Annotated in this window: 92 protein-coding genes, 3 tRNA genes and 1 pseudogene (1 of these 96 cut by a window edge); 54 read left to right on the top strand and 42 right to left on the bottom strand. The window is 72.4% G+C overall.

All coding sequences use genetic code 11. From position 1 onward, the window contains the following. From NFU81_RS12415 to NFU81_RS12395, 5 genes are all read right to left on the bottom strand, one after another. Positions 1-370 carry the 5' portion of a hypothetical protein gene (locus tag NFU81_RS12415; protein WP_251488809.1) on the bottom strand. Its footprint begins 305 nt before the window's first position, so the window shows 370 of its 675 coding nt (coding positions 1-370); its start codon is at positions 368-370; the stop codon falls past the left edge of the window. A 28-nt stretch (positions 371-398) separates the two neighbouring features. Next, the gene (locus NFU81_RS12410) at positions 399-1301 is read right to left on the bottom strand and encodes a LysR family transcriptional regulator (RefSeq protein ID WP_251488806.1); all 903 of its coding nucleotides are present in this window, start codon (positions 1299-1301) and stop codon (positions 399-401) included. Between the two features lie 57 nt (positions 1302-1358). Next, a complete protein-coding gene (locus NFU81_RS12405; RefSeq protein ID WP_251488805.1) occupies positions 1359-2156 on the bottom strand; it encodes a sugar phosphate isomerase/epimerase family protein in 798 nt (265 codons plus the stop codon). A gap of 90 nt (positions 2157-2246) precedes the next feature. Next, the gene (locus NFU81_RS12400) at positions 2247-3167 is read right to left on the bottom strand and encodes a bifunctional helix-turn-helix transcriptional regulator/GNAT family N-acetyltransferase (RefSeq protein ID WP_251488802.1); all 921 of its coding nucleotides are present in this window, start codon (positions 3165-3167) and stop codon (positions 2247-2249) included. 100 nt (positions 3168-3267) lie between these two features. Next, positions 3268-4353, bottom strand: a complete 1086-nt coding sequence (locus tag NFU81_RS12395; protein WP_251488799.1) for a LacI family DNA-binding transcriptional regulator — start codon at positions 4351-4353, stop codon at positions 3268-3270. A 275-nt stretch (positions 4354-4628) separates the two neighbouring features. Between NFU81_RS12395 and NFU81_RS12390 the strand changes: the two genes are divergently transcribed. The 7 genes from NFU81_RS12390 to NFU81_RS12360 all read left to right on the top strand — a co-directional run bounded on the left by NFU81_RS12390 (position 4629) and on the right by NFU81_RS12360 (position 13943). After that, complete coding sequence (locus tag NFU81_RS12390) at positions 4629-5780, top strand: Gfo/Idh/MocA family protein (protein ID WP_251488796.1); 1152 nt, start codon at positions 4629-4631, stop codon at positions 5778-5780. Then, positions 5777-6931 (top strand): dihydrodipicolinate synthase family protein, encoded by a 1155-nt coding sequence (locus tag NFU81_RS12385; protein ID WP_251488793.1) that lies wholly within the window; start codon positions 5777-5779, stop codon positions 6929-6931. Before NFU81_RS12390 ends, NFU81_RS12385 begins: the two co-directional genes overlap by 4 nt. After that, a complete protein-coding gene (locus tag NFU81_RS12380; RefSeq protein ID WP_251488789.1) occupies positions 6928-7773 on the top strand; it encodes a sugar phosphate isomerase/epimerase family protein in 846 nt (281 codons plus the stop codon). Before NFU81_RS12385 ends, NFU81_RS12380 begins: the two co-directional genes overlap by 4 nt. Before the next feature lie 322 nt (positions 7774-8095). Further along, entirely contained in the window at positions 8096-10318 is a 2223-nt protein-coding gene (recD2, locus tag NFU81_RS12375; protein ID WP_251488786.1) for an SF1B family DNA helicase RecD2, read from the top strand. 124 nt (positions 10319-10442) lie between these two features. Next, positions 10443-11732: a citrate synthase gene (locus tag NFU81_RS12370; protein WP_251488783.1), complete on the top strand. Its 1290-nt coding sequence runs from the start codon at positions 10443-10445 to the stop codon at positions 11730-11732. Between the two features lie 454 nt (positions 11733-12186). Then, entirely contained in the window at positions 12187-12933 is a 747-nt protein-coding gene (locus NFU81_RS12365) for an SDR family NAD(P)-dependent oxidoreductase (protein ID WP_251488779.1), read from the top strand. A 203-nt stretch (positions 12934-13136) separates the two neighbouring features. Further along, on the top strand, positions 13137-13943 hold the full coding sequence (locus tag NFU81_RS12360) for a DedA family protein (protein ID WP_251488775.1): 807 nt from the start codon (positions 13137-13139) through the stop codon (positions 13941-13943). Here the strand turns inward: NFU81_RS12360 and NFU81_RS12355 are convergent. Further along, positions 13912-14691, bottom strand: a complete 780-nt coding sequence (locus NFU81_RS12355) for a TetR/AcrR family transcriptional regulator (RefSeq protein ID WP_308208279.1) — start codon at positions 14689-14691, stop codon at positions 13912-13914. The two genes, NFU81_RS12360 and NFU81_RS12355, sit on opposite strands and share 32 nt — an antisense overlap. Before the next feature lie 114 nt (positions 14692-14805). Here NFU81_RS12355 and NFU81_RS12350 point away from each other — a divergent pair, with 114 nt between their 5' ends. Then, positions 14806-17052 carry an MMPL family transporter gene (locus tag NFU81_RS12350; RefSeq protein WP_251488773.1) on the top strand — a complete coding sequence of 749 codons (2247 nt, stop codon included), beginning with the start codon at positions 14806-14808 and terminating at the stop codon, positions 17050-17052. Positions 17053-17055: 3 nt separating this feature from the next. Here NFU81_RS12350 and NFU81_RS12345 read toward each other — a convergent pair whose 3' ends face one another. The 5 genes from NFU81_RS12345 to NFU81_RS12325 form a co-directional block, all read right to left on the bottom strand. Continuing rightward, positions 17056-17259: a MarR family transcriptional regulator gene (locus NFU81_RS12345; RefSeq protein ID WP_251488770.1), complete on the bottom strand. Its 204-nt coding sequence runs from the start codon at positions 17257-17259 to the stop codon at positions 17056-17058. A 224-nt stretch (positions 17260-17483) separates the two neighbouring features. Further along, entirely contained in the window at positions 17484-18461 is a 978-nt protein-coding gene (locus NFU81_RS12340; RefSeq protein WP_251488767.1) for a sigma factor-like helix-turn-helix DNA-binding protein, read from the bottom strand. A 93-nt stretch (positions 18462-18554) separates the two neighbouring features. Further along, positions 18555-19055 (bottom strand): MarR family transcriptional regulator, encoded by a 501-nt coding sequence (locus NFU81_RS12335; protein WP_251488764.1) that lies wholly within the window; start codon positions 19053-19055, stop codon positions 18555-18557. A gap of 242 nt (positions 19056-19297) precedes the next feature. Next, the gene (locus NFU81_RS12330; RefSeq protein ID WP_251488761.1) at positions 19298-20470 is read right to left on the bottom strand and encodes a lactonase family protein; all 1173 of its coding nucleotides are present in this window, start codon (positions 20468-20470) and stop codon (positions 19298-19300) included. A 365-nt stretch (positions 20471-20835) separates the two neighbouring features. After that, a tRNA-Arg gene (locus NFU81_RS12325) sits at positions 20836-20908 on the bottom strand. A 452-nt stretch (positions 20909-21360) separates the two neighbouring features. Between NFU81_RS12325 and NFU81_RS12320 the strand changes: the two genes are divergently transcribed. The 7 genes from NFU81_RS12320 to NFU81_RS12290 all read left to right on the top strand — a co-directional run bounded on the left by NFU81_RS12320 (position 21361) and on the right by NFU81_RS12290 (position 30136). Then, positions 21361-22977, top strand: coding sequence for a dynamin family protein (locus NFU81_RS12320; protein WP_251489070.1), 1617 nt, complete (start codon positions 21361-21363; stop codon positions 22975-22977). After that, a complete protein-coding gene (locus tag NFU81_RS12315) occupies positions 22974-25025 on the top strand; it encodes a P-loop NTPase family protein (RefSeq protein ID WP_251488758.1) in 2052 nt (683 codons plus the stop codon). The genes NFU81_RS12320 and NFU81_RS12315 overlap by 4 nt, the downstream gene beginning before the upstream one ends. Before the next feature lie 127 nt (positions 25026-25152). After that, a complete protein-coding gene (locus NFU81_RS12310; RefSeq protein WP_251488756.1) occupies positions 25153-25575 on the top strand; it encodes a single-stranded DNA-binding protein in 423 nt (140 codons plus the stop codon). 244 nt (positions 25576-25819) lie between these two features. Continuing rightward, entirely contained in the window at positions 25820-27217 is a 1398-nt protein-coding gene (locus tag NFU81_RS12305; protein ID WP_251488755.1) for an LAETG motif-containing sortase-dependent surface protein, read from the top strand. A 140-nt stretch (positions 27218-27357) separates the two neighbouring features. Beyond that, complete coding sequence (ettA, locus tag NFU81_RS12300) at positions 27358-29022, top strand: energy-dependent translational throttle protein EttA (protein ID WP_251488753.1); 1665 nt, start codon at positions 27358-27360, stop codon at positions 29020-29022. Then, positions 29022-29447, top strand: coding sequence for an acyl-CoA thioesterase (locus tag NFU81_RS12295; protein ID WP_251488750.1), 426 nt, complete (start codon positions 29022-29024; stop codon positions 29445-29447). Before ettA ends, NFU81_RS12295 begins: the two co-directional genes overlap by 1 nt. Then, on the top strand, positions 29444-30136 hold the full coding sequence (locus NFU81_RS12290; RefSeq protein ID WP_251488748.1) for a DUF8185 domain-containing protein: 693 nt from the start codon (positions 29444-29446) through the stop codon (positions 30134-30136). The genes NFU81_RS12295 and NFU81_RS12290 overlap by 4 nt, the downstream gene beginning before the upstream one ends. Positions 30137-30156: 20 nt before the next feature. Here NFU81_RS12290 and NFU81_RS12285 read toward each other — a convergent pair whose 3' ends face one another. The 4 genes from NFU81_RS12285 to NFU81_RS12270 all read right to left on the bottom strand — a co-directional run bounded on the left by NFU81_RS12285 (position 30157) and on the right by NFU81_RS12270 (position 37815). After that, complete coding sequence (locus NFU81_RS12285) at positions 30157-31218, bottom strand: ABC transporter ATP-binding protein (RefSeq protein WP_251488745.1); 1062 nt, start codon at positions 31216-31218, stop codon at positions 30157-30159. Further along, complete coding sequence (locus tag NFU81_RS12280; RefSeq protein WP_251488742.1) at positions 31215-33998, bottom strand: FtsX-like permease family protein; 2784 nt, start codon at positions 33996-33998, stop codon at positions 31215-31217. The genes NFU81_RS12285 and NFU81_RS12280 overlap by 4 nt, the downstream gene beginning before the upstream one ends. Position 33999: 1 nt before the next feature. Beyond that, on the bottom strand, positions 34000-37296 hold the full coding sequence (locus tag NFU81_RS12275; RefSeq protein WP_251488739.1) for an ABC transporter permease: 3297 nt from the start codon (positions 37294-37296) through the stop codon (positions 34000-34002). A gap of 114 nt (positions 37297-37410) precedes the next feature. Beyond that, complete coding sequence (locus tag NFU81_RS12270) at positions 37411-37815, bottom strand: globin (protein WP_251488737.1); 405 nt, start codon at positions 37813-37815, stop codon at positions 37411-37413. A gap of 73 nt (positions 37816-37888) precedes the next feature. On the opposite strand from NFU81_RS12270, the gene NFU81_RS12265 reads away from it, so the two are divergent. Further along, positions 37889-38812 (top strand): methyltransferase domain-containing protein, encoded by a 924-nt coding sequence (locus tag NFU81_RS12265; RefSeq protein WP_251488735.1) that lies wholly within the window; start codon positions 37889-37891, stop codon positions 38810-38812. A gap of 22 nt (positions 38813-38834) precedes the next feature. Here the strand turns inward: NFU81_RS12265 and NFU81_RS12260 are convergent, their stop codons facing one another. The 14 genes from NFU81_RS12260 to NFU81_RS12195 form a co-directional block, all read right to left on the bottom strand. Then, positions 38835-39740, bottom strand: coding sequence for an FHA domain-containing protein (locus NFU81_RS12260; RefSeq protein ID WP_251488733.1), 906 nt, complete (start codon positions 39738-39740; stop codon positions 38835-38837). 147 nt (positions 39741-39887) lie between these two features. Beyond that, positions 39888-41231 (bottom strand): vWA domain-containing protein, encoded by a 1344-nt coding sequence (locus tag NFU81_RS12255; RefSeq protein ID WP_251488731.1) that lies wholly within the window; start codon positions 41229-41231, stop codon positions 39888-39890. 53 nt (positions 41232-41284) lie between these two features. Then, positions 41285-42526: a protein phosphatase 2C domain-containing protein gene (locus tag NFU81_RS12250; protein WP_251488729.1), complete on the bottom strand. Its 1242-nt coding sequence runs from the start codon at positions 42524-42526 to the stop codon at positions 41285-41287. A 3-nt stretch (positions 42527-42529) separates the two neighbouring features. Then, complete coding sequence (locus tag NFU81_RS12245) at positions 42530-45202, bottom strand: serine/threonine-protein kinase (protein ID WP_251488727.1); 2673 nt, start codon at positions 45200-45202, stop codon at positions 42530-42532. Between the two features lie 233 nt (positions 45203-45435). After that, positions 45436-46716: a coiled-coil domain-containing protein gene (locus NFU81_RS12240; protein WP_251489068.1), complete on the bottom strand. Its 1281-nt coding sequence runs from the start codon at positions 46714-46716 to the stop codon at positions 45436-45438. A gap of 30 nt (positions 46717-46746) precedes the next feature. After that, positions 46747-47673 carry a glutamate ABC transporter substrate-binding protein gene (locus tag NFU81_RS12235; RefSeq protein ID WP_422665188.1) on the bottom strand — a complete coding sequence of 309 codons (927 nt, stop codon included), beginning with the start codon at positions 47671-47673 and terminating at the stop codon, positions 46747-46749. Between the two features lie 95 nt (positions 47674-47768). Beyond that, the gene (locus NFU81_RS12230; protein WP_422665181.1) at positions 47769-49223 is read right to left on the bottom strand and encodes a hypothetical protein; all 1455 of its coding nucleotides are present in this window, start codon (positions 49221-49223) and stop codon (positions 47769-47771) included. 193 nt (positions 49224-49416) lie between these two features. Then, positions 49417-50400: an N-acetylglucosamine kinase gene (locus NFU81_RS12225; protein WP_251489066.1), complete on the bottom strand. Its 984-nt coding sequence runs from the start codon at positions 50398-50400 to the stop codon at positions 49417-49419. A 59-nt stretch (positions 50401-50459) separates the two neighbouring features. Then, positions 50460-51737: a 6-phospho-beta-glucosidase gene (locus NFU81_RS12220; protein ID WP_251488720.1), complete on the bottom strand. Its 1278-nt coding sequence runs from the start codon at positions 51735-51737 to the stop codon at positions 50460-50462. Continuing rightward, entirely contained in the window at positions 51734-52639 is a 906-nt protein-coding gene (locus NFU81_RS12215) for a carbohydrate ABC transporter permease (protein WP_251488717.1), read from the bottom strand. The genes NFU81_RS12220 and NFU81_RS12215 overlap by 4 nt, the downstream gene beginning before the upstream one ends. Before the next feature lie 122 nt (positions 52640-52761). Continuing rightward, the gene (locus NFU81_RS12210; RefSeq protein WP_251488716.1) at positions 52762-53712 is read right to left on the bottom strand and encodes a carbohydrate ABC transporter permease; all 951 of its coding nucleotides are present in this window, start codon (positions 53710-53712) and stop codon (positions 52762-52764) included. Further along, positions 53712-55043: an extracellular solute-binding protein gene (locus NFU81_RS12205; protein ID WP_251488712.1), complete on the bottom strand. Its 1332-nt coding sequence runs from the start codon at positions 55041-55043 to the stop codon at positions 53712-53714. The genes NFU81_RS12210 and NFU81_RS12205 overlap by 1 nt, the downstream gene beginning before the upstream one ends. Positions 55044-55142: 99 nt before the next feature. Continuing rightward, a complete protein-coding gene (locus tag NFU81_RS12200; protein ID WP_251488709.1) occupies positions 55143-56369 on the bottom strand; it encodes an ROK family transcriptional regulator in 1227 nt (408 codons plus the stop codon). A 167-nt stretch (positions 56370-56536) separates the two neighbouring features. Continuing rightward, positions 56537-57583 carry a mechanosensitive ion channel family protein gene (locus NFU81_RS12195; RefSeq protein ID WP_251488708.1) on the bottom strand — a complete coding sequence of 349 codons (1047 nt, stop codon included), beginning with the start codon at positions 57581-57583 and terminating at the stop codon, positions 56537-56539. A gap of 257 nt (positions 57584-57840) precedes the next feature. Between NFU81_RS12195 and NFU81_RS12190 the strand changes: the two genes are divergently transcribed. The 3 genes from NFU81_RS12190 to NFU81_RS12180 all read left to right on the top strand — a co-directional run bounded on the left by NFU81_RS12190 (position 57841) and on the right by NFU81_RS12180 (position 61719). Next, positions 57841-58377: an HNH endonuclease gene (locus NFU81_RS12190; protein ID WP_033172826.1), complete on the top strand. Its 537-nt coding sequence runs from the start codon at positions 57841-57843 to the stop codon at positions 58375-58377. A gap of 152 nt (positions 58378-58529) precedes the next feature. After that, positions 58530-61100: an aminopeptidase N gene (gene pepN, locus NFU81_RS12185; protein WP_251489064.1), complete on the top strand. Its 2571-nt coding sequence runs from the start codon at positions 58530-58532 to the stop codon at positions 61098-61100. 31 nt (positions 61101-61131) lie between these two features. Continuing rightward, complete coding sequence (locus tag NFU81_RS12180) at positions 61132-61719, top strand: GNAT family N-acetyltransferase (RefSeq protein WP_422665187.1); 588 nt, start codon at positions 61132-61134, stop codon at positions 61717-61719. A gap of 16 nt (positions 61720-61735) precedes the next feature. On the opposite strand, the gene NFU81_RS12175 is transcribed toward NFU81_RS12180, so the two are convergent. Continuing rightward, on the bottom strand, positions 61736-63067 hold the full coding sequence (locus tag NFU81_RS12175) for an MFS transporter (protein WP_251488703.1): 1332 nt from the start codon (positions 63065-63067) through the stop codon (positions 61736-61738). Positions 63068-63172: 105 nt separating this feature from the next. Here NFU81_RS12175 and NFU81_RS12170 point away from each other — a divergent pair, with 105 nt between their 5' ends. Then, positions 63173-63661 carry a MarR family winged helix-turn-helix transcriptional regulator gene (locus NFU81_RS12170; RefSeq protein ID WP_251488701.1) on the top strand — a complete coding sequence of 163 codons (489 nt, stop codon included), beginning with the start codon at positions 63173-63175 and terminating at the stop codon, positions 63659-63661. Positions 63662-63940: 279 nt separating this feature from the next. On the opposite strand, the gene NFU81_RS12165 is transcribed toward NFU81_RS12170, so the two are convergent. Further along, a complete protein-coding gene (locus tag NFU81_RS12165) occupies positions 63941-64156 on the bottom strand; it encodes a hypothetical protein (RefSeq protein ID WP_422665186.1) in 216 nt (71 codons plus the stop codon). Between the two features lie 75 nt (positions 64157-64231). Continuing rightward, a complete protein-coding gene (gene malQ, locus NFU81_RS12160; protein WP_251488697.1) occupies positions 64232-66286 on the bottom strand; it encodes a 4-alpha-glucanotransferase in 2055 nt (684 codons plus the stop codon). A gap of 163 nt (positions 66287-66449) precedes the next feature. On the opposite strand from malQ, the gene NFU81_RS12155 reads away from it, so the two are divergent. Then, positions 66450-67223 (top strand): ABC transporter ATP-binding protein, encoded by a 774-nt coding sequence (locus tag NFU81_RS12155; protein ID WP_251488694.1) that lies wholly within the window; start codon positions 66450-66452, stop codon positions 67221-67223. An 85-nt stretch (positions 67224-67308) separates the two neighbouring features. Beyond that, positions 67309-69801, top strand: coding sequence for an FtsX-like permease family protein (locus tag NFU81_RS12150; protein WP_251488692.1), 2493 nt, complete (start codon positions 67309-67311; stop codon positions 69799-69801). A gap of 352 nt (positions 69802-70153) precedes the next feature. On the opposite strand, the gene NFU81_RS12145 is transcribed toward NFU81_RS12150, so the two are convergent. From NFU81_RS12145 to pepN (NFU81_RS12135), 3 genes are all read right to left on the bottom strand, one after another. After that, a complete protein-coding gene (locus NFU81_RS12145) occupies positions 70154-73480 on the bottom strand; it encodes a S8 family serine peptidase (protein WP_422665180.1) in 3327 nt (1108 codons plus the stop codon). A 168-nt stretch (positions 73481-73648) separates the two neighbouring features. Further along, positions 73649-74800: a hypothetical protein gene (locus NFU81_RS12140; protein ID WP_251488685.1), complete on the bottom strand. Its 1152-nt coding sequence runs from the start codon at positions 74798-74800 to the stop codon at positions 73649-73651. 168 nt (positions 74801-74968) lie between these two features. Beyond that, positions 74969-77596, bottom strand: a complete 2628-nt coding sequence (pepN, locus tag NFU81_RS12135; protein ID WP_251488682.1) for an aminopeptidase N — start codon at positions 77594-77596, stop codon at positions 74969-74971. 228 nt (positions 77597-77824) lie between these two features. Between pepN (NFU81_RS12135) and NFU81_RS12130 the strand changes: the two genes are divergently transcribed. From NFU81_RS12130 to NFU81_RS12110, 5 genes are all read left to right on the top strand, one after another. After that, positions 77825-78466, top strand: coding sequence for a mycothiol-dependent nitroreductase Rv2466c family protein (locus NFU81_RS12130; protein WP_251488679.1), 642 nt, complete (start codon positions 77825-77827; stop codon positions 78464-78466). Positions 78467-78517: 51 nt separating this feature from the next. Continuing rightward, on the top strand, positions 78518-78904 hold the full coding sequence (locus NFU81_RS12125) for a VOC family protein (RefSeq protein WP_251488676.1): 387 nt from the start codon (positions 78518-78520) through the stop codon (positions 78902-78904). Between the two features lie 232 nt (positions 78905-79136). After that, positions 79137-79730 (top strand): biotin transporter BioY, encoded by a 594-nt coding sequence (locus NFU81_RS12120; protein WP_251488673.1) that lies wholly within the window; start codon positions 79137-79139, stop codon positions 79728-79730. A gap of 141 nt (positions 79731-79871) precedes the next feature. Next, on the top strand, positions 79872-80360 hold the full coding sequence (locus NFU81_RS12115) for a ribose-5-phosphate isomerase (protein WP_251488670.1): 489 nt from the start codon (positions 79872-79874) through the stop codon (positions 80358-80360). A 7-nt stretch (positions 80361-80367) separates the two neighbouring features. After that, a complete protein-coding gene (locus NFU81_RS12110) occupies positions 80368-81186 on the top strand; it encodes an Fpg/Nei family DNA glycosylase (RefSeq protein ID WP_251488667.1) in 819 nt (272 codons plus the stop codon). Between the two features lie 22 nt (positions 81187-81208). Here the strand turns inward: NFU81_RS12110 and NFU81_RS12105 are convergent, their stop codons facing one another. Then, a complete protein-coding gene (locus tag NFU81_RS12105; RefSeq protein WP_251488664.1) occupies positions 81209-82441 on the bottom strand; it encodes a GNAT family N-acetyltransferase in 1233 nt (410 codons plus the stop codon). A 153-nt stretch (positions 82442-82594) separates the two neighbouring features. Here NFU81_RS12105 and NFU81_RS12100 point away from each other — a divergent pair, with 153 nt between their 5' ends. Further along, positions 82595-83737 carry a PP2C family protein-serine/threonine phosphatase gene (locus NFU81_RS12100; RefSeq protein ID WP_251488661.1) on the top strand — a complete coding sequence of 381 codons (1143 nt, stop codon included), beginning with the start codon at positions 82595-82597 and terminating at the stop codon, positions 83735-83737. A 140-nt stretch (positions 83738-83877) separates the two neighbouring features. Beyond that, a complete protein-coding gene (locus tag NFU81_RS12095) occupies positions 83878-84072 on the top strand; it encodes a hypothetical protein (RefSeq protein ID WP_251488658.1) in 195 nt (64 codons plus the stop codon). Here NFU81_RS12095 and NFU81_RS12090 read toward each other — a convergent pair. After that, entirely contained in the window at positions 84037-85068 is a 1032-nt protein-coding gene (locus tag NFU81_RS12090) for an asparaginase (protein WP_251488655.1), read from the bottom strand. The two genes, NFU81_RS12095 and NFU81_RS12090, sit on opposite strands and share 36 nt — an antisense overlap. A 121-nt stretch (positions 85069-85189) precedes the next feature. Here NFU81_RS12090 and NFU81_RS12085 point away from each other — a divergent pair, with 121 nt between their 5' ends. Beyond that, on the top strand, positions 85190-85642 hold the full coding sequence (locus NFU81_RS12085; protein ID WP_251488652.1) for an Lrp/AsnC family transcriptional regulator: 453 nt from the start codon (positions 85190-85192) through the stop codon (positions 85640-85642). A 273-nt stretch (positions 85643-85915) separates the two neighbouring features. Here NFU81_RS12085 and NFU81_RS12080 read toward each other — a convergent pair whose 3' ends face one another. After that, complete coding sequence (locus NFU81_RS12080; protein WP_251488649.1) at positions 85916-86122, bottom strand: Imm32 family immunity protein; 207 nt, start codon at positions 86120-86122, stop codon at positions 85916-85918. A gap of 307 nt (positions 86123-86429) precedes the next feature. Here NFU81_RS12080 and NFU81_RS12075 point away from each other — a divergent pair, with 307 nt between their 5' ends. Then, the gene (locus NFU81_RS12075) at positions 86430-86735 is read left to right on the top strand and encodes a site-specific integrase (protein WP_251488646.1); all 306 of its coding nucleotides are present in this window, start codon (positions 86430-86432) and stop codon (positions 86733-86735) included. 69 nt (positions 86736-86804) lie between these two features. Here the strand turns inward: NFU81_RS12075 and NFU81_RS12070 are convergent. Further along, positions 86805-86875: transfer RNA gene (locus NFU81_RS12070), tRNA-Gly, on the bottom strand. A gap of 110 nt (positions 86876-86985) precedes the next feature. Between NFU81_RS12070 and NFU81_RS12065 the strand changes: the two genes are divergently transcribed. The 6 genes from NFU81_RS12065 (at position 86986) to NFU81_RS12040 (ending at position 92747) form a co-directional block, all read left to right on the top strand. After that, a tRNA-Pro gene (locus tag NFU81_RS12065) sits at positions 86986-87062 on the top strand. Between the two features lie 201 nt (positions 87063-87263). Further along, complete coding sequence (tig, locus tag NFU81_RS12060) at positions 87264-88658, top strand: trigger factor (protein ID WP_251488643.1); 1395 nt, start codon at positions 87264-87266, stop codon at positions 88656-88658. 220 nt (positions 88659-88878) lie between these two features. Next, the gene (locus NFU81_RS12055) at positions 88879-89487 is read left to right on the top strand and encodes an ATP-dependent Clp protease proteolytic subunit (protein WP_251489062.1); all 609 of its coding nucleotides are present in this window, start codon (positions 88879-88881) and stop codon (positions 89485-89487) included. A 67-nt stretch (positions 89488-89554) separates the two neighbouring features. Next, entirely contained in the window at positions 89555-90229 is a 675-nt protein-coding gene (locus tag NFU81_RS12050; RefSeq protein ID WP_251489060.1) for an ATP-dependent Clp protease proteolytic subunit, read from the top strand. A gap of 163 nt (positions 90230-90392) precedes the next feature. Further along, on the top strand, positions 90393-91676 hold the full coding sequence (clpX, locus tag NFU81_RS12045; RefSeq protein ID WP_251488640.1) for an ATP-dependent Clp protease ATP-binding subunit ClpX: 1284 nt from the start codon (positions 90393-90395) through the stop codon (positions 91674-91676). A 117-nt stretch (positions 91677-91793) separates the two neighbouring features. Beyond that, positions 91794-92747, top strand: a complete 954-nt coding sequence (locus NFU81_RS12040; protein ID WP_251488637.1) for an IS481 family transposase — start codon at positions 91794-91796, stop codon at positions 92745-92747. Positions 92748-92829: 82 nt separating this feature from the next. Here the strand turns inward: NFU81_RS12040 and NFU81_RS12035 are convergent, their stop codons facing one another. Further along, on the bottom strand, positions 92830-93837 hold the full coding sequence (locus NFU81_RS12035) for a hypothetical protein (RefSeq protein ID WP_251488634.1): 1008 nt from the start codon (positions 93835-93837) through the stop codon (positions 92830-92832). Between the two features lie 112 nt (positions 93838-93949). Beyond that, the gene (locus NFU81_RS12030; RefSeq protein WP_251488631.1) at positions 93950-94921 is read right to left on the bottom strand and encodes a hypothetical protein; all 972 of its coding nucleotides are present in this window, start codon (positions 94919-94921) and stop codon (positions 93950-93952) included. 119 nt (positions 94922-95040) lie between these two features. On the opposite strand from NFU81_RS12030, the gene NFU81_RS12025 reads away from it, so the two are divergent. The 13 genes from NFU81_RS12025 to NFU81_RS11965 all read left to right on the top strand — a co-directional run bounded on the left by NFU81_RS12025 (position 95041) and on the right by NFU81_RS11965 (position 111515). Further along, complete coding sequence (locus tag NFU81_RS12025; RefSeq protein ID WP_251488628.1) at positions 95041-97695, top strand: valine--tRNA ligase; 2655 nt, start codon at positions 95041-95043, stop codon at positions 97693-97695. A 75-nt stretch (positions 97696-97770) separates the two neighbouring features. After that, positions 97771-99297 carry a bifunctional tetrahydrofolate synthase/dihydrofolate synthase gene (gene folC, locus NFU81_RS12020; protein WP_251488625.1) on the top strand — a complete coding sequence of 509 codons (1527 nt, stop codon included), beginning with the start codon at positions 97771-97773 and terminating at the stop codon, positions 99295-99297. Positions 99298-99309: 12 nt separating this feature from the next. After that, positions 99310-99645: a DUF4233 domain-containing protein gene (locus NFU81_RS12015; RefSeq protein WP_251488622.1), complete on the top strand. Its 336-nt coding sequence runs from the start codon at positions 99310-99312 to the stop codon at positions 99643-99645. 66 nt (positions 99646-99711) lie between these two features. Beyond that, positions 99712-100125, top strand: a complete 414-nt coding sequence (gene ndk / locus NFU81_RS12010) for a nucleoside-diphosphate kinase (protein WP_251488620.1) — start codon at positions 99712-99714, stop codon at positions 100123-100125. Positions 100126-100322: 197 nt separating this feature from the next. Continuing rightward, the gene (locus NFU81_RS12005) at positions 100323-101345 is read left to right on the top strand and encodes a rod shape-determining protein (RefSeq protein WP_251489057.1); all 1023 of its coding nucleotides are present in this window, start codon (positions 100323-100325) and stop codon (positions 101343-101345) included. A 126-nt stretch (positions 101346-101471) separates the two neighbouring features. After that, entirely contained in the window at positions 101472-102464 is a 993-nt protein-coding gene (gene mreC / locus NFU81_RS12000; protein ID WP_251488618.1) for a rod shape-determining protein MreC, read from the top strand. A 3-nt stretch (positions 102465-102467) separates the two neighbouring features. Continuing rightward, a complete protein-coding gene (mreD, locus tag NFU81_RS11995) occupies positions 102468-103118 on the top strand; it encodes a rod shape-determining protein MreD (RefSeq protein WP_251488616.1) in 651 nt (216 codons plus the stop codon). After that, positions 103115-105361 carry a penicillin-binding protein 2 gene (mrdA, locus tag NFU81_RS11990; protein WP_251488614.1) on the top strand — a complete coding sequence of 749 codons (2247 nt, stop codon included), beginning with the start codon at positions 103115-103117 and terminating at the stop codon, positions 105359-105361. Before mreD ends, mrdA begins: the two co-directional genes overlap by 4 nt. Beyond that, complete coding sequence (rodA, locus tag NFU81_RS11985) at positions 105358-106557, top strand: rod shape-determining protein RodA (protein ID WP_251488612.1); 1200 nt, start codon at positions 105358-105360, stop codon at positions 106555-106557. The genes mrdA and rodA overlap by 4 nt, the downstream gene beginning before the upstream one ends. 334 nt (positions 106558-106891) lie before the next feature. Next, positions 106892-108412, top strand: a complete 1521-nt coding sequence (locus NFU81_RS11980; protein ID WP_251488610.1) for a CYTH and CHAD domain-containing protein — start codon at positions 106892-106894, stop codon at positions 108410-108412. Positions 108413-108483: 71 nt separating this feature from the next. Further along, positions 108484-110406: a TIGR03960 family B12-binding radical SAM protein gene (locus NFU81_RS11975; protein WP_251488608.1), complete on the top strand. Its 1923-nt coding sequence runs from the start codon at positions 108484-108486 to the stop codon at positions 110404-110406. 36 nt (positions 110407-110442) lie between these two features. Beyond that, positions 110443-110997, top strand: a complete 555-nt coding sequence (locus tag NFU81_RS11970; protein ID WP_251488604.1) for a GNAT family N-acetyltransferase — start codon at positions 110443-110445, stop codon at positions 110995-110997. Positions 110998-111095: 98 nt separating this feature from the next. Next, entirely contained in the window at positions 111096-111515 is a 420-nt protein-coding gene (locus NFU81_RS11965) for a hypothetical protein (RefSeq protein WP_251488602.1), read from the top strand. Positions 111516-111549: 34 nt separating this feature from the next. Here the strand turns inward: NFU81_RS11965 and NFU81_RS11960 are convergent, their stop codons facing one another. Beyond that, positions 111550-112062 (bottom strand): carboxymuconolactone decarboxylase family protein, encoded by a 513-nt coding sequence (locus NFU81_RS11960; RefSeq protein WP_251488598.1) that lies wholly within the window; start codon positions 112060-112062, stop codon positions 111550-111552. Between the two features lie 84 nt (positions 112063-112146). Between NFU81_RS11960 and NFU81_RS11955 the strand changes: the two genes are divergently transcribed. The 4 genes and pseudogenes from NFU81_RS11955 to NFU81_RS11940 form a co-directional block, all read left to right on the top strand. Next, positions 112147-112773 carry a TetR/AcrR family transcriptional regulator gene (locus tag NFU81_RS11955; protein WP_251488595.1) on the top strand — a complete coding sequence of 209 codons (627 nt, stop codon included), beginning with the start codon at positions 112147-112149 and terminating at the stop codon, positions 112771-112773. Positions 112774-112883: 110 nt separating this feature from the next. Continuing rightward, a complete protein-coding gene (locus NFU81_RS11950; RefSeq protein ID WP_251488593.1) occupies positions 112884-113840 on the top strand; it encodes a hypothetical protein in 957 nt (318 codons plus the stop codon). 124 nt (positions 113841-113964) lie between these two features. Then, positions 113965-114741 (top strand): TIGR03936 family radical SAM-associated protein, encoded by a 777-nt coding sequence (locus NFU81_RS11945; protein WP_251488591.1) that lies wholly within the window; start codon positions 113965-113967, stop codon positions 114739-114741. Positions 114742-114956: 215 nt separating this feature from the next. Continuing rightward, positions 114957-115343: pseudogene (locus NFU81_RS11940) on the top strand (hypothetical protein); the annotation flags it as partial.

Raw genomic sequence — 115343 nt, 5'->3', positions numbered from 1 at the left:
CCTGGTGACCGTCCAGGGGACCCTTCGGCGCCGCGGAGAAGTAGACCACCCGGTCCGCCGTGCCCCCGCCGCCCGGTCCGGGAGTGCGGGACACCGTCGCCGAACCCGGCGTGGAAGCGGGCGCTCCGTCCTGCCCGCCCGTGCCGTCCTGCCCACCGCACCCGGTGCCCAGCACCGCGAGCGCCGCGGCCAGAGTCGTGCCCGTAACCGCCCTGCGCACTGCCGTCGTCAGCCCCATGCCAATGGGACGGCCACCGGCCCGCAGCGGTTCCGTACGCCCGCAGGACGCCGTCAGGCCCGGGCAACTCCTGCCGCGGCCCGGCGGCCCGTAGTCGCGATTGCCGCACCCGGTGCGGCGAGCTGAACGCATGCTCCGATCATCGGCCGCCCTGGCCCGTTCAGCGCGCAGCCGGCCAGTGCGCCCGCAACGTGTCCACCGCCACCCCGATCGACGGCCTGCGCGACGCGCCCGCCCGCCACAGCGCGTACAGCCGCCGCACGGGGGCCGGTTCCAGCCTCAGCACCCGCACCCCCGCGGGTATCTCCCCGCGGCCGAGCCTGGGCACCAGCGCGATGCCGACACCGGCCTCGACCAGCGCCACCTGGGTGCCGTACTCGCCGACCTGGTAGGCCATGTCGGGCTCGGTCCCCGCCTCCCGCAGCGTCCTGACCAGCCAGTCGTGGCACACCGAGCCCGGCGGCTGGCAGATCCACCGCTCCCGTGCCACGTCCGACCGCAGCAGCCCGTCCCGGTCCGCCAGCCGGTGCCCGGCGGGCACCAGCACGTCGCACCGGTCGTCACCGAGGACCGCCCGCTCCACTCCCTCGGGCGCCGGCAGCGGGGCGATGTCCCAGTCGTGCGCCACCGCCAGATCCACCACCCCGCGGGCGACCAGGTCCACCGACAGATGAGCGTCCACCTCGATGAGCCGCAGGTCGAGCGACGGGTGTTTCGCCGCCAGCTCCGCCAGGACCGGCGGCAGCAGCCCGCAGGCCGCGGTCGGGAACGCCGCCACCGTCAGCCGCCCCGACGGTCTGCCGCGCTGCTCCTCGAGCGCCACCTCCGCCCGCTCCACGATCGACAGCAGCTGCTCCGCCGTCGAGACCAGCAGATGCGCGGCGTCGGTGAGCGCCACCCCGCGGCCCTGGCGCTCCAGCAGCACCGTGTGCGTCTCCCGCTCCAGCTTCGAGATCTGCTGCGACACCGCCGAGGGCGTGTAGCCGAGCGCGGTCGCCGCGGCGCCGATGGAGCCGTGGACGTGCACTGCGTGCAGCGCCTTCAGGCGCGCCAGATCCAGCATGCGTTCCCCCTCCGTCCTCCTCGGCCCCGGCCGGCCTGCCGCGCCGCCCGCGGCGGGTCAGGCCGACTCGGTCAGCAGCCGCGCCAGATGCTCCCGGGCCGGCCCCAGCAGCGCCGGCATCTCCGCGGCCTGCGGGTACCACCGCTTCTCGTACTCCCAGCACAGCCAGCCGTCCCAGTCGGCCCGGCTGAGCACCTCGATCGTCTCCGCCAGCGGCAGCACCCCGGCCCCCAGCGGCAGCGGGGCCGTGTCACCGGCCGAGGCGATGTCCTTGACCTGGACGTAGCCGAGATAGGGCGCCAGCACCGGGAAGGTCGTCGACGGCTGCTCGCCCGCCAGCCAGGTGTGCATGACGTCCCACAGCCCGCCCGCGCCGACATGCCCCACCCGGCCGAGCACCCGCGCCACGTCCGCTCCGCCGCGGTGCGAGTCATGGGTCTCCAGCAGCACCCGCACCCCCAGGTCCTCCGCCACCGGTGCGGCCGCGGCGAGCCGCCGCGCGGCCAGCGCGTCCGCCTCGTCACTGTCGAGGCCCTCGCCGCCGGGGAAGACCCGGACGAACGAGGCGCCCAGGTCGTGGGCCAGCCGCATCGCCTCGCCGATCTCGTCGAGTACCGGCTCGTCGTCCCCGGCGGCGGCGACCTTGGCGTATCCGGCCACCGTGAGGATCTCGACCCCTGCCTTGCCGAACTCCGCCGCCACATCGGCGCGTTCGTCCGCGGACAGCCCGGTGTGCACCGGGCCTTCGGGGCTCGCGCGCAGCTCGACACCGTGGAAGCCGTTGTCGGCCGCGAGTCGGGCCACCTGCTCGACGGGCAGTTCCGGAACACCGAGGGTGGAGAAGGCAAGTCTCATTCGCCGGACACTAGGCACCCGATCCGACCAGGTCAACCGTGATCCACCTGGCGCCGCGCCGCGTGCCGGGCCCGGTGACCGGCCTGCCGGCTACAGCGTCAGCCGCCAGTCCTGCCCCACCAGATCCTTCCCGAAGCTGTGGTGAGGGCGGCTGTCGACGAGTTCGAACCCGGCCCGCTGGTAGATCGACCGCGCGTCGGCGAGGACGTCGTTCGTCCACAGCATGAGTTCGGTGTAGTCCGCCGATCGGGCGAAGGATATGCAGGTGTCGACCAGTTGCCTGCCTATGCCGTGCCCCCGCGCGGCCGGGTCGACGAGCAGCAGCCGCAGCCGCGCGGTGCCGGGTGCCTCGTCGCGCACGCAGAACACGCAGCCGGCCCGGTGCCCGTCCAGTTCCGCTATCCACACCGCCTCACGCTCCGCGTCGTGCGTGGCTGCGAAATCCGCGACGATCCGTGCGACGAGCGCCTCGTACTCCTCGTTCCACCCGAACTCCTCCGCGTAGACCGCGGCATTGCGCTCCACGACCCAGCCCAGATCGCCCGGGCGCGACCCGCGCAGGGTGACGCGGTCTGCGGAGTCGCCCCGGCGGCCGTCGCGCAGTATGTCCTGCACGGTCCGCATGGCCGCGGTCAGCCGGGGCCGGTCGTCCGGCGCTATCCGGCCGACGAGCGAGCCCACGGCCTCCTGCGACCGCTCCTCCAGCAGGCTCGCGGCCTCCCGCCCGCGCGCGGTCAGCTCTATCCGCTGCCGCCGCGCGTCCTTCTCCGACGGCCCCCGCGTCACCAGCTGCTTCTGCTCGAACCCGGCCAGCATCCGGCTGAGGTGGCCGGCGTCGAGCGACAGCGCGGCCCGCAGGTCGGCGGCGTCCGTGCGGCGGCTGTGCGCCAGCTCGTACAGCACCCGCGCCTCGGTGAGCGTGAACGGGGTGTGCAGGTGGCGGCTGTAGTCGAGTGCCCCGATGAGGTTGGTGTAGAAGCGGTTGAACTCGCGGATCTCCCTGACGGCCATGTCCGTCCCCCGTTCTGCGGTGTGCCGATCCTTGCCTGAGTCAAAGGTATGTCGGCGCCGGAGCCGGCGGGAAGGGGGATTTCCAGCCTGTGGATAACTTTCAGGAGCGGCCGGTCGCGGGCGGCGCCGTGGAGCCCCGGACCATCAACTCCGTCGTGATCGTGGCCACTCCGCCGGGCGGCGGGGTGATGCGCCCCATCACCAGCCGGCCGGCCCGGGCACCGGCCTCCTGAAGGGGGATGCGGACCGTGGTCAGTGCGGGGGAGGCGTCGGCGCTGAACGGCAGGTCGTCGAAGCCGGCCACCGACACGTCGCCGGGGATGCTCAGGCCGCGGTCGCGCAGCGCGGCGCACACGCCGAGCGCGACGGTGTCGTTGGCGGCCACGATCGCCGTCACTCCCAGGTCCCTGCGCAGCAGTTCGAGTGTCGCGTCGAAGCCGGCGTCCCGGTCGTAGCCGCCGTGCACGATCAGCTGGTCGGCGTCCGCGCCCGCTTCGGTGCCAGGCCCCATCCCGTGGCCTTCCAGTGCGGCCCGGTGGCCGGCCAGCCGGTGCCCGGTGGTGCTGCGCTCGGCGGGACCCGTCACGTAGCCGATCCTGCGGTGGCCCAGGGAGAGCAGGTGCTCCGTCAGCCGCCGTGCCCCGCCGTGGTTGTCGAAGGCCAGGGTGGTCAGCGGGCCGCTGTCGCCCGGCAGGGTCAGCGGCGGCCGGCCGCACAGCACGATCCGGGTGCCGGAGGCGGCAAGCCGGGCGAGTCGCGCGGTGACGGCCTCGCTGTGCGCGGGGCTGTCCACCGCGCCGCCGGTCAGCACCACTCCTGCGGCCCGCTGGCGCTCCAGCAGGGTGAGGTAGGTCAGTTCGGCCTCCGGCGAGCCACCGGTGTTGCACACCACGGTCAGCTTGCCGCCGGGCTCGGCCGCGCCCACGCCGACCTCCGCCTGCAGCGCGCTGGCGATGAGGCCGAAGAAGGGGTCGGCCACGTCGTTGACGAGCACGCCGACCAGGTCCGAGGTGGCCGCGGCGAGCGCCCGCGCCTGACCGTTGACGACGTAGTCCAGCTCCGCCACGGCGCGCTGGACCCGCTCGCGGGTGCTGCCCGCCACCGGGTAGTTGCCGTTGAGCACCCGGGAGACCGTGGCGGACGACACCCCGGCGCGTGCGGCGACGTCGGCCAGTGTCACTGCCATCTCGCTGCGGTCCTCCTCCGTCTTCCGCGGATCCTGTGGATTCCGCGGGTCATGCTCTCATCCCGGCCGTCCGGCGTCATGCGAGCGTACGCCCGAGCGACAGCAAGCGCTTACCCCACCACCTGGACGACCCTTGCCCGAAGTGAGACCGCCGGGTTAGCGTGAAGCAGAAAGAAAGCGCTTGCTGTACGCCTTGTCGCGGCGCTCGCCATCCGTTTGCCGCCATGGGCTCCGCACACCGGGGCCTCGCCGAACCACGAGAAGAGGACCCCCACGTGACACGCAGGACTGTGCGGATCGCCATGAACGGCGTCACCGGACGCATGGGATACCGGCAGCACTTGGTCCGCTCGATCCTCAGCCTGCAGCAGCAGGGCGGGCTCGACCTGGGCGACGGCACCACGCTGTGGCCCGAGCCGGTCCTGGTGGGCAGGCGGGAGCACGCGCTGCGGGCCATGGCCGAGCAGCACGGCATCGAGCACTGGTCGACCGACCTGGACGCGGTGCTCGCCGACCCCTCGGTCGAGATCTACTTCGACGCCCAGGTCACCTCGGCCCGCGAGGACGCGGTGCGCCGGGCGATCGCGGCGGGCAAGCACATCTACTGCGAGAAGCCCACCGCCACCTCGCTGGACGGCGCCCTGGAACTCGCCCGGCTCGCGGTGGCCGCGGGAGTCAAGCACGGGGTCGTCCAGGACAAGCTCTTCCTGCCGGGCCTGCAGAAGCTCAAGCGGCTGGTCGACGGCGGCTTCTTCGGCCGGATCCTGTCGATCCGCGGCGAGTTCGGCTATTGGGTCTTCGAGGGCGACTGGCAGAGTGCGCAGCGGCCGTCGTGGAACTACCGCGCCGAGGACGGCGGCGGCATCGTCGCGGACATGTTCCCGCACTGGGAGTACGTCATGCACGAGACCTTCAGCCGGGTGCGTACGGTGCAGGCGCTGGCGACCACCCATGTGCCGCAGCGCTGGGACGAGCGCGGCAAGCCCTACGACGCCACCGCGGACGACGCCGCCTACGGCATCTTCCAGCTGGACGGCGGCGCCGTCGCGCAGATCAACTCCTCCTGGACGGTCCGCGTCAACCGCGACGAGCTGGTGGAGTTCCAGGTGGACGGCACGCACGGCTCCGCTGTCGCGGGACTGCGCAACTGCCGCGTCCAGCACCGGTCGGCGACGCCCAAGCCGGTGTGGAACCCGGACCTGCCCGCCACCGAGGCCTTCCGCGACCAGTGGCAGGAAGTCCCGGACAACACGGAGTTCGACAACGGCTTCAAGGCCCAGTGGGAGCTGTTCCTGCGCCACGTCGTCCTGGACGAACCCTGGCGCTGGGACCTGACCGCCGGCGCCCGCGGTGTCCAGCTCGCCGAACTCGGCCTGAGGTCCTCCGCCGAGGGCCGCCGCCTCGACGTTCCGGAGCTTTCCCTGTGACGATCCAGCTGCCCGACGCCTCCGGCGTACTGCGCGGCTATGTACCGCGTTCGCAATCCGCGGCCCTGACCACGGATCTGCCGCTGCGCAGCCGCGTGGTGTATTCCGCCGCCCATGTGGTGGCCGACCCGCTGCGGGCCGCCGCCGACGAACCCGCCGCGGTGGACTGGGAGTCCACGCTGGCCTTCCGCCGCCACCTGTGGGCGCACGGACTCGGCGTCGCCGAGGCCATGGACACCGCCCAGCGCGGTATGGGCCTGGACTGGCCGGTGGCCGCCGAGCTGATCCGCCGGTCGTCCGCGGAGGCGCGGTCCGTCGGAGGCCGGATCGCCTGCGGGGTCGGCACCGACCAGCTCACCGGCCCCGCCGCCTCCCTTGCCGAGGTGACCGCCGCCTACGAGGAGCAGCTCGCGGTGGTCGAGTCCGCCGGCTCGCAGGCCGTGCTGATGGCCTCGCGGGCGCTGGCGTCGATCGCGAAGGGTCCCGAGGACTACCTGCAGGTCTACGGGCACCTGCTGCGGCAGTCCTCCGATCGGGTGATCCTGCACTGGCTGGGGCCGATGTTCGACCCGGCGCTCGCCGGGTACTGGGGCAGCGACGACCTCGACGCGGCCACCGAGACCTTCCTCGACGTGATCGCCGCCCACCCGGACAAGGTGGACGGCGTGAAGATCTCGCTGCTCGACGCCCGTCGCGAGGTGGAACTGCGGCGCCGGCTGCCCGACGGGGTGCGCTGCTACACCGGCGACGACTTCAACTACCCGGAACTGATCGCCGGTGACGCGCAGGGCTTCAGCCACGCCCTGCTCGGCATCTTCGACCCGCTCGCGCCGCTGGCCGCCGCGGCGGTCAGCACCCTGGACACCGGTGACACCGACGGCTTTCGGCGGCTGCTCGACCCGACGGTGGAGCTTTCCCGGCATCTGTTCTGCGCCCCGACGCGCTTCTACAAGACCGGTGTCGTCCTGCTCGCCTGGCTGGCCGGCCATCAGCAGCACTTCACCATGGTCGGCGGGCTGCAGTCGGCGCGCTCGCTGCCGCACCTGGCGCGGGCGTACGAACTGGCCGACCGGGTCGGGCTCTTCCCCGACCCGGCACTCGCCGAGGCCCGGATGCGCGGGCTGCTGACCCTGCACGGAGTGGACGCATGACCGGTATCGCGCCACGGGACCTCAAGCGGCTGAGCATCAACCAGGAGACCGTCAAGCAGTGGTCGCTGCCCGAACTGGCCGCCGGATGCGCGGCCGCCGGTATCGGCTCCGTCGGCCTGTGGCGGGCGCCTGTACAGGAGTACGGCGTGGAAAGAGCCGCGCGCCTGATGCGGGACAGCGGGCTCACCGTGACCTCCCTGTGCCGCGGCGGCTTCTTCACCGTGGCGGACCCGGAACTGCGTGCCCGGGCGCTCGACGACAACCGTGCGGCGATCGACGAGGCGGCGGAACTGGCGACCGGCACCCTGGTCCTGGTCTCCGGCGGTCTGCCGGCCGGCGACCGGGACATCGCCGCGGCCCGCGAGCGGGTCGCCGACGCGCTCGCGGTGCTGGCTCCGTACGCAGCCGAACGGGGGGTGCGGCTGGCGATCGAGCCGCTGCACCCGATGTACGCGTCCGACCGGTGCGTGATCTCCACGCTCGGTCAGGCGCTGGACATTGCCGAGCGTTTCCCGCCGGAGCAGGTCGGCGTCGTCGTGGACACCTACCACCTGTGGTGGGACGACCTGGCGCCCGCGCACACCGCGCGAGCCGGCGCGGGCGGCAGGATCGCCGCCTTCCAGCTGGCCGACTGGGTCACACCGCTGCCCGAGGGCGTGCTGCTGGGCCGCGGTCAGCTCGGCGACGGCTGTATCGACCTGCGCGAATGGCGCCGGCGGGTCGATGCGGCCGGCTACGAGGGGGCCATCGAGGTGGAGATCTTCAACCCCGCGCTGTGGGCGCGGGACGGGGCCGAGGTCCTGGCGGAGATCGCCGAAAGATACGTCCGGCACGTCAGCTGAAAAAATCTTGAGAAATTTGGCGGCCGTAGGACAACCCTGACGGCAGGTGGCCTGTCGTATATGGCATCACGGCTCCCGGGAGGGGTTTCAGGGAGTCGGCAGGGAGATGCGCCCGAGGGGGGCTTCGGGGGTAGCAGGGGGAACGCGAGAGGGGTCCGGCGTCGCCGGGCTCCTCTCACGCGTTCCATGCCCGTACCCGGCATCCCGTGGCCGACCGGCGCGTCCGCCACCGCGGTGGGGGAGTTGTCCACAGGCTCGGAACGCGGTGTCCGCGCCGGCCGGTACCTTCGGATCAGATCGACTCCGGGGAGGGAGGCCGGGCATGACGGACGGCGGCGGACTCGCGGTGCTGGACGGTGTCCTGGAGCGGATCACCTACGCCAACGAGGACAACGGGTACACGGTGGCGCGGGTCGACACCGGCCGCGGCGCGGGAGACCTGCTGACGGTCGTCGGCGCGCTGCTGGGAGCCCAGCCCGGCGAGTCGCTGCGGATGCACGGCCGCTGGGGCTCGCACCCGCAGTACGGCAAGCAGTTCACCGTGGAGAACTACACGACCGTCCTGCCGGCCACCATCCAGGGCATCCGCCGCTATCTGGGCTCGGGGCTGATCAAGGGCATCGGGCCGCGTATCGCCGAACGCATCGTGGACCACTTCGGCACCGGCACCCTGGAAGTCATCGAGGGCGAGCCGAACCGCCTGATCGAGGTGCCGGGCCTCGGGCCGAAGCGCACCAAGCTGATCGCCGCCGCATGGGAGGAGCAGAAGGCGATCAAGGAGGTGATGGTCTTCCTGCAGGGCGTCGGCGTCTCCACGTCCATCGCCGTGCGGATCTACAAGGGGTACGGCGACGCGTCGATCTCGGTGGTCAAGAACCAGCCGTACCGCCTGGCGGCAGAGGTGTGGGGCATCGGCTTCCTGACGGCGGACCGGATCGCCCAGGCCGTCGGGATTCCGCACGACAGCCCGGAGCGGGTGAAGGCAGGCCTGCAGTACGCGCTGTCGCAGGCCACCGACAGCGGCAACTGCTTCCTGCCGCAGGAGCGGCTGATCGCCGACGCGGTGAAGCTGCTGCAGGTGGACACCGGCCTGGTGATCGACTGCCTCGGCGAGCTGGCCGAGGAGGAGGGCGTGGTCCGGGAGGCCGTACCGGCGCCCGACGGGGACGGCGAGCCGGTCACCGCCGTCTACCTGGTGCCCTTCCACCGCGCCGAGATATCGCTCGCGGCGCAGGTGATGCGGCTGCTGCACGGTCCGGAGGACCGGCTGCCCGCCTTTCAGGACGTCGAGTGGGACAAGGCGCTGAGCTGGCTGGCCGGCCAGACCGGTGCCGACCTCGCCCCCGAGCAGCAGCAGGCGGTGCGGCTGGCGCTGACCGAGAAGGTCGCCGTCCTCACCGGCGGCCCCGGTTGCGGCAAGTCCTTCACGGTGCGCTCGGTGGTCACGCTGGCCCGGGCGAAGAAGGCGAAGGTGGTGCTGGCAGCCCCGACGGGACGGGCCGCCAAACGGCTGGCCGAGCTGACCGGCGCCGAGGCGTCCACCGTGCACCGGCTGCTGGAGCTGAAGCCCGGCGGGGATGCGGCGTACGACAGGGACCGGCCGCTCGACGCGGACCTGGTGGTCGTCGACGAGGCCTCCATGCTGGACCTGCTGCTGGCGAACAAGCTGGTCAAGGCGGTGCCGCCGGGTGCCCACCTGCTGTTCGTCGGGGACGTCGACCAGTTGCCGAGCGTCGGTGCCGGCGAGGTGCTGCGGGACCTGCTGGCCGCGGACAGCCCGGTGCCCGCGGTGCGGCTGACCCGGATCTTCCGGCAGGCCCAGCAGTCCGGGGTGGTCACCAACGCGCACCGGATCAACTCCGGGCTGCCGCCGGTCACCCAGGGGCTGCCCGACTTCTTCCTCTTCGCCGAGGAGGACTCCGAGGAGGCCGGCCGGCTCACCGTGGACGTGGTCGCCCGCCGTATTCCCGCCAGATTCGGCCTGGACCCCAGGCGCGACGTCCAGGTGCTGACCCCCATGCACCGCGGCCCCGCGGGCGCGGGCGCGCTCAACGGCCTGCTCCAGCAGGCCGTCACCCCGGCCCGCCCCGACCTGCCCGAGCGCAGATTCGGCGGCCGGACCTTCCGCGTGGGCGACAAGGTCACCCAGATCCGCAACAACTACGACAAGGGCGCCAACGGCGTCTTCAACGGCACGGTGGGAGTGGTCACCGCGCTGGACGCGGTCGAGCAGCGGCTCACCGTGCACACCGACGAGGACGAGGAGATCGGTTACGACTTCGACGAACTCGACGAGCTCGCCCACGCCTACGCGGTGACCATCCACCGATCGCAGGGCAGCGAGTATCCGGCGGTGGTGATCCCGGTCACCACCGGGGCGTGGATGATGCTCCAGCGCAACCTGCTCTACACGGCTGTGACCAGGGCGAAGCGCCTGGTCGTCCTGGTCGGCTCGCGGCGGGCGATAGGGCAGGCGGTGCGCACCGTTTCGGCCGGCCGGCGCTTCACGTCTCTCGACCACCGGCTGTCCGGAGGCGCAAAATAGGCACTCCGTGCCACTTTTCGGCCCGATGGCCGACCCCGAGTGCACGCGTGCGCGCCAAATGGGGGACAGTGGACGTAGTCAGGGCACCTCGAAGAAGAGGCAAAACCGTCGGTGAGGGAATGACGTGAGCGACAACTCTGTAGTACTGCGGTATGGGGACAGCGAGCACAGTTACCCGGTGGTTGACAGCACGGTCGGCGACAGGGGCTTCGACATCGGCAAGCTGCGCGCCGATACGGGCCTGGTGACGCTGGACAGCGGTTACGGCAACACCGCGGCCTACAAGTCCGCGATCACGTTCCTCGATGGCGAGGAGGGCATCCTCCGCTACCGCGGTTACCCGATCGAGCAGGTCGCCGAGCGCGGCACCTTCCTGGAGACCGCCTACCTGCTGATCAACGGCGAACTGCCGACGGTCGACGAGCTGGCGGAGTTCAAGGGCGAGATCACCCAGCACACCCTTCTGCACGAAGACGTCAAACGGTTCTACGACGGCTTCCCGCGCGACGCCCACCCGATGGCGATGCTGTCGTCCGTGGTCAGCGCGCTGTCGACGTTCTACCAGGACAGCCATAACCCGTTCGACCCCGAGCAGCGCCACCTGTCCACGATCCGGCTGCTCGCCAAGCTGCCGACGATCGCGGCGTACGCGTACAAGAAGTCCGTCGGCCAGCCGGTGGTCTACCCGCGCAACGACCTCGGCTACGTCGAGAACTTCCTGCGGATGACCTTCTCCGTGCCGGCCGAGGAGTACCAGCTCGACCCGGTCGTGGTCAGTGCCCTGGACAAGCTGTTCATCCTGCACGCGGACCACGAGCAGAACTGCTCGACCTCCACGGTCCGCCTGGTGGGCTCCTCGCAGGCGAACCTGTTCGCCTCGATCTCGGCCGGCATCAGCGCGCTGTGGGGTCCCCTGCACGGCGGGGCCAACCAGTCCGTCCTGGAGATGCTGGAGGGCATCCAGGCCAGCGGCGGCGACGTGGACTCCTTCATCCGCAAGGTGAAGAACAAGGAGGACGGCGTCAAGCTGATGGGCTTCGGGCACCGCGTCTACAAGAACTTCGACCCCCGGGCGAAGATCATCAAGGCGGCGGCGCACGACGTCCTCTCGGCGCTCGGCAAGTCCGACGAGCTGCTGGACATCGCCCTCAAGCTGGAGGAGCACGCGCTCAGCGACGACTACTTCGTCTCCCGCAAGCTCTACCCCAACGTCGACTTCTACACCGGTCTGATCTACCGCGCGATGGGCTTCCCGACCAGCATGTTCACCGTGCTGTTCGCCATCGGCCGGCTGCCGGGCTGGATCGCCCAGTGGCACGAGATGATCAAGGAGCCTGGTTCCCGGATCGGCCGCCCGCGGCAGATCTACACCGGCATCGAGAACCGTGACTACGTCTCGGTCGAGGCCCGCTGAAGCAGACCTGCCGCCGCGCGCCCCGCACAGCCGGGGGCGCGTAGCGGCGCCAGGAGCACACAAGGAAGCGCCCCGCGCTGGATCCCCCCACGGGTCCGGCACGGGGCGCTCCCGTTCCCCGGAACGGATCCCCCCACGGGTCCGCCCGGGCGCTTTGTGGCGACTGCGCCGTTGCCGGGACGAAAACGGCCCGGGAGGGCCGCTCAAGCTCCCCGGGTATCGCCCCGGCGACGCGTTCCGGACCGTCCCCCAAGACGGTCCGACCTACAGCCCCCCACCGACTCCGCCGGGAGCGCGGTGCTCAAGACATAAGACCCGCCAACCACTGTAATGGTTACGTTCTCCGCTATGTGATCTACGTCTCTTCGCGAAGGCTGTTTCCGCAGGCTACCCCGCTCGCGGCCGGTTCGGGGGGATCCCGTAGCGTGCTGTCTCTTCTCGAGGGGCGGAGCACATGGCACAGAGCGCGGCAGCGGTGCGCAACATCGTCGTGACCGGTGGCGGCACAGGCATCGGCCGGGCCGTCTCGCTGCGATTCGCCGAGGACGGCCACCGGGTCACGATCGTCGGCCGCCGCCGTGAGGTGCTGCACGCGACCGTCGAGGAGATCCGGAAGGAGCGCGGGCTGGACATCACGCCGGTGGTCTGCGACCTGGCCGACCCCGACGACGTCGAGGCCGCACTGTCGCAGCTGCCCGACCGGGTGGACGTGCTGGTGAACAACGCGGGCAGCCGGGAGCTGGCGGTCGGTGCCGGACCGCACGGGATGCTGGCGCGCTGGCGCGGGGACTTCGAGCGCAACGTGCTCACCGCGGTCCTGATCACCGAGTCGCTCCGGGACCGATTCAGCGACAGCGGCAGGGTGGTGACGGTGACCTCGGTGGCCGCGCTGCGCGGCGGCGGCTCCTACGGCGCCTCGAAGGCCGCCCTGCACGCCTGGAACCACTCGCTCGCCGCCCAGCTCGGCCCGCAGGGCGTGACCTGCAACATCGTCGCGCCGGGCACGGTCGCCGGCACCGAGTTCTTCGGCTCGCGGCTCAACGACGCCGAGCTGACCCGGCGGGCGGGCCGCACGCTGGTCGGCCGGGTCGGCCGCCCTGCGGACGTCGCGGCCGCGGTGCTCTTCCTCGCCTCGCCCGAGGCGGGCTTCATCACCGGCGAGATCCTGCAGTGCAACGGAGGTGAACTTCTCGGCCGGTGATGTTCCGGCCGTTTTCCTCCCCGGACGGTGCGGCACACCCCACGGCTGTGACCTCGGCGCGGGTCCTACTACCTGAGGTGTAGCCCCGCTGGAACCTCAGGATGACCTTTCTTGTGAAAGGGCTGAAGCCCGCCCAACCCGGTTGCCGTCCCCGCCTGCCGCTGTCAGCGTTGAATAAGGGGCCGGGGAAGAGGGGCGGTGGGATGGACGTTGCACTGAGTGTGTCGTCACTTGACTTCACCTCCGGACTCGCCGAGTACCTGAGGGGTGGGCACGTCGTCTGGGCGTACGCGCTGCTGGCCGCGACAACGGCTCCGCCGCTCGTGCCCAACTCCGTGCTGCTCGTGACCGGCGGTGTCATGGCTGCGGAGGGTCACCTGAATCTGGCGCTCGTGCTGCTGGTGGTGGCCGGCAGCGCCGTGCTCGGCGACCTGGTGATGCACCGGACGGGGCGGGTGCTCAGCCCCCGGGTGCTGAACCGCATGCACCGCAGGCCGCGCCGTGAGGCGCTGCTGAGGTGGGCGGCGCTGCGCATACAGCGGCATGGCGTGCCGTTCGTCATCGCCGTGCGGTTCCTGCCCAGCGGCCGGGTGATCGGCGGCCTCGCCGCGGGCATCATGCGCTACCCCGCGCGCCGCTACGCGATCGGCGCGGGCGTGGCCGAGGCGGTGTGGGCCTCGTATTCGGTCGGCGCCGGCTACATCAGCGGCAGGGCCGCCTCGAATTCCTTCTACGCGCTCTCTCTGGGGCTCGGAATATCCCTGCTGGTCGCCGGAGTCGGCATGGCGGCGCAATGGGCCTCACGGGCCAGGGAGCGCCGCCATGGGGCGGGTGCGGCCCGGTCCTCGGCCGTGGTGGCGTCCTCCCTGGCGGGCGAGAGCGGCCCGGCGGCCGTCATACCGGCCGCGCCGCCGCGAAAGGGCGGCGTACCGACGATCGGCCCGCCCGCGGCGTCCCGGGACGACCAGGGCGACACGTTCAGCTGCTCGTCGGCAGGGCGCGAGAAGTAGCTTCGGTGGCCGCCGGGCGGCCGACGTCGGAGGAGAGTTCCGCCCGGTCGGCCGCGGCCGCGCGTTCGGCCGCGGCGGCGACGACCGCCGCGTGCGCCGCGGAGGTCTCGGCCTCCCCGATCGTGACGGGTCCTGTGCCCACGTAGGGCGCGAGGTAGCGGTAGAGCATGCTCTTCATCTCGCCCGCGTACGCCGTGCGCTCCTCGCCCTCGCTCTGCACGACCAGGTCGAGGGCGGCCTTGAACATCGCGAAGGACATCTCGGCGATCAGCGTGCGCTCGACGTCGGACAGCGAGGGCCGGCGCAGGGCCAGCAGCCAGGACACGCGGTCGAGCAGCGTGGCGTGCAGCGTGTCGTGTTCCTCGGCGACCCTGCCCGGCGCGTCCGGGCCCTTGATCAGGGCGAGGAAGGCGGGGTTCGCGCAGTTGAACTCGATGAAGGGGTCCGCCACCGCGTCGATGAGCCGGTCCAGCGGCAGCCGGGCGTTCTCCGGGGTGAAGATGCGCCCGTGCGCCTCCTCCATCTCCCGGATCAGCTTGCCGCCCAGTTCGACGGCGATGGCCTCCTTGTTCGGGAAGAACTGGTAGAGCGTGCCCGGTGACACGCCGGCCTCGCGCGCGATGGCGTTGGTGCTGGACGCCGTGTAGCCCATCGTGCAGAACACGCTGGCGGCGGCCTGGAGCAGCTGGCTGATGCGCCGCTCGCCGCGTGCTTGGCGCCGCCTCGGTCTCTCGTCCGCCTCGGACACGTGTACTCCCAGGGGGGATTGACAAACGCGAGTGCCCGCTCGCATTCTTGAAATGCGAGCGGTCGTTCGTGTTTGTGATTTTACGTCGTTCTAGGGGGAGAGGACACCTCTGTCATGTCCGATGTCAACCGCGCAGGCGCGGTCGCGGGGTGGACGCGGGTCGTGACCGCCAGACCGCGGCTGACTCTGCTGCTGGCGCTGCTCTTCACCGCACTCACCGTCGTGGCCGGAAGCGGGGTCGGGGACCGGCTGTCCAGCGGCGGCTTCCAGGCCCCCGGCTCGCAGTCCTCGTACGCCACCGCGGCCCTTGCCGACCGCTTCCCCGACTCCCAGCCCAACCTCGTCCTGCTGGTCGACACGCGGGGCGCGGACCCGGACAGCCCCGCGGTCGCGGCCCAGGGGCGGCAACTGGCCCGCACGCTCGCCGCCGACCCCGACGTGGCCGGCGTGACGTCGTACTGGGGCACGCGAGCGCCGGTCCTGCGCGCCAAGGACGGCGGCTCGGCGCTGATCACAGCCCGGTTGCGCGGCGACGACGATGCGGTGGCCAAGGAGGTCAAGCGCATCGCCCCGGCGTACCGCGGCGCGCACGGCCCGGTCCGGGTGAGCGTCGGCGGCAACGCCGAGGTGCTGCACGAGATGCAGACCACCATCCAGCAGGACCTGGTGCGGGCCGAGATGATCGCCCTGCCGATCACCCTGGTGCTGCTGGTCATGGTCTTCGGCAGCGCTGTCGCCGCGCTGCTGCCGCTGGGCATCGGCATCATCGCGATCCTCGGCACGAGCGCGGTGCTGCGCGGCATCACCGGGTTCACCGACGTGTCGGTCTTCGCCGAGAACCTGACCACCGCACTGGGCCTCGGGCTGGCGATCGACTATGCACTGTTCATCGTGCGCCGGTTCCGCGAGGAACTGGCGGCCGGCGCGGCACCGCGACCTGCGGTGGCGACGACCTTGCGGACGGCAGGCCGGACGGTGCTGTTCTCCGCGCTGACCGTGGCTGCCGCGCTGTCCGCCATGCTGGTCTTCCCACAGTATTTCCTGCGTTCCTTCGCCTATGCGGGCGTCGCTGTGGTGCTGCTGGCCGCAGGCGCGGCTCTGATCGTGCTGCCGGCCGCCCTGGTGCTGCTCGGCGACCGGGTCAACGCACTGGATCTGCGGGACCTGCTGCGCCGCCGGGACAATGCGGCGGACCGGACCGAGGCGGAGCCCGGCGCGCGCTATGCCGCGCTGGCCCGGCTGGTGATGCGGCGGGCGCCGGCCTTCGCGATCGGGGCCGTGGCGGCGCTGCTCCTGCTCGGCCTGCCGTTCCTGCAGGTGCAGTTCGGGACCGCGGACGATCGGCAGTTGCCGGGCTCTGCCGAATCCCACGTCGTGCAGCAGCACCTCCGGCAGGACTACGCCGGCAGCCCGGTCGGTGCGATCACCGTGCTCGCCGAGGATGTCGACTCCGCCCATCTGGCCGAGTACCGACGCCAGGTGGCCGCCCTGCCCGGTGTGGTGAGGGTCGAGGGTCCTGTCGTCGGCAAGGACGCGCGCAGCGCCTACCTGACGGTGGTGCCGGACGGTGCGTCGGTGGACGCCGGCCCGCAGCGCCTGGTCGGCGAGATCCGCGCGGTGCCGACCGACTTCCGCGCTTCGGTCACCGGGCAGGCCGCGGTGCTGGTGGACACCAAGCACGCCATAGCGCAGCGACTGCCCTGGGCGGCCGGCATCATCGGCCTGGTCACCCTGCTGCTGGTGTTCCTTTTGACCGGCAGTGTGGTGGTCCCGGTACAGGCGGTGCTGCTCAACGCCCTCAGCCTGACCGCCATGTTCGGCGCGGTGGTCTGGGTGTTCCAGGACGGCCACCTGTCCGGACTGCTGGGCTTCACCGCGACGGGCAGCATCGAGACCACTCTGCCGGTGCTGATGTTCTGTGTGGCCTTCGGGCTGTCCATGGACTACGGGGTCTTCCTCCTCTCCCGGATCAAGGAGGAGTACGACAGGACCGGCGACCACCAGGCCTCCATCGTCTTCGGACTGCGCAGGACCGGGGGACTGATCACCGCGGCCGCGATCATCCTGGCGGTGGTGATGGTCGGTGTTGGGATGTCCCGGGTGGCCAACACCAAGATGCTGGGGCTGGGCATCGCCCTCGCGGTGCTGATGGACGCGATGGTGATCCGGACGCTGCTGGTGCCCGCGGTGATGCGGCTGACGGGCAGGGCCACCTGGTGGGCGCCGCCGGTGCTGCGCAGATTCCACGACAGGTTCGGCATATCCGAGGGCGGCGTGCCGCGGACGCCGGCTGGTACGGCGGTCGGGGCGGCCCCGCGCTCCGGTGAGCAGCGGGACCCCGAACCCGCGAGCAGGAACTGACGGTCAGTCCGGACCCCGGCGGCCGCGGGTCCCCGGCCGCCGGGCACTCCATGCCCTGATGGTGTCCGCGTACCAGTAGGGCTTGCCCCCTTCCACCCGGTCGGGATCGGGCAAGTGCCCGTGCTTTCGGTAGGAGCGCACAGTGTCGACCTGCACGCGGATATGTGCGGCGATGTCCGCGTACGACCACAAGGTCCGGTCCGTCATGTCGGCTACCTCCGAGCATTCGTGACTGTCGGTCAGCACACTCGTCGGGTCAACGACACGCGGATGAACGCCGCATGGGCTTGTTGATCTTCTGTGACACGGAACCCGCGTAACGGTGACAAAAGTCGCGAACGGGTAACAGTGCGGTCAGGAAGGCGGGGAGATGTGGGAGACGACCTGGAGGAGGTGGCGGTCGGTGACGAGGTCGGCAGTGGTCGTGGCGGTCATGCGGGTCCCTCGGATTCCTGGACGCGGTCGTCGCCCGGCCTCACGTGGGACAGCTTGTCGGGGTTGGTGACCAGGTAGATGCCGGTGACCTGGTCGCCAGGGGCGTTGAGGTCCATCACCAGCACGGCGTAAGGCGAGTCACCCGAGAAGACGACCGCCGACGGGTCGCCGTTGACGTGCCGGTAGCGCACGTCCAACCCTTGCGGCGGGTGCGACGCGGCGTAGCCGCTCAGGAACCTGGCGACCCGCTCCCGGCCGGAGACCGGCCGCAGCGCCGAGCGGACCCTGCCGCCGCCGTCGGTCCACATCGTCACGTCCGGTGCGAGCAGTTCCAGCAGCGCGGCAAGGTCGCCGGCCATCGCGGCGGCGATGAATCGCTCGGTCAGCTGCTGCTGCAGCCGGGGATCGGCGGGATAGTGCGGGCGACGCGCCTGGACGTGCTCCCGCGCCCGGTGCGCGAACTGGCGGATGGTGCCCGGGTGACGGCCCAGGACCCGGGCGATCTCGGCGTACGGGTAGCCGAAGACCTCGTTCAGGACGAACACCGCCCGCTCCAGCGGGGGCAGCGTCTCCATCACCACCATCAGCGCCATGGACGCGGATTCGTCCCGAAGGCCGGGCCAGGGGTTGCCATCGGCGCCGGGTCCTGCGGTGCGGCGCTCCGGCCGCGGGTCGGTGACCAGCGGTTCGGGCAGCCAGGGGCCGACGTAGGCCGCACGGCGGCGGCTGATGCCGGACTGCCGGGCCAGTACGCGTCCGACGGCGATCCGCAGCAGATCCGCGGACAGGTCCGCGTCGTCCTGAACGTCCCGGTCGTCGCCGCCCGCCCAGGCCAGCCAGGTGTCCTGGAGGACGTCCTCGGTGTCCGACACGCTGCCGGTCATGCTGTAGATCACGGAGAACAGCAGTTCACGGTGTCTCGCGAATACCGTGGTGGCCGTGTCGACCGGCAGCTCGGCGGGGTCGTCGGACATACGTGGCCTCCTCGTTGACGCATTCGTCAACTGAGATGAGCGACCACTCCGAAATGTGACATCAGCGCCGGCCGCCGCCGGCCCGGTGGTGGGTCAGCTGTCGGCCAGTTCGTCGGTGGCGATCCGCCCGGCGCGTGCCGTACGCAGCAGGAAGTCGGCGATCAGAACCAGTTGGTCGTCGTCGTACTCGGCACAGATCCCGTCGACCGCCGTGTTCAGACCGGAGAGCAGATAGGTCACCTCGTCGGCGCGCTCCTTGACGACCTGCACCAGTACGGCGCGGCGGTCGGTCGGATTCGGGGTGCGGACCACCCAGTTGCCGCGCTCGAGCCGGTCCAGCACGCCGGTCAGGGTGGCGGGGTGCATGCCGGCGCGCTTGGCCAGCGCCGTCGGGCCGATCGGCCCGTAGCGGCTGATCAGGTCCAGGCATTCGAGATCGGTGTCCCGCAGGTCGAGGTGCATACCGATCTGGTGGTTCAGCAGCGCCAACTGGACGCTCAGATCGCGCAGCCCGTCCCTGATCCGGTGGGTCAGCCGCCTGCGCCGCCGTGCCGCCGACGCGGCCGACGTGGCCCCGGGGAGTGTGGAATCCATACGCAAACGATCCTCGCATCGATAGCACGCGGAGAGAGCAAACTACCCCATGGCCGCGACACGACTGCCGGGCGGCCGTCTTTTTTCAGGCCGCTTACCTGCGGTCCGACAGAGGTGACTACGGCGCACACCATCTCACAACCCCATAAGAGACTCGTACGACTTCCGCAAAACCTCGCGACCCTCGCTGACCAGTGTGGCGGGCGAGAGTGGCGAGGCTGCGGGGGCAGTACACGTAATTGTCAGCCGGCCGCGATGCCTTCGCCGCCGACGGCGCCGGGAACGGTGACCGAGCCGATCCCGGTGAGCGAGCCGTCACGGCCGACCCGGAATTCGTCCACGACGCCCTCGGCGCCGGTCTGCACATAGACGGTGCGGCCGTCGGAGGAGGCGGCGGCGTCCACTGTGCCGTCGTGGGTCGATGTGTTGCCCAGCGCGGTGAGCGGTCCGTGCGGCCCGACCAGGTAACCGGACAGCGTCGCGCTGCCCGCGTTGGACGCGTAGAGGTGGTCGCCGGTGGCGACCACCCAGCAGGTCGCCGCCTGCCCGGTGCTCGCCTGCGCGACCTGGCGCAGGGTGCCGTCGCGGCGGACGGCGAAGGTGGCCACCGCGTTCGGCCCCGCCTCGGTGACCTGGAGTCGTCCCGCGCGGTCGAAGGTGAAGCCGAACGGCACCGCTCCGGGGGTGGCGGTGACCACCGGGCGGGCGGCGGGGGCGCCGGAGGCGGTGATCGGGAAGACGTCGATGGTGTCGGCCCCGGCCTTGGTGGTGACGACCAGTTTCGAGCCGTCCGGTGTGAAGCCCACCTGACCGGGCGTGTGGGTGAACTCCGGTGAGGCTGCAGCGAGGTGGAGGTCGCGGTGCCGGCCGGGGGCCAGGACCAGCTGACGGCCGTCCCACACGTAGCCCTGGACCGAGCCGCCGCCGCGGGCGTTCAGCACGTACACCTGGCCGCCGTGCGTGGCGACGCCGACGGGGAAGTCGCCGCCGGAGGGGAGCACCTGGAGGCGCTGCAGCCGATCGCCGTGGACGGCGAAGACGGTGACGCTGTCGCTGCCGGCGTTGACCGCGTAGAGCAACCGGTGCGGGCGGTCGTAGGCGAGCGAGCCCTGCGAGGCGAGGTGGTCCACGACCGAGCCGTCGAGTACGCCGCCCCGGCCGCCGGTCGGGTAGATCTCGTGGCCGCCGAGCGAGCCGTCAGGGTTGCGGTGGTAGGCCACGACGGTGTTCGCCGTGGTGTTGTCACTCTGGACGAAGACGGGCGCGCTGTCCCGCACGGTGGCGTGTCGGGGCGTGGCAGCGCCTGCCGCGGGGGCGGCGACGGCTGCCGCCGCGACCGCCGCGGCGCCGGCGACGGCGGCGCGGGTCACGCGGGTGGTACGGCGTGGGCGGGTCCTGCGGGCGATGGACGGCATGCTGATCTCCTCATGCAGGTCAGGAGGGTCGTCGGGCGGCCCGGCATGCTGAGGAAGCCATCAACTGGCCTGAGGCATAGGGGAGTTGACGGCATCGGGAGCGGCGGCCGGACTGATCGTCACGCTAACTCGCACACCATGTCACTGTCGTGACGAAAGGGGCATTTCGCCTCGCTGTCCCGGCTCCGTAAGAAATGCCGGGTAGGGGCGGGGGAGGGGGTTGCTCGGAGGAGAGCGGTCCTTACACGGTCGCTACGCCGCTGCCGCTACATTCACGCGAGCCGTCTTTTCGGTGGCCCGCCCGCGAACGGGCACCGCCGATCGGCGGCGGCCGGTGCCCCGGTGGGGCATCGACCGCGCGAGAGCGCCCCCGGCAGGACTCGAACCTGCGGCCAAGCGCTTAGAAGGCGCCTGCTCTATCCGCTGAGCTACGGGGGCCGGACAGTGGCCGCGGCTGTCTTCGCCCCTGGCTGGTTCCGTGACCTGTACCGAGGTCAAGGATAGGGCGCCGCGTCCGTGCTGCCGTCTGCTTCACTCGCGTGACACGTTGTGGAGGTTCGGTGAAGCGGTCCGATAATCGCAGGCAGGCGCGGAAGTCGCATCGCTTTTGACGGGTCGCAACACTGCTGTTGTGTACTCGTTATGCCGGTGGCTCGTTCTGGCTCCTGAGTATCATCCGACACCGTCGACCAGCGGTTCTCTGGCTTTCTGCGGCCTTCTTGTGACCATTGCGCGATCATTCCGCGAGCCCTGTGCGGCGGTTCCGGTCCACCTCGCCGAGGCCCGGCGGGCCGCCGCCGGTCGGGCGCTATCCGTGTCGAATGGGGCTAATTAGCCGAAATGCGCTTCGTAAATGCTCCAATATGGGGCATTCTGCCGTCGTGGCGATCTTGGACGTACGGCCAGAGTTGATCGACGCGCTGTCCGCGCTGCGTGACCGCGTCGAGGCTGCGTGCTTCCCCTTTGCGCTGCCCGGGGCGGGCCGGGCCGACCGGACCCGCCAGGAGCTCCTGACCCAGCTGGACGACTACCTCGTGCCCCGGCTGACCGCTCCGGAGGCTCCGCTGCTCGCGGTGGTCGGCGGATCGACAGGCGCGGGCAAGTCAACGCTTGTCAACTCACTTATCAGCCGACGTGTCAGCGAATCCGGTGTCCTGCGTCCCACCACCCGTACTCCGGTGCTGGTCTGCCACCCCGAGGACCGCGCCTGGTTCGCCGACCCACGGGTGCTGCCCGGCCTGACACGGGCCTGGGCCGTACGCCAGCGGGTCAGGGGCGACGACGACGCCCCCGACCGCAGCGAGCCCTCCCGGGCCGAACTCCGGCTGGAGTGCGACGACTCCCTCCCGCGCGGCCTGGCCCTGCTGGACGCGCCCGACATCGACTCCCTGGTCGCCCGCAACCGCGAACTCGCCGCCGAACTGATCTGCGCGGCCGACATCTGGATCCTGGTCACCACCGCCTCCCGCTACGCCGACGCGCTGCCCTGGCACCTGCTGCGCACGGCCAAGGAGTACGACGTCACCCTCGCCACCGTCCTCGACCGCGTCCCGCACCAGATCGCCGACGACGTCAGCAAGCACTACGCGGCCCTGCTGGCCAAGGCGGGCCTGGGCGACGTGCCCCGCTTCACCGTCCCGGAACTGCCCGAGTCGGCGGGCGGCGGAGGCCTGCTGCCGCAGACGACCGTCGCCGGGCTGCGCGAGTGGCTGACGCACTGCGCCCAGGACCCGGCCGCCCGCCAGCACGCGGCCCGCCGTACAGCCGAAGGCGTCCTCGACTCGCTGCGCAGCCGGCTGCCCGCCCTCGCCTCCGCCTCCGCCGCCCAGCACTCCGCCGCCCTGCGACTGGTCCGCGCCGCCGAGGACGCCTACGAACTGGCCGCCGAGCACATCGACACCGCCGTCCGCGCCGGCGTCCCGCTCGCCGGCGAGGCGCTCGCCCACTGGCAGGGCTACCCCGCCTGTGGTCCGGAGGCGCTGCAGCACGCCCTCGCCGAGGAACTGGCCGCGCTGCTGCGCACCGAGACCGACGCCGCGGACGAGCGGATCGGCGACATCTGGCAGCGCGACCCGGCCGGCGCCGCACTCCTGGACGACCCCGCGTCCCGTCCCGACCGCGACCGGGTGGCCGTCGCCGCCCGTATCGACAAGGGCGTACGCCGCTGGCGCCGCACTGTGACCGACCTCGCCTACGCACAGCTGCGGGCGGCCCGCGACACCGAACGCCCGACCGCCGACCCGGAGGACGTTGCCGCCCTGCTGGCCACGGCCCTGCTCGGCGGCAGGCGCGGACGCACCGCGGGGGAGCGCCTGGCCGAGACCATCGGCGCCCAGGCGGCGCTGCGCATGCGCGACGCGGCGCGCGACCGGCTCGCCGACGCCGTGGCGGGACTGCTGGACGGCGAACGCGACCGCAGGCTCGCACCGGTCGACGCCCTCGACGTCACGGCCGGACAGCAGGCCTCGCTGATCTCCGCGCTGTCCCTACTGCAGAAGGAGCGGTGACCCCGGTGCGCCCGACCGCCACGACCCCGACGACAACCACCCACCCGTCGGCCGCGCCCCGGCAGCCGGGGCGCGGGCGGCCCGCCACCGCCTTCACCGAGCCCGGCCACGGGCCTGGCCCAGAGGGGCATCCGGAAGCCGCGCCCGGTGGTTCGGCGGCCGATCCGCTGAGCTCGCGGGTCGACGCCCTCGGCGAACTGCTCGGCCTGTCCAGGACCCGGATCAGCCCCGACGCCCTCGCCGAGACCGGTGAGCTGCTCGAGCGCATCAGCGAGCGGCGGCGGCTCTCTCTCGACCACACCGTGGTGGCCCTGGCCGGTGCCACCGGCAGCGGCAAGTCGGCGCTCTTCAACGCCCTGGCCGGCCTGCCGCTGGCCGAGACCGGTATGCGCAGGCCCACCACGGCCCGCCCGATCGCCTGCGCCTGGCCGCCCGAGCGTGCCGCAGGACTGCTGGACCGCCTCGGGATCGCCCCGCAGGACCGCTACACCCGGCGGCACGCCCGCATCCCCGCGCCGGCCGGTGGCGCGGACCATGCTGCGGGAGTCGACCCCGGCGCCGAAGGACTCCACGAGGCCGGTGCCGATGATGCGGGTGATCCGGGAGGCGCGGACCTGGGGGATGCGGCAACCGCAGCCGGCGGCTTCGGCGGCGGTCCCGGTCTCCCGGCCGGTGACGGCGGCTCTCCGGCTGGTTCACGGCTTGACGGTGAGAGCTCCGAGGGCGTTTCGGCGGAGAGGGCGAGTCTCGACGGGCTCGTCCTGATCGACCTGCCCGACCACGACTCCGCCGCTCCCGGCCACCGCGCGCAGGTGGACCGGCTGCTGCAACTCGTCGATGTCGTCGTCTGGGTGCTCGACCCTGAGAAATACGCCGATGCGGCGTTGCACGAACGCTATCTGCGCCCCCTTTCCGGGCATGCCGATGTGACGGTGCTGGTGCTCAACCAGGTCGACCGGCTGCCGGGGGACTCGGCGGACCTGGTGCTCGACGACCTGCGGCGGCTGCTGGACGAGGACGGCCTCGCGGTGGGCGAGCACGGCGACGCCGGCGCCGTGGTGCTTGCCGCCTCCGCACTCACCGGTCAGGGCGTGCCCGATCTGCGCGGTGTGCTGGGCCAGATCGTCGCCGAGCGCACCGCGTCCTGCCGCCGGCTGGCTGCCGACGTGGACCGTACGGCGAGACGGCTGTACCCGCTCTATGTGGGAGAGGGCGGCGCCGGGCTCACCGATCCGGCGCGCGAGGAATTCGTCGACCGGCTGGCGGACGCGGTGGGAGCGGCCGGAGCGGGTCAGTCGGCGGAACGGGACTGGGCGGGTGCTGCCCGTGCGGCGTGCGGCACACCGTGGGGTCGCTTGATGGGAGAACGGGTCGCCGCGGGCGGCGGTTCCCCCGGAGCGCGGCAAACGCCGACATCACCCGTACGGCGGAACGGCCCGGTCGCCGCGGCCGGTCCCGCGGGTCTCGTGGCGTCCCGGCCGCTGGTCGGTGAGGCGGCGCGGGGGCTGGCCGCCGACGCCGCCCGCGGGCTACCTGCACCCTGGGCGCAGGCGGTGCGGGAGGCCGCCCGGCGCGGTGGTGAGGGCCTTCCGGCGGCGCTGGACAGCGCGGCGAAGCGGGCGGAGCCCGGACCGCCCGAGCGGCCCGGCTGGTGGTCGGCGGCCCACATGGTGCAGTGGCTGCTGATGGCGCTGGCGGTCGCGGGTGCGGTGTGCCTGAGCGCGCTCGCGTCCGGGTCGATCGAGTTGACGTGGTGGGTGCCGGTCGTGATGGCCGCGGCCGGCGGGCTCGGCGGGCCGCTGGTCTCCGCGGGCTGCCGGGTCGCCGCCCGCGGCCCGGCCCGTCGCTACGGCCAGGCCGCCGAGCGGCGGCTGCGGGACGCCGCCGCCGACTGCGGCAGGGCCAGGGTGCTCGAACCGGTCGCGGCCGAGCTGATGCGCTACCGCGAGGTGCGCGAGCAGTTCGCGGTGGTCGCAGGTACTTCCCCGCGCGCGCCGCATGCGCGCGATTCCCGGTCCGCCGAATCCCATTCCCACTCGTCCGAGTGACGTGGTTATCCACAGTCGATAGGTTATCCACAGATTCAAGATGGTCTTTCCTTGACCATCCGGATTTGGGGCACGATGTTCTCAGGGCGCCCCACCGCGGGGGGCCACGGAAAGTGAGGACCGTGCGATGAACGAGACCCTGGTGACCGTTGTCGGGAATGTGGCGACGGAGCCCGAGATGTACACCACCGCGACCGGAGTGGGCGTCACCCGCTTCCGGCTGGCGACGACCGCGCGCCGATGGGACTCCGAGCGCGGGGCGTGGGCCGACGGCGCGACCAGTTTCTACACCGTGCGTGCCTGGCGCACCCTCGCAGGGCACGTCAAGGAGTCGGTGGGACTGGGTGAACCGCTGGTCGTCCAGGGGCGGCTGAAGATCCGTGAGGACGAGCGCGACGGCCGCCGCTACACGGCGGCGGAGATCGAGGCGGTGGCCGTCGGGCACGACCTGGCGCGCGGGGTCGCACGGTTCAGCCGGACGTCCGCACCGCCCGCGACCCTGCCGGAGCCGTCCGCTCCGCCGCCGGTCCCCGCGGTGGCCGTGCCCTGATTCCGCGGAGAATCCGTATTCAACGGTATTTCCATGGATCAATTACGCGGGGACTTGTCGACAAACAGGGAAACATGCGCACAAGCGGGTAACGATTGGGAAGCGAAAAGGGCGGATGGAGACCCTTTAGGTGCTCGTGTTGCGCGTGGTTCCTAGGATTTCGGCACTGACACACGGGGGCTCGGAGCTGCAGGCGAGGCGACCCTCTTTCCCACCGACCCGCCTCGCCCGGAGGGGAAACACCATGTTCACCACCTACAGGCGGAGCGCTGCCCGCATCGCGGCGGCCGGTATTGCCACCGGCCTGCTCGCGGCAGGCGCCTTCGCCGGCGCGGGAAGCGCGGTCGCGGACGACGCGACCCCGTCGTCCAGCGGCGCGACGGCCGTTCTCGACGGCATCCAGAGTGATCTCTCGGATGTCGCCACGGTCGCCACCAAGGACGGCAAGACGAACAGCCATGAGACCGCCGGCCTGTTCAAGATGGACCTCGGCGGCGGCAAGAGCATCTACACGTACTGCATCGACCTGTTCAACTCCACCAAGCCGAAGGCGCAGTACCAGGAGGTGCCCTGGAGCGCGACATCGCTCTACCAGCAGGGCAAGGACCGCACCAAGGCGGGGAAGATCGCGTGGATACTCAACCACTCCTTCCCGCAGGTCGATGACCTCGACGCGCTGGCGAAGACCGCAGGGGCCGGGCCGCTGACCAAGAAGACCGCGGCGGCGGGCACCCAGGTCGCCATCTGGCGCCTCTCGGACGACCCGACGGCCAAGGCGAACGACCCGGCGGCCGAGCAGCTGGCCGACTACCTGTCCACGACGGCTGTCGCCGTCGCCGAGCCCGACGCGTCGCTGACCCTGGACCCGCCCTCGGTCTCGGGCAAGTCCGGCGACCGCATCGGCCCGGTGACCGTGCACACCAACGCCGCCACCGCCACGGCGGAGATCGCCCCCGACGCCGCGGGAGTCAAGCTGGTGGACGCCGACGGCAAGCCGGTGACCACGGCGAAGGACGGCAGCAAGCTGTACTTCGACGTCCCCGCGGGCACCAAGGACGGCACCGCCACCGTGAAGGTGACCGCCACCACCACGGTGCCGGTCGGTCGCGCCTTCACCGGTTTCGGTGCCAACGACGTCGCGAGCCAGACCCAGATCCTGGCCGGCTCCGACACCACCCCGCTGACCGCGCAGGCCACGGCCACGTGGGCGAAGAAGGGCGCGATACCGGCGGTGAGCGCCAAGGTGAACTGCGCCAAGGGCGGCGTCGACGTCACCGCGGCCAACAAGGGCGACGAGGACCTGGTCTTCACCCTGGGCGGCAAGGACTACACCGTCGCCCCGGGCGGTTCGCAGACCGTCCTGGTTCCCGTGGCCGAGGACCAGCACTACAAGATCGACGTCACCCTGCCCGACACGTCGGTGAAGTCCTTCGAGGGCGTGCTGGACTGCAAGAGCGCGACCACCGTGCCGACCACCCCGGCGAACCAGCCGAGCCCGGCCGGCAGTGACCAGGACCTGGCAGCGACCGGCAGCAGCAACGCCACGCCCATGATCGCCGGGATAGCCATCGCCCTGGTCGTCCTCGGCGGCGGCGCGGTGTTCTTCTTCCGCCGCAAGAAGAACGCCACCGGCGCGGAGTGACCCACCGGGTCCCGGCGCCCCCGCACCCGGCGCCGGGACCCATTCGCCCGCAAGGGTGGACGGCTGGCAAGATGGGGTGTATCTGCCCTCACGCGGCGGAGCCGCACATTGGCCCTTCTCGATCTGCCGGACGGTTTCTCTTGGCTGAGTACATCTACACGATGCGCAAGACGCGCAAGGCGCACGGCGACAAGGTCATCCTCGATGATGTGACGCTGAGCTTCCTGCCGGGCGCGAAGATCGGTGTGGTCGGCCCCAACGGTGCCGGTAAGTCCACCGTGCTCAAGATCATGGCGGGGCTCGAGCAGCCGTCCAACGGCGACGCGTTCCTGTCGCCCGGCTTCAGCGTCGGCATGCTGCTGCAGGAGCCGCCGCTGGACGAGTCCAAGACCGTGCTGGAGAACGTGCAGGACGGTGTCGCCGAGGTCAAGGCGCAGCTGGACCGGTTCAACGAGATCGCCGAGCTGATGGCGACGGACTACTCCGACGCGCTGCTCGACGAGATGGGCCGGCTGCAGGAGAAGCTCGACCACGCCAACGCCTGGGACCTGGACGCACAGCTCGAGCAGGCGATGGACGCGCTGGGCTGCCCGCCCGGTGACTGGCAGGTGACCACCCTGTCCGGTGGCGAGAAGCGCCGGGTGGCGCTGTGCAAGCTGCTGCTCGAAGCGCCCGACCTGCTGCTGCTCGACGAGCCGACCAACCACCTGGACGCGGAGTCCGTGCAGTGGCTGGAGCAGCACCTGGCCAAGTACGCGGGCACCGTCGTGGCCGTCACCCACGACCGGTACTTCCTGGACAACGTGGCGCAGTGGATCCTGGAGCTGGACCGCGGCCGGGCGATCCCCTACGAGGGCAACTACTCCACCTACCTGGAGAACAAGGCCTCGCGGCTCAAGGTCGAGGGCCAGAAGGACGCCAAGCGGCAGAAGCGGCTCAAGGAAGAGCTGGAGTGGGTCCGCTCCAACGCCAAGGGCAGGCAGGCCAAGTCCAAGGCGAGGCTTGCGCGCTACGAGGAGATGGCGGCCGAGGCCGACAAGATGCGGAAGCTGGACTTCGAGGAGATCCAGATCCCGCCGGGTCCGCGGCTGGGCGCCATCGTGGTCGAGGTCGAGAACCTGTCCAAGGCCTTCGGCGACAAGGTGCTGATCGACGACCTGTCGTTCACCCTGCCGCGCAACGGCATCGTGGGCGTCATCGGCCCCAACGGCGCCGGTAAGACGACGCTGTTCAAGATGCTCCAGGGCCTGGAGGAGGCGGACTCCGGGACCATCAAGGTCGGCGAGACGGTGAAGATCTCCTACGTCGACCAGAACCGCTCCAACATCGACCCGAAGAAGACGCTGTGGGAGGTCGTCTCCGACGGCCTGGACTACATCAACGTCGGCCAGGTCGAGATGCCGTCGCGGGCGTACGTGTCGGCGTTCGGCTTCAAGGGTCCCGACCAGCAGAAGCCGTCGGGCGTGCTGTCCGGCGGTGAGCGCAACCGGCTGAACCTGGCGCTCACCCTCAAGCAGGGCGGCAACCTGCTGCTCCTCGACGAGCCGACCAACGACCTCGACGTGGAGACGCTGTCCTCGCTGGAGAACGCGCTGCTGGAGTTCCCCGGTGCGGCCGTGGTCGTCTCCCACGACCGGTGGTTCCTCGACCGGGTCGCCACCCACATCCTGGCCTACGAGGGCAACTCGAAGTGGTTCTGGTTCGAGGGCAACTTCGAGTCCTACGAGAAGAACAAGGTCGAGCGGCTCGGCCCCGACGCGGCCAGGCCGCACCGCGCCACGTACAAGAAGCTGACGCGCGGCTGATGGCACGACACATCTTCCGCTGCCCGCTGCGCTGGGCGGACATGGACGCCTTCGGGCACGTCAACAACGTGGCCTTCCTCCGGTATCTGGAGGAGGCCAGGATCGACTTCATGTTCCGCCTGGCGCCGGGCGAGGGAAGCGCGTCCTTCACCGGCGGCTCCGTCGTGGCTCGGCACGAGATCGACTACCTGAAGCCGCTGGTGCACCGGCACGCGCCGGTGGACATCGAGACCTGGGTGATCGACATAACGGCGGCGTCCATGACGGTCCGCTACGAGGTCAAGGACGCGGAGACGGTCTACGCGCGGGCGTCGACCGTCGTGGTGCCGTACAACCTGGCCGCGGGGCGGCCCCGGCGGATCACGGCCGAGGAGCGGACCTTCCTGGAGAAGTACCGCGACGACGAGGGATCCGTCGCCGTATGAGCGCGGTCCGGCTGGCTCTCGGCCACGACGGCGCCGGCGACAGCGCGGGGGAGGCGGCGGACCTCGCCGCCTTCCTCGGGCGGCTGGTGCGCTGGGACAAGGCGGCCGTGGTGCGGCTGCGGTCCGCGGCGGGCGAACCGGCGCTGGGGGTCTTCGGGCACCCGCCGTTCGGCGGTGTGCTCGCCGTGCGCAGCACGGCGGTGCGCGGCGCCGACGCGCTGGCAGCGGCCGTCGACGCGACGGTGTCGGCCGGCCAGCTGCTCGAAGCGGTGTCGGCGGCGGCTGAGGGCTTCGAGCTGCCGCCGTCCGTGACCGGTCCTGCCTGGGCAGGGCTGCTGCCGCCGCAGAGCGGATGGCAGCGGGTGGCGGAGTTCGACCCGGGGCAGGTGCGGAAGGCCGCGGTCGAGGCGGTCGCGGAGTTCCGGGCACGTACCGAGGCGCTGCCCGAGCAGGAGCGGACCCGGGCGGCGCTCGACGCGCTCGCCGAGGAGCTGTGGACGCGGCCCTACCAGGGCACCACCCTGCGGGTTGTGCACGCGGCCCACGCGCTGGGCTTCCTGCGCGGGGACGGCGACGACGCCGTCGCGCTGCTGGCAGCGGGGCCGTGGACGCGACTGCGCACCGGCTACGGCTCGGTGGCGGTGCGGCGGGAGTCGGCCGCCGCGGGCCTGAGCTTCTCGCCGGCCTGACGGCACCGGCCGCTCCGCGGTCAGTCCTGCTGCTGGGCGGGGTGGTCGTCGGGGCGGACCGTGATGTGGTCCTGCTGGAGCTCCAGCAGGACGCGGCGGCGGATGGCCAGGGCTTCGGTGTAGTCGCGGGGGAGCTGGAGCCGGCCGGCCCGGTCCACGGTGGCGTACTCGCGGGCCACCACCGACTCCTGGCCGTGCTCGTCGATCTCGGTGCGGCGCACGACCTCGGAGGCGGTGCGGCCGTCCCTGATGGCGACTGTGCGGTGCACCGCGTCCGCGACGGACTGGTCGTGGGTGACGACCACGACGGTGGTACCCAGCTGCTCGTTGGCGGTGCGGAAGGCGCCGAAGACCTGCTCCGCGGTGGCGGAGTCCAGCTCGCCCGTGGGCTCGTCGGCGAGGACGACGGCCGGGTCGTTGGCCAGGGCGACCGCGATGGCGGCCCGCTGCTGCTCGCCGCCGGACATCTGGGCCGGGTGCCGGTCGTGGCAGTGCGAGACGCCCAGGATGCCGAGCAGTTCGGCGGCGCGGGCGGAGCGCTGCCGCTTGTGCCGCAGCCCGCCGCGGCCGGACAGCTGCATGGGCAGGACGACGTTCTGGGCGGCGGTCAGATACGGCAGCAGGTTGCGCGCGGTCTGCTGCCAGATGAAGCCGACGACCTCCCGGCGGTACCGGAGCCGGGACTTGGCGTCCATGGCGAGCAGGTCGTAGCCGCCGACCGAGGCCGCGCCCGCGGTCGGGACGTCGAGCCCGGCCAGGATGTTGAGCAGCGTGGACTTGCCGCTGCCCGACGCCCCGACCAGCGCCATCAGCTCGCCCTTCCCGACGAGCAGGTCCAGGCCCTGCAGCGCCTGCACCTCCACGCCGTCCGCGGTGAAGATCCGGACCAGCCGGTCGCAGCTGATCAGCGAGTCCTGGCCGTAGGCGGGTCCGTCACGCCGCTCCGCGACCTGCCGCTCCAGCTCCGCGAGGCTGGCCGGAGCCGGGGTCGCACCCGGAGCCGGAGCCGTACCCGCGGCGGTACGCGCCGCCGCACCCGGAGTGCCGGAGCCCGGCTCCTCCGTCGTCCCGTGTCCGCTCATGTCGTCCGGTCACCCGCTCTCAACTCGGTGCTCTCTCGGCGTCGCCCGCTCACCCAGGCCTGCCCCAGCAGCACCACGCAGGCGAGGAGCAGCAGGCCGGCCGAGGGCAGGGCCAGGGACCAGGGGTCGGCGCGCAGCCCGACCCCGCTGGAAGGCGGCTGCGTCTGCGTGCGCACACTGCTGCCGAAGGTGAGGGCGTGCAGGTCGATGCCGGGGCCGAGCAGCGGAACGACCGCGAGGCCCACCAGCACCCCTCCCACGGCGGCCAGCAGCACCTGCGGCAGCATTTCGAGCAGCACCAGCCGCCGGGACTGCCGCTGCGGCATCCCCAGGGTGCGCAGCCTGGCCAGCAGCGCCAGCCGGCCGGGCGCGGCGGCCATCAGCGACAGCAGCAGCGCGAGCACGCTGTAGCCGGCCCCGGCCGTGACCGCCGCCAGGTACAGGTTGCGGGCGCCGCGCTGCAGCGGGCTGTCGGACAGCTCCGCCCGCTTGTCGCTGCGCAGCTGCACCGTGGCCGGGCTGCTGCCCCCCGCGGCGACCTTGCGCAGGGCCGCCGCGTCGATGTGCTGCCCGTGCGCGGTGCCGGCCAGCAGCAGGGTCGGGCCGCCGTACTGCGGGAACGCGGCGAGCCGCGGGTGCTGCGCGTGCAGCTGCCGCCCCGAGATGATCACGAAGTCGCCGTCGCCGACGGCGGGAGTGGCCTCCAGGGTCGCCGCCGGCCGGATGTCGCTGACGCCGACACCGGTCTCGACCGGCTTCGTGCCGCCGCCGAGCAGGTCGGCGATCCTCGGCGAGACCACGGCGGGCAGCGGGCCGTGCGAGCCCGCGGCGACCCCGGCGCCGAGCGCGTCCGCGGGGAAGGCCGGCAGGCCCGTCGAGCGGGTGATGCGCGCGTAGACGGCCGGGTCGTCGACGATCAGCAGGTCGAAGTTCAGCTGGATGTCCTGGTTGGCGGCGTGCGGCTCGATCCGGACCGCGGCCACGTCGCCGACCCCCGGCACCTTCGCGACCTGGGCGGGCAGTTCGGCGTCCAGCGGGTAGATCGAGTCGACCCGGGCGTCGGCGCCGACCGCCGCCGCCGCGGCCTGGTCCCTGGCGTGGCTGATCCCGGCCAGCACCGAGCCGCCGAAGGACGCCACGGTCAGCGCCACCAGCAGGGCCAGCAGCGGCAGCTGCCCGCCGGAGGAGGCCCGTCCGGCCCTGGCAAGGCCGAGGTGCGTCACCGCGCCCCGCAGCCGTGCCGCGGGACGTGCCAGCCGGCGCAGCGGCAGCGGGTAGAGCCGCAGCAGCACCAGCGCGGCGGCCACCGCGACCAGCACGGGCGCCGCGGCCAGGAAGGGGTCGGCGCCGTCCGCCGTGCCCCGCCGCCGCAGCGCGGCCACCGCGGCCGCCACCAGCACCGTCACGGTCAGTTCGAGCACCAGCCGCCGCCGCGAGGGCCGCAGAGCCACCAGGTCCTCGCGCTCCGCCGGCCGCGGCCGCCGTACGGCCAGCGTGGCCCGCAGCGGCATCGCCAGCGTCCCCGCGGCGGTGACCAGCGCGCCCAGCGCCAGCGCGGCCGCGGAGCGGCCCGTGGGCAGCACCAGCAGCGCGAGCACCGTGCCAGCGGCCCCGGCAGGGACCGCCGCCGCGGCGGTCTCGGTGACCAGCCGGCGGAAGATGCCGCGCAGCGAGCCGCCGCGGGAGCGCAGCAGTGAGATCTCGCCGCGCCTGCGGTCCGCGGCCAGCCCCGCCGCCATCAGCAGCACCGCGAGGGCCGTGGTGCCCACGCCGAAGGCCGCGATGAGCACCAGCGGCTGCGAGGCCGCCCGGTCGTCGGCGAAGCTGTCCAGCACCGCGCTGACACCGGCGACCGCGTGCAGTGACGAGGAACCGGTGGACGTGGCCAACTGCGTTGCCAGCGGCCCATTGCCGAGCGCGGCGATCTCCGCGCGCAGCGCCGGCACATCGTGGGCGGTCAGCCGCGCGGTCTGCAGCGGGTGGTGCCAGTACATCGACGCGCCCGTGCCCAGCAGCGGGATGGAGCGGGCCGCGGTGGGGTCGATCAGGACGGTGAAGTGCCAGTACGTGTGGGGCGGGTCGATCGGCAGGTGCGGCGGGTAGCTGACCAGCGGGGCGAGCATGTCGTCGTCCATGGTCCAGTAGCCGGCCGCAGGGTCGCGCGGGGCCACGATGCCGCTGATCGTGACCGACAGCGGGTTCGCGCCGAATTTCATCAGGTGGACGGTCTGGCCCACCTTCAGATGCAGCACCCGCGCGGTCTTCTCGGTGACCACGCCGTCGAAGGCGAGGGCGGCGGAACCTGCGGGCTCGGGCCGGGGCAGCGCGCCCGAGACCACCTTCACGTGGTCGGCGAGGCCCGCCTGGGCCACCAGGTCGGCGCCCGGCGCATGGTCGGAGGTGCGGGGCAGTTCGGGGTCGGGGACCTCGGCCTCCGCGCCGGACCTGACGCCCTGCACGACGTTTTCCGGGGCAATACGCAGCGGCGGGCGCAGCAGGCCGCGGAAGTTCCGTTCGACGTCGTCCAGGGTGCCGGGGGCCAGCTTGTTCTCGCCTGCCGGGTCACCCGAGGTGTCGTAGTCGTCGGACAGCGACACGCCGCGGTCGCGGGGCGCGGCGTCCGTGACGGCCTGCCGCAGCGAGCGGTCCTCGTAGCGGTCCACTGCCCGCGGCAGGGCCGCGGCCAGGAAGGCGGTGGCCATGACCAGGGCGGCCAGCGCGAGGGCTGCCACGGGCGCGGCGCGCAGCCGGGTCCGCAGCCAGGTGTCGGTCAGCGGCATGTCAGTCCTCCGCCTGGTGACGCAGGGCCGCCGCCGGTTCGCCGCGCCGCACGGCGGTCACGACGAGCACCAGCAGCGGGGCGGCGAGCAGTACGGCGAGCAGTTCGGCCAGCCGGCCCACCGGCAGCTCGATCACCAGCGGCGGGACCGGCCGGGTCGCCTGCCCGGTCAGGATGATCAGCGGGGTGATCAGCCGGGTCAGGAAGGTGCCGAGGGCCAGGCCCACCGCGAGCGAGACCACCACCAGCAGGCCCTGCTCGGCAGCCAGCATCCGGGTGAGTTTGCGGCGTGGAGCCCCCAGCGCCCGCAGGACCGCGAATTCGGTGCGGCGCTCCCGGGCGGCGCCCATCGCGCCGACCGCGAAGCCGACCGCCGCCAGGACCGCCGCGGCGATCACCGCGGCGGGCAGCGCCGACTGCGGACCCGCGCCCAGCGGGTCGGCCCGCAGGTCCGCGGCGGCAGCGGCGCGGTCCAGCACCGTGTCCACGTCGGTACGGGCGCGCAGCGCGGCCGCGGCCCGGCCCGCGGCGCCGGGGCGGGTGCCGAGCCACCACTCGGTGGGCTGCATCGGCAGCGCGTCGCCTGCTGCCAGCACCCGGTTGACGGCCCGCAGGTCGAGCAGCAGCGCGCCCGCCTCGGTGGCCGCGTCGGTGCCCGGCAGGGCGCGTACGGCCGAGCTGATCACCACCGGAGTGGTCACGTTGCCGAGCTGCACCTGGACGGTGTCGCCGACCTTCGCGCCCGCCGCCCGCAGGTAGCCGTCGGTGGCGATGCCGGTGAGCCGGGCGGGCGAGGACGTGCCCGCGCCGACCCGCAGGGTTCCGCCGCTCTGCTGGAAGGAGCCGGTGCCGAGCGAGAAGCTCCCGGTCTCGTAGCCGAGGGAGATCAGCGCGGTGCCGCCGGCCTGCGCCGCAGTGGCGCTCGGGGTGACCGCGCCGGGGACGTCGCCGAGCGAGGTGTCGTCGAAGCCGGCCGAGGTCTGCCACGGCCGGCCGGCCGGCATCCGCAGCGGCTCGACGGTGCCGTCGGCCCGGGTGACCTGCGCCGAGGACAGGGCGAGCCGCCGGCTCTCGGACGGGGCGGGCACCTGGTAGGACGACTCGAACCGTACGAGGCGCAGCGGTCCCGCGGGGGAGCCCTTGCCCGCCGCGGTGGCCAGGTCGAGGGTGAGGGTGTGCGGGCGGCCGTCGGGCGGCAGGTCGCCGAGCGCGAAGTCGTACGAGACGCCCTCGGCGTCCACGACGGCGGCGCTGATGTGGTCCGGCTGGTCGTCGGCGCCCGCGGGCTTGCCGCCGCGCTGCGCCGTCAAGGTGGCCTCGAAGGTCACCTGGCGGGCCGTGGCGTCGACGGCGAGGCCGCGGGCGTCGGGTGCGGTACGCAGCGGTGCCAGCAGCGCGGGCAGCGGGCGGCCGTCGGTCAGGTCGGACCTGATGCGCATGGCGCTCGCGGCCTTCGTGGTGTCCATGACCAGGGCCGTGGCGTGCTGGTCGCCGGGCAGCAGCAGCGTCTCGCGGGCCGCGGGCGCGGCCGCGGTGACGCCCTGCACGGCGGTGAAGATGCCGGCCTGGCCGAACGGCGGCGTCGTCATACCGGTCACCCGCAGGTCGGCGCCCACGGTGAAGTCCGCCTGGTCGCGCTGCGAGCGGTCCCAGCTCGCGCCCTGCCCGATGGAGAACATGCCCATGGCCACGGCGAGCACCAGCAGCAGTGCGGCCGCCGCGCCGCGCCGCGGGCGGCGGGCCAGCTGCCACCCGGCCAGTGCCAGGGCCAGGCCGCTGCCACGGGCCGCGCGGCGTTCGCCGAGCCGGGCTGCGGGCGGCAGCAGCCGCAGCACCAGGACGGTGCCGGCCAGCAGGCACAGCGCGGGCGCCGCCACCAGCACCGGGTCGATGCCGAGCCCGCCCGACTTGTCCGAGCTGAGCGCGCCGCTGCCGGAGGCCCGGCGCTGGAGCTGCCAGTAGGCGACGCCGGCGATCACCAGGAGTGCGACGTCCGCGCCCGCCTGCAGCGCGCCCGGCAGGCCGCCGCGCCGGGTGCGGGCGGTGGAGCCGGTGGAGCGCAGCGCGGGTACGACCACGGCGAGCGCGCAGGCCAGTGCGGCGGCGCCGGCCACCAGCCAGGCGCTGCCCGCGCTGCCGCCGTCGAGGGTGACCCCGGTGCGGGCCATCGCCCCGGTGCCCGCCAGCAGATGCGTGACCGGTCCCGCGAGCAGCGGCGCGACCAGTGCCGCGGGCAGCGCCAGGAGCAGCGCCTCCCCTGCGGCGAGCCGGGCCACCCGGCCGCGCGATCCGCCGCGGGCGCGCAGCAGGGCCGTCTCGCCGGCCCTTTCCTCGGCGAGCAGCTGGGCGACCAGCAGCAGGGCGAAGGCGGCCAGGATGATCAGCTGGAAGGCGCCGATGAGCAGCGTCGAGCGGGTCACCAGCAGGCTGCGGCGCAGCCCGTCGAGCAGGTCCGGCAGCCCGGTGCTCGCCTGGGCGGCGCCGGTGGCCTTGTCCGCCTTCAGCCGCGCTGTGGTGTCCTCGACGGCGGATTCGAGGGTGTCGATGCGGCCGGCGCTCGCCTTGCGGAAGTCGCCGGTGGCCTGCCAGGACATCTCGTCGGCGGCGACCCGCCCCGAGTCGAAGGTGCCGGGGTCGGCGAGCAGCGGGCCGTAGGTGGTGAAGGCCAGGGTGTGGACGCCGCGTCCGGCGAGCGGGTCGAGCTGCCAGTAGGGCGAGCCGGGGTCGGTGGGGCGGTAGACCCCGGTGATCTCGATCCGCAGCGGGGGGCCGCCGAGCCGGTCGGCCAGCGTGATCTGCCGGCCCGCGGCAATGTGCAGCGCCCGGGAGACGGTTTCCGGGACCGCGGCCTGGACGGTCCGCGCACCCTTGGCGGCGGCTGCGGGCCAGCTCCCGCCGACGAGGGTCAGCTGCGCCCGGTCGAACGTCGCGAGCAGCGTCAGGTCGGGGTCGGAGTCCTTGGGCGCTCCCGCGGGGCGCAGCGCCGTGGGCAGGCCGTAGGGGCCCGACCTGGTGCTGGCCTTGACCTGTGCGGGCAGGCCGCCGAAGGCCCGGTCCAGCTCGTCGCGTACCGCCCGGTCCAGGGCGGTCCTGTCCTCGCCGGAAAGCGACGCCTTCACGTCGAACGCGGACCGGTCCGCGGCCTGGTGCTGGAGGGTGCGGCGCAGTGCGGCGTCGCCTATTGCGCCGGTGTAGGAGGCGAGGGTGGCCAGCACGCAGGTGGTGAGCACCACGGTGAGCAGAGCGGCGGCGAGCAGCAGCCGGTGGGCGCGGACGCGCATCAGTACGAATCCGGTCACCCGTGCCGCCCCCGTCCTGTCCCCTGACCGGATGCTCTCAACACAAAGGTGCGTGCTGAAACATGTCGAGGATTGTCGCAATACGATCGTGACCCGCCGCGGTCACGGCCCGGCTCAGCCCGGGGTGTTCACCATCGAAGCCGCGGCATACACCAGGTAGTCCCACAGTTGCCGCTCGTGTTCGGGCGCCAGGTCCAGCTCGTCGACCGCCGCGCGCATATGGCGCAGCCAGGCGTCGTGTGCGGCTTTGTCGACCTGGAAGGGCGCGTGGCGCATCCGCAGCCGCGGGTGGCCGCGCTCGTCGCTGTACGTGCGCGGGCCGCCCCAGTACTGCGTCAGGAACAGCCGCAGCCGCTCCTCTGCGGGGCCGAGGTCCTGCTCCGGGTACATCGCCCGCAGGTCGGGGTCGTCCGCGACGCCCTGGTAGAAGCGGTGCACCAGACGGCGGAAGGTTTCCTCGCCACCGACCAGCTCGTAGAACGTCTGCTGCTCGACCGTGCCGTGCGGGATGTCAGTCACACCACCATGGTCGCAGACGGCCCGGCGGAGGACCCAGGTCGTAGGACCCCTGCCGCGGGAGCACGATGGAGGAATGGCCGGGTCGGTTCAGGACCAGCGTCTCCGGGCCGCGGCGGCCGCGCTGCGGCACCGGATGGTGCGGCACATCGTCGCGGGCGGCGGGCTCACCGACCCGGCATGGCGGGCCGCCTTCGCCGCGGTGCCGAGGCACCTGTTCGTGCCGGTGTACTTCTGCGGGGACTCCGGCGACCCCGGGCACGGGCGGTACGCCGCGGACGACCCCGACGCGCGGCGGCGGCTGCGCTGGCTGAAGGGTGCGTACACCGACCAGCCGATCGCCACCCATGTCACGGGGGGCGAGCTGGTCTCCTCCAGCAGCCAGCCGTCGCTGATGGCGCTGATGTGCGAGGCGCTCGACGTCCACGAGGGCCAGCGGGTGCTGGAGATCGGCGCGGGCACCGGGTACAACGCGGCACTGCTGGCGCACAGGCTCGGCGGTACGGGCGCGGTGACGACCGTCGACCTGGATGCCGCGATCACCGCGGCTGCCCGCGAGCACCTGGCCGCCTACGGCACCGCGGAGGCCCTGGCGGTCACCGTCGTCACCGGCGACGGGGCGCTCGGGCACCCGCCGGGGGCTCCGTACGACCGGGTGGTGGCGACCTGCGAGCTGCCGGCGATCCCGCCGGCCTGGACCGTCCAGTGCCGTCCCGGCGCGCGGATCCTGGCGCCGTTCGCGAACGGTCTCGTGCTGCTCACCGTGCTGGGGCCGGGCAGGGCCGAGGGGCGCTTCCTGCCGTCGCCCGCGTACTTCGTGCCGCTGCGCGGCCAGGGGGCCGGTATCGGGCCGCCCGCGGTGGGCGACGACCCCTCGCTGCGGGAACGGCGCCCGGCGCGCAGCCGCTTCGGGCTGACCGTCGACGGCCGCCGCCAGTGGATCTGGCTGGACACCCCGGACGGCCCCGACAGCTGGCCGGTCCCGGCCGCCACGGGCTGACCGGCACGCTTGCCGGGGGCGGTCAGATCCGGCGGATGCTGATGGTCGTCCAGGCGCCGACGTGGACCCGGTCGCCTTCGGCCAGCGGGATCGGGGTGTAGGCGGGGATCGGGTCCTCCGCGAGGTTGACGGTGGTGCCGTTGGTGGAGTCCTGGTCGACCACCGACCAGGAGCCGTCGGGCTGCTGGACCAGCACCGCGTGCTTGTGGGAGACGCCCGGGTCCTCGGGGGAGCGCGACAGGTCGATGTCGGGCGCCTCGCCCGTGCTGTGCCGCTGCCGGCCGATGGTGATCTGGTTGCCGGTCAGCGGCAGTTCGAACTCGGGGGAGAAGGCGGGGAAGTACAGGCCGCTCGCGTCGGGGCCGCTGCGGGCCATCATCGCGGTGAAGTACTCCCGGTCCGCGGCGATCACCGCGAGCCATGCGCTGCCCTTGCCGGGCGCGGCCGGGGGAGCGGTGCCGGCGGACGACGGGCCGGGGCCGGGCGGGGCCGGTGCGGACGTCGGCGCGCTCGGCGGGTCCAGCAGGAAGTCCCCGGAGCCGGAGGTCACCGTGACCGACTCCGACGGCAGCGGCTCCGCGGGCCTGTTGACCCGCGACGGGCGCGACAGCTGCGAGTCGTAGCGCTGGTAGGGCGGCCGGTCCGGCGCGGTCGGGGTGATGTGCGGGGCGGGCGGGACGAAGGTGGTGGCGGAGTGCGTCTGGAAGTTGTAGCGGCACTCCTCGCAGAACAGCGCCATCCCCTCCCGCGGGGTCCCGCACGCCGGGCACACCTGCACGGGACCGGGACCGGGACCCGGACCGCCCGCCCCCGCCGGGTCGTAGCCGAACGAGGGCTGGGGCGAGACCGGCGGCGTCGAGGAGGACGACGCCGCCGACGACGGGGGCCGTGTGCTGTACGACGAGGACGGCGGCGCGGGCATACGCATACCGCAGGTCTCGCACCAGTCGGTGGCCGCGGACTCGTGGCCGTTAGGACAAAGCATCGTGCCGGCTCCCCCTCCGCCTCCCGGGGCGGGTCCACAGGTTGTGCGCGAAGCTGCGTCGGGACGCCGCCCTGCGGCGTCCCGGCTGCGCTATTTCTTCACCCGCACGGTCTTCGTCGACCGTGTCTCCAAGGTCATCTCGTCAGCGTCGGCGACGCGGGCCTTGAGCCGCACAGTACCGCTCGGCGCGTCGACGACATCGACCACCTTCGCCAGCAGCTTCGCCGTGTCCTCGTTGCCGAGGGCGCTGGCCAGCTGCACCGCGCGGCCCAGTTTGGCCGTCGCGCCGTCCATGTCACCGGACTTGCGGGCCTCCAGGCCCTGCTGGATGGCCTGCGCCAGCTCCGCCTGGCCGGTGTAGTGCGCGACCTGCGGGTTGATCCGGGTGGACGCCGCCATGTCGTCGGTCCACAGCGCCCGCACCAGGCCCTGCGCCAGCACCTGCGGGGTGCCGTCGGGCTGCGGCAGCACCAGCGACAGCCGGGCGGCGAGCATCTCCTGCCCGACACCGGCGTTCGGCACCCTGACGCACACGTGGTAGTCGCGGGACTCGTCGCCCCACGAACCCGTCGGGTAGTCGCCGGCGCGCGGCCCGGCCTCGGCACGGCGGGCGGTCAGGTCCTCCACGGCCGGTGCGACCTGCTTGACGAAGACGATCTCGGAGCCCTGCGGGGTCCACAGCCGCAGGCTGACGTCCGCGACCTCCTTGCCCATCGCCTTCTCCATCATCGACTGGAAGTCGGCGGCCAGGCCGGCCGGGTCGGCGACGATGTCCACCGAGCCGAGCAGCGCCGAGGCGATCCCGGTGAGCTCCTTGACCTCCCAGTCGGTGCCGACGCCGCGCGCGTCGCAGGTGAAGCGGCCCGCGCAGGTGTCCAGCGCGGACTGCAGCTCCTCCGGCTTCTCGTGCTCGTTGCGGCCGTCGGTCAGCAGGATTCCGTGGCGTATTGCCGCGTCCCCGGACGACAGCAGCTTGTCGGCCAGCCGAAGCCAGGTCCCGATCGCGGTGCCGCCGCCCGCGGTCAGCCGCCGCAGCGCCTGCTTGGCCTGGGCGCGGGTCGCCGGATCGGCCACCGCCAGGCCGCCGTTGGCCGGGTAGACCTCGCGCGCCACATGGGTGCCGCCGATCACGGCGAAGGCGACGCCGTCGCGTATTGCGTCGATCGCGACGGCCGTGGCGTCCCGCGCGTTGCGCATCTTGGTCGGCGGATACTCCATCGACCCCGAGCAGTCGACCATGATGACCACGCCCGCGCCCGGTCCGCTCTGCGCGCCGGAGGCGGCACCGGGCATCGGGTGGCCGCCGGTGGTGCCGCCGCCGGTCGAGGTGACCGTCACGATGGCGTTGACCTCGCGGCCGCCCTCCGGCAGGTATTCGTTCTGATAAACGTCGACCGAGAACTGCGGCACGTTCGGTTTCGAGAGAATGGCCATCGCTACCTGCGCTCCTTAAAGCCCTTCACAGCCCCGCCCAGCTCTTCCGGAAGCTACGCGGATGGGAATCCTGCCCGGGACACGGCGGCCGGGAACGGCAGCACCGCGACCGTTACGTTGTCGTGGCCGCCGCCGTCCAGCGCGACACCCAGCAAGGTGCGCGCGCTGTGCAGCGGGCGGACGCGCGCGTCGGCCGGAAGGGCCTCGGCCATCTCGGCGGCCGACTCGGCGTAGTTCCACAGCCCGTCGGTGCACACCACGATGACCCCGGGCCCCTCCGGCTGGAAGGCGGCCACATGCGGGTCGACCTCCACCGCGTCCGCGCCCAGCCAGCCGGTGATCGCGTGCGCCCGCGCGTCGGCGTACGCCTCCGCCTCCGACATCAGGCCCGCCGAGACCATCCTGGCCGCCCACGAGTCGTCCTCGGTCAGCCGTGACGCGGGCTGCGTGCGGTCGTCGGGCACCCAGTACGCGCGGCTGTCGCCGATCCAGCCCACCGTGAACACCGGTCCCGTCACGACCGCGCTGACGCAGGTGCAGGCCGGGGAGTTGTGGTGCGGGACGCCGCCGGCCGGCTCCTCCTCGTCCGCGAGCGCGGTCACCGCGTCGAAGGCCGCCATCAGGGCGGTGCGCATCGCGTCCTCCGCCGGGGTGCCGCGCTCCAGCGCGGCCAGCAGCGACTCGCGCCCCGCGGCGGACGCGGCAGCCGACGCGTCGTCGGGGCGGTACGCGGTGGACACGCCGTCGCACACCACCGCGGCCACCGCGGGGGTGCCGTCCGGCAGCTCGGTGGTGGCCACCGCGAAGGCGTCCTCGTTGCGGTGGTGCCGCAGCCCGCGGTCGCTGACCGCGGCCACGCCCGCCAGCTCCTGCTCCTGGTGGTCGCGCTGGCGCGGCTGGGCGTGCCCGCAGTGCTCGCAGTAGCCGTCGTCGTCCACCCCGCCCAGCCCGCACGCCACGCAGACCGGTCCGTCCGGGACGGACGGCCGGGCGCCGGGCACGGCGACGCCGAGCGCGAGGGTGTCGCCGTCGGCGGCCTCCGGCGCGGCTCTGGGCGGCTTGGGCGGGGCCAGGACGAACGCGTCGGTGGCCGGCCCCTCCCCGGCCTCGGCGGCCGCGGCAGCGGGCGGCGGCGCGGCCGCGGGCGGCGCCGCGGCGGCGGGCGCCGGGGCGGTCAGGTCGAGACCGCAGCTCCCGCAGTAGCGGTCGTCCGCGTCCAGCGGATCGGCGCAGTTGGGGCAGAGCGCCGGGCTGACGGGCTGCGTCGCCCGCGCCGACTCGGGCAGTGGTGGCATCTGTTACACCCACGTCCTGGGGCGGAAGCGGTTGGCGCGTTCCACCAGTTCGATCCTCGTACTGCCCTGCTGGGCGAGCCTTGCCAGGACCCGGTACGAGCGTTCGAGGCCGAACCGCAGGCCCCGCTCGGTCAAGTCGGCGCCCAGCACGGCATGGGCGCCGGATGCGGACGACGGTACGCCCGCGGGCACCGCCGTGTGCTCCCCGACACGGCCGGCGAGCACCCAGTCCAGTGCGCTGCCCAGCACCTCGGTGGCCAACTGCGCGCGCCTGTCGGAGTCCAGGCCCTGCCGCTGCAGCGCCTCGACCTGCAGCCCGGCCGCCCGCAGGTCGGTCAGCAGCGGCTCGTGCGGCGAGCGGTCCCGCAGCCTGGCCCTGATCGCGGCGACCCGCGCGGCCGTGTAGTGGATGGACGACTCGGGCACCGCCTCCAGCGCGGCGACCGCGCCCGCCCGGTCGCCGGAGGCCAGCAGCACCCGGGCCAGGCCGAAGGCGGCGCTGACGTAGCTGTGGTCGCCGGTCCACACCAGCCGGTAGTACTCCGCGGCATTGTCGAGCTGCCGCAGCACCTCGGCGCACACGCCCAGCGCCAGCTTCGGCGCCGGCTCGCCGGGGAAGGCGTCGTAGACCGCGTCGAAGCTCAGCGCGGCCGTCTCGTGGTCGCCGGTGCACAGCGCGGCCAGGCCGCGGTGCCACACCACCCGCCAGTCCGCGTTGTCGTCGGGGTCGGCGAGCGAGCCGAGCACCTGGTGGGCGCCGGTCGCGTCCCCGAGCTCCAGCCGGGCGCGGACCTCCCGCAGCCGCCGCTCGACCGAGTCGACCGGCGCCGACTGCAGGGCGGTGACCAGCTCGCCCGGGGCGGCGGCCGAAAGCCCGGCCAGGAACCCCGCGTTGGGGTCGCCGGGGTCGACGTGCGGGACAGGGAGCGCCAGGACGGCCGCGGTGGTGTCGAGCCTGGCCACCACGGGGAGCGGCGGCGCCCAGCCCTGGGCGGCGGCCGCCGCCGGATACCCGCCGGGACCCGGCAGTTGCGCGGGCACCGCACCGGGCGGCAGGGCTTGGCCCATTGCCGGACCGCCGCCTATTGCCACGCCGCTCTGGCCTGCGCCCATTGCCGCGCCGTTCGCAGCCGCGCCGTTCGCCCCGCCCTGTGCCAGGGCTTTCGCACCGGCCTTGTCGCGGCGTCTGGCGGCCTTCTCCAGCGCCCGGTCGCCGCCGAGCGCGGAGGCGTCACCGGCGACCGCGCGGACCAGCTCGGTGTCCACCACCCGCAGCTCCGGGCCGAACAACGTGGACAGGGCGGGCCGTTGCACCCCGGTCTCCAGGGCGACGATCTCCCGCAGCACCCCGAGCAGCTGGTCGGACATCTCCTCGGCGGAGGCGAACCGCTTGCCGGGGTCCGGGTCGGTGGCCCGCACCAGCAGCCGGTAGAAGGACTCGTAGCGGGAGAGGACCTCGATGTTGCCCGGGTCGGGCAGGCTGTCGACGAAGACGTTGGTGTAGCCCTGGAAGTCGAAGGTCAGCACCGCCAGGGTGCGGGCGACGGTGTAGAGGTCGGAGGCGACCGACGGGCCGACCTCGGCGACCTCGGGGGCCTGGTAGCCGACCGTGCCGTAGATGGCCGACTCGGCGTCGTCCATGCGGCGGACCGCGCCCATGTCGATGAGTTCGAGCCGGTCCTCGGTCTGGATGGCGTTGTCGACCTTGAAGTCGCAGTAGAGCAGGTTGCGGCTGTGCAGGTGGCCCAGCGCCTCCAGGGCCTCGATGGCGAAGGCGATGGCCTGCGCGACCGGCAGCGGGGCACGCCTGCCGTCGGGCGTGCGGCGCTCGTTGGCGATCTCCTTGAGCGACTTGCCGCCGACGTAGGCCATCACGATGTAGCCGTCGAGGGTGCCGGTGCGCTGGTCGAGGTGCTCGACGAAGTTGTAGATCCGCACGATGTTGGGGTGCTCGATCTCGGCCAGGAAGCGCCGCTCGGAGACCGCGGCGGCCAGCGCGTCCTCGTCGCCGGTGTCCAGCAGGCCCTTGAGCACCACCCAGCGGTCGGAGACCGCGCGGTCCACGGCCAGGTAGATCCAGCCGAGCCCGCCGTGCGCCAGGCAGCCCACCACGTGGTACTGCCCGTGCACCACGTCGCCGGGGCGCAGCTTGGGCGAGAACGAGTACGGGTGCCCGCACTTGGTGCAGAAGCCCTCGGTACGCCCGGGTCGGTCGCCGCGGCTGCGGCCCACCGGCGCCCCGCAGTCGCCCTTGCTGCAGAAGCGCTTGCGCTCGGGCACCTCGGGATTGGCCAGCACCGCGGCGGCCGGGTCGGGCCGCGGCACGGTGGGGACGGTGACCAGGCCGGCGCCGAGCTTGCCGCGCCCGGAGCCGGCCGAGCCGGAGCGGCTGCTGCGCACCGACACCGAGCGGCCGGTGGCGGAGCCCGTCAGCGCCTGCGAGAGCCGGCCCGACACCGAGCGCCTGGAGGCCCGGGAGGACGACTTGGAGGACCGCGAGGAGGTGGAGGTGGACGTGCGCCCCGAGTCGGCGCCGGCCGCGCGCGGCGCTTGTGCGGAGGGCGGCGAGGACGGCGGCGAGGAGGGTGCGGGCGGTGCGGGCGGTGCGGGCGGTGCGGCGGCGGCAGGCAGCGGCGCGAGCCCGCAGGTGTCGCAGTACATCTCGCCGCCGCCCATGTCCTCCAAGGTCCCGCCGCAACCCGGCCGTTGGCACTTGCTCACTGTGTCCCCCTCAGCCTTTCCCCTGGTGTGCCACCGCCGCCGGACCCGGGTCCGGCGCTCTTGCGCAGCCGCCCGCGGCCCCGTCCGTCCGGTGCAGGCCCCGGCCCGTACCGGCTACGACGGTCGTACCGTACGCGACGGTTGCGAATCCCGCGGGAACGGTGGGGGACGCCCGCGGGCACCCCTGGTCACCGTCGGTCCTGCGGCGGGCGCTGGACCCCGATCTCGGCCACCGCCTGCTGGTAGCGCTGCACGGTCCGCTCGGCCGCCGCCAGGTCGCAGGGCGCGCTCCACAGCAGCCGCCGGGCCTGGTCGTAGCGTTCGATCAGCAGCGGGTCCTCCGCCATGCCGAGCCTGGCGACCTTCGCGCGGTAGGCGTCGAGCCGGCCGCGCAGTTCGGCGCGCACCGCCAGCGGCGCGGTCACCGCGGTCAGCGACTCCCTGGCCCGCAGCAGCTCGTCGTCGGCGTGCTGCTCCAGGCTGTCCAGCAGCGGCGAGAGCCGGTGCCACTGCGCGGATCTGGTGAACTCCTCGGCCGCCGCGAGCTGTTCGTGCAGCGCGGAGGCAGGGCCGCTGACCGCCGGCACATCCGAGGCGAGGATCTTCGACAGCACCTCCACCCGGGCGCTGCGCGCCTCGGTCAGGGTGCGGTCCGCGCGGGACAGCACATCGCGCAGCCGGCCGAGCCGGTGCTCGGCGTCGTCCCTGACGTGCATCACCGCCTCGACCTCGCGGCGGATGTCGTCCAGCAGCCGGCCCGCCTGCTCGTAGCGCGAGGTGTCGGGGCGGCCGGGCGTGGGCCTGGCCCGCCAGAAGGCCAGCGGGTCGGACACGGTCTGCGCGCGCAGTTCGGTCAGCTCCGCGATCAGCCCCTCCAGCTCGTCACCGGACGGGTGCGCCCCGGGGCGCACCCCCACCGAGTGAGCCAGCGAGCGCACCCGCTGGGCATCGGCGGCCAGCAGGTCGATCCTGGCGGGCAGCGCCGACCACACGGAGTCGGCCGCGGCGACGGTCTCCATCGCCTGGTCGTACCAGCCGTTCATCCGGGTGACGAGCTGCTGGAGGCTGAGCCGCTCGGTCAGCCGCGCAGGGCCGGTCAGCGAGCGGGCGGCGTCGGGGACGGCGGCGCCGGTCACGCTGACGCCCTCGTCGCGCAGCAGTTCGGTCAGCCGCCGTAGTTCCGTCTGGGTCGGCCAGCGCCGCCGGGAGCGCAGCTCGCGGGCGGTGGTCAGGGCGTCGGTGTACGCCTCGAAGTGCGTCCACAGCGCGGTGATCGCCGCGTCGGTCTCGGCCCACCGCTCCTTGGTGACGCCCGTCAGCTCGGCGCCCTCCAGCAGCCGGCGGCCCGAATGGTCCTGGAGCGAGAGCAGCGAGGACTCGACCGCCTCGTGCTCGGTGGCCAGCCGCGCCAGGGCACGGTCGACGTCCTCCCGTCCCATCACCGGTCCGGATGGTCCCGCGACCGCCATCACGCCCTCTCTTCCCACCCTGCCCCTGACCTATTTGTACAACGGTGCGGGCGGCTGGATGCCGGGCAGCACGTCCTCCAGCCAGTTGTGGTACGAACGCTGCCACGAACCGTCGGCACGATAGGTGTTGAGCACCCTGTTGACCCGCCGCACCAGGTCGGTGTCGGCCAGGTTCATGGCCACACCGTACGGCTCCTCGGTGACGGTCGTGCCCACCAGGTGCGCCGTCGGGTCCTGCGCGGCCTGCCCCGCGCCGAGCGCGTTGTCGGTGAAGACCGCGTCGGCCAGGCCGAGTTGCAGCTGCACCAGGCAGTCGAGCTGGTTGGCGACCCGCATCACGGTGGCGCCGTGCGAGCCCTCGTTGAGCTTGTCGTCGCCCGTCGAACCGGTCGCCGTGCAGACGGTCTTGCCCTTGAGCGAGTCGTCGAAGCCGGTGATCGAGGAGTTGTCGGAGGTCAGGATCTGCTGGCCGGCGGTGAAGTAGGCGGTGGAGAAGGCGACGTCCTTGATCCGGTCGCAGTTGATGGTCATGGTGCGGACCACCATGTCGACCGTGCCCGCCTTGATGTCCGGGATGCGGTCGGCGGTCGGCACCGTCAGGTACTGCACGGCGTTCTCGTCGCCCAGGATGTCCTTGGCGATGGCCTTGACCAGGTCGATGTCGAAGCCGGCGAAGTCGCCGGTGGCGGGGTCGCGGAAGCCCCACAGGTAGCTGTTCTGGTCGACGCCGACCCGCAGCTTGCCGTACTTCCTGATCCGGGCGATCGCGGCGCCCGTGTCGGTGCCCGAGTCCGGGTTGAGGCTGCGCTCGGGCTGGGTGCACTTCTGCGAGTCGTCGTGCGCGGTGGCGTAGTGCGCCCTGACCACAGGACCCGGCTGCGCCGCGGTGATGGGGGCGGGGGCGTCCCGCAGCGGGACGAGTGCGCCGAGGAGGGCCAGCGTGCAGGCCGCCGCCATGCCGGCGACTCCGCCCCAGCCGCGCCGATGTCCGACCACCGTCCGTCTCCCTCCCGCTTGCGCCGCGTCCGTGCGCGATATCGCCAGCATCCCGCTCACCGGTATTCCGACAGCCGGCGGCCGATGCCCAGCAGCGCACCCGCCGCGGCGAGCACGGCGAGCGCCGCCGCGCCGTACGGCAGCATCGCCAGGGCGTCGCGGCCGTTGTCGGCGGCGGACTTGAACTCCTTCTGCTCCTGCGTGACGGCCTGCTGCAGGCTCGCGTCGACCGCGTCGAAGCAGTTGCCTGTCGTGTCCTTCACGTCCTTGCCGCTGCTGTCCTTGCCGCCGATGACCTCGGCGACGGCCGTGGTGTAATCCCCGGCCTTGTCGCTCTTGCGCTCAGCGGTGTGCCGCCCGCGCCAGGTCTGCACGCTCTTGACCGCGGCGTTGACGGGATCGCTGCCCGCCGAGTCGTCGGCCAGCTGCAGCGCCTGCGCCAGCACTCCGCCGACGCCCTTGGGGTCGGGGCCGGCCAGCGAGGTCATGCCGTCGGTGAAGTTCTTCTCGTAGGCGTCGCCCGAACCGCGGGCCACCAGCGTCAGGTTCTCGTCGCCGCGGGCCTGCAGCACGCCGATCCGCGCGGTGTTGAGCACCTGCATCGAGCGGGCGCCGTGCGCGTCGGAGTGTTCGAGCTGGTTGCGGGCCAGGGTGTGCCCGGCCACCAGCCACAGCAGCACCACGGCGGAGGCGGCGCTGGCGGCCAGCATGCCGTGGTTGAACACCCGGTTGGTGCGCCGGTAGTGGCGGCGCTGCGCCCAGAGCAGGGCGCCCAGCGCGACCGCGCCCACCGCCCAGGAGACGTACGGCAGCGCCTTGGCACGGGTGTAGTCGCTGCCGAGGCGGTCGGTCTCGATCTGGTAGAGCTTGTCGGCCGCGGACAGCAGGCCGCCGGGCTTGCGCATCTGGGTGTTGGCGTACCGCAGGTAGGCGCCGCCGACCGGCAGGCCCTGCCGGTTGTTGGTCTGGGCTGCCGTCACCAGTTCGACGTACTTCGGCAGTTGCTGGTTGAGCGCGGCTATCTGGGCGTGGGCCTGCGGGGAGCCCTCGCTGTTGGCCGCGGCCTGGGCGATCAGCGTCGAGGCGTTGGTGATGTCGTCCTCGTAGCGGTCGGAGACCGTCTTGGGCTGCAGGCCGCCGACCAGGAAGCCGCCGGTGACGGTGGCGTCGGCGTCGGCGAGCGAGCGGTAGATCTCCGCGGCCGTCGCGCTGAGCGGGGCGCTGTGCTTGACGACGTTGTCCGCGGCGGTGGAGCGGTCGTTGACCTGCCACGCGGTGACCGCGCCGAAGGCCACCACCAGCAGCGCGAGCCCGGCCCCGATGATCCGCAGCCGCCCCGGCTCCGTGGTCGCCGCGGCCCGCATCCGGGCTGCGGACTCCACCCAGGCCCGCCGCCGGCCGGGACCGGGGCCACCCGGCGGCGGTACGGGCACACCGCCGCGCGGTACGGGCACGCCCGCACCCCTGCGCACGTCAGGGCTACCCGCGTTCCCCGTCGGCGTGTGCGTCACATACCCTCCCCCGAGTCCGACTTGCCGCTCGTGCGGAAGTCACGCTGTCAGGCAGCAGTATGGCCGCAGCCGGTGCCATACCTCCAGCGGCCGTGTGATCTTGGCCGGTCACTACCCGCCCCCGACTGATCACACGCACCGCGCAGGGGTTCGGTTCCCGCACCCGCTGCCCGATCGCGCCCCCTCGTGCGGCTCAGCCGTAGTGCGCCCGCAGGGTGGCGTGCGCCTGCGGTGGCGCGGCCAGCTGGTCCAGGCCCAGCAGGGCCGCGCCCAGCACCGGCGGGGCGGTCACCACCCGGGTGCGCGCCTTGGGGGCGCGGGCAGTGAGCAACTCCGCGAGGGTGTCCATCAGATACGGGTTGCGGGCCGCCATCACCCCGCCGCCGAGCACCACGTCGGCCTCCTCGTCGAGCAGGTCCAGGCGGCCGAGCGCGACCACGGCCAGCGCCACGATCTCCTCGGCCTGCCTGGCCAGGATCGTCCTGGCCACCGGGTCACCGGCGTCCGAGGTCGCGAAGAGCACCGGCGTCAGCTCGTACTTCCTTTCCGCGGCCAGCAGTTCCAGGTGCAGCGCCTCGATCAGCGCGTACATCGAGCCGAGGCCGAAGTGCGCGGGCAGGGTGCGGGCCAGTTCGGTGGGCCCGCCGCGGCCGTCCTCGGCCCTGGCGGCGTACCACAGGGCCTCGTCGGCGAGCCCGGAACCGCCGCCCCAGTCACCGGAGATCTTGCCGATCGCCGGGAACCTGGCGGTGCGGCCGTCCGGCAGCATGCCGACGCAGTTGATGCCCGCCCCGCACACCACGGCCACCCCGCGCGGCTCGTCGACGCCGGACCGCAGAATCGCGAAGGTGTCGTTGGCGACCCGGGTGGTGAGCGCCCAGCCGCGCTCGTGCACGGCCGTCTCCAGGCGCTGCTCCTCGACGGGCAGGTCCGCGTTGGCCAGGCATGCCGAGGTGTACGCGGCCAGCGGCCTGCCGTCGTCGCTGCCGCCCTCGCGGACGTCGAACCCGGCGTCCGCCGCCGCCCGCTCGACGATCTCGGCCAACGCGGCGACGGCGGGGCCGACGCCGACCACCGGCGGCTGGAACCCGCCGCCGCGGGCGGCGCCGAGCACCCGCCCGTCGGCGGCGACCAGCGCCACGTCGGTCTTGCTGTTGCCCGCGTCGACGGCGAGCACGCCACCGGGCACGAGCGGCTGCTGGGGGACCTTCCCCGGCCGGGGGCTCGGGGGGATGTTCAGGCCCACGCGAAGTGCTCCCGGTTGTGCGCGATCAGACGGTCGGTCAACTGCTCGGCGAGGTCGTACTGCCCGATCAGCGGGTGGGCGAGCAGCGCGGTGAAGACCCGGTCCCTGCCGCCGCGCAGGGCGGCGTCGAGCGCCAGGTCCTCGTAGGCCGTCACGTTCGCGATCAGCCCGGCGTACAGCGGCTCGACCGGCGCCACCGGCAGCGGCTCCGCGCCGTCGCCGTTGACCGTGGCGGGCACCTCGATGACGGCGTCGTCCGGCAGGAAGGGCAGGGTGCCGTTGTTGTACGTGTTGACGACCTGCACGTCGCCGGCCGCGGGAACGTGCGCCGCTCGCAGCAGGGACGAGGCGAGGGCGACCGCGGCCTCCGAGTAGAAGGCACCGCCGCGCTTGGCCAGCAGCGCCGGCTTCTCGTCGAGTGCCGGGTCGCCGTACATCTCCAGCAGCTCCCGCTCCATCGCGGCGACCTGGGAGGCCCGCGAGGGTGCGGTCTGCAGCTCGCGCACCACCTCGTCGTGGGCGTAGTAGTAGCGCAGGTAGTACGAGGGGACGACGCCGAGCCGGTCCAGGACCGGGCGCGGCAGGTGCAGGTCCGCGGCGATGGCGTCGCCGTGCTCGGCGAGCAGCTTGGGCAGCACGTCCTCGCCCGCAGGGCCGCCGATGCGCACCCCCCGCTCCCAGGTCAGGTGGTTGAGCCCGACGTGGTCCAGGTGTACCTGCCCGGGCGCCACGCCGAGCTTGGCGGCGAAGCGGCGCTGGAAGCCGATCGCCACGTTGCACAGCCCGACGCTCTTGTGGCCGGCCTGCAGCAGCGCCCGGGTGACGATGCCCACCGGGTTGGTGAAGTCGATGATCCACGCGTCGGGCGCGGCCCGCCGGACGCGTTCGGCGATGTCCAGGACCACGGGAACGGTGCGCATCGCCTTTGCGAGGCCGCCCGCGCCGGTGGTCTCCTGGCCGATGCAGCCGCACTCCAGCGGCCACGTCTCGTCCTGGTTGCGCGCGGCCTGCCCGCCGACCCGCAGCTGGAGCAGCACCGCGTCGGCCCCCGCCACCCCCGCCTCCAGGTCGGAGGTGGTGACGACGCGGCCCGGGTGGCCCTGCTTGGCGAAGATCCGCCGGGCGAGCCCGCCGACCAGGTCCAGACGGTGCGTGTCCGGGTCGATCAGCGCCAGCTCCTCGACGGGCAGGCTGTCGCGCAGCCGCGCGAACCCGTCGATCAGCTCGGGGGTGTAGGTGGACCCGCCGCCCACGACTGCCAGTTTCATCCCTTGACTCCAGTCAGGGTCACGCCTTCGATGAAGGCCCTTTGAGCGAAGAAGAAGACCACGATCACCGGCGCCATCACCAGGACGGTCGCGGCCATTGTCAGGTTCCAGTTGGTGTGGTGCGCCCCCTTGAAGGACTCCAGGCCGTAACTCAGTGTCCAGGCAGCCGGGTTGGAACTGGCGTAGATCTGCGGGCCGAAGTAGTCGTTCCAGCAGTAGAAGAACTGGAAGAGCGCGACGGCGGCGATGGCCGGGCGGATCATCGGGACGATCACCGTGACCAGGGTGCGCAGTTCGCCGCAGCCGTCCACCCTGGCTGCCTCGGTGTACTCCTTGGGGATGGTCAGCAGGAACTGGCGCAGCAGGAAGATGGTGAAGGCGTCGCCGAAGGCCATCGGGATGATCAGCGGCCACAGGGTGCCGTCCATGCCGAGCTGCTTGGTCCAGAACAGGTACATCGGGATGATGATCACCTGGGGCGGCAGCATCATCGTGGAGATGACCAGCACCATGACCAGGTTGCGGCCGCGGAAGCGGAACTTGGCCAGTGCGTAGGCCACCGGCAGCGAGGACACCACGGTCAGCACGGTGCCGGACACCGCGTAGACCAGCGTGTTGCGCCACCAGGTGAGGAATCCCGGGGTGTCCCACACGGTACGGAAGTTGGACCACTGCCAGGAGTGCGGCCACAGGTCCCTGGTGAGGGCCTGGTTGTCGCTCATCACCGCGGTGAGGAAGACGAACACGAAGGGCAGCACGAAGAAGGCGGCGGCGGCCAGGCCGAGGGAGTGCACGGCGATCCAGTGCAGCCGTGCCTTGCGGCGGGCGGTGCGCCGGGCACGCGCGTCGGCCGGGTGCCCGGGCGCGGAGGCGGCCGGGGCGGTGAGAGTCGCTTGGGTCATGGGTGATCAGTCCACATCTCTTTCGGTCGGACTTCCTGCTCTCCCCCTGCCTTCGGCGGAAGGTGCCCCCTCCCTTCGCGGACGGCCTCGTTCCTCGGCCGGCCACTGCGGGAGTTCGGGCGTCAGTCCTCCGCCGACAGGAAGCCGTTTCGCCGGCGCATGAGCAGTGCGGTGAAGGCCATCGCCAGGACGAAGAGCACCAGGGCGATGACGCATGCCGAGCCGTAGTCGAAGCGCTGGAAGCCGCGCTCGTAGACCAGTTGCGGCAGGGTCAGGGTCGACTTGTCCGGATAGCCGGGCTCGAACTGCTGGCCCGAGTTGCCGATGATCCCGGAGGCGACCTTCCCCGCCACCAGCGGCTGCGTGTAGTACTGCATGGTCTGGATGACCCCGGTGACCACCGCGAACATCACGATCGGCGAGATGTTCGGCAGCGTCACGAAGCGGAACCGCGCCCAGGCCCCTGCGCCGTCCAGCTCGGCGGCCTCGTACTGCTCCTTGGGCACGTCGAGCAGTGCGGCCATGAAGATGACCATGAGGTCGCCGATGCCCCAGACCGCCAGGATGGTCAGGGCCGGCTTGGACCAGTGCGGGTCGGTGAACCACCCGGGGGTGGGGATGCCGAGGCCGCCCAGGATGTGGTTGACCGGGCCGGTGCCGGGGTTGAGCAGGAAGACGAAGGCCATCGTCGCGGCGACCGGCGGGGCCAGGTAGGGCAGGTAGAAGGCGGTGCGGAACAGGCCCGCGCCGGTCTTGATCTTGGTGATCAGCAGGCCCACGCCCAGGCCGAAGACGACCCGGAGCGTGACCATGACGACGACCAGCCACAGGGTGTTGCGCAGCGCCGGCCAGAACAGCGGGTAGTCCCTGAAGACGTAGGACCAGTTCTTGGTGCCGGTCCAGGTCGGCGGATTCACCCCGTTGTAGTGCATGAAGGAGAAGTAGACGGTCGACAGCAGCGGGTAGGCGAAGAAGACGCAGAATCCGATGATCCACGGCGACAGGAAGGCGAGGTTGCGCAGCGCCGCCTTGCGGCGTTTGGCCCTCAGCAGGGGGTGGACGGCGGCGCTCATCACTTGGCCTGCGCGATGTCCTTGTCGACCTGCGTGTCGACGCCCTTCAGTCCCTGTGCGAGGTCCCTGGACTTGCCCGACTCGTAGGAGTAGCCGAAGTCCTGCAGCGTCACCTGGTAGGCGCCGCCGTTGACGCTCGGCGGGGTGGTGGTGCTGTCCGGGTTCTGCGCGATGTCGAGGAAGGTCTTGAAGGACGGGTCCTGGTCGAGCTTCGGCGAGGTGAGCGCCGCCAGCGTCGAGGGCACGTTGTGGATGGCGTTGGCGAAGGAGACGACCGCGTCGGTGTCGGTGGTCATGAACTTCACCAGCTCCCAGGCCGCGTTCTTCTTGGCGCTGGTGTTGGCGATGCCGATGATCGTGCCGGACAGGTAGCCCTTGCCGTAGGACGCAGCCTGGTCGTCGGGCACCGGGAAGGGCGCCACGGCCAGGTCGTTCATCCCGGCGTCCTTGGCCATGCCGGCCCGCCACTCGCCGTCGATGCCCATGGCGACCTGACCGGTCTGCAGCGGGTTCTTGGCGCCGAACTCGTCACCGAAGCCGGCGCGGTACTTCTCCAGCTTGGAGAAGCCGCCGAGCGCCTTGACCATGTCCTGCTGCCAGCCGAACATCGCCGCGAAACCGGGGTCCTTGGCGACCTGGGACTTGCCGGAGGCGTCGAAGTACTTCACGCCCCACTGCGCGGCAATGTGCATCGGAGTCGACTCGTAGCCGTGGAAGTCCGGCATGAATCCGAGCTGGGAGTACGAGTCGCCGCTGGACTTGGTCAGCTTGACCGCGTCCGCCTTGAACTCGCTGAGGGTCTTCGGCGGCGCCTTGATGCCGGCGGCCGCGAACTCCTTGGTGTTGTAGTACAGCCCGTACGCGTCGCCCAGCAGCGGCAGCGAACACCGCTTGCCCTCGAACTGGGTGTATTCGAGCATCGGCTTGGGGAATGTCGCGGCCGGGTCGATCTTCGACTTCTGCAGGAAGGGCGCGAGGTCGGCGAAGGTGCCGGACGAGCAGAACTGGCCGACGTTGTCGGTGGTGAAGGAGGAGACGACGTCGGGCGCCTTGGAACCGCCCGCCCGCAGCGCCTGGTTGATCTTGTCGTCGGTGATGTTGCCCTGCACCTTGACGTGGATGTTGGGGTGCGCCTTCTCGAACCGGGCGACGTTGTCGTTGATCGCCTTGAGCTCGTTGGGCGCCGACCAGCCGTGCCAGAAGGTGATGGTGACGTCCTTGCTGGCGTCGTCGTCGGCCGAGGTGCTGCTCTGGCCGGTGCACGCGCTCGCGAGCAGGGTGATCGCGGCGCTCGCCGCCACAGCGGCTGCTGCCTTGCGTATACGGGACACTGCTCTTTACCTCCGGGGTACGAGGGGGTGGGCGAGGGCGTGCGGTGCCGTCGGGACGGCAGCCGGGTGCCGTTCCGCTGGGCGGTGGGGGTGGTGCGGTCAGCGCGAGGTGTCGAACACCTCGTCGCGGGTGGTGGCGAGCGCGCTTTCCAGGGCACCGCTCAGGACGGGGTGCATCTCCACGCTGCCGAGGACGAGCCGCGGCCTGGGCACGGCCAGCTCCGCGAGCTCCGACTGGATGAGGGCGCGCAGCGGCTCGCCGCCCGCGACGGCGACGTCGCCGGCCAGCACGATCAGCTCGGGGTCGAGCACGGCGACCACGGAGGCCAGGCCGACCGCCATACCGGTGGCGCAGCGGGCGAGCAGTTCCGCGTACGGCTCGGCGCCGCCCTCCCCGCCCTCGGCGTGGACCGCGGCCGCGCGGCACAGCACCGCGGCGGCGGCGTCCGGCAGCGGGCCTTCGGGGATGTCGAGGCCCAGCTCCCGTGCGTGCCGCAGCACGGCGTTGCAGCCGGCCAGCTCCTGGAAGCCGCCGTTGTTGGTCCTGGTCACGTTGCGGACCAGCGGGGTGCCGGGGACCGGCAGGAAGCCGACCTCGCCGGCGCCGCCGGTCCAGCCGCGGTGCAGCCGGCCGCCGATCATCAGGGCCGCGCCGATGCCCTCCTCGTTCCACAGCAGGACGAAGTCGTCGTGTCCGCGGGCCGCGCCGATCCGCTGCTCGGCGACGGCGGCGAGGTTGACGTCGTTGTCGTACTCCAGCGGCATCGGCAGGGCCGCGGCCAGCTCGTCGAGCAGCGCGGGGGAGTGCCAGCCGGGCAGGTGGCTGGCGTAGCGGAGCCGCCCGGTGCTGGGGTCGAAGGCGCCGGGCGTGCCGATGACCGCGCGGTGCAGGTCGGAGCGGCCGAGGCCGGCGGCCTTCACCGCGCCGTCCAGCGCCTGGACGACCTGCTCCACGGCGCTGCCGGCCCGGTGGTGCGGCGTGGGCAGCCGGAAGGAGCCGACCGTGCGGCCGGTGATGTCGGCAACCGCGGCCCTGATGCGCTCCGTGGTCACGTCGAGCCCCGCGACGTGGGCGGCGGCCGGGTTGACCGAGTAGAGCTGGGCGTTCGGCCCCGGGCGGCCCGCGGTGGTGCCGGTGGCCAGGACCAGCCCGGCCGCCTCCAGGCGGGCCAGCAGCTGCGAGGCGGTGGGCTTGGACAGGCCGGTGAGCTTGCCGATCCGGGTCCGGGAGAGCGTGCCGTGCTCCAGCAGGAGGTCGAGCGCGGCGCGGTCGTTCATGGCGCGCAGGACGCGCGGTGTACCAGGTGTGCCAGCCATGCGCGCCATCCTCCCTCAGTTCACTGTTAGGAAAGTTTCCTATTGGCAACGAAAGGTAGGCCTGCCGCAAGGGGAGCGTCAAGGGGTGCAGAAGGCCGTGCGGCCAAGTCGTTATCTACCCGCAGGGGGCCGTCCGTAGACGGCCCCCTGCGGGTGGAAGGTGTGCGGTACCGGGACTACTGCTCGCCGGCGGCCGGCGGCGGTACGGACGCGGCGCGCTGCACGGGCGCCGGGCCGTTCTCTTCGGCGCCGTCGGCGACCGGCGCGCCCTCGGCGGCCACCGCCGCCGGATCGGTCACCGTGGCGGCGGGGGTGCCGCCGGTGATCACTATGCCCTCGCGGTCGAAGGCCCGCTTGATCCGCCAGCGCAGCTCGCGCGCCACCGCCGCGGCCTGCCCCGGCATCGTCCTGGCCTGCACCTGGAGCACCACGAAGTCCGAGCCGACCGACTCCAGGCCGAGCATCTGCACCGGCTCCCACAGGTACTCGTCCCAGGGGTCTTCCTTGCTCATCGCGTCGGCGGTCTCGACGACCACCGCACGCGCCCGGTCCATGTCCTCGCCGGAGCCCACCTGGACGTCCACCACGGCCGTCGCCCAGCCCTGGCTGAGGTTGCCGATCCGCTTGACCTCGCCGTTGCGCACGTACCAGATCTCGCCGTTCTCGCCGCGCAGCTTCGTCACCCGCAGGCCCACCTCGACGACCGTGCCGGACGCCACGCCCGCGTCGATGACGTCGCCGACGCCGTACTGGTCCTCAAGGATCATGAAGACGCCTGACAGGAAGTCCGTGACCAGGTTGCGGGCGCCGAAGCCGATCGCGACGCCGGCCACGCCCGCGCTGGCCAGCAGCGGGGCCAGATCGATCTTCAGTACCGACAGGACGGTCAGCGCCGCGGTGCCCAGGATGAGGAACGACGCCACGCTCCTGAGCACCGAGCCGATCGCCTCGCTGCGCTGCTTGCGCCGCTCCGCGTTGACCAGCAGCCCGCCCAGCGCGGTCGCCGCAGCGGCCTCCGCACCCCGGTTCATCCGGTCGATCAGCCGGCTGATCGTGCGCCGCACCACCGAGCGCAGCACGATCGCGATCACCAGGATCAGCAGGATCTGCAGCCCGGCGTTCAGCCAGTCGGCCCAGTTGTCGTCCACCCAGCTTCCGGCCTGGGAGGCGGTGTGGGAGACGCTGTCGAGAGGGGCGGCGGCGGGGGGCGTCGCGGTGGACACGGGCGGAAACCTCCGGAGTGTACGAAGCCTCCACAGTAACGAAGGACCGATGCTGTTCCGTTGCCCCGTTCGAGGAGCGGAACGCCGTCAGGCGGGGGAGAAAAGGGAAGGGGCGCCTGGGGGAGGAGCAGCCGTGTGGCCCAAAACACTCTCGGTCCGTTACCCGGGCATGGTGGCGCGGCGCCCCGCCTTCCGGAGAGACTGAGACAGATCGTCCCGGCGCGAGCCACGCGCCGCCGGCGTTAAAGGAGGCATCCGTGCCGCATGTCCTGGTCCTGAACGCGTCGTACGAGCCGCTCGGCGTCGTACCGCTCCGCCGCGCGCTCGTCCTCGTACTCAATAACAAGGCCGTATGCCTAGAGGAATCCGGCGCCTATCTGCACAGCGAGTCACAGGCGCTGCCCGCGCCCAGTGTCGTGAAGCTCACCAAATTCGTCCGCGTCCCTTTTCGCGGCACCGTTCCGCTGACCCGAAGGGCGCTCTTCGCCCGGGACGGCGGCAGGTGCGCCTACTGCGGTGCCGCGGCCACCAGCGTCGACCATGTCATCCCGCGCAGCCGGGGCGGCCAGCACGCCTGGGAGAACGTGGTAGCGGCCTGCAGACGCTGCAACCACGTCAAGGCCGACCGCCACGTCGCCGAGCTCGGCTGGCGGCTGCGGCACCAACCGGCCCCGCCCTCGGGACTGGCCTGGCGGATCATCGGGACCGGTCATCGGGACCCGCGCTGGCTGCCATACCTGCAACCCTTCGGCGCGGATGACGCCCTGGCCCGGATCGACGGCATATCGGCCTGAGATCCGGGCCTTCGTGCGTCCCGGGGTGCCCCGCCCGCAGGCCGGCCGGGACACCCCGCGACGGCGTGCGCCCCGATGCCCGGGCTTTCCCCGGCGCCCGAGGGTGACATGCGAGGATGGGCGTCTCACCTGACGAGAAGGAGTGGGCCACCGTGCCTGGTACGAACCTCACGCGCGAGGAGGCGCAGCAGCGGGCCGCTCTGCTGACTGTGGACGGCTATGGGATCGAGCTGGACCTGAGCGGCGCCCAGGAGGGGGGCACCTTCAGGTCGCGGACGACGGTGCACTTCGACGTGGCCGGGGACGGCGGCGCGAGCTTCATCGACCTGGTGGCGCCCGAGGTGCACGAGGTGGTGCTGAACGGGACCGCGCTCGACCCGGCCGAGGTCTTCGCGGACTCGCGGATCGCGCTGGACTCGCTGCGCGGCGGGCGCAACGAGCTGCTGGTGGTCGCCGACTGCGCCTACACCAACACCGGTGAGGGTCTGCACCGGTTCGTCGACCCGGTGGACAAGCAGGCGTATCTGTACACGCAGTTCGAGGTGCCGGACGCGCGGCGGGTGTTCGCCAGCTTCGAGCAGCCGGACCTGAAGGCCACCTTCGCCTTCACGGTCAAGGCGCCGCAGGGCTGGACGGTCATCTCCAACTCGCCGACGCCCGAGCCGTCCGCCGACGGGGTGTGGACGTTCGAGCCGACCCCGCGGATGTCGTCGTACATCACCGCGCTGATCGCCGGTCCCTACACCTCGGTGCACGGCAGCTGGGAGGGCGAAGGCCGCAGCGTGCCGCTGGGCATCTACTGCCGCCCGTCGCTGGCCGAACACCTCGACGCCGAGGCGATCTTCGAGGTCACCCGGCTGGGCTTCGACTGGTTCCAGGAGAAGTTCGACTACGCGTACCCGTTCGCCAAGTACGACCAGCTGTTCGTACCGGAGTTCAACGCGGGCGCGATGGAGAACGCCGGCGCGGTGACGATCCGCGACCAGTACGTCTTCCGGTCGAAGGTGACCGACGCGGCGTACGAGATGCGGGCCGAGACGATCCTGCACGAGCTGGCGCACATGTGGTTCGGCGACCTGGTCACCATGGAGTGGTGGAACGACCTGTGGCTGAACGAGTCGTTCGCCACCTACACGTCCATCGCCTGCCAGGCGCACGCCGAGGGCTCGCGCTGGCCGCACTCGTGGACGACGTTCGCCAACACCATGAAGACCTGGGCCTACCGGCAGGACCAGCTGCCCTCGACCCACCCGATCATGGCGGAGATCAACGACCTGGAGGACGTGCTCGTCAACTTCGACGGGATCACGTACGCCAAGGGCGCATCGGTGCTCAAGCAGCTGGTCGCCTACGTCGGGATGGACGAGTTCTTCGCCGGCGTGCAGGCGTACTTCAAGCGGCACGCGTGGGGGAACACCCGGCTGGCCGACCTGCTGGGCGCGCTGGAGGAGACCTCCGGCCGCGACCTGAAGGCCTGGTCCAAGGCGTGGCTGGAGACCGCGGGCATCAACGTGCTGCGGCCGGAGATCACGGTGGACGCCCAGGGCGCGGTGACGTCCTTCGCGGTCCGCCAGGAGGCGCCGGCGCTGCCCGCGGGCGCCAAGGGCGAGCCCGTGCTGCGGCCGCACCGGATCGCGGTCGGGCTCTACGACCTGCGGGACGGCGCGCTGGTGCGCACCGAGCGGATCGAGCTGGACGTGGACGGCGAGCTGACCGAGGTGCCGCTCGCCGCGGGCACCCGCCGCCCCGACGTGATCCTGCTCAACGACGACGACCTGTCCTACGCCAAGGTGCGGCTCGACGAGCAGTCCCTGGCCGTGGTCCGCGGCCACGTCGGCGACTTCACCGAGTCGCTGCCGCGCGCCCTGATCTGGGCGTCGGCCTGGGACATGACGCGGGACGGCGAACTGGCCACCCGCGACTACCTGGAGCTGGTGCTGCACGGCATCGGCAAGGAGACCGACATCGGCGTGGTGCAGTCCCTGCACCGCCAGGTGAAGCTGGCCCTCGACCTGTACGCCGACCCGGCGTGGCGGGAGACCGGGCTCGCCCGCTGGACGGCCGCCGCCCAGGAGCACCTGGCCGCCGCCGCGGCCGGCAGCGACCACCAGCTGGCGTGGGCCAGGGCGTTCGCCGCGACCGCCCGCACCCCCGAGCAGCTGGACATCCTGGCCGGGCTGCTCGACGGCACGGTGGGCTACGAGGGCCTGGCCGTCGACACCGACCTGCGCTGGGCGCTGCTCAACCGGCTCGCCGTGACCGGCCGGGCCGACGAGAAGGCGATCGACGCGGAGCTGGCCCTCGACCCGACCTCGGCCGGCGAGCAGCACGCCGCCGCGGCGAAGGCCGCCCGGCCGACCGAGGCGGCCAAGGCCGAGGTGTGGGCGTCGGTCGTCGAGTCCGACAAGCTGCCCAACGCGATGCAGGAGGCCGTCATCGGCGGCTTCGTGCAGACCGACCAGCGCGAGCTGCTCGCCGCCTACAGCGAGCGGTACTTCGCCGCGATCAAGCAGGTCTGGGCGGACCGCAGCAACGAGATGGGCCAGCAGATCGTCACCGGCCTCTTCCCGACGCTGCAGGTCTCGCAGGCCACGCTGGACGCGGCCGACGCGTGGCTGGCGAGCGCCGAGCCGGTACCGGCACTGCGCCGGCTGGTCGTCGAGGCCCGCTCGGGCGTCGACCGCGCGCTGCGCGCCCAGGCCGCGGACGCGGCAGCGGGCTGACCGCGACGATACGGGTCCCCGGCCGCCGCGCCTGGGACCCGTACCGGCGGTAGGGCGGGAGTATGGGTCCGTGGCCGAGACCTTCGTACGAACCGTGCACACCGCGGACCTGACCCCCGATCAGCGTGCCGCGATCCGCCGGCTGCTGGACGGCGCCTTCGCCGGGCATCCCGACGGCGCCTTCACCGACGCCGACTGGGACCACACCCTCGGCGGCCTGCACACCGTGGTCATCGACGGCGACGAGCCGATCGGCCACGCGGCCGTCGTCCAGCGGCGGTTGCTGCACGGCGGCCGGGCGCTGCGCAGCGGCTACGTCGAGGCCGTCGCCGTGCGCGCCGACCGGCGCGGGCAGGGCCACGGGGCCGCGGTGATGGCGGTGGCCGAGCGGATCATCCAGGGCGCCTACGACCTGGGCGCCCTCGGCTCCGCCGACGCGGCGACCGGCTTCTACGCCGCCCGCGGCTGGCGCCCCTGGGCGGGCCGCACCAGCGCCCTGACACCGGACGGCGTCGTCGCCACCCCCGACGAGGACAACGGGATCTACGTCTACCCGGTGACCGCGCTGGACCTCGACGGCGAGCTGACCTGCGACTGGCGCGACGGCGACGTCTGGTGAGCCGGCCGCGCGGGCGTCAGCCCCGGGCGGCGGTCCGCGCAGGGAGGTTCGCCGGCCGGGCGGGGCTGTGCCAAGTGCGGCGCGGGGCCGGGAGGTTGACGGCCTCGGCGGGCAGGACGCGTTCCAGCCGGAGCAGCAGGCCCGCGGCGCCCAGCGAGGTGCCCACCAGCAGCAGCCAGGGCAGAGCCGCGCCCGCCGCGGTCAGCGCGGTGAAGAGCGACGGCGCCAGGATCGAGGCCAGCGACCAGGACAGCTGGTAGGCGGCCATGTAACGCCCGCGCAGCGCCTCGGGCGCCGCCGCGACGGCCAGCGAACTCGCCGCGGGATTGTGCACCGTCTCGGCGACCGTGTAGAGCGTGACCAGCGCGAGCAGCAGGCCCACTGACACCCAGCCGGCCTGCGGCCGTACGGTCGCGAGCACGGCGAGGCCGGCGAAGGCCGACGCGAAGAGCACCGCGCCCAGCGCCGCCGACCGGGTGCGGCGGGCGCCGCCGCGGCGGCTCAGCCGGGCGATGTGGACCCCGCCGACCGCGCACAGCACCGTGTTGACCGTGAAGGCGGCGCCGGTCAGCGACTGCGGGCCGTGCAGCGACCCGGCGATGAGGAGCGGGAAGAGCACCGACAGGGCCGAATACCCCAGTGCGACAAGGAAGTTGGCGCTGGTGAGGCCGAGGAAGGGGCGGTCGGCGAAGACCACCCGGTAACCGGCGCCCGCCGCCTTGGGTGCCGCCTGCGCCGCCGGCCGAGCGGGTGCCTGCACGCGGCGCATCAGCAGCCAGGCGACGGCGAAGCTCGCCGCGTTCAGCCAGGCCGCGGCGATGAAGCCGCGGTCGCCCGCGAGGGTGACCACCAGCGAGGCGAGCAGCGCGCCCGCGCCGAGCCCGCCGTTGCGCAGCGCGCGGCCGGCGGCCTGCAGCCTGTCCCGGTCCGCGCCGGTCGCGACCTCGCCGATCCAGGACTGCTGCACGGCGGGGAAGGCGCGGTCGCCGAAGGCCGTGCCGAGCGCGACGGCGGCGAACGCGGGCAGCGCGGTGGCGAACGGGTAGAGCGCGAAGCCGGCGCCGCGCACCCCGTAGAGCAGCAGTTGCACCCGCCGGGCGCCGTAGCGGTCCACCGCCGCGCCCGCGAGCGGCAGCGCCGCCATGCCGACCAGCCCGACCGCGGTGAGCACCGCGCCCACGACCGCGAAGGACAGCCCGGTGATGTGGTGGAAGAAGACCAGGCTGAACGGGACGTACATGCCGGAGCCGACCGAGTCCACCGCCATCGCGCCGAGCATGGCCTTCTCGCCGGGGAGGCGGGTGGTGGCTCTGGTGGGGGAGGTGGGGCGTGTGCGTGACGGCGGCATGTCGGTTCTCCCGCAAGTAGGTCGGTGCTAACTAGCTTAGCGCTAAGCTGCTTACGGTCAAGCAAGTTTCTTGCGACAGAGTGGTATGCGGCCGATACTGAAGAGATGGAAGCGGATGCTGTGGATGCCGTCACCGGGCAGTGGGCCGTGGAGCGGCCCGAGCTCGACACCCTTGCCATGGCCGTCTTCGGGCGCGTCTACCGCATCGCGCGGGCGATGGGGGACCGGATGGAGAGCGAGTACCTGCGGTACGGCATCGGGCGGGGGGAGTTCGACGTGCTCGGCACGCTGCGGCGGGCGGGATCGCCCTACACGCTGTCGCCGCGCGAGCTGTCGGCGACGCTGATGCTCACCACCGGGGGGATGACGGGGCGGCTGGACAAGCTGGAGCGCGCCGGGCTCCTGGTGCGGGCGCCCGACCCGCACGACCGGCGCGGGCTGCGGGTCTCGCTCACCGAGCGGGGGATCACCGTCGTCGACGAGGCACTCGTCGCGGGCCTCGCCGTCCAACAGGCCGCGCTTTCCGCGCTGGACGCGGACGAGGCGGATGTCCTTGCCGGACTTCTCCGGCGCCTCCTGGCCGCGTCCCAGTAACGCGAGCGACTCCTCGCGGCCCTGACGGCTTGCCCTCTGAGCAGAGGGTGGGCGTTTTTCAGGAGCGCGGGGAACCGCGCGCGCGACCACGACGGACCGGAAGATGCGAGCCCACAGCAAGGGGCAATCACCCAGGGGCGCGGGGAACTGCGCGACCAGCCACGACGCGGCCGCAGACAATCAACGCACCGCAGAGGGCAGGACCTCAGGGGCGCGGGGAACCGCGCGCGCAACCCACCACCGGCCGCAACCGTGGGCCGGGGGGAAGCGGCAAAGGGCTCAGCCCTGCTGCTGCTTGCGGGTCTTGTCCGTGGCCATCACGCACCCGGCGATGACGCCGAAGAGCACCAGGGGGAGGGCGACGAAGAGGCCGAGGGTCTGGATGACGCTCAGACCCGAGCCCGGGTCGTCACCGTCATCGCGCGTCAGCGCGAACGCAGGGGACGACACCAGCAGCATCACGGTGGTCACCGCGGTGACGACGCCGGCGCGCATGACCTTCTTGTTGAGCTTCTTGTCCACGTGGCCAATGTAGTGACCGCCCCGGGGACCCGCGCGCCCGGGGGTGCTTTAGGGTTCGCCGTCCGGGTCCAGGGCGCGGCGGATCTCGTCGGTGAGGGCGTGCAGCCGCCGGGACGCGGCGAGCTGTTCCAGCGTGAGCGCCTTGCCGTCGGGGTCGGCGACGGGAAGCCGCCAGTTCGGGTACTGGTCCCATGTGCCCGGGAGGTTCTGCGGACGGCGGTCGCCGACGGCGTCGGGCAGCCAGACGCCGACCATCCGGGCGGGCGTGGCCGCCAGGAAGCGGTGCACGGCCCGGACGACGGCCTCCTCGTCGGCCGCGCCCTCGGGCAGCAGCCCGAGCCGCCCGAGCAGCGCGATCCACTCGGCGACCTCCGCGGCGTCCTCCGCCTGCTCCTGCTCCAGCGGGCGGGTGAGCAGCCCCAGCCGGTGCCGCAGCTCGACGTGCTCGCCGGTCAGCCGGGCTGCGGTGCTCGGCAGGTCGTGGGTGGTCGCGGTGGCCAGGCAGGCCTCGCGCCAGGCGGCCGGGCGCAGCGGGCGGCGGTCGGCCCCCGCGCCGTCGTAGTTGCGTTCGAACCACAGCACGGAGGTGCCGAGGATGCCGCGGTCGGCGAGCTTCTGCCTGACCCCGGGCTCGACGGTGCCCAGGTCCTCGCCGATGACGACGGCGCCGGCCTCGTATGCCTCCAGGGCGAGCAGCCCGAGCATCGCGTCGGCGTCGTAGCGCACGTATGTGCCCTCGGTGGGCGGGCGGCCCTCCGGCACCCACCACAGCCGGAACAGGCCCATCACATGGTCGATCCGCAGGCCGCCGGCATGCCGCAGCATGCGGGCGATCAGGTCGCGGTACGGGGCGTACCCGGTGGCGGCGAGGGCGTCGGGGCGCCAGGGCGGCAGGCCCCAGTCCTGGCCGCGGGCGTTGAAGGCGTCCGGGGGCGCCCCCGTCGACATGCCCCTGGCCAGCACGTCCTGCATGGACCAGGCGTCGGAGCCGGCCGGGTGGACGCCGACCGCGAGGTCGTGCACCACGCCGATCGGCATCCCGGCGTCGCGTGCGGCCCGCTGGGCGGTGGCCAGCTGGCTGTCCGTCAGCCAGGTCAGCCAGCAGTGGAAGTCGACCCGCTCCAGGTGCCGGCTGCGGAGCCTGGCCACCTGCGCGGAGCGCGGGTTCTGCAGCCCGGCCGGCCACTTCTGCCAGTCGGGGCCGTGCAGTTCGGCCAGCGTGGACCAGGTGGCGTGGTCGTCGAGCGCCTGTCCCTGCGCGGCCAGGAAGTCGGCGTAGGCGGCCCGCCGGCCGGGGCTGAGCGGCACCTGGCGCAGCAGCTCCAGCGCCTGCGCCTTCAGCTCCCAGACCGCGTCCCGGTCGATGAGCGTGTCCTTGAGCAGCACGTTGTCCCGCAGGGCCGCGGCCTTGACCAGCAGCCGCCCGGCCTGCTCGCGGGCGTCCCTGGACAGGTACGCGTACTCGGGGACCTCCTCGATCCGCAGGTAGACCGGGTCGGGGAAGCGGCGCGAGGAGGGGCGGTACGGCGACGGGTCGGTGGGATGGCCCGGCACCGCCGCGTGCAGCGGGTTGATCTGGACGAAGCCGGCGCCCAGCGCGCGGCCGGACCAGGCGGCCAGCTCCGCCAGGTCACCGAGGTCGCCCATGCCCCAGGAACGCTCGGACAGCGTGGAGTACAGCTGCGCCATGAAGCCGAACGCCCGGCCCGGCGGCCCCGCGACCCGTGCAGGCGCCACCACCAGGTCGCCCCTGGCGGCCCGCCCGTCGGGGGCGGCCGCACGCAGCACGTAGCGCCCGGGCTCCCGCGGCACGGCGGCCAGGCGCTCGCCCGCCGCGGTCTCGACGCTGATCTCGGTGCCCTCGGGCAGACCGGTCAGCGGCTGCCCCGCACGCAGCACCGTGCACGGCGCCAGCAGCCGGTGGGCGGTGCGCATCTCGTGCGCGGCCAGCGCGTCCCGCACCGCGTGCGGCGTGGACGCGTCCACGCCCAGGGCGGCCAGCACGGCCACCACGGTCTCCTCGGAGACCTCGACCTCCTGGCCCGGGGCCGGTTGGTACGTCACATCCACGCCGTGCAGCGCCGCCAGCCGTGCCCGGTCCATCAAGCCTCCGCCTTCATGCGGTCTCTTCCGGTCGATCCCAGAGCCCTACCCCTTCCGGGGTGTGCCACACCCGGCGCGTTCGGTGACGGTGGGGTTGTCCCCACCCCTGAGAGGGCGGCAGACGCCATGGTTCACCCGGTCGGCACTCCGTAGCGTCGTGAACATGGCTACGAACGGCACCTCCGCTGTGGAACTCCGCTCCCTGACCCGCACCTACGGCCGCGGCGACGCGGCGGTGCGCGCGCTGCGCGGGATCGACCTCGCGCTGCCGCGCGGCAGCTTCACCGCGGTGATGGGGCCTTCGGGCTCGGGCAAGAGCACGTTCCTGCAGTGCGCGGCGGGTCTCGACCGGCCGACCGGCGGCGAGGTGCTGCTCGGCGGCGAGCCGATCACCGGTCTGAACGAGAACCGGCTGACCAAGCTGCGGCGCAGCCGTATCGGCTTCGTCTTCCAGTCCTTCAACCTGCTGCCCTCGCTGACGGTGCAGCAGAACGTGCTGCTGCCGCTGCGGCTGGCCGGAGTACGCCCGGACCGCCGCCGGGCGCAGGCGCTGCTGGCCGAGGTGGGCCTCGAAGGCCACGGGCGGCGCCGGCCCGGGCAGCTGTCGGGCGGGCAGCAGCAGCGCGTCGCCATCGCGCGGGCGCTGATCAGCCGGCCCGAGGTGGTCTTCGCCGACGAGCCGACCGGCGCGCTGGACACCGGCACCGCCCGCGACATCCTGGACCTGCTGCGGCGGGCGGTCGACACGATGGGCGCCACCGTGGTGATGGTGACGCACGACCCGGTCGCCGCCTCCCGCGCCGACCGGGTCCTCTTCCTCGCCGACGGCCTGCTGGCCGGCGAACTGCACGCCCCGACCCCGACCGCCGTCGCCGACCGCATGGTCGCCCTGACCGAGCGCCCGCAGGCCGGCCCGTCCCTGGGAGCGGCGGCATGACCGCGACGGCCGCGCCGGCGGCCCCCGCACCGCGTTCCCCCGCCGCCGCGCCGATGGCGCCTGCCACCCCGGGAGGGGTCTTCCTGTGAACGGGCTGGCTCGTGCGTCCGTACGCTTCCGCCCCGCGTCCTTCGTCGGGACGTTCGTGGCGCTGCTCTTCGCCGCCGCGGTCGTCACGGCCTGCGGCACCCTGCTGCAGACCGGGCTGACCGCCCATGTCGCGCCGGTGCGGTACGCCCATGTGCCGGTCGTCGTGGCCCCCGACCCCGACGCGCGGATCACCGTCGGGCACGGCGGGGACCGCGACACCGAGGCGGAGCCGCTCACCGACACCCCGCGGCTGCCCGCCGCCCTCGCCACCCGGATCGCCGCGGAGCCGGGCGTCGCCGCCGCCGTACCCGACGTCGCCTTCCCCGTTCAGGGCGCCGGGCTGCCCGCGCTGACCGGGCGCAACTGGGACGCGCGCCTCGTCGAGGGCGCCGCCGCCGTACAGGGCCACGCGCCCGGCAGCGGCGAGGTCGTCCTCGACCCCGGCACCGCGCGGGCCGCGCACACCGGCGTCGGACGTACCGTCACCCTGACCGCGCCCGGCGGAACCGCCGCCTACCGGGTGGCGGGGCTGACCGCGCCGGGCCGTTCCGCGACCGCGTACTTCGCCGAGTCCGCCGCGCCCCGGCTGTCAGGACACCCCGGGCTCGCCGACGCCGTCGCCGTCCTGCCCCGCCCGGGCGTCGCCACCGCGGAGGCCGCGAACCAGGCCAGGCACGCCGTCGGCGGCGCCGCCCAGGTCCGCACGGGGAACGGACGCGGCGCCGCCGAGCAGCCGCAGCTCGCCGGAGCCAAGGAGATGCTCACCGCCATCGGCGCCTCCTTCGGCGGCATCGCCGCCGCCACCGCGGTCTTCGTGGTGATGGGCACCGTCGCGCTCGCCGTCGGCCAGCGCCGCCGGGAGATCGCCCTGCTGCGCGCCATCGGCGCGACCCCGCGGCAGATCCGCCGCACCGTCGCGACCGAGGCGCTGCTCGTCGCCCCGCTCGCCGGGCTGGCCGGCATCCTGCCCGGCCTCGCGCTGGCCTGCTGGTGGCTCGGCCAACTCGTGGACAGGGACGCGGTGCCGCACGGGGTGACCCTGGCGGTGGGCTGGATCCCGATGGTCGCCGCGGTCGGCGCCGGGCTGCTGGCCGCGCTGAGCGCGGGCCTGCTGGCGGCCAGGCGGCCGTCGAAGGCCCGGCCCAGCGAGGCGCTCGGCGAGGCCGCGGTGGAGCGGCGCAGGCCCGGCGTGGTCCGTACGGTGCTCGGCCTGGCGGCTGTCGCGGGCGGGGTCGTGCTGGCCGCGGTCGCCGCGCACACCACGGGCGACGACGCCGCCTCGATCGCGCTCGGCGTCGTCTTCAGCTTCATGCTCGGCGTCGCCTTCCTCGGCCCGGTCGTCGCCTGGCTCGCCTCCGCCGTGCTCGGGCTGCCGCTGCGGGCCGGCGGCGCCGCCAGCGTGCTGGCCGCGGCCAACACCCGTGCCAACGCGCGCAGGCTCGCCTCCGCGATCACCCCCATCGTGCTGGTCACCGCCTTCGCCGGGACGCTGCTGTGCATGCAGAGCTCGATCCAGCACGAGGCGTCCCGGCAGATCAGGGACGGTGTCGTCGCCGACCAGGTGGTCGGCTCCGGCGCGGGCGGGCTGCCGGCCGGCACCGCGGCGCGGGCCGCGCAGGTCAAGGGCGTGGCCGGCGCGGTGGGCGTGCTGCGCAGCGGCGCCCTCTACCGGGCGAGCGGTTCGCTCAACTCCACGAGCGTGCTCGGCGTCGACGGCGACCCCGCCCGGCTGCCCGGCGTCCTCGCGCTCGGCGTACGCACCGGTTCGCTCGCCGACCTCACCGGCGACGGGCGCACGGTCGCGGTCGACACGCTGCTCGCCGCGACGGCCAAGGTCCAGGTCGGCGACCGCATCTCGCTGTGGCTCGGCGACGGTACGACGCTGCGGCCGACCGTCGTCGCCACGTACAGCCGCGGGCTGGGCCTCGGGTCGCTGCTGCTGCCGCGGGCCGCGGTCGCACCGCACGCGGCGAGCGCCTTCGACACGGAGGTGCTCGTGCACGACGGGCCGGGGGCCGACGCGGGTGCGGTACGGCGGGACCTCGGCCGGCTCGACGTGCCCGGCCTCCGGGTCACCGACCGGGCCGGCTACCGCGCGCAGGCCGACCGCGACCTCGAACTCAACGCCTGGGCCAACCGGGTGATGGCCGCGGTCCTCGGCGGGTTCGCGGCGGTCGCCGCGGCCAACACGCTGGTCATGACGGTGTTCGACCGGCGGCGCGAGGTCGCGCTGCTGCGGCTCGCCGGGACGACCCGGCGGCAGGTCTTGCGGATGCTGCGGCTGGAGGCGGTGCTCGTGGCCGTGGCCGGCCTGGGTATCGGGGCGGTCATCGCGTGGATCACGCTCGTCCCGATCGCCCGCGGCCTCACCGGGGCGTCCCCTTACGTCCCCGCCTCCACCGCGATCGGCCTCGCGGCCGGCGCTGTCGCCCTGACCCTCGCGTCCACGGCCCTCCCGGCCCGGACGATCCTGCACCGCGCACCGTAAGGGGGTACCCCACCCTGGCCGCCCCTCTCCCGGGTCCCGGGACCTTCCCCCGGTGGTGTGCTGGGGCGCGCAGTTCCGCCCCCGGGGCTTCGCCTGGGGGTACCCCCAGCGCCTCCTGACAAGCGGTCACCCTCCGCGCAGAGGGCACGCCACCAGGGGCGCGGGGAGCTGCGCGCTCAGCCCGATCGGTGGGAAAGGGTGCGAGCCCGCCGCAAGGGGCAATCCCCCAGGGGCGCGGAGAACTGCGCGACAAGCCACGACGGCGGGGGAGAAAGCAACGCCACGGCACGTGGCACCCCCGGGGGGCGCGGGGTACGAGCGGAAGGCCCGTACCCCGCGCAAGCCACCCCGGCTAGGGCGTCGTGGAGGTGATGATCACACTGCCCGTGCCGGCAGGCGTACCGCCCGCGTCCAGGAGCTGGACCTGGCCGAAGAGCTGGCGGCCCGCGGGGGCCGCCGCCGAGGCCAGGACGGACGCCGAGACGGTCGCCGACGCACCGTGCGGCAGGTTGACCGGGGCCGACGTGTCGACCGTGACCTGGCCGAGGGCGGCCGAGTAGTAGACGTCCTCGTAGGAGTAGGTCGTCGAGCCGGACGGCACCGAGTACCCGTCCACCTCGAAGGTGTACGTGCCCGGCGCCGGGTCGGCGAGGCTGACCGCCTCCTCCGCGTCACCGTCGGCGGACTGCGCGATCAGCACGCCGTCGAGGTAGACGTAGAGGTCGAGGTCGGCCTGCTGGTCGGAGGGCGACCCGATCGAGACGTCCAGCCGGGAGACCCCGGAACCGAGCGTCAGCGAGGTCGTCCGTGAGCCGCCCTGGGCGATGGTCGGCGTCGCGGTGAGCGCCGAGCCGAGCGGCCCGCCGCTCAGCGAGCCCCCGCTGATCGGCGCGAAGCCGTTGCTGACGGTCCAGCTCACCGGCGCCGGCGTGCCCACCTTGGCCTCGGGTACGGTCTGCACGGCCGGGTCGAAGGACGCGCCCAGGACCGAGACGGTCAGCACGTACGGGTTGTCGAGCTGCGGCGAGGTGCGCCGGGCCTCGACCTCGATCTCCCACACGCCCGGCAGCGGGTCGGCGTAGGACCGCAGGTCGGGCCGGCAGGTGTTGGCGGGGTTGTTGTAGTTGGGGTAGCAGTCGGGCGTCTGCGTGGAGTCCAGCGGCACACCGTAGGGGTGGATGGAGATGAAGCGGGTCTGGCTGCCCGGCTTGAGGCCGCCCATGGCGACTTCGAGCGAGGTCGCGCCGGCCGGGACGGTGAGGAAGTACGAGCGGGTGCTGTCCCGCTGGATCGTCCCGGAGCGGGTCAGGGTGTAGGACGGGCCCGCGATCGGCGTGGAGACGACGACGGCGGCCGCGACCTGCGTGTCGGTGCCGCGGGTGAGCGGGTCGTCGACGTTCAGCAGCGCGCTGTGCACACCGGCGGATCGCGGTTTGGCGGTGACCTTCACGGTGACCGGCTTGTCCAGCGGCAGCACCACGAGGGGGCTGCCGACGGAGAAGGTGCCGTCGTTGCCCGCCCAGCTCAGGGTGTGCAGCTGCGCGTAGGCCGGGCCGCTGGTGCGGGTGACGGTGACGTTGTACGTCCGCTGCTGACCGGCCGCCAGGCCGCCCTCACGGTCGTAGACGCCGGTGCCGTAGCCGGGGGTCCGCAGGTAGCTCGACAGGGCGGTGTCGACCGGCGCCTTGACGGTGTACGTGTCGGTGGTGCCGCCTTGCCGCAGCAGGTTCCAGGCGGGGCCGACGGCGACGAGTCCCGCGCCCTGGTCGACGGTCTGGAAGCCGGGGATGTTCGTGGCGGTGCTGATCAGCGCGGTGCGCAGCTGCGCGGGGGTGACCGCCAGATGCTGGCCCTTGGCGGCGGACAGCAGCAGTGCCGCGGCTCCGGTGGCCTGCGGTGAGGCCATCGAGGTGCCCTGCAGCATGGCGTAGCCGGGCGGCAGGTCGTAGCCGGCGTCGGCGACGGGCGCACCCGGCTCCCAGGTCGGCACCGAGTTGATGGCGGCGCCGGGCGCGGTGATGACGGGGGCGAGGCCGCCGTCCTCGCGCGGGCCGCGGGCGGAGAAGGGCAGCAGCGAGTACGGCACGGTGGTCTGCGAGCCGTAGTTGGCCGCCCAGGTCTCCCGGGAGATGGACGCGCCGACGCTGAGGACGTGGTCGGCCAGGCCCGGGTCGCTGATGGTGTTGACGCCGGGGCCGTCGTTGCCCGCGGAGATCACCAGCTGCACCCCGTAGGTGTCGATCAGCTGCTGGTAGAGCAGGTCGCGGGCGCTGGCGCCGTCGTTGAGCGCGCCGAGGCCGCCGATGGACATGTTGACGACGTCGACGTGGTGGTTGACCACCAGGTCGGTCATGCCCTCGGTGAGCGCGATGTTGGTGCAGCCGCCGGTCCAGGTGCAGGCCCGGGAGGAGACGATCTTCGCGCCGGGCGCGGCGCCGTTCATCCTGCCGCCGAAGAGCCCGTTGGCGGAGGTGATGCCGGCGACGTGCGTGCCGTGCTCGGACTGCACGAGGCCGATGTTGACGAAGTCGGCCGTCTTGCCGACCCAGGGGCCGCCGTAGGGGTCCATCGGGACGCCCTTGCGGATCTCGATGGTGAACGGGATCGACTCGGAGATCGCCGTGGCCGGGTCGTCGGTGCCGAAGTGGCCGATCTGGAAGCCGTCCTTGTACGGCTTCATGGCGGCGTTGTCGCCGAAGTCGCCGTTGTTGTCCAGGTCCACCCGGACGGTGCCGGCCGCCGGGTCGTAGAGCACGCCCCAGACGTCGGTGGTGTCGCCGTCGCGGTTGAGGTCGCCCAGCATGTCGCCGCCCTTGGTGGCGGCCTCGGCGAAGGTGCTGAAGAAGTAGCTGCCGGCGGGCGCGGTCCAGGTGCGCTCCGCCGCGGTGAAGGACGGCCCGGAGACCGCGGTGACCATGGGCCGCCAGGTGGCGTCGCCGTCGAGTATCGGGTCGGTCGAGGTGACCCAGTCGACGATCTTCCGCTCGCCCGTGGTGGTCTTCTGCAGCGCCGGGTGGCCGACGTCGACGCCGGAGTCCAGGATGCCGATGGTGATGCCGCGCCCGTCGGCGGTGGGGTGGTCCTTGACGAAGTCCACCGCGCCGGTCTCGAAGGCGGGCTGGTACGGGTTCTTGGCGGGGGTGTTCCTGTCGGGACCCGGGTAGGTGGTGGCGGGCTTGCCCGGGTGGCGGGACGCCGCGGCGGTGGTGTCGGCGGCCGGCGTCGGGTCGTCGAGCTTCACCTCCTGCCGGAGGTCGATGGCCAGCACCGAGGGCAGCTTCTGCGCCGCGCCGATCGCCGCGTCGGCCTTGGCGGTGGGCACGGTGGCGCGGACGTAGCCGAGCTGGTCGTACGTCCGGCCGACGCTGGCGCCCTGGGCGTGCAGCCGGGAGCTGATCTCCGCGGTGCTGCCGGGCTTGCCGGCGATCATGAAGGTGACGTTCTTGTCGCCGTCCGCCTTGGCCTTGGCCAGCAGGGTGGCGTCGGCGGAGCCGAGCTTGTCCGCCGCGTCCTTGCCGGGCTCGCCGGGGGCGTCCGAGCCGGTGGCGGGGGAGGAGGGGGCGGGGTCGGCGACCGCCAGCGCGGGGCCGGCGGCCGTCAGCGCGGCCACCAGGCCCGCGGCGAGCGCGAGCCGGGCCGCGCGTCTCTTGCCTGGTATGTGATCGAGTGGCATGGGCATCCCTGTTCGGACCATCGGATGGGTGTGCGGAAAACGGAACCGTACGCCTCGTCACCTTGCCGGGGAAAGCCGCTCTTTGTGGTGCGTTGACCTTCCGTTGGGTCTTGCGTGACGTGTTTCCGCCAGTGTCGTACCGCCGCAAAACCGTCCAAGAGCCGTGAGGCGGGCTCAGCGGGGTGTCACCACGACATAGGCGGCGGGCAGTTGGTCCGCCGTGGCCACCAGCGCGGTGCGCACCACGGCGGCCTGCTGTTCCACGGCGTCGCGCAGCTTGGCCGCGGTGACGTGCAGCAGCGTGATGCCCAGCGCCTCCAGCCGCTCGCGCTGCTGCACGCAGCGCGACCAGATCTCCGCGTCGCCGAAGTCCGCACCCGGCAGGGGGGTTTCGTCGCGCTCCCCGGCGTAGAAGGCGTCGCCGAACGGATCGGCGTAGACGTCGTCCGCTTCCGGGCCGCCGTCCATCGCCGCGGACTCCCGCGTCGCGTACGGGTCCGCGCCGCCCGGCGGCAGGCCGGGGCGCGGGTCGATCGCCAGGGCCACCGCGTGCTCGGGCCAGTAGGCGTCCACCGCGCCCAGCGGCGGCCCGCTGGGCAGCCGCAGCTCCACGTTCCAGACCGGGTCGGGCAGTTGCTGGCCGCGCACCATCGCGTAGAGCCGCTGCTCGGCCATGGTGCGGTCGGCGGTCCGCAAGGCCCCGACCGCCGCGGCGACCTGCGGGCGCTCCAGCAGCCCCGCGGCTGCCAACTCGTGCAGGACGGCCCCGGCGTCGCAGTGCCCGCCGCGTACCGCCTCGGTCAGCAGCCGCCGTACGGTCTCGGTGTCGTCCAGGCCCGCAACGGCGTCGGCCAGGGCGCGCGGCACGGGGGCGCAGGGCAGGCCCGTCACCTCCTGCGGGCGCGGCAGGGTGCGGGTGCGGTGGACGGACACCTCTCCGGCGTCCCGCAGCCTGCGCCGGTGCGGCACCAGGACGTCGATCCGCGGCAGCCCGGGAAGCGGCGGCACGCACAGGAAGCGGTGCAGGGCGAGCGCGGCCAGGCCCGTCACCATGGCCTCCCGGCCGCCGCTGCGCGGCCCGTGCGCGTGCGGGCCGGGGCCGGCGTAGAGGAGGGCGGCCTGCAGCCGCTCGTGGCTGGTCGGCTGACCCGAGTGCAGCAGGTACACCTGGGGGAGCAGCTGCCGCCAGGGGCCGCCGGGGCGGCAGCGGGCGGCGACCAGGGCCGGAGAGAGGCCGTGGTCGCGTAGCTGATGAAGCGTCAGGACCCGTTGCTGCGCGGGCAGTCGGCGGTCCAGGGCGCGGTGGGTGCGGGAGTTCGCGTTCATGGCGACGTCGTTCCCGCTGCCCGGGCGGTCACTAACCGCTGTTACGCGCTCGTCGACAAAACGGGACAAGGCCGGGCTAAAGTCCAGATGTTCGGATGCCGATCGGCGTCTTTCACCTGTTCGGGTGACGGGGGCCGCCCCACCAGGCAGGACGGCCCCGCGCCAGGATCAGATCGCGGTGCCGGGGCGGGCGGCCTCGGCCGTGCGGGCGTCGCACATCTGTGCGCGCCATGCCCGGGCCAGGTCGTCCCGCCCTTCGAGCACCAGGCGGCGCAGCGCGGGCGCCGCGTCCGGGTGGCCGTCCAGCCACCCGTCAGTGGCCGCCAGCGTCTCCTGCGCGTCCCGCAGGGCCGGGAAGAGCCCGGTGACCACCGCCATCGCGGTCTCGATCGAGCGGGTCGCCCACAGCTCCTCGAGCGCCGCGAAGTAGGCCGGTGTGAACGGCGCGAGCAGCTCGCGCTGCCCGGCCTGCGCGAAGCCCGCGATGGTCGCCTCCACCAGCGCGTTGGACAGCGCGTCGGAGTCCACGACGTCGGCCCAGGCCGCGGCCTTGACCTCGGCGGAGGGCCGGGCCGCCAGGCAGCGCACCTCGTGCCGGTGGCCGGAGGCCGTGTCGTCCCTGGCCCGCTCCGCGGCGATCGCCGCGGTGTCCGCCGCGCCGTGCGCGGTCAGCGCGCCCAGGAAGGTCCAGCGCAGCTCCTGGTCCACCGCCAGGCCGTCGATCTTCGCCGTCCCGTCGAGCAGCCCGCTCAGCAGCTGCAGGTCCGCGGCCGAGGAGGCGACCGAGGCGAAGAACCGCGCCCACGCCAGCTGGTGGCCGCTGCCGGGCTCCGCGAGCCGCAGCTCGTGCAGCGCGCCCTGGGCCAGCTCGGTCGCCGCCATGTCGCGGCGGCCGGGCGCCACGTAGTGCGTCAGCGCGGTGCGCGCCTGCTGGTGCAGCGACTGCAGCACCCCGATGTCGCTCTCCCGGCCCGCGAACAGCAGCACCAGGCCCAGGTAGTCGCCGGCCGGCATCAGCGCGTCCCTGGTCATGCTCCACACCGCCGACCAGGCCAGCGCCCGGGCCAGCGGGTCCGACAGGTCGCCCAGGTGGGAGCGCAGCGTGTCCAGCGAGTCCGGGTCGAAGCGGACCTTGCAGTACGTGAGGTCGTCGTCGTTGACCAGCACCAGGTCCGGGCGCGGCTGCCCGGCCAGCTCCGCGACCTCCGTGACCGGACCCGCCACGTCCGTCTCGGCGCGCGCGTACCGCTCCAGGGCGCCGCCCGGCACCCGCCGGTAGAGGCCCACCGCGACGCGGTGCGGGCGCAGTTGCGGGTGCGCCGGGTCGTCCGCGGTCTGCAGCACCGTCAGCTCGGTGATCCGGTCCTCCGCGTCATGGACGACCTGCGGCGTCAGCGAGTTGACGCCCGCCGTCTCCAGCCACGCCCGCGACCAGGCCGGCATGTCGCGGCCCGAGGTCTCGGTGAGCACCGACAGCAGGTCGGCCAGCTCGGTGTTGCCGTACGCGTGCCGCTTGAAGTAGCGCCTGGCCGCCTCCATGAAGGCGTCCTCGCCGACGTAGGCCACCAGCTGCTTGAGCACCGAGGCGCCCTTGGAGTACGTGATGCCGTCGAAGTTGAGCTTGGCGTCCTCCAGGTCGCGGATGTCGGCGACCACCGGGTGGGTGGAGGGCAGCTGGTCGGCGCGGTAGGCCCACGCCTTGCGGCGGTTGGCGAAGGTGATCCAGCCCTCCGTGTACCGCGTCGACGCCACCTGGGAGAAGGCCGCCATGAAGTCCGCGAAGGACTCCTTGAGCCACAGGTCGTCCCACCAGCGCATGGTCACCAGGTCGCCGAACCACATGTGCGCCATCTCGTGCAGCACCACGCTGGCCCGGTGCTCGTACGACGCCCGCGTCACCTTGCCGCGGAAGACGAACTCCTCGCGGAAGGTCACGCAGCCCGGGTTCTCCATCGCCCCGATGTTGTACTCCGGCACGAAGGCCTGGTCGTACTTCCCGAACGGATACGGGTAGTCGAAGGTGTCGTGGTAGAAGTCCAGGCCCTGCTTGGTCACCGTGAAGATCTCGTCCGCGTCGAAATGCCGGGCCAGCGAGCGGCGGCACAGCGCGCTCAGCGGGACGTCGAGGGTCACCTTGTCGTCGAAGGTGCGCGAGTAGTGGTCGCGCTCGACGTGGTAGGGGCCGGCGACGACCGCGGTGATGTACGTCGGGATCGGCAGCGTCGGCCGGAAGCGGGTCGCCGTGCCGCCGCCGTCCGCCGCGGCGGGCTCGCCCTCGGGCTCGGCGTTGGACAGCACCGTCCAGCCCTCGGGCGCGGTCACCTGGAACGTGAAGGGCGCCTTGAGGTCGGGCTGCTCGAAGTTCGCGAAGACCCGGCGGGCGTCGGCCGGCTCGTACTGCGTGTACAGGTAGACCTCGCCGTCCTCCGGGTCCTCGAAGCGGTGCAGCCCCTCGCCCGTGCGGCTGTACGCGCAACGCGCGTCGACCACCAGCGTGTTGCGCTCGGCGAGGCCGTCGAGGGCGATCCTGGCGCCGTCCCAGACCTGCGCCGGGTCCAGCTCCCGGCCGTTGAGCCGTACCGACACCACCTCGGACGCGACGAGATCGGCGAAGGACGAGGCGGCGGGGCGCGCGCACCGGAAGTCGATCACCGTGGTGGACCGGAAGGCGCGCTCCTCGCCCGCGGGCGCGGCACCGACCGCGGACCGCACGTCGAGCGCCACGTCGTAGCGCTCCACCGACAGGACCGCGGCCCGCTCGCGGGCCTCCTCGCGGCTCAGGTTCTCGCCGGGCACGGGCGGCTCCTTCGTCTATGACCACCGGATACGGACAGGTAACGCCTCGCATCCTTCCACGGTGGTAGGACAGTGGAGCCGACCAGCGCGTACGGGGCGGCGCGGGCGGGAATGCCGCCGCGCTCCCGGCACGTTGTCGGTTGGAGGAGCGACATGCCCAGTCCCACCCGGTCGCGCCCGGCCACCCCGGACGCCGCCCCCTTATCCATTCCGCACGAGGAGTACGCAGTGACCGCGACCGACACCACCAAGACGCCGGCAGACTTCTGGTTCGACCCGCTGTGCCCGTGGGCATGGATGACGTCCCGCTGGATTCTTGAGGTCGAGAAGCTCCGCCCGATCCAGGTGCGCTGGCACGTGATGAGCCTGGCGGTCCTCAACGAGGACAAGCTCGACACCCTCCCGGAGAACTACGCGAGCGCCCTGCGCGACGCGTGGGGGCCGGTCCGCGTGGTGATCGCCGCCCAGCAGGAGCACGGCGACGAGGTCGTCGGCCCGCTCTACGAGGCGCTCGGCACCCGCTTCCACAACCAGGCGCTGCCCAGGGACCGGGAGACCATCGTCGCCGCGCTCGAAGCGGTGGGGCTGCCCGCCGAGCTGGCCGACTACGCCGACCGCGACACGTACGACACCGAACTGCGCGCCTCCCACAAGGAGGGCATCGACAAGGTCGGCCAGGAGGTCGGCACCCCGGTGATCGCGGTTCCCGGCGCCGACGGCGAGCAGATCGCCTTCTTCGGCCCGGTCGTCACCCCCACGCCGCGGGGCGACGACGCCGCCAAGCTGTGGGACGGCACGATCATGGTCGCGTCCATCCCGGGCTTCTACGAGATCAAGCGCACCCGGACCGCGGGCCCCAGCTTCGAGTAGTTCGGGCGAGCGGTCGGAAAGAAAGCGGCAGGAAGGAAAGCGGTCGCAAAGATGGCACACCTGGGTCTGGTGGCCGTCGTCGTGCGGGACTACGACGAGGCCATCGCGTACTACACCGGTGCACTGGGCTTCGAGCTGCGCGAGGACACCGCGCGGCAGGACGGCGGACGCTGGGTGGTCGTCGCGCCGCCCGGCTCCCGCGAGACGGGCCTGCTGCTCGCCCTGGCCACCACACCCGGGCAGACCGCCAGGATCGGCGACCAGACCGGCGGCCGGGTCGGGCTCTTCCTGAACACCGAGGACTTCGACGGCGACTACAAGCGGATGGTCGCGGCCGGCGTCGTCTTCGAGGAGGAGCCGCGGTACGAGCCGTACGGCGCGGTGGTCGTCTTCCACGACCTGTACGGCAACAGGTGGGATCTCATCCAGCCGGCCTGAGTTGGTGGAACCGCACAGAGTGAGGTGGACGGGGCGGTGCTCGACGCGCCCGCCCCGTCCGCCGAGCGCGCGTGACCTGGGTCACGCGACCTGCCCAAACGGCCTCGGGGGCGGGCGCGGGAGTCTCCAAGCGGATGATCAGGGCTTTGTCGGGGTCCGACGATGAAGGGTGCTCGGGGGCTGGGCTAGCGTCACGGTGTCCCCCCGATCACCCTCACCCCGCGGAGAACCGATGAGCGCCACAGCTGCACCCGGCCGGGCCGGAACCGTACTCGCCGACCTGCTCCCCGCGTCCTCCGCCGGCCGCGCCCGGCTCAGGGACGCCGCCCTGGTGGCCGGCGGCGCCGCGCTCACCGGGCTCGCCGCGCAGCTGTCCCTGCCGGTGCCCGGCTCCCCGGTCCCGGTCACCGGCCAGACCTTCGCCGCGCTGCTGGTCGGCACGGCCCTCGGGGCGCGGCGCGGCGTCGCGTCCCTCGGCCTGTACGCCGCCGCCGGCGCGGCCGGCCTGCCGTGGTTCGCGGACGGCTCGTCCGGCTGGTCCATGCCGAGCTTCGGGTACATCCTCGGCATGCTGCTCGCCTCGGGCGTGGTCGGCTTCCTCGCCCGGCGCGGCGGGGACCGCACGGTCGGGCGCACCGCGGCGGTGATGGTGCTCGGCTCCGCCGTCATCTACGCCGTGGGCGTGCCCTACCTGGCGTGGTCCGCCCACCTCTCGGCCCACCAGGCCCTCACTCTGGGCCTGCGCCCCTACCTGCTCGGTGACGCGCTCAAGGCCGCGTTCGCCATGGCGCTGCTCCCCACCGCCTGGCGCCTGACCCGCCCCTGACCCCCCCTTGCGCAAGGGGCCGGCGCATTCGGGGGCGCCGCCCCGCGCAAGCCGTGCCCTGGCCACCGCGACCAGCGGAAGTACCACTCGCCGAGGGGAGGCGAGGGGCACGGGGGCGCCCCGGGGTGAAAGACTGAGGGCATGCGTGTGTACCTCGGCTCGGATCATGCCGGCTTCGAACTCAAGAACCACCTCGTCGAGTGGCTGACAGGCAACGGGTACCAGCCCGTCGACTGCGGGCCGCACATCTACGACGCCGTGGACGACTACCCGCCCTTCTGCCTGCGCGCAGCCGAGCGCGCCGCCGCTGACCCCGGCAGCCTCGGCATCGTGATCGGCGGCTCGGGCAACGGCGAGCAGATCGCTGCCAACAAGGTGCGCGGCGTCCGCGCGGCCCTGGCCTGGAGCGAGCAGACCGCCACGCTGGCCCGCGAGCACAACGACGCGAACGTGCTGAGCATCGGCGGCCGGATGCACGCCCAGGAGGAGGCGGTGAAGTTCGTCGAGCTGTTCCTGACGACGCCGTACTCCCACGAGGAGCGCCACCAGCGGCGTATCGACATGCTCAGCGCGTACGAGGCCACCGGCGAGCTGCCGCCCATCCCCGCGAACCACCCGCAGCAGGACTGACCGGGCGATGCCCGAGGGCCACACGATCCACCGGCTGGCCGCCGACCACCGCGAGCGGTTCGCCGGCCGGCCGGTGCGGGCCAGCAGCCCGCAGGGCAAGTTCTCCGACGGCGCCGCCCTGGTCGACGGCCTGGTCATGGCCGAGGCGGAGGCGCACGGCAAGCACCTCTTCCTCGGCTTCGGCGGCGCCGGCTGGGTGCACGTCCACCTGGGCCTGATCGGGAAGTTCGGCTTCGGCGACGGCCTCGCGCCGCCGCCGACCGGCACCGTACGGCTGCGCATAGCCACGCCGTCGCACTACGCCGACCTGCGCGGCCCCGCCGCCTGCGGGCTGATCGCCGAGCCGGACAAGCAGGCGATACACGCCCGGCTCGGCCCCGACCCGCTGCGCCCCGGCGACGACCTCGACCGGGTCTACGCCAGGATCGCCAGGTCCCGGATCAGCGTGGCCGCGCTGCTGCTTGACCAGAAGGTGATCGCCGGCGTCGGCAACGTCTACCGCGCCGAGGTCCTCTTCCGGCACGGTGTCGACCCCTTCCTGGCCGGCCGCGACCTGCCGCGGCCGGTGTGGGACGCGATGTGGGCCGACCTGGCGGCGCTGATGCGCGAGGGCGTGCGCACCAACCGCATCGACACCGTGCGCCCCGAGCACGAGCCCGAGGCGATGGGCCGCCCGCCGCGGGTCGACGACCACGGCGGCGAGGTCTACGTCTACCGCCGCACCGGCCTGCCCTGCCTGGTGTGCGGCACCCCGGTCCGCACGCAGCCGCTCGACGCCCGCAACCTCTTCTGGTGCCCGCGCTGCCAGCCGGGAGCGGGCGCCTAGGGCGGGACCTTGCGGATCCGCCCTAGAACCCGTGCGGCAGCCACGGCTCCAGGTCGGAGCGGAAGGCCGCGGAGGCCTCCGCCAGCGCGCCGGGCCGCAGTTCGGCGACCAGCCCCGCACCGGCCAGCGCCCGCAGCCCGTGCCCGCCCAGATACGCGGCGCCCAACTCCCGCACGGTCAGGGCCAGATCGGCCGGGTCCGAGGTCCGCTCGCAGCTCGCCCCCTTCGCGTCGCCCGACAGCCGCCAGCGCCCCGAGTTCCACGGGCAGAAGGCGTCCTCGACGTCGAGCACGACGTGGACGGGCGCCGCGTAGGCACGCGCCTCCAGGGCCGCAGGCAGGTCCACGAGGCGGACGTGGAGACCGTCGCGCCAGCCGAAGTTGCAGCGGCGGATGTCGGAGACGATCTGCTGCACCGGGTCGTCGACCGGGCGGTTGTGGAAGACCAGCCGGGCCACCAGGTCGATGTCGGTGAGGTAGCGCCACAGCGCCGCGTACGTCACCGGGTCGAGTGCTTCGACGTCCTTGAGTTTGACGGTGGAGTCGGGCACGCCGTAGGTGGTGCCGCCGGCCCTGACGCTGTAGCGGGCGTAGCCGCGCACCTCGCCGTCGACCTCGGCGAGCACGCACAGCCGCGGGCCGAAGCCCCCGCGCTCCCCGGGCGGGTCCATCAGCGGCAGCCGCTCCCAGCCGGGCTGCCGGGCCAGCATGCCGGGCCGCCCGGGCGCCACGCGGGCGTACACCGCCTCGCAGGCGGCCACGCCCTCCGCGGGGGTCACCAGCCGCATCCGCACCCGCCCCGCGCCCGGCGGCACCGCCACCGAGACCCGGGTGGTGTCGATCTCGCCGTGCATCTGCCGGGTCGCGGTGCCGTAGCCGAACCTGCCGTAGATCGACGGCTCCGAAGCGGTCAGCACCGCTGCGGCCAGGCCGCGTTCGCGGAAGTCGTCGAGCTGGCGGCGCATCATCGCGGTGAGGACGCCGCGCCGCCGGTGGGTCGGCTGGACGCTGACCATGGTGACGCCCGCCACGTCCAGCAGGCTGCCGCCCGGCAGGGCCATCCGGAAGTCGAAGGCACCCGCGGTACCGATGATCCCGCTGTCCGCCCGGGCGGTGACCGTCCGTTCGAAGGGCAGGAAGTCCCGCCACATCGCCATCTCTTCGGGGTCCTCGATCGCCCCGCCGAAGGCCCGCCCCAGGCGGAGCGCGAACTCGTCCCAGTCCTCCGCCGCCAGCACCCGCAGATCGATCGTCATGGGCTCTGCCTACCAGGCCGACCCGCGGTGGGGACACACATTTTCTCCCGGGCCGTCCCGCCGGCACTACGAGCCGCCTCCCGGCTCACCCGGACAGCTCACAGCCCATCCGGCCTGCACGGCAGGGCCATCCGTGGATAGGGTCGCCGGGACATGGCGAAAACGGCGGTGGGCGAGGGGCCTCGGCTCAGGTGGCGCAGAAGGCTGCACCGGGCCAGGCTCAGCGTGCGCAAATCCGCCGTGGACTACTTCCGCGGCGGCGCGTCCGACTGGGTCGGCCTCGGCGTCCTGGTCGCGGTCATCCCGATCCTGGCGTACACCACGGTGGTCACCCCCGTGTGGTGCCCGCCCAGCGCCCTGGTGCTGCCCATCCTGGCCGGCGGGCTGCTGCTGCGCCCCTCCAGCCTGCTGCTGGTCTACGCGGCCTCCGCCGTCGCGCTGATCGCCGAGTCCGCCGCCCTCGGCCCGTACCGCGAAGGCCCGGCCAGGGTCACCCCCGGCACCGTCCTCGTGGTGACCGCGGTGGCGCTCACCGGCCTGGTCATCGCGCAGTTCAGAGCCAGGGTCGGGGTGCCGTGGCGGGGCGGCCACACCATGCTGTTCGACCTCAGGGAGCGCATCCGGGTCCAGAGCCGGCTGCCGCGGCTGCCCGGCGGCTGGCACGCCGAGATGTCGCTGCGGCCGGCCGGCGGCCAGTCCTTCTCCGGCGACTTCGTGGTCGCCACCCGCAGTTCCGGCGGCCGGGTGCTCGAAGCGGTGCTCACCGACGTGTCGGGCAAGGGCATGGACGCCGCCTCGCGCTCGCTGCTGCTGTCCGGCGCCTTCGGCGGCCTGCTCGGCTCGCTGCCGCCGCACGCCTTCCTCACCGCGGCCAACGGCTATCTGCTGCGGCAGAACTGGGAGGAGGGCTTCGCGACCTCCGTGCACCTGGTGCTCGACCTGGAGAGCGGCGACTACGAACTGCTCTCCGCGGGCCACCCGCCGGGCGTCCAACTGCACGCGGGCAGCGGGCGGTGGGAGGAGAAGGCCGCCGAGGGGCCGCTGCTCGGCGTCTACGACGGGGCCGAATTCAACGGAGTGAAGGGCACTTTGCGGTCGGGCGACGTCCTGATGCTGTTCACCGACGGGCTGGTGGAGACCGCCGAGCGGGAGATCGCCGAGGGCATGGACCGGCTGATCGGCGAGGCCGACCGCTTCGTGGCCACCGGATTCCGCGGCTCCGCCTGGCGGTTGATCGAGGCCGTCGCCAAAGACGTCAACGACGACCGGGCGTTGCTCGTGGTGTGCCGGGACTAGCCCACGGGAATGGGACTATGGGCCGTGTGTCGTACGGGCGTTGATTGTCGGTCACCGGTGGCACCATGGGTACGGGCGAGGCGGGGGGCGCAGCGGCGGTCCCCGGACCGGCAAGGAACCGAAAGAGGAAGTGATCCGCTGTGGTTATCTCCCTGTCCGCCGCACTGTTGCTCGCGATCGTCCTGGTGGTGATGATCCGGTCCAAGTCGATAAAGGTGGGTCCCGCGATCGTCGCGGCCCTCTTCGGCTTCTTCCTCGCGTCCACGGACATGGCGCCGGACATCAACCGGTTCCTCAACTCAGTGGCCGACACCATCAACCAGATAAAGCTCTGACGCCGGCGCCGTCTTCGGCGCGGTGTCCAGCAGCCGCCGCAGCTCCACGTCGGCGCTCGCCGCGTCCCCGGTCGCCAGCAGGGCGGCGAGCACCGCGATACGGGCCTGCCCCGGCTTGAGCGTGCCGGTCAGCAGCGCGCCCGCCGCGGCCAGGTCCACCGCACCGCCGCCGGTGTAGAGCGGCGCCACGGCGCCGGCCGCCACCCGGGTGCTGACCGCTACCCGCACCCCGCCCGCGACGGCCCGGCGGACGGCGTCGGCGATCTCCGGGTTCGCGTTGCCCGCGCCGGTGCCGACCAGCACGATGCCGCGGGCGCCGGCCGAGACCGCCGCGTCGAAGAGTACCGAGTCGGCGTCGCTGTGGTGCATCACGATGTCCACCCGGGGCGTGGCGCTGCCGCGCTCCGGCAGCGGCAGCGGCGCGCGGCGCGGCTGCCGCCGCCCCCAGCTCACCCGGCCGAACTCCACCCGGCCCAGCGGCGGCCCGTCCGGGTCGCCGAAGGCGCGGGCGTTGACCGTGTGCCGCTTGACGGTGCCGCGGGCGGCGAAGACCTGCCCGGCGAAGACGATCACGGCGCCGATGTCCCGGCCTGAGACGGCCGTCAGCAGCGCGTCGTAGAGGTTGCCCGCCGCGTCGCCGTCCGCCGCGTCCAGCGGCTGCTGGGCGCCGGTGAAGACCACCGGGCGCCGGTCGCCGTGGAAGAGGTCGACGAAGAACGCCGACTCCTCCAGCGTGTCGGTACCGTGGGTGACGACGACACCGTCCACCTCGGGGTCGGCGAGCGCGTCGTGCACCGCGTGCAGCAGCCGCAGCTGGTGGTCGGTGGTGAGCCGGGAGCTGTTGACGGTGAAGAGGTCCACCACCCGCACCTCGACGTCCTGCGGCACCGCGCCGGCTTCCAGAACCTCCCGCCCTGCGGCCTCGGCCGCGTAACCGTCGCCCTGCCAACGGCTGGCGATGGTGCCTCCGGTGCTGATGACCACGACGTGTCGCACGACGCCTCCGCTCCACTGCTGCTACTGATTCCGATCCCTCTGCAATGATATGCGCGTAGACCCGCCATATGATTGCTAATACCGGCTGGTACCGCGCTGAAACCTGGCGGATACTGCTCCTATGGACGCCATCGACAGAAGCATCTTGCGCGAACTTCAGGCCGACGGCCGGCTGACCAACCAGGAGCTGGCCCAGCGGGTCGGCCTGACCCCGTCCCCCTGCCTGCGCCGGGTGCGCCAGCTGGAGGACGACGGGGTGATCCAGACCTACCGCGCGGTGGTCGACCCGGCGGCGGTCGGACGCGGCTTCGAGGTCTTCGCCTCGGTCGAGGTCCAGCGCGACCGCGACTCCGTCGCCGCCTTCGAGGCCGAGGTGCAGTCCACCACCGACGTCGTCGAGGCCTACCGCCTCTACGGCGCCCCGGGCTGCCTGCTGCGCATCGCGGTGGCCGACTCCGACGCCTACGAGCGCTTCTGGACCGAGAAGCTCATCGCCCTGCCGGGCGTCAGCGACGTCAACTCCCAGATGATCATGCGCCGCATCAAGTCCCCCCGGGGCATCCCGGTCGACTGACCGTGCCGCCATTCGCCGCGCAAGGGAGCCGCCCAAGGAAAACCCCCCGGTCGCCGGGCAGGACCCGGGCCGGAGGCCACAGAGCGGGCGACGGGAATCGAACCCGCGTAGCCAGTTTGGAAGACGAGTGCGGTGCCCCCGCGGTGACCTCGTACGGCCCCGTCCAGGGCCTCCGGAGCGTCCGGCCCGCTGTTCCCCGTGGTTCCCCCTCGTTCGCCCCTCAGTCGGGCACGCAGCGGCCACGAAGCCGACTCGGGCTCAACCCGGCGCGTTCTACAACGTCTCATCTCGGGTCAGGATCAAGCTGATCGATCCGTCTTCGAGGTTGATACCGCCCTCAAGGTGCTCGTGGTACCCGTCACGGAGATGGGGCTCGGCAAGGCCGTGGAGTCGCTCGGCAAGTTCCCGTAGTCCGGCGGCATTGGCGGCGATGGTGATCTCGGTAGCGGAGCCGTACACGGTGATCCGAGGTTCATCCATGGAGTCACGCTACAGCGAGGCGTCTAGCCTCTCGATGCGAACTATGGGCGGGGGTCTGGTGCAGACGCCGGCGAGTTGGGGCCATCTCGGAGCCGGAGCGCCCCCGCCGGAGGCATCGTCGTGACTCGGCTGTGCGGGATCAGCTCATGCCGCAGGCCTCCCCCTCGCGGGCGCGCGCGGCGCCGGCCGAGCGGGGCGGAGACAGGAGCGCAGCCGGGTGCCTTGGTGAGGTGGGGAAACGGTCTCTGGGCTGAACGGGGGACAGCGCGTCTACAAGACTCCGAAGAGTGAGGCGGGAAAGCGCTCCGTGGCGATACCGGCGTCGATCATGCCGGTCGTCAACGTCCACATACAGGTGTACGCCGAGCCTGGTGCTCAGGGTCGAATCCTCGTCGGAGCGAAGGGGGCCACGCCACGCCCGAACCACTTCAACGGGCTATGGCGGAAGGCGTGCGCCGAGGTCGGGATCAAGGGCCTGCACTTCCATGACCTTCGGCACACCGGCAACCAGGAGCGGGAACGCGAGATCGCCGACGCCATCGACGGCATGATCGTGAAGGCGCTCAAGCGGGGCTCCGGCCGGAAGGGGCACGTGGGGGGCACGGCGAGCTAGAACAAGATCGGAAATGACAGCGGCCCGGGCTGCGGATTTACCTCCGCCACCTGGGCCGTAGTCGTACAGAGCGGGCGACGGGAATCGAACCCGCGTAGCTAGTTTGGAAGACTAGGGCTCTACCATTGAGCTACGCCCGCAGCGCCTCGATTCTGGCACACCGCACGCTGGTCGGTCGAACCGGATCGGCGGCGGGTGGAATACCGGCTGCCCACGGTCGACGGTGCATGTACTCTACGTGTCGCACCAGCGGGGTGTGGCGCAGCTTGGTAGCGCGTCCGCTTTGGGAGCGGAAGGCCGTCGGTTCGAATCCGGCCACCCCGACCAGCAGTTCACGTGCGGGCAGGCACCCGCGGCGGCGCCGGCCGGGAGGCCTCCGCCGGACCCCGCCCTGCGGGCTTTGTGGTACCGGTAGGATGGGCCGCTGGCGACCGGGCACGCGGCAAGGCCGAGTGCCGGGAGTACCGGGAGTACGACGCGTACCGACGGTCCGCCCCCATCAACGTAAAGCCCCAAGGAGACCCAACCGTGAAGAGCGCCGTCGAGACTCTGAACCCGACCCGGGTTCGACTCACTGTCGAGGTGCCCTTCGAGGAGCTCAAGCCCAGCCTCGACGCGGCGTACAAGAAGATCAACGACCAGGTCACGGTGCCGGGCTTCCGCAAGGGCAAGATCCCTGCGCGCGTCATCGACCAGCGGTTCGGCCGTGGCGCGGTCCTCGAAGAGGCCATCAACGACGCGCTGCCGAAGTTCTACACGGAGGCGGTCAGCGAGGGTGAGCTGAACGTGCTCGGGCAGCCCGACGTCGACATCACCGAGTTCAACGACGGCGACGAGCTGAAGTTCACCGCCGAGGTCGACATCCGGCCGGCCATCGAGATCCCGGACTACTCCGGCATCGAGGTCACCGTCGACGCCGTCGAGGTCAGCGACGAGGACGTCGAGAAGTCCCTGGAGCAGCTGCGGGACCGCTTCGCCTCCACCAGCACCGTGGACCGCCCGGCCGCCGAGGGCGACGTCGTCGTGGTCGACCTGGAGGCCTCGGTCGACGGCGAGGTGCTCGGCGACGGCATCGCCAAGGCCGTCAGCTACACCATCGGCTCCGGCCAGCTGCTCGACGGCATCGACGAGGCCGTCACCGGCCTGTCCGCCGGCGGCTCCGCGACCTTCACCTCCGAGCTGAAGGGCGGCTCCGCCGCCGGCAAGCCGGCCGAGGTCAAGGTCGAGGTCTCCGACGTGCAGGAGCGCGAACTGCCCGCGCTGGACGACGACTTCGCCCAGCTGGCGAGCGAGTTCGACACCCTGGAGGAGCTGCGCGGCGACAGCCGCAAGCGCCTGGAGTCGATGAAGCAGTACGACCAGGCGACGGCCGCACAGGAGAAGGTCCTCGACGCGCTCATCGAGCTGACCGAGGTGCCGATCCCGGAGAAGCTGCTCAAGGACGAGATCGAGACCAGGACGCACAACCTGGAGCACCACCAGTTCCCGCAGATGGGGCTGACCTGGGACACCTACCTGGAGCGCGAGGGCAAGACCCGCGAGGAGTACGACGCGGAGGTGGAGGCCCAGGCGGTCAAGGGCATCAAGACCCAGTTCATCCTCGACGAGCTGGTCAACAAGGAGAAGCTGTCGGTCAACCAGGAGGAGCTCACCGAGCACCTCATGCGGCGGGCCGCGACCTCCGGGATGAGCCCCGACCAGTTCGCGCAGGCCGTCGTCGAAGGCGGCCAGGTGCCGATGCTGGTGGGCGAGGTCGCCCGCGGCAAGGCGCTGGCCGTGGTCGTCGAGGCGGCGAAGGTCACCGACTCCAACGGTGAGGTCGTCGACCTCGCCGACGAGGAGGACGACGCCTCCGCCGAGGACGCCGCCGCGGCCGCGGACGCCGCTGCCGAGGACGCCTCCGCCGAGGACGAGCAGGCCTGACACGGGGTGCGCCCCTGACGGGGGCGCACCTTCCTGCGCAGGGCATGCGCTCAGAGCGAAATGGTGGCCGTACAGGATTGTCGGCCACCACCCGCGCGTTAGGGTCCGTAAGGAGAAAGGGTGCAGCCCCCGGCACGGGGGCGGTACCCGGCCCAGACGAAGACCCTGTGACGGCATGTCTACCGTCCGACAACGAGCAGGTGGATACGTGACGACTCCGATGCCTTCCGCCGCCGGTGAGTCCAACCCCGGTGGACTCGGCGACCAGGTCTACAACCGACTGCTCGGCGAGCGAATCATCTTCCTCGGCCAAGCGGTCGACGATGACATCGCCAACAAGATCACCGCGCAGCTGCTGCTGCTGGCAGCAGAGCCGGACAAGGACATCTTCCTCTACATCAACAGCCCCGGCGGTTCGGTGACCGCGGGGATGGCGATCTACGACACGATGCAGTTCATCCAGAACGACGTCGTCACGATCGCCATGGGCATGGCCGCCTCGATGGGGCAGTTCCTGCTCACCGCGGGCACCCCCGGCAAGCGCTTCGCGCTGCCGAACACCCGGATCCTGATGCACCAGCCCTCCGCCGGCCTCGGCGGCTCGGCCACCGACATCAAGATCCAGGCGGAGCAGCTGCTGCACACCAAGCGCCGCATGGCCGAGCTGATCGCCCAGCACTCCGGCCAGACCTTCGAGCAGATCACCAAGGACTCCGACCGCGACCGCTGGTTCTCGGCCGAGGAGGCCCAGGAGTACGGCCTGCTGGACGGGGTCATGCTCTCCGCCGCGCACGTGCCCGGCGGCGGCGGCACCGGTGCGGCCTCCTGAGGCGCACCGCCGAGCAGCCCCTGATCACTCGAAGCACTTCATCACCAGGACGGTGGACGTGAACCCCATGAACTTCCCCGGCAGCGGCCTGTACGAGCGCACCGAGGCCGAGCGGCCCGGCGTGTTCGGGGCTGAGGCCCGCTATGTCATCCCGCGCTTCGTGGAGCGCACCTCGCAGGGCGTGCGCGAGTACGACCCGTACGCCAAGCTCTTCGAGGAGCGGGTGATCTTCCTCGGCGTGCAGATCGACGACGCCTCGGCCAACGACGTCATGGCGCAGCTGCTGTGCCTGGAGTCGATGGACCCCGACCGGGACATCTCGGTCTACATCAACAGCCCCGGCGGCTCGTTCACCGCGCTCACCGCGATCTACGACACGATGCAGTTCGTGAAGCCGGACATCCAGACGGTCTGCATGGGCCAGGCGGCCTCCGCCGCGGCCGTCCTGCTGGCCGCAGGCAGCCCCGGCAAGCGGATGGCGCTGCCGAACGCCCGGGTGCTGATCCACCAGCCGTACAGCGAGACCGGCCGCGGGCAGGTCTCCGACCTGGAGATCGCGGCCAACGAGATCATCAGGATGCGGCAGCAGCTGGAGGAGATGCTGGCCAAGCACTCCACGACCCCGATCGAGCAGATCAGGGAGGACATCGAGCGGGACAAGATCCTGACCGCCGAGGAGTCGCTGGCCTACGGTCTGGTCGACCAGATCGTCTCCACCCGCAAGACCTCTGTGAACGTCTGAACCACCCGGCAAGCGGTGCCGGACGCGTGCGGTCCCCCTGGACCTGGATGAGCGAGTACGTCCAAGGGGGACCCACTCGGGGGGCGTGGCAAGGTACCGTCGATGAGAGAAGCACCAGGCTCCGTTGAAGGCCGGCGGAACCCAGGCGAAGGGGAAAGACCTCGTGGCACGCATCGGTGACGGCGGAGACCTGCTGAAGTGCTCGTTCTGCGGAAAGAGCCAGAAGCAGGTGAAGAAGCTCATCGCAGGCCCTGGTGTGTACATCTGCGACGAGTGCATCGACCTCTGCAACGAGATCATCGAGGAGGAGCTGGCAGAGTCCTCCGAGGTCCGTTGGGAGGATCTTCCCAAGCCCCGGGAGATCTACGAGTTCCTCGAGGGCTACGTGGTCGGCCAGACGCCCGCCAAGAAGGCGCTCTCGGTGGCGGTCTACAACCACTACAAGCGCGTCCAGGCGGGTGAGAACGGCCGCCCCGGCCACGACGACGCGATCGAACTGGCGAAGTCCAACATCCTGCTGCTCGGCCCGACCGGCTCGGGCAAGACGCTGCTGGCCCAGACGCTGGCCCGGATGCTGAACGTGCCGTTCGCCATCGCGGACGCCACCGCGCTCACCGAGGCCGGCTACGTGGGCGAGGACGTCGAGAACATCCTGCTGAAGCTGATCCAGGCGGCGGACTACGACGTCAAGAAGGCCGAGACCGGGATCATCTACATCGACGAGATCGACAAGGTGGCCCGCAAGAGCGAGAACCCGTCGATCACCCGGGACGTCTCCGGCGAGGGCGTGCAGCAGGCGCTGCTGAAGATCCTGGAGGGCACCACCGCGAGCGTGCCGCCGCAGGGCGGCCGCAAGCACCCGCACCAGGAGTTCATCCAGATCGACACCACGAACGTGCTCTTCATCGTGGGCGGCGCCTTCGCGGGCCTGGAGAAGATCATCGAGTCGCGGGCCGGCGCCAAGGGCATCGGCTTCGGCGCGACCATCCGGTCCAAGCGGGAGATCCAGGCCGCCGACCAGTTCCAGGAGATCATGCCCGAGGACCTGGTGAAGTTCGGCATGATCCCGGAGTTCATCGGCCGCCTCCCGGTCATCACCAGCGTGCACAACCTGGACCGCGAGGCCCTGCTGCAGATCCTGGTCGAGCCGCGTAACGCGCTGGTGAAGCAGTACCAAAAACTGTTCGAACTCGACGGTGTGGAGCTGGAGTTCGAGCGCGGCGCGCTGGAAGCCATCGCCGACCAGGCGATCCTGCGGCAGACCGGCGCGCGCGGCCTGCGGGCGATCATGGAGGAGGTGCTGATGTCGGTGATGTACGAGGTGCCGTCCCGCAAGGACGTGGCCCGCGTGGTGATCAGCGCCGACGTCGTCCACTCCAACGTCAACCCGACCCTGGTCCCGCGCGAGCCGCGGATCGTGGGCAAGGGCGAGCAGAAGAGCGCCTAGCTGTTCTGTCCATGGAGGTTGGTGACAGTGATCACGGCTGGGGGATCTTGAACGAGTGAGGGCCTTCCGGGTTCGGTGTGGATTGCGACATCGCCACCGAACGATCAGAAGGCCCTCATGCCCCACCGTAATGCACCCCTGACCGAGACTGGTCGCCTGCGTCTGGCCCGCTGCGTCGTGGACGACGGCTGGCCCCTGCGCCGCGCGGCTGAGCGCTTCCAGGTCTCGCCCACAACAGCTCACCGGTGGGCGTCCCGCTACCGTGAGCTCGGCGAGGCCGGGATGTCCGACCACTCATCGCGCCCGCACCACAGCCCGACCCGGACGCCGACCCGGACCGAGCGGCGGATCATCAAGGTCCGTGTCCTGCGCCGGTGGGGACCGGCCCGTATCGCCTATCTGCTGGGGCTGAACCCGGCCACCGTGCACCGCGTCCTGACCCGCTTCGGCCTCGCCCGCCTGGCCCACCTGGACCGCGCCACCAACCAGGTGATCCGGCGCTATGAGCACGCCGCCCCCGGCGACCTTGTGCACGTCGACATCAAGAAACTCGGCAACATCCCGGACGGCGGCGGCCACAGGGCCCTGGGCCGGCAGGCAGGCCGCAAGAACCGGGCCAAGGCCGGGATGAGCTTCCTGCACAACGCCGTCGACGACCACTCCCGCCTGGCCTACAGCGAGATCCTCACCGACGAGAGGAAAGAGACCGCCGCCGGGTTCTGGCAGCGCGCCCACACCTACTTCGCCGAAGCCGGGATCACCGTCCAGCGCGTCTTGACCGACAACGGCGCCTGCTACAAGTCCCACCTGTGGCGCGACACCCTGGCAGCGGCCGGGATCACTCACAAGCGCACCCGCCCCTACCGGCCACAGACCAACGGGAAGGTCGAGCGGTTCAACCGGACCCTGCTGGACGAGTGGGCCTACGCCAAGCCATACCGGACCGAGACCGAACGACGCGAGGCATACCTCCTCTGGCTCCACACCTACAATCACCACCGCGGACACACCGCACTCAAAGGCCAACCACCCGCCAGCCGCGTCCCCAACCTCACGGGTCAGTACACCTAGCCGTCACGCAGCACGGCACACGAAGGGGGCGCCCCGGTCCTGGACCGGGGCGCCCCCTTCGCCGTGCCTGCCGGGCGCGTGGCTACGCCAGCGGCACCCGCGTGTCCTTGCGGACCTTGACGAGCAGGTCGGCGGTGTCGTTCGCCGACAGGCTGGTGCCGCTGCCGGTGGTCAGGGAGGCGAAGTCGAGCGGCGTGACCGTGCCGACCGTGCTGTAGTCCGCCCAAAGGCAGATGCTGAAGGTGACCGCCTTGGACGTGTCGTCCTTGTTGGTGACCTTGGCGGTCTGGCACTCCACGACCGCGTCCTCGGCGCCGGCCGGGTGCAACGTCTGCGTGTCACCGACCAGTTCGGTCTTGGTGTCGTCGCTGTCGTCGGTGGTGGCGCCCTTGCGCAGCTCGGCCATCATGCCGTCGGCGACCTTCTTCGGGTCCTTGACGTCACCGTAGGCGCCGCTGAACGACAGCAGCGTGCCGGTGGTCTGCGAGCCCTTGATGTAGCCCGCCGAGACCCGCTGAGGGTTCGTCATGCCGAGCGACGTGAGCGTCTTCACGTCGTCGTCGTCGAAGGCCATGTCGTCGGATTCCGCGTCGTCGGACTTCTTGTAGTCCGTGGCGACGGTGGCCGGGGTGGTCAGCTTGTACTTCTTGCCGTCGTTCTTCGGGCCGGAGCCCCCGTCGTCCTTGCCCACGACGAAGAAGACGCCGACGCCGACCGCCACCAGTGCCACGACGGCGCCGATGATGATCCCGGTGCGCTTGCCGCCGCCGCCCTGCGGGGCGCCGGGCGGCTGGCCGTAGCCGTAACCGGGCTGCTGCGGCACCTGGCCGTACGCCGGCTGCTGGCCGTACGCGGGCTGACCGGGCTGGCCCTGCTGCGGGTAGCCGTAACCCGGCTGGGGCTGCTGCTGGCCGTAGCCGGGCTGCTGCGGAGGCTGGCCGTACGCCGGCTGCGCGGGCTGGCCCTGCTGCGGGTAGCCGTAACCGGGCTGGGGCTGGCCGTAGCCGCCGGGCTGCTGCGGGGGCTGCTGGCCGTACGGGTTCGGCGGCTGCTGGCCGTAAGGGTTGGGCGGCGGCTGGTTGTTGCTCATTGGAACGAGGGTCCCCTCCGTTGACATCGTCGGCCCATCCTTGCGGACGTGGCACGTCCTCTTCACCCAGGGGGGCGGATCGGCCCGCAACCGCCCCCCTGGGGAAGGCTGATCAGCCCGCCAGTACCCGGGTGTCCTTGCGGACCTTGGCCAGCAGGTCGGCGGTGTCCTTCGCCGACATGCCCGTTCCGCTGCCGGTGGTCAGCACGCTGAGGTCCAGCGGCGCGACGGTGCCGACGGTGCTGTAGTCCGCCCACAGGCACACCGACAGGGTGTAGCCCTTGCCGGATTCGGAGTCGGTGACCTTGGCGGTCTGGCACTGCACCACCGCGTCGTCCGCGCCCGCCGGGTGCATCGTCTGCGGGTCGCCGATCAGTTCGGTCTTGGTGCCGTCGGAGTCCTTGTCCGGGTCGTCGCGCAGCGACTTCATCATCGCGTCGGCGACCTTCTGCGGGTCCTTGACGGTGCCGTACGCGCCCTCGAAGGACAGCACCCTGCCGCTGGTGTCACTGCCCTGCAGATAGCCCGCCTGGGTCTTCTGCGCGTTCGTCATCCCGTTGGCGGCCAGCAAGGTCATGGTGTCCTTGTCCAGGCCGTCGGTGTCGCTGAAGTCCGAGTCGTCGCCCTGGAGCTTGTAGTCCGTCGCGACGGTCTCCGGCGTGGTCAGCTTGTACTTCTTGCCGTCGTCCTTCAGGCCGCCGTCGCTCTTGCCCACGACGAAGAAGACGCCGGCGCCGATCGCCGCGAGGGCGACGACCGTGCCGACGATGATCCCGGTGCGCTTGCCCTTCCCGCCCTGCGGCGGCTGCTGGCCGTAGCCGTACGGCTGCTGCTGTTGCTGCGGGTAGCCGTACCCGGGCTGCTGGGGCGGCACCTGGCCGTAGCCGGGCTGCTGCGGTGGGACCTGGCCGTACCCGGGCTGCGGCTGGCCGTATCCCGGCTGCTGCTGCGGGTAGCCGTACCCGGGCTGTTGCTGCGGGTAGCCGTAGCCCGGTGGCGGCTGGGGCGGCTGCTGCGGTTGCTGCCCGTACGGATCGGACGGCTGCTGGCCATAAGGGTTCGGCGGCGGCTGGTCGTTGCTCATGGGCTCGGGTTCCCCTCCCGTGGATGCCTTGCCCCATCTTCGCCGATCCTTTACGCCGCGCTTACCGCGGGGGAGCAACTGGTTCGTAACAGCCCGGCACGCCACCGTAGAATCGCCGGGTGACCGACAACACTCAGCGCCCCCACGACGGGCCGACCAGCGCCCCCGAACTGCCGACGACCTACGCGCCGGCCGACGTAGAGGGGCCGCTGTACGAGCGCTGGGTAGAGCGCGGCTACTTCGAGGCCCACGCCAAGAGCGACAAGCCGCCGTTCGCCGTCGTCATCCCGCCGCCGAACGTCACCGGCAGCCTGCACCTGGGCCACGCCTTCGAGCACACGCTGATCGACGCGCTGACCCGGCGCAAGCGCATGCAGGGCTACGAGACGCTGTGGCAGCCCGGCATGGACCACGCCGGCATCGCCACGCAGAACGTCGTCGAGCGCGAACTGGGCAAGGAGGGCAAGTCCCGGCACGACCTCGGCCGCGAGGCGTTCGTCGAGCGCGTCTGGCAGTGGAAGGCCGAGTCCGGCGGCCAGATCTCGGGCCAGATGCGCCGCCTCGGCGACGGCGTCGACTGGTCCCGCGAACGCTTCACGATGGACGAGGGCCTGTCGAAGTCCGTCCAGACCATCTTCAAGCGGCTCTACGACGACGAGCTGATCTACCGCGCCGAGCGGATCATCAACTGGTGCCCGCGCTGCCTGACCGCCATCTCCGACATCGAGGTCGAGTACGAGGAGGAGGACGGCGAGCTGGTCTCAATGCGCTACGGCGACGGTGACGACAGCATCGTCGTGGCCACCACCCGGGCCGAGACGATGCTCGGCGACACCGCGGTCGCCGTCCACCCCGACGACCCGCGCTACCGGCACCTGGTCGGCAGGACCGTCAGGCTGCCGCTGACCGACCGCTCGATCCCGGTCGTCGCCGACACCCACGTCGACCCCGAGTTCGGCACCGGCGCGGTCAAGGTGACGCCCGCGCACGATCCGAACGACTTCGAGATCGGCCGCCGCCACGATCTGCCGGCGATCACGGTCATGGACGAGCACGCCGTCATCACCGTCTCCGGCCCCTTCCAGGGCCTCGACCGGCTCGAAGCGCGCTCCGCGATCGTCGCGGCGCTGCGCGCCGACGGCCGGATCGTCGCCGAGAAGCGCCCGTACCGCCACTCGGTCGGCCACTGCTCGCGCTGCAAGACGACCATCGAGCCGCGGCTGTCCATGCAGTGGTGGGTCAAGGTCGGCCCGCTGGCCAAGGCCGCGGGCGACGCGGTCCGCGACGGCCGGGTCGCCATCCACCCGCAGGAGATGGAGAAGCGCTACTTCGACTGGGTCGACAACCTGCACGACTGGTGCATCTCGCGGCAGTTGTGGTGGGGCCACCGCATCCCGGTCTGGTACGGCCCGAACGGCGAGACGGTCTGCGTCGGACCCGACGACGAGGCGCCCCCTACCTCCGGCGGGGGGACCCCCAGCGAGGGCTGGACGCAGGACTCCGACGTCCTGGACACCTGGTTCTCCTCGGGCCTTTGGCCCTTCTCCACCATGGGCTGGCCCGAGCAGACCCCGGCGCTGGAGAAGTTCTACCCGAACGCGGTCCTGGTCACCGGCTACGACATCCTCTTCTTCTGGGTCGCCCGGATGATGATGTTCGGCCTGTACGCGATGGACGGCACCCCGCCCTTCCACACCATCGCCCTGCACGGCATGGTCCGCGACCAGTTCGGCAAGAAGATGTCCAAGTCCTTCGGCAACGCGGTCAATCCGCTGGACTGGATGGACACCTACGGCTCCGACGCGGTCCGCTTCACGCTGGCCCGCGGCGCCAACCCGGGCATCGACGTGCCGATCGGCGAGGACTGGGTCCAGGCGTCCCGCAACTTCGCCAACAAGATCTGGAACGCCACCCGCTTCGCGCTGATGAACGGCGCCACCGTCGAGGGCGAACTGCCGCCGGCGGAGCAGCTGTCCGCGGTCGACCGGTGGATCCTGTCGCGGCTCGGCAGGACCGTCGCCGAGGTCGACGCCCTCTACGACGACTACCAGTTCGCGAAGCTGTCCGACAGCCTCTTCCACTTCGCGTGGGACGAGGTCTTCGACTGGTACGTCGAGCTGTCCAAGACCACCTTCCTCAAGGGCGGCGAGGGCGCGCGGGTCTCGCAGCGGGTCCTCGGCGAGGTCCTGGACACCCTGCTGCGGCTGCTGCACCCGGTCGTCCCCTTCGTCACCGAGACGCTGTGGACGACGCTCACCGGCGGCGAGTCGCTGGTGATCGCGGACTGGCCGAAGGACGGCGGCTTCCGCGACCCGGCGGCCGAGGCGGAGATCGCCGAGGTCCAGCGGGTCGTCACCGAGGTCCGCCGCTTCCGTGCCGACCAGGGCCTGCAGCCCGGCCAGAAGGTCCCGGCCAGGCTCGGCCTGGCCGGCACCCTGCTGGCCGCGCACGAGGACGCCATCCGGCAGCTGCTGCGGCTGCAGCCGGCCGGCGACGGCTTCCACGCCACCGCGTCGCTGCCGGTGGCCGGCGCCACCGTCGAGCTGGACCTGTCCGGCGCCATCGACGTGGCCGCCGAGCGCAGGCGGCTCACCAAGGACCTGGGCCTGGCCGAGAAGGAGAAGTCCGACGCGGGCCGCAAGCTCGGCAACGACGCATTCCTGGCGAAGGCGCCGGAGAAGGTCGTGGCCGGCATCAGGGCACGGCTGGCGGCGGCCGAGGCGGACATCGAACGGATCACCGCCCAGCTGGGCGCCCTGCCCGAGCAGGGCTGAGGCGTACACAGGCGCACAGGTGAGCGTGGTGGCCCTGGCCGTGAGGCCGGGGCCGCCTTCCGTAGACTGGACATCGTGACCGACCTCCCCCCGAACGGCGACACCGCGGACGATCCGCACTTCGAAGAAGCCGACGACGACCTCGACCCCGGCGCCGGCCCGCGCGAGGCCGACATGGCCGTCATCGAGGCCGGCAGCCGCACGCTGCGCGCCGGCATCAGCCCGGCCGCCGTCGACGACGTACCGTCCCGCCCGTCCGACCCCGCGGTCGACCGCGAGCTGCGGGAGGTCGAGGAGGAGCTGCTCGGGCGGTGGCCGGAGACGAAGCTCGACCCGTCGCTGGACCGGATGGCCGCGATCATGGACGTGCTGGGCGAGCCGCAGCGCGCCTACCCGGCCATCCACATCACCGGCACCAATGGCAAGACCAGCACCGCCCGGATGATCGAGCGGCTGCTGCTCGCCTTCGAACTGCGCACCGGCCGGTACACCAGCCCCCACGTCCAGTCCGTCACCGAGCGGATCAGCCTGGACGGCGCCCCGATCAGCGCCGAGCGCTTCATCGAGACCTACCGCGATCTGCAGCCCTACGTCGGGATGGTGGACGCGGCCCAGCCGTACCGCCTGTCGTTCTTCGAGGTGCTCACCGCGATGGCCTACGCAGCCTTCGCCGACGCACCCGTCGACGTGGCCGTGGTCGAGGTCGGCATGGGCGGCAGCTGGGACGCGACCAACGTGGTCGACGGGCAGGTCGCCGTCGTCACCCCGATCGCGCTCGACCACACCGACCGGCTCGGCGGCACCCCCGGCGAGATCGCGGTCGAGAAGGCCGGCATCGTCAAGAAGGACGCCACCGCCGTGCTCGGCAGGCAGCCCGCGGACGCCGCCCAGGTGCTGCTGAAGCGGGCCGTCGAGGTCGACGCGACGGTGGCCCGCGAGGGCATGGAGTTCGGCGTCGCCCACCGCGAGGTCGCGGTCGGCGGGCAGCTGCTGACGCTGCGCGGCCTCGGCGGCGAGTACGACCAGATCTTCCTGCCGCTGCACGGCGAGCACCAGGCGCAGAACGCCTCGGTCGCACTCGCCGCGGTCGAGGCCTTCTTCGGTATCGGCCGGCTGCACCAGCGCACCCTGGACGTGGAGACCGTGCGCGGCGCGTTCGCCGCGGTCACCTCGCCCGGCCGCCTCGAAGTGGTCCGCCGCAGCCCCACCGTGGTGCTGGACGCGGCGCACAACCCGGCGGGCGCGCAGGCCACGGCGGCGGCGATCAGCGAGGTCTTCGACTTCACCCACCTGGTCGGCGTGGTCTCCCCGAGCGGGGACAAGGACGTACGCGGGCTGCTGGAGGCCTTCGAGCCGGTGCTCACCGAGATCGTGGTGACCCGCAACTCCACCCACCGCGCGATGGACGTGGACGAGCTGGCGGCGCTGGCCGTCGAGGTCTTCGGCGAGGACCGGGTGCAGGTCGAGCCGCGGCTGGACGACGCTCTGGAGGCGGCGATCACGCTGGCCGAGGACGAGGGCGCATACGCGGGCGCCGGTGTACTGGTCACCGGTTCCGTCATCACCGTGGGAGAGGCCCGGCTGCTGCTGGGCCGCAAGTAAGGGGCTGGGTCCATGCGGACGCTCTGTTCGAGCACGCTGATCGGCGAGTTCTTCGTCATCGGCTTCGCCGGACTGGTCGCGATGAAGAATCCCGACCTGTCGATGGGCACCGTGTGGACGGTGTCGGGAATCGCCATGGGGCTGTGCGTCGTGCTGTGCGGACTGCTGAAACGGCCCGGTGCGCTGGTGGTCGGCTGGGCGCTGCAGGTAGGCCTGTTCGCCAGTGGCTTCGTGGTCGGTACGATGTTCTTCCTCGGGCTGGTCTTCGGCGGGCTGTGGTGGGCGTCGATCCACTTCGGCCGCAAGGTCGACGAGGCCAAGGCGCGGAACGCGGCGCAAGCGGCCTGACGGCCGCCTAGTAGGGTCGTCGTACCAGCCGTCACACATCTTTCCGTATTCAGCAGGAGCCGCCCCGTGTCTCAGCGCACCCTCGTCCTTCTCAAGCCCGACGCCGTACGCCGTGGCCTGGTGGGCGAGATCCTCGGCCGGATCGAGCGCAAGGCGGGCTGGACGATCGGCGCCCTGGAACTGCGCACCCTGGACCGCGGCATCCTCGAACAGCACTACGCCGAGCACGTCGGACGCCCGTTCTACGAGCCGCTGGTGGCGTTCATGGAGTCCGGTCCCTCGGTGGCGCTGGTGGTCGAGGGCGAACGCGTCATCGAGGGCCTGCGCGCGCTTGCCGGCCCGACTGACCCGATTGCCGCAGCGCCGGGCTCCATCCGGGGGGACTTCGGCACGATCGTGCGCGAGAACCTGGTCCACGCCTCGGACTCGGAGGAGTCCGCGGATCGCGAGATCAAGCTGTTCTTCCCCGGTCTGGCCTAACACCCCCGCCGGACAGGGCATATGTCACGGTCGATCGGGAACCAAACATCCCGACACGGCGTCACCATTACCGAGGTCCGCTGTGTGTTCTGATGACAATGACGTCGGAACCCCGACTCCGCGCCGTACCGGTCGCGACTACGATGGAATCTCCGCTCAAGCTCGGGAAGGCCAGACGTATCCTCATGGCGAACAACATGTCGTTCATCGGCCGTGACATGGCTGTCGACCTCGGGACCGCCAACACGCTGGTGTACGTCAGGGGTCGCGGGATCGTTCTGAACGAGCCCTCCGTCGTGGCAGTGAACACCAACACCGGCGGCATCCTGGCGGTCGGTGCAGAGGCCAAGAAGATGATCGGCCGCACACCGGGCAACATCGTCGCGGTCCGGCCGCTCAAGGACGGCGTCATCGCCGACTTCGAGATCACCGAGCGCATGCTGCGGTACTTCATCCTCAAGGTGCACAGGCGCCGCTACCTCGCCCGCCCGCGGATGGTCATCTGCGTGCCCTCCGGCATCACCGGCGTCGAGCGCCGGGCCGTGATCGACGCGGCCAACCAGGCGGGTGCGCGGACCGTGCACATCATCGAGGAGCCGATGGCCGCCGCGATCGGCGCCGGGCTCCCCGTGCACGAGGCCACCGGCAACATGGTGGTGGACATCGGCGGCGGCACCACCGAGGTCGCGGTCATCAGCCTCGGCGGCATCGTCACCGCCCAGTCCATCCGGGTGGCCGGCGACGAGCTGGACAACGCGATCATCCAGCACATCAAGAAGGAGTACAGCCTGCTGCTCGGCGAGCGCACCTCCGAGCAGATCAAGCTCACCGTCGGGTCGGCCTTCGCGACCAAGGACGACGAGGAGCACACCGAGATCCGCGGCCGCGACCTGGTCAGCGGGCTGCCCAAGACGGTGGTCATCTCGGCGGCCGAAGTGCGCAAGGCCATCGAGGAACCCGTCAACGCGATCGTGGACGCGGTCAAGACCACGCTGGACAAGTGCCCGCCGGAACTGTCGGGCGACATCATGGACCGCGGCATCGTGCTGGCCGGCGGCGGCGCACTGCTCCGCGGCCTGGACGAGCGGCTGCGGCACGAGACGGGCATGCCCATCCACATCGCCGAGACCCCGCTGGACTGCGTGGCACTCGGCGCGGGCAAGTGCGTCGAGGAGTTCGAGGCACTGCAGCGGGTCCTCGACGCCGCTCCCCGCAGATGACGCGCGGCCCGCAGACGACCTCGGCGAGCCGGATCACCCGCGTCATGCGAACCACAGCACAGTAGCTCCGACCGGCCGCGGCCCCACCGGCGGCGGGTCCGATGAGGAAGGCACGGACTGGCGCCCGTGAGGGACACAAAGGAGAGCCGGCTGCTGCTGGTGCTGCTGGTGGTGGTCGCGTTCGCGCTGATCACCATGGACATCAGGGGCGGTGAGAACTCACCGCTCGACCGGCCGCGGCAGGCCGCACAATCCGTGTTCGGGCCGGTCGAGAACGCCGTGTCCGGTGTCGTCGACCCGGTGGGCAACGCGGTGGACGCGGTGCGCGACTCGGGCGGCCGCAGCAGCACCATCAGCCGGCTGGAACGCGAGAACGCCGCGCTCAAGCAGCAGCTCGGCAGCAAGGACATCACCCGCAACCGGGCGCAGGAACTCGACAAGCTGCTCAAGACCGCGGGTGCAGGGCAGTACGCCATCAAGGGCGCGCAGGTCATCGCCATAGGAGCGGCCCAGGGCTTCTCCTGGACGGTCACCATCGACGCCGGCAGCCACGACGGCATCACCCGCGACATGACCGTCATAAACGGCGACGGCCTGGTCGGTCGGGTCACCACCGTCGGCCCTTCCACGGCGACCGTGCTGCTCGCCAACGACCCGGACTTCACGGTCGGCACCCGGCTGGAGAACTCCATGGAGCTCGGCTTCGCCACCGGCCAGGGCGACCGCCCGATGCGGGTCCAGCTGCTCAACGGCAAGGCCGCCGCACACAAGGGCGACCGGCTGGTCACCTTCGGCTCCGAAGCGGGCAAGCCCTTCGTGCCGGGAGTGCCGGTCGGCAAGATCGTCGGTGTCGACCCGTCGGGCGGCAACCTGACCAAGACGCTGCTGGTGCAGCCCTTCGTCGGCTTCACCCGGCTGGACGTCGTCGGTGTCGTCGTCGTCGGACCGCGCACCGACCCGCGGGACAGCGTGCTGCCCCCGAAGCCGACCCCGTCGCCCAAGCCCAAGCCGAAGGCCCCTGCCTCGCCGACGGCCCCGGCGTCGCCCGGCAGCACCCCGACCGGCGGCACCATGCCCCCGGCGACCGGCACCAACACGCCCACCAGCAGCAGGGGCTGACCCATGCGCCTGAACCGGATTCTGCTTCCCACCGTCCTGGTGGTCTTCGCCATGGTCGCCCAGGTCAGCGTGCTGGCCCGGCTCCACCTGCCGGGCGCGGTGCCCGACCTGCTGCTGCTGACCGTGCTGGGTCTCGCCATCAGCTACGGCCACGTCGCCGGCTGCCTGATCGGCTTCTTCGCCGGCCTGCTCGCCGACCTGGCACCACCCGCCGACCACGCGGTCGGCCGCTACGCGCTGGTGCTCTGCGTCATCGGCTACGTGGCCGGCCTGTTCAAGCCGGACAGCGGCCGGCTGCGTACCGCGGCAGGGCCGATGCTCGTCGTCATCGGCGCCGCGATCGGCACCACCGTGCTCTACGCGGGCGTCGGCAGCCTGGTCGGCGACACCGCAGGCGCCCACGTGGGCCTGGCCAAGCTGGTCTTCACCGCCACGGTCTACGACCTGCTGCTCGCGCCCTTCGTGGTGCCGCTGGTCATGGCGTTGGCCCGGCGCTTCGACCACGACCCGCTCTCCGAGGACGCCGCGGGCGGCTACGGCGGCGGGGGGCGCAGCCGGATGCGCACCGGTATCGCCCCGCAGCGCGCCGGGCTGTTCGGCCGCGGCGGCAGGATGGTCAGGATCAACTCGATGGCCAGGGGAGCGCGGCGATGAGCGGCAACATCCCCGAGACCGGCCGGAACACCCGCATCACCATCCGCCTGGTCATCCTGCAGATCCTCGTGGTGTCGCTGCTGCTGACCCTCGGCGGGCGGCTGTGGTTCCTGCAGATCCGCAACGGCCAGCAGTACGACCAGAAGGCCGCGAACAACCACATCCAGCAGGTCGTCACCTCCGCGGTCCGCGGGCAGATCCTCGACGACCGCGGTGTGCCGCTGGCCGACAACGAGACCAAGCTGGTCGTCTCGGCCAGCCGCACCGACCTGCTCAAGCAGGCCGACGACGGCACCGCCGTCCTCACCCGGCTGGCCGGTGTGCTGGGCATGAAGCCCGAGGAAGTGACCGACAAGGTCCGGCTCTGCGACGCCGAGACGCCCAAGCCGTGCTGGAACGGGTCGCCCTACCAGCCCATCCCGATCACCGACTCGGCCACCACCCAGCAGGCGCTGCAGATCATGGAGCGCCGCGAGGACTTCCCCGGCGTCACCGCGGAGCCCACCGCGGTCCGCCGCTACGCCGCCCCCTTCAAGTCGAACGCCGCCCAGGTGCTCGGCTACCTCGGCCCGGTCACCGACGACGAGGTCAGCGCCTCGGAGAAGACCGACACCCCGCTGCTGCGCTCCGACCAGATCGGCCGCTCCGGCCTGGAGAGCGTCTACGACAAGCAGATGCGCGGCACCGCCGGCGTCACCCGCTACGAGGTCGACAACCTCGGCCGGGTCATCGGCAAGGCGGGCGACACCCCCGCCAGGCCCGGCAGCAACCTGGTCACCAGCATCGACGCCCGGGTCCAGGCGGTCACCGAGAAGGAACTCAACGACGCGATGGTGGCCGCGCGCAAGACGTTCGACACCGTCTCGCACGAGAACTACAAGGCCGACTCCGGCGCCGCCGTCGTGATGGACAACCGCACCGGGCAGATCATCGCCATGGCGAGCCTGCCCACCTACGACCCCAACGAGTGGGTCGGCGGCATCTCCTCGAAGGCGTACAACCAGCTGATCGACAAGAAGTCCGATTACCCGCTGCTGAACCGGGCCATCCAGGGCCAGTCCGCACCGGGCTCGACCTTCAAGGTGGTCTCCACCAGCGCCGCCATCAACGCCGGCTACACCGCGGACGGCAACTACCCGTGCACCTCGTCGATGACCGTCGGCGGCACGACATTCAAGAACTTCGAGAACGAGAGCTTCGGGGACATCTCGCTGGGCCGCGCCCTGGAGGTCTCCTGCGACACCGTCTTCTACGGCATCGCCTACCAGGAGTGGCTGAAGGACGGCGGCCTGAACGCCAAGCACCCCAAGGACTGGTTCTTCAAGACCGCCCACCAGTTCGGCCTGGGCGCCAAGACCGGTGTCGACCTGCCCGGCGAGGTCACCGGCCGGGTGCCCGACCGCAAGTGGGCCTCGGACTACAACGACATGATGCAGGGCTACTGGTGCCGCACCGCGGCGGCCCACAAGAACGACCCGAAGAAGAGCTTCGATGTCCAGAACTCCATCGAGAAGTGCGCCGACCACAACGTGATCCGCGCCGGTGACTCCATCAACTACTCCATCGGCCAGGGCGACACGCTCGTCACCCCGGTGCAGATGGCCCGGGCCTACGCGGCACTGGCCAACGGCGGCACCCTGTACCAGCCGACGATCGGCAAGGCCGTGGTCAGCGCCGACGGCAAGACCGTCGCGCCGATCAAGCCGAAGGTCACCGGCAAGCTGCCCGACACCAAGACCACCCTGAAGTACATCGACAAGGCGCTGGCCGGCGTGGTCACCGAGGGCACCGCCGACTGGAAGTTCGGCGGCTGGCCGCAGGACAAGATCCCGCTGCACGCCAAGACCGGTACGGCGGAGGTCTCCGGCAAGCAGACCACGTCCTGGTTCGACACCTACACCAAGGACTACACGATCGTCATGACGATCTCCCAGGGCGGCACCGGCTCCGGCGCCTCCGGCGAGGCCGTCCGGCGGATCTACGAGGCGATGTACGGCATCAAGAAGGACACCGCGACGATCGACCCCAAGAAGGGGATCATGCCGAAGCCGGTCACCGGGCTGCCGAAGATCTCCGCCGACGGTGTCGCCACCGCGGCGTCCTACACGGTCCCGTCCGCCGACGACCTGGTCGTGCCCACCCCCACCGGACCGCACACCGCCGACGGCACCGCCCAGGTGCTCGCCGCACTCGCGCCCGGCCGCCCGGAGAAGCTGCTGCTGGGCAGGCGGTACTGGTCATGAGCGCCTCCGGCTACACCACGATCCGCCGCTACACCCCGGAGAAGTCGGCCCTCGGCAAGATCTTCGCCCGGGACTCGATAGTGCGCCGGATGGACTGGCTGCTGCTCTTCGCGGCCCTGCTGCTGTGCGGCATCGGCACCCTGCTGGTGTACTCGGCGACCCGCCACCGCACCGGCCTCACCCACGGCGACCAGTACTACTTCCTGCTGCGGCACCTGATGAACGCCGGCATCGGCGCCGGCCTCGGCATCGGCGCGGTCGTGATCGGCCACCGCAGGATGCGGGACGTGGTGCCCTTCTACTACGCCCTCGCCATCCTCGGCATCCTCGCGGTGCTCAGCCCGCTCGGCTCCACCGTCAACGGCGCGCACTCCTGGATCGTCATCGGCGGCGGCTTCTCGCTCCAGCCCTCGGAGTTCGTGAAGGTCGCGATCATCCTCGGCATGGCGGTGGTGCTGTCCGCCCGGGTCGACGCGGGCGACCGCGAACACCCCGACCACCGCACCGTCCTGCAGTCCCTTGGCCTGGCCGCGCTGCCCATCGCGATCATCATGATGATGCCGGACCTCGGCTCGGTGATGGTGCTCGGCGCGATCATCCTCGGCGTGCTGCTCGCCTCCGGCGCGTCCAACCGCTGGGTCTTCGGGCTGATCGCCTCCGGCATCCTCGGCGCCCTGCTGGTCTGGCAGCTCGGCATCCTCGACAAGTACCAGATCGACCGCTTCGCGGCCTTCGCCAACCCCGCGCTCGACCCCTCAGGGGTCGGCTACAACACCAGCCAGGCGCGGATCGCGATCGGCTCGGGCGGCCTGCTCGGCAAAGGCCTCTTCCACGGCAGCCAGACCACCGGGCAGTTCGTGCCCGAGCAGCAGACGGACTTCGTCTTCTCGGTGGCCGGCGAGGAACTGGGCTTCGTCGGTGCGGCGTTCATCATCCTGCTGATCGGCGTGATCCTCTGGCGCGGCTGCGCCATCGCCCGCGGGGCGACCGACCTCTACGGCACGATCGTCGCCGCCGGCATCGTGGCGTGGTTCGCCTTCCAGGCCTTCGAGAACATCGGCATGACGCTGGGCATCATGCCGGTCGCGGGCATCCCCCTACCCTTCGTCTCCTACGGAGGGTCATCCATGTTCGCCAACTGCGTGGCCATAGGCCTCCTCCAGTCCGTGAAGATGCAGCGCCCGATGTCGGCGTAGCCGGTGCCCTTGCTGCCGGGGATGCCCTTCCGCGGCCCGCGGCGGCCCGGGCGGCCCCCCTTGCCCAGAGGGATGCCCTTCCGCGGGGCGCGGCGGGTGCGGGGTGCCCCTTGTGTAGAGGGTGCCCATCAGGGGCGCGGGGAACTGCGCGACCAGCCCCCACCGGGCGGTGGTCCGGCACGGGACCGAACAGCCCCTTTCCGACGGAGACGACCCGCGCCCCGGTGGGGGCTGAGCGCGCAGGTCCCCGCGCCCCGCAAAACGCTCGCCCTCCACGCAGAGGGCAAGGTGTCAGGGGCTCGGCTCAGCGGCAGCGGCGAGGTACCGTCGCCGTATGGGCGCCCGAGTGCGGGAGACGGAGCGGAAGTACGAGGCCGGTGACGGCACCGGCACCGTACGGGCGGATCTCGCCGGGCTGACCGCAGGGTCGAGAGCGCTGGACGCCGTCCAATTGGAGGCGGTGTACTACGACACCGCCGGCCTGGCCCTGGCCGCGCACAAGGTGACGCTGCGCCGCCGCACCGGCGGGGACGACGCCGGCTGGCACCTGAAGCTGCCCGCCGCGGCGGCGGACACCCGCACCGAGGTGCAGGTCCCGCTGACCCCCGCCGCGGACGGCCCCCCGAAGGAGCTGCGCGACGAGGCCGCGGCCCTGGCCCGCGGCCGCGAACTGCACCCGGTGGCGCGGCTGCGCACCTCCCGCCGCCGCGTCCACCTGCTGGACCCCCAGGGCGCGATCCTCGCCGAAGTGGCCTACGACCGGGTGCAGGCCCAGGTCCTCCCGGCCGGCCGGGAGTCGCGGTGGACCGAGGTCGAGGTGGAGCTGGGCGCGGCGGCACGAGGGGACGCGGCGCTGCTCGACGCGGTCGAGGAGCGGCTCACCGCGGCCGGCCTGCACCGCTCGGCCTCCCCGTCGAAGCTGGCCAGGGCGCTGGGCGGGCTGCTGGTCGCCCCGCCGGCCGGGCCGCCCGCGGTGCCGGGCAGCGCGGGGCAGACCGCCGTCGGCTACCTGCACGCCCAGCTCACCGCGATCCTGGCGCTCGACCCGGCCGTCCGCAGGGACGAGGAGGACGCCGTCCACCAGATGCGGGTCGCGACCCGCCGGGCACGCAGCGCCCTCAAGAGCTTCCGCAAGGAACTGGACCGGGCGGTCACCGACCCGCTGGGCGCCGAGCTGAAATGGCTCGCCGCGGTCCTCGGCACCGAGCGCGACCGCGAGGTGCTCGCGGAGCGGCTGTCGGTCCGGCTCGGCGAGCTGGACGGCGCCCTGGCCACCGACGCCGTGCGGGAACGGCTGCACGCGCTGGCGGCGGAGACGTCGTCCGCCTCGCACACCGCCCTGCTGGAAACCCTGGACGGCACCCGCTACTTCGCCCTGCTCGACGCACTCGAAGCGCTGATCGCCGCCCCGCCGTACCGCAAGCCCGCCCGCCGGCACGCGGCGGAGGCCGCCGCCGCGACCGTACGGCGGGACCTGGCGCGGCTGCGGCGCGCCGTCGAGGCGGCGCTCGCGCTGGAGCCCGGCCAGGACAAGGACGTCGCACTGCACGAGGCCCGCAAGGCGGCCAAGCGCGCCCGCTACTCCGGCGAGGCCGTGCAGCCCGTGCTGGGGGCGCCCGCGAAGGCGCACACCGGCCGCATGAAGGCGCTGCAGCAGCTGCTCGGCGAGCACCAGGACAGCGTGCTGTGCAGGACCGCGCTGGACGGCGCCGCGGCCGGCGCGCGTGCCGCGGGCGAGGACCCGGCACCGTACGACGCGCTGCTGGACGCCGAGCGGGCACGGGCAGCGGACGTCGAGGCGGAGCTGCCGGGGGCCTGGGCGCGGGCGGACCGGGAGGGCTGGGCGTCCGGGTAGTCTTGAGGGTCACCCACCCCTTGGGCCGCCGCCCGGGGGCGCCCACCGCCCAGCTGATGAAAGTCGCCGAGATGCCTGTCGAGTCGGTCTTCCCGCGCTTGGAAGCACTCCTCCCGCACGTCCAGAAGCCGATCCAGTACGTGGGCGGGGAGCTGAACTCCACCGTCAAGGAGTGGGACTCCGCCGACGTGCGGTGGGCGCTGATGTACCCGGACGCGTACGAGGTGGGGCTGCCCAACCAGGGCGTCATGATCCTCTACGAGGTGCTCAACGAGCGCGAGGGCGTGCTCGCCGAGCGGACGTACAGCGTGTGGCCCGACCTGGAAGCGCTGATGCGCGAGCACGGTGTGCCGCAGTTCACCGTGGACGCGCACCGCCCGGTCCGCGCCTTCGACGTCTTCGGCCTCAGCTTCTCCACCGAGCTGGGCTACACCAACATGCTGACCGCGCTCGACCTGGCCGGTATCCCGCTGCTCGCGGCCGACCGCACCCTGGACGACCCGATCGTGCTGGCCGGCGGCCACGCCGCCTTCAACCCCGAGCCGATCGCCGACTTCGTCGACGCGGCCGTGATCGGCGACGGCGAGCAGGCCGTCCTGGAGATGACCGAGGTCATCCGCGCCTGGAAGGCGGAGGGGCGCCCCGGCGGCCGCGACGAGGTGCTGCTGCGCCTCGCGAAGACCGGCGGCGTGTACGTCCCGCGCTTCTACGACGTCGAGTACCTCGCCGACGGCCGGATCTCCCGGGTCGTGCCCAACCGCAGCGGTGTGCCGTGGCGGGTGTCCAAGCACACCGTGATGGACCTCGACGAGTGGCCGTACCCCAAGAAGCCGCTGGTGCCGCTGGCGGAGACCGTGCACGAGCGGATGTCGGTGGAGATCTTCCGCGGCTGCACCCGCGGCTGCCGCTTCTGCCAGGCCGGCATGATCACCCGCCCGGTGCGGGAGCGGTCCATCACCGGCATCGGCGAGATGGTCGACGCGGGCCTGAAGGCCACCGGCTTCGAGGAGGTCGGCCTGCTGTCGCTGTCGTCCGCCGACCACAGCGAGATCGCCGACATCGCCAAGGGCCTCGCCGACCGCTATGAGGACGACAAGATCGGCCTGTCGCTGCCGTCCACCCGGGTCGACGCCTTCAACATCGACCTGGCTAACGAGCTGACCCGCAACGGCCGCCGCTCGGGCCTGACCTTCGCCCCCGAGGGCGGCTCCGAGCGCATCCGCAAGGTCATCAACAAGATGGTCTCGGAAGAGGACCTGATCCGTACCGTCGCCACCGCCTACGGCAACGGCTGGCGCCAGGTGAAGCTGTACTTCATGTGCGGGCTGCCCACCGAGACCGACGAGGACGTCCTGCAGATCGCGGAGATGGCGAAGAAGGTCATCGCCAAGGGCCGCGAGGTCACCGGGCAGAACGACATCCGCTGCACCGTCTCCATCGGCGGTTTCGTCCCCAAGCCGCACACTCCCTTCCAGTGGGCGCCGCAGCTCGGCGTGGAGGAGACCGACGCGCGGCTGGAGAAGCTCCGCGACGCGATCCGCGGCGACCGCAAGTACGGCCGCAACATCGGCTTCCGCTACCACGACGGCAAGCCCGGCATCATCGAGGGCCTGCTCTCCCGCGGCGACCGCCGGGTCGGCGCCGTCATCCGCGCGGTCTACGAGGACGGCGGCCGCTTCGACGGCTGGCGCGAGCACTTCAGCTACGACCGCTGGCTGCGCGCCTGCAACGCCACGCTGCCCGCCGAGGGCCTCGACCTCGCCTGGTACACCACCCGCGAGCGCACCGCTGAGGAGGTCCTGCCCTGGGACCACCTCGACTCGGGCCTGGACAAGGACTGGCTGTGGGAGGACTGGCAGGACGCCCTGGACGAGACCGAGGTCGAGGACTGCCGCTGGACCCCCTGCTTCGACTGCGGCGTCTGCCCTCAACTCGGATTGGACATCCAGATCGGCCCGACCGGCCGGAAGCTGCTGCCGCTGACGGTCGTCTGAGGCCCGGCCCGGCGCGCGTGCGGTAGGTTCCCCGGCATGACCGAGCCGGGACCTTCCGCCGCCTGGCCGCCCGCCCCGATCAGGACCGCGCGGCTGGTGCTGCGCGAGTCCGAGGCGCGGGACCGTGCGGCGTGCATCGAGCTGTCCGCCTCGCAGGAGGTGGGCACCTACGTCGGTGGCGCCCGCCCGCGCGACGAGCTGGAGCGCACGGTGCCCGAGGTGCCGGGGCGGCGCCCCGGCTTCTTCGTGGCCGAGCTCGACGGGGCGATGATCGGCTTCATCCAGCTGCTCGACCGGCGTGACGCGGAGCGTCCCGGGCACGTCCGTACGGAGGGCGGGGAGGCGGAACTCGGCTACATGTTCCTGCCTCACGCGTGGGGCTACGGGTATGCCGCCGAGGCGTGTGCGGCGGCGCTCGGCTGGTTCGCGGGCGCGTTTCCCGGCGAGCCGGTGGTGCTCACCACCCAGGCCGCCAACGGCCGCTCGATGCGCCTCGCGGCGAAGCTGGGGTTCACCGAGGTGGAGCGGTTCGAGGAGTACGGTGCCGAGCAGTGGTTCGGCGTGTGGTCCCCGGTCCCGCCGACCTCCTGAGCCGGCGCGGGGGCACGTCCGGCGGCGGCCGGGTGGCGGGTCCTGGCGGGGCGGGCATCCTGGGGGAGGGGCGCCACGCGAGCTGTGAGGAGTCGGTCATGAAGCTGCGGCAAGCCCCGCCTCGGGCGGCCACCGGTGCGTTCGTCCTGCACACGGGGCTGCAGAAGTGGAAGGGCGACGACGCCACCGCGGAGATGCTGCACGGGATGGCCTGCGGGACGTATCCGGTGTTCAAGAAGCTAACCCCGCAGCAGTTCCAGCGCCTGCTGGCGTGCGGGGAGATCGCCACCGGGACGCTGCTGCTGACACCGTTCGTGCCGGGTGTGGTGGCCGGTGCGGCGCTGACCGGGTTCGCCTCGGCCCTGCTGGGCCTGTACGCGCGCACCCCGGGGATGCGGCAGCCCGGCAGTGTGTGGCCCACGCAGGAGGGCATCGCGCTGGCCAAGGACTCCTGGATGCTCGGTGTCGGCCTCGGCCTGCTCGCCGACGCCGTCGCCGAGTACCGCGGCCAGGAGTGATCCTGGTCGTGGCCCTGCGCGCGGCCGCGGGGTGCTAGGCGACCGCGGTGTCCTGGGTGTCCGCCGCGGTGGGGAGCAGCCGCTCGGCGGCCCGCAGGCCGTGCCATGCCGCGGTCGCGCCGAACTGGCCGGAGAAGCGGATCGCGGCCCGCACGTCGGCGGGCGACGCGCCGATCGCCAGTGCCCTGGAGACATGGACGGCGAAGACGCCGTCGAGCACGCCGTGCAGCACGTCCGCGGTCAGCGCGCCGAAGACCCGCTCACGCACCGTCAACTGTGCTGTGGCGGCGTACAGGTGGCGCTGCAGGTCGGCGTAGTCGCCCTGGAAGATGAGCAGTTCGCGCAGCGCGTCGCCGGACACGCCGTGGGTGAGCCCCATCGTGCCCTGCGACTCGAAGGGCATGCCCAGCGTCTGCCGGCAGATGTCGGCGACGACGCACAGCGTGACCTTCTCGCGGTCGGTCAACTCCGGGAACTCGTCCCAACCCTGGTGGTACGTGAGGGTGTCCACCGGTGTCTCGACGGGCATGTCCCTGCTGTGGTCCACGGGTGCCTCCTCGGTGTCGCTCTGACCGAACGGCCGTAGGGCTACGACTGTAGCCCTACGGGTTGTGCCCATACAATCGCAATCATGGATGCGACCACTCCACCCCGGAGCGGGACCCGGAGCCGCAACAACCCGCGTGGCCAGGGCGAGCGGCTGCGGGCCGACATCATCGCCACGGCCACCGAGATGCTGGACGTGCTCGCGGACGACCAGGCGCTGTCGATGCGGGCCGTGGCCCGCGAGATCGGCATCGCCGCGACATCCGTCTACCTGCACTTCGCCGATCGCGACGCTTTGGTTCTCGCCACCCTCGAACGCTGCCACAGCGACATCATGCGGGCCATGGAGGCCGCGGACGCGTCCGCGGCCGACCCCGCCGAGGCGCTCCGCGCGAGGATGCTGCTGCTGGGGACGTGGGCGCAGGAGCACACCGGGCTGTACAAGGTGCTCCACGAGAGCACCCTCAACCAGCGGGTCGAGATGCGCTTCAGGCGGGACTTCAAGGAGAGTTGGGTGGCCGCGGTCGAGCGCTGCGTCGCCGCGGGCCTCGCGCCGCGGCGCGATCCGAGGGAGACCGCCCAGGACCTCATGGCGGCGGTGCACGGCAGCGTGTCGATGCGGATCAACCGCTGCGCCACGCCGTGGCCGCCCTTCGCCGAACAGCTGGACCGCTTCCTCACCGGCCTCGTCGGCCTCCGCCCCCGCGGGTGACCGCCCGTCAGGGGCACGGGGAGCCGCCACACCGGCGCGGCCGCCGGGCCGCCGCAACATGGCACCCCCTCGGGGTCCCCTGCCGGCCAGGGGTCCGTTAGGTTCTGGCCATGAGTCTTCAGGGGGAGGGCCGGCGCCCCGCGCCGGAAGGAGCAGGCGGCGACGGCTGCCTGACCGCTGCGATAAGGATCCCCGTACGCGTCGTCGCGTTCGTCGTCGTCCTGCCGCTGCGGCTGCTGTGGGACCTGCTGGCCGCCGTCGGACGCGCGGGCAGGACCGCGTTCCTGTGGGTGTGGCGGAACGTGCTGGCGCCGCCGCTGGCGTTCCTGTGGCGCTACCTGGTCGTGTGGCCGCTCACCCTCCTCTACCGCTACGTCCTCGTACCGCTCGGCACCGCGGTGGCGTTCCTGTGGCGCTACCTCGTGGTGTGGCCGGTGGTCGCCCTCTGGCGTTACGTGCTCGCGCCGATCGGCAGGGTGCTGATCCTGCCGGTGGCCCGGGCGATCGGCGCCGCGGTGGGCTTCCTCGTGCACTACCTGCTGGTGGTGCCGCTGGGCTTCCTGTGGCGGTGGGTCGTCGTGCCGATCGCCCGGGGGATCGGGTCGGCGCTGGCCTACGCATGGCGGGCGACGGCGTACGTGTCGCGGGCGATCGGACGGGCGCTGGCCTGGATCGGCCGGGTGCTGGTCGTCATCCCGGTGGCGTGGGTCTGGAGCCGGACCCTCGGCCCGGTGCTGCGCTGGCTCGTGCGGGCGGTCCTGCGGCCGGTCGCGGAAGCCGTCGCCGAGGTGCGGCGCACCGTACGCCGCGCGCTGCTCGGTGCGCCCGCGCACCGCCCGCCGCCCGTGGCTCCGCACCGCAGGACACCGCAGCCTCCGCCCGCCCCGGCGTCCACTGCCGCGCCGCAACCGGCGCCCGCGCCGGCTCCCGAGCAGCAGCGGTACGAGCGCCCCGCCCCGCCACCCGCCCCCGCGCAGGCTCCCGTGCAGCGGCGGCCCGACCCCCGCAAGGACTTCGGCCGCGGCGACGGCGGCAGCGACGGGCGCACACCGCCGTCCCACCGCTGAGGGCGGCGGCGGTGCCCTGTGGCGCGGCGTAACCTTGGACGGGACGACGTACCCCCGATTCGCACGTAGGGACTGAACGACACTGGGCAAGCGACAGCCCGAAGGCCCGCCGCCCGCACCCGCGGTGCAGCGCATCCGTCTCCGCTACACCAAGCGGGGCCGCCTCCGGTTCACCAGCCACCGTGACTTCCAGCGCGCCTTCGAGCGGGCTCTGCGCCGCGCCGAGGTGCCCATGGCGTACTCGGCGGGATTCACCCCGCACCCCAAGGTGTCCTACGCCAACGCCGCACCCACCGGCGTCGGCAGCGAGGCGGAGTACCTGGAGATCGGGCTGGCCCAGTTCCGCGACCCGGAGATGCTGCGGGCGCTGCTGGACGAGTCGCTGCCGGCCGGACTCGATGTCATCGAGGCGGTCGAGGCCCGCACCTCGGGCCTGGCGGACCGCCTCGAAGCGTCGGTCTGGCAGCTCAGGCTCGACGGCGTCGAGCCGGCCGTGGCCAGGCAGGCGGTCGCGGCGTTCCTTGCCGCGGACACCGTGGAAGTACAGCGCAGCACCAAGAACGGCATCCGCACCTTCGACTGCCGGGCCGCCGTCACGCGGTTCGAGGTCGTGGAGGGCGACGGGGCCGCCGGCGACCTCGCCGACACGACGCGCGAGGGTGCCGATAGGCCGCAGGACCAGGCTTGTGCGATACTGCGGCTGGTTGTGCGACACCTGACACCTGCCGTACGACCCGACGACGTACTGTCCGGCCTCCATGCGACGGCCGACCTCGCGCCGCCGGTCCCCGCAGCGGTGACCAGGCTGGCGCAGGGGCCGCTCGACGAGGACACCGGGACGGTCACCGACCCGCTCGCGCCAGATCGCGACGCAGTGGCGGTGCCCGCCGGTTCCGCGTAGCCACGTCGTCACGCGTCGCCGACGCACCAGGGAGCCACCCGGGTCCGGCGCCGCTGACCACATGAGACTTTCGTCGGCCCCCACAGGGGCGGCCGATGAGCGACACAGCAGCTCCCGTGCGGCGCCCGCGCCCCGGAGGGCGGCCCCGCGACCAAGCGGCCTGCCCCCTCCGACCTGGACGCGGCGCCCGGGAGCCCGACGGGAGCAATGCCCGAATGCCCGACCAGACCGATTCCCAGCCGACCGCAGGCGACGACACCCCGGCGCAGGCCGCTCCGGCCCGCCGCCGCCGCGCCGCCTCCCGCCCCGCCGGCCCCCCGGCCGGCTCCACCGCGGACGGCGACTCCGTCGCCGGCGACGCGCCCGAGGCCGCGCCGGCCAAGCGCCGTACGCGCAAGACCGCGGCCGCCGAGGCCGCACCCACCGACTCGGCGGGCCAGACCGGCGACGCCGCCGCAGCCTCCGAGGACGCCGCTCCGGCCCGTCCGCGCCGCCGTGCGACCCGCAAGACGGCTGCCGCGCCCGAGGCTGCGGCAGCCGGCACCGAAGAATCCCCCGCGACAGAGGCTGCGGCGCCTGCCCGTCGTCGTGCGACGCGTAAG

Origin of the sequence: Actinacidiphila cocklensis, from assembly GCF_907177275.1 — a bacterium.
GTDB classification, from domain to species: Bacteria; Actinomycetota; Actinomycetes; order Streptomycetales; family Streptomycetaceae; genus Actinacidiphila; species Actinacidiphila cocklensis.
Note: the sequence above shows the minus strand (reverse complement) of the source record. Positions and strands in the feature narration are given on the sequence as shown.

Excerpts from the sequence above, each read along its gene's own strand:
- NFU81_RS12410 (WP_251488806.1), bottom strand. The coding sequence starts at position 1,301 with ATGCTGGATCTGGCGCGCCTGAAGGCGCTGCACGCAGTGCACGTCCAC.
- NFU81_RS12405 (WP_251488805.1), bottom strand. The coding sequence starts at position 2,156 with ATGAGACTTGCCTTCTCCACCCTCGGTGTTCCGGAACTGCCCGTCGAG.
- NFU81_RS12400 (WP_251488802.1), bottom strand. The coding sequence starts at position 3,167 with ATGGCCGTCAGGGAGATCCGCGAGTTCAACCGCTTCTACACCAACCTC.
- NFU81_RS12395 (WP_251488799.1), bottom strand. The coding sequence starts at position 4,353 with ATGGCAGTGACACTGGCCGACGTCGCCGCACGCGCCGGGGTGTCGTCC.
- NFU81_RS12380 (WP_251488789.1), top strand. The coding sequence starts at position 6,928 with ATGACCGGTATCGCGCCACGGGACCTCAAGCGGCTGAGCATCAACCAG.
- recD2 (WP_251488786.1), top strand. The coding sequence starts at position 8,096 with ATGACGGACGGCGGCGGACTCGCGGTGCTGGACGGTGTCCTGGAGCGG.
- NFU81_RS12365 (WP_251488779.1), top strand. The coding sequence starts at position 12,187 with ATGGCACAGAGCGCGGCAGCGGTGCGCAACATCGTCGTGACCGGTGGC.
- NFU81_RS12360 (WP_251488775.1), top strand. The coding sequence starts at position 13,137 with ATGGACGTTGCACTGAGTGTGTCGTCACTTGACTTCACCTCCGGACTC.
- NFU81_RS12350 (WP_251488773.1), top strand. The coding sequence starts at position 14,806 with ATGTCCGATGTCAACCGCGCAGGCGCGGTCGCGGGGTGGACGCGGGTC.
- NFU81_RS12345 (WP_251488770.1), bottom strand. The coding sequence starts at position 17,259 with ATGACGGACCGGACCTTGTGGTCGTACGCGGACATCGCCGCACATATC.
- NFU81_RS12340 (WP_251488767.1), bottom strand. The coding sequence starts at position 18,461 with ATGTCCGACGACCCCGCCGAGCTGCCGGTCGACACGGCCACCACGGTA.
- NFU81_RS12335 (WP_251488764.1), bottom strand. The coding sequence starts at position 19,055 with ATGGATTCCACACTCCCCGGGGCCACGTCGGCCGCGTCGGCGGCACGG.
- NFU81_RS12330 (WP_251488761.1), bottom strand. The coding sequence starts at position 20,470 with ATGCCGTCCATCGCCCGCAGGACCCGCCCACGCCGTACCACCCGCGTG.
- NFU81_RS12310 (WP_251488756.1), top strand. The coding sequence starts at position 25,153 with ATGAACGAGACCCTGGTGACCGTTGTCGGGAATGTGGCGACGGAGCCC.
- NFU81_RS12305 (WP_251488755.1), top strand. The coding sequence starts at position 25,820 with ATGTTCACCACCTACAGGCGGAGCGCTGCCCGCATCGCGGCGGCCGGT.
- NFU81_RS12295 (WP_251488750.1), top strand. The coding sequence starts at position 29,022 with ATGGCACGACACATCTTCCGCTGCCCGCTGCGCTGGGCGGACATGGAC.
- NFU81_RS12290 (WP_251488748.1), top strand. The coding sequence starts at position 29,444 with ATGAGCGCGGTCCGGCTGGCTCTCGGCCACGACGGCGCCGGCGACAGC.
- NFU81_RS12285 (WP_251488745.1), bottom strand. The coding sequence starts at position 31,218 with ATGAGCGGACACGGGACGACGGAGGAGCCGGGCTCCGGCACTCCGGGT.
- NFU81_RS12280 (WP_251488742.1), bottom strand. The coding sequence starts at position 33,998 with ATGCCGCTGACCGACACCTGGCTGCGGACCCGGCTGCGCGCCGCGCCC.
- NFU81_RS12265 (WP_251488735.1), top strand. The coding sequence starts at position 37,889 with ATGGCCGGGTCGGTTCAGGACCAGCGTCTCCGGGCCGCGGCGGCCGCG.
- NFU81_RS12260 (WP_251488733.1), bottom strand. The coding sequence starts at position 39,740 with ATGCGTATGCCCGCGCCGCCGTCCTCGTCGTACAGCACACGGCCCCCG.
- NFU81_RS12255 (WP_251488731.1), bottom strand. The coding sequence starts at position 41,231 with ATGGCCATTCTCTCGAAACCGAACGTGCCGCAGTTCTCGGTCGACGTT.
- NFU81_RS12250 (WP_251488729.1), bottom strand. The coding sequence starts at position 42,526 with ATGCCACCACTGCCCGAGTCGGCGCGGGCGACGCAGCCCGTCAGCCCG.
- NFU81_RS12245 (WP_251488727.1), bottom strand. The coding sequence starts at position 45,202 with ATGGGCGGCGGCGAGATGTACTGCGACACCTGCGGGCTCGCGCCGCTG.
- NFU81_RS12240 (WP_251489068.1), bottom strand. The coding sequence starts at position 46,716 with ATGGCGGTCGCGGGACCATCCGGACCGGTGATGGGACGGGAGGACGTC.
- NFU81_RS12235 (WP_422665188.1), bottom strand. The coding sequence starts at position 47,673 with ATGGCGGCGGCCTGCACGCTGGCCCTCCTCGGCGCACTCGTCCCGCTG.
- NFU81_RS12220 (WP_251488720.1), bottom strand. The coding sequence starts at position 51,737 with ATGAAACTGGCAGTCGTGGGCGGCGGGTCCACCTACACCCCCGAGCTG.
- NFU81_RS12215 (WP_251488717.1), bottom strand. The coding sequence starts at position 52,639 with ATGACCCAAGCGACTCTCACCGCCCCGGCCGCCTCCGCGCCCGGGCAC.
- NFU81_RS12210 (WP_251488716.1), bottom strand. The coding sequence starts at position 53,712 with ATGAGCGCCGCCGTCCACCCCCTGCTGAGGGCCAAACGCCGCAAGGCG.
- NFU81_RS12200 (WP_251488709.1), bottom strand. The coding sequence starts at position 56,369 with ATGGCGCGCATGGCTGGCACACCTGGTACACCGCGCGTCCTGCGCGCC.
- NFU81_RS12175 (WP_251488703.1), bottom strand. The coding sequence starts at position 63,067 with ATGCCGCCGTCACGCACACGCCCCACCTCCCCCACCAGAGCCACCACC.
- NFU81_RS12170 (WP_251488701.1), top strand. The coding sequence starts at position 63,173 with ATGGAAGCGGATGCTGTGGATGCCGTCACCGGGCAGTGGGCCGTGGAG.
- NFU81_RS12165 (WP_422665186.1), bottom strand. The coding sequence starts at position 64,156 with ATGCGCGCCGGCGTCGTCACCGCGGTGACCACCGTGATGCTGCTGGTG.
- malQ (WP_251488697.1), bottom strand. The coding sequence starts at position 66,286 with ATGGACCGGGCACGGCTGGCGGCGCTGCACGGCGTGGATGTGACGTAC.
- NFU81_RS12155 (WP_251488694.1), top strand. The coding sequence starts at position 66,450 with ATGGCTACGAACGGCACCTCCGCTGTGGAACTCCGCTCCCTGACCCGC.
- NFU81_RS12145 (WP_422665180.1), bottom strand. The coding sequence starts at position 73,480 with ATGCCCATGCCACTCGATCACATACCAGGCAAGAGACGCGCGGCCCGG.
- NFU81_RS12140 (WP_251488685.1), bottom strand. The coding sequence starts at position 74,800 with ATGAACGCGAACTCCCGCACCCACCGCGCCCTGGACCGCCGACTGCCC.
- NFU81_RS12125 (WP_251488676.1), top strand. The coding sequence starts at position 78,518 with ATGGCACACCTGGGTCTGGTGGCCGTCGTCGTGCGGGACTACGACGAG.
- NFU81_RS12120 (WP_251488673.1), top strand. The coding sequence starts at position 79,137 with ATGAGCGCCACAGCTGCACCCGGCCGGGCCGGAACCGTACTCGCCGAC.
- NFU81_RS12115 (WP_251488670.1), top strand. The coding sequence starts at position 79,872 with ATGCGTGTGTACCTCGGCTCGGATCATGCCGGCTTCGAACTCAAGAAC.
- NFU81_RS12110 (WP_251488667.1), top strand. The coding sequence starts at position 80,368 with ATGCCCGAGGGCCACACGATCCACCGGCTGGCCGCCGACCACCGCGAG.
- NFU81_RS12105 (WP_251488664.1), bottom strand. The coding sequence starts at position 82,441 with ATGACGATCGATCTGCGGGTGCTGGCGGCGGAGGACTGGGACGAGTTC.
- NFU81_RS12100 (WP_251488661.1), top strand. The coding sequence starts at position 82,595 with ATGGCGAAAACGGCGGTGGGCGAGGGGCCTCGGCTCAGGTGGCGCAGA.
- NFU81_RS12085 (WP_251488652.1), top strand. The coding sequence starts at position 85,190 with ATGGACGCCATCGACAGAAGCATCTTGCGCGAACTTCAGGCCGACGGC.
- NFU81_RS12080 (WP_251488649.1), bottom strand. The coding sequence starts at position 86,122 with ATGGATGAACCTCGGATCACCGTGTACGGCTCCGCTACCGAGATCACC.
- NFU81_RS12055 (WP_251489062.1), top strand. The coding sequence starts at position 88,879 with ATGCCTTCCGCCGCCGGTGAGTCCAACCCCGGTGGACTCGGCGACCAG.
- NFU81_RS12050 (WP_251489060.1), top strand. The coding sequence starts at position 89,555 with ATGAACTTCCCCGGCAGCGGCCTGTACGAGCGCACCGAGGCCGAGCGG.
- NFU81_RS12040 (WP_251488637.1), top strand. The coding sequence starts at position 91,794 with ATGCCCCACCGTAATGCACCCCTGACCGAGACTGGTCGCCTGCGTCTG.
- NFU81_RS12035 (WP_251488634.1), bottom strand. The coding sequence starts at position 93,837 with ATGAGCAACAACCAGCCGCCGCCCAACCCTTACGGCCAGCAGCCGCCG.
- NFU81_RS12030 (WP_251488631.1), bottom strand. The coding sequence starts at position 94,921 with ATGAGCAACGACCAGCCGCCGCCGAACCCTTATGGCCAGCAGCCGTCC.
- NFU81_RS12015 (WP_251488622.1), top strand. The coding sequence starts at position 99,310 with ATGCGGACGCTCTGTTCGAGCACGCTGATCGGCGAGTTCTTCGTCATC.
- NFU81_RS12005 (WP_251489057.1), top strand. The coding sequence starts at position 100,323 with ATGTCGTTCATCGGCCGTGACATGGCTGTCGACCTCGGGACCGCCAAC.
- mreD (WP_251488616.1), top strand. The coding sequence starts at position 102,468 with ATGCGCCTGAACCGGATTCTGCTTCCCACCGTCCTGGTGGTCTTCGCC.
- mrdA (WP_251488614.1), top strand. The coding sequence starts at position 103,115 with ATGAGCGGCAACATCCCCGAGACCGGCCGGAACACCCGCATCACCATC.
- rodA (WP_251488612.1), top strand. The coding sequence starts at position 105,358 with ATGAGCGCCTCCGGCTACACCACGATCCGCCGCTACACCCCGGAGAAG.
- NFU81_RS11980 (WP_251488610.1), top strand. The coding sequence starts at position 106,892 with ATGGGCGCCCGAGTGCGGGAGACGGAGCGGAAGTACGAGGCCGGTGAC.
- NFU81_RS11975 (WP_251488608.1), top strand. The coding sequence starts at position 108,484 with ATGCCTGTCGAGTCGGTCTTCCCGCGCTTGGAAGCACTCCTCCCGCAC.
- NFU81_RS11970 (WP_251488604.1), top strand. The coding sequence starts at position 110,443 with ATGACCGAGCCGGGACCTTCCGCCGCCTGGCCGCCCGCCCCGATCAGG.
- NFU81_RS11965 (WP_251488602.1), top strand. The coding sequence starts at position 111,096 with ATGAAGCTGCGGCAAGCCCCGCCTCGGGCGGCCACCGGTGCGTTCGTC.
- NFU81_RS11955 (WP_251488595.1), top strand. The coding sequence starts at position 112,147 with ATGGATGCGACCACTCCACCCCGGAGCGGGACCCGGAGCCGCAACAAC.
- NFU81_RS11950 (WP_251488593.1), top strand. The coding sequence starts at position 112,884 with ATGAGTCTTCAGGGGGAGGGCCGGCGCCCCGCGCCGGAAGGAGCAGGC.